The sequence below is a fragment of the Nitrospinaceae bacterium genome, assembly GCA_018669005.1.
Classification (GTDB): Bacteria; UBA8248; UBA8248; order UBA8248; family UBA8248; genus UBA8248.
In genome coordinates this window covers 1-103003 of record JABJAL010000022.1, presented here as the reverse complement: position 1 = coordinate 103003, position 103003 = coordinate 1, and the positions used below count along the sequence as shown (strand labels likewise).

Annotated in this window: 92 protein-coding genes, 4 tRNA genes and 1 other RNA gene; 15 read left to right on the top strand and 82 right to left on the bottom strand. The window is 55.3% G+C overall.

The genetic code is table 11. From position 1 onward, the window contains the following. The 4 genes from HOJ95_03525 to HOJ95_03510 form a co-directional block, all read left to right on the top strand. Positions 1 to 189: GDP-mannose 4,6 dehydratase (locus tag HOJ95_03525; protein MBT6393752.1), on the top strand; the 189-nt coding region annotated here is incomplete at its 5' end. A gap of 380 nt (positions 190 to 569) precedes the next feature. Continuing rightward, complete coding sequence (locus HOJ95_03520; protein ID MBT6393751.1) at positions 570 to 4214, top strand: vitamin B12-dependent ribonucleotide reductase; 3645 nt, start codon at positions 570 to 572, stop codon at positions 4212 to 4214. Positions 4215 to 4593: 379 nt separating this feature from the next. Then, positions 4594 to 4669 (top strand) — tRNA-Ala (locus tag HOJ95_03515). A gap of 79 nt (positions 4670 to 4748) precedes the next feature. Beyond that, positions 4749 to 5624, top strand: a complete 876-nt coding sequence (locus HOJ95_03510) for a 2-dehydropantoate 2-reductase (protein ID MBT6393750.1) — start codon at positions 4749 to 4751, stop codon at positions 5622 to 5624. Positions 5625 to 6011: 387 nt separating this feature from the next. Here HOJ95_03510 and HOJ95_03505 read toward each other — a convergent pair whose 3' ends face one another. The 9 genes from HOJ95_03505 to HOJ95_03465 form a co-directional block, all read right to left on the bottom strand. Next, a complete protein-coding gene (locus tag HOJ95_03505) occupies positions 6012 to 6206 on the bottom strand; it encodes a hypothetical protein (GenBank protein ID MBT6393749.1) in 195 nt (64 codons plus the stop codon). 242 nt (positions 6207 to 6448) lie between these two features. After that, complete coding sequence (locus HOJ95_03500) at positions 6449 to 6805, bottom strand: cupin domain-containing protein (GenBank protein MBT6393748.1); 357 nt, start codon at positions 6803 to 6805, stop codon at positions 6449 to 6451. A gap of 67 nt (positions 6806 to 6872) precedes the next feature. Continuing rightward, positions 6873 to 7055: a hypothetical protein gene (locus HOJ95_03495; GenBank protein MBT6393747.1), complete on the bottom strand. Its 183-nt coding sequence runs from the start codon at positions 7053 to 7055 to the stop codon at positions 6873 to 6875. 144 nt (positions 7056 to 7199) lie between these two features. Next, positions 7200 to 7535, bottom strand: a complete 336-nt coding sequence (locus HOJ95_03490) for a hypothetical protein (protein MBT6393746.1) — start codon at positions 7533 to 7535, stop codon at positions 7200 to 7202. Positions 7536 to 7582: 47 nt separating this feature from the next. Then, on the bottom strand, positions 7583 to 9850 hold the full coding sequence (locus HOJ95_03485; protein MBT6393745.1) for a xanthine dehydrogenase family protein: 2268 nt from the start codon (positions 9848 to 9850) through the stop codon (positions 7583 to 7585). A gap of 40 nt (positions 9851 to 9890) precedes the next feature. After that, a complete protein-coding gene (queF, locus tag HOJ95_03480) occupies positions 9891 to 10298 on the bottom strand; it encodes an NADPH-dependent 7-cyano-7-deazaguanine reductase QueF (GenBank protein ID MBT6393744.1) in 408 nt (135 codons plus the stop codon). A gap of 21 nt (positions 10299 to 10319) precedes the next feature. Then, on the bottom strand, positions 10320 to 11420 hold the full coding sequence (locus HOJ95_03475; GenBank protein ID MBT6393743.1) for an alcohol dehydrogenase catalytic domain-containing protein: 1101 nt from the start codon (positions 11418 to 11420) through the stop codon (positions 10320 to 10322). Between the two features lie 181 nt (positions 11421 to 11601). Then, on the bottom strand, positions 11602 to 14784 hold the full coding sequence (locus HOJ95_03470; protein ID MBT6393742.1) for an efflux RND transporter permease subunit: 3183 nt from the start codon (positions 14782 to 14784) through the stop codon (positions 11602 to 11604). Then, complete coding sequence (locus HOJ95_03465; GenBank protein ID MBT6393741.1) at positions 14781 to 16124, bottom strand: HlyD family efflux transporter periplasmic adaptor subunit; 1344 nt, start codon at positions 16122 to 16124, stop codon at positions 14781 to 14783. The genes HOJ95_03470 and HOJ95_03465 overlap by 4 nt, the downstream gene beginning before the upstream one ends. A 226-nt stretch (positions 16125 to 16350) precedes the next feature. On the opposite strand from HOJ95_03465, the gene HOJ95_03460 reads away from it, so the two are divergent. Next, a complete protein-coding gene (locus tag HOJ95_03460) occupies positions 16351 to 17058 on the top strand; it encodes a metal-dependent hydrolase (protein ID MBT6393740.1) in 708 nt (235 codons plus the stop codon). Positions 17059 to 17133: 75 nt separating this feature from the next. Here HOJ95_03460 and HOJ95_03455 read toward each other — a convergent pair whose 3' ends face one another. From HOJ95_03455 to HOJ95_03445, 3 genes are all read right to left on the bottom strand, one after another. Continuing rightward, on the bottom strand, positions 17134 to 17577 hold the full coding sequence (locus HOJ95_03455; protein MBT6393739.1) for a hypothetical protein: 444 nt from the start codon (positions 17575 to 17577) through the stop codon (positions 17134 to 17136). Positions 17578 to 17656: 79 nt separating this feature from the next. Continuing rightward, a complete protein-coding gene (locus tag HOJ95_03450; GenBank protein MBT6393738.1) occupies positions 17657 to 18637 on the bottom strand; it encodes an alpha-ketoacid dehydrogenase subunit beta in 981 nt (326 codons plus the stop codon). Between the two features lie 20 nt (positions 18638 to 18657). Next, positions 18658 to 19581, bottom strand: a complete 924-nt coding sequence (locus tag HOJ95_03445) for a thiamine pyrophosphate-dependent dehydrogenase E1 component subunit alpha (GenBank protein ID MBT6393737.1) — start codon at positions 19579 to 19581, stop codon at positions 18658 to 18660. A gap of 346 nt (positions 19582 to 19927) precedes the next feature. Between HOJ95_03445 and HOJ95_03440 the strand changes: the two genes are divergently transcribed. Further along, positions 19928 to 21112 carry an acyl-CoA/acyl-ACP dehydrogenase gene (locus tag HOJ95_03440; GenBank protein ID MBT6393736.1) on the top strand — a complete coding sequence of 395 codons (1185 nt, stop codon included), beginning with the start codon at positions 19928 to 19930 and terminating at the stop codon, positions 21110 to 21112. Between the two features lie 66 nt (positions 21113 to 21178). Here HOJ95_03440 and HOJ95_03435 read toward each other — a convergent pair whose 3' ends face one another. Then, complete coding sequence (locus HOJ95_03435; protein ID MBT6393735.1) at positions 21179 to 21859, bottom strand: RibD family protein; 681 nt, start codon at positions 21857 to 21859, stop codon at positions 21179 to 21181. A gap of 145 nt (positions 21860 to 22004) precedes the next feature. Here HOJ95_03435 and HOJ95_03430 point away from each other — a divergent pair, with 145 nt between their 5' ends. Genes HOJ95_03430 through HOJ95_03405 form a run of 6 tightly spaced genes read left to right on the top strand, consistent with a single transcriptional unit; the run spans position 22005 to position 26524 of the window. Beyond that, positions 22005 to 22652: an MBL fold metallo-hydrolase gene (locus HOJ95_03430; GenBank protein ID MBT6393734.1), complete on the top strand. Its 648-nt coding sequence runs from the start codon at positions 22005 to 22007 to the stop codon at positions 22650 to 22652. A 23-nt stretch (positions 22653 to 22675) separates the two neighbouring features. Further along, positions 22676 to 23068, top strand: a complete 393-nt coding sequence (locus HOJ95_03425; protein ID MBT6393733.1) for a VOC family protein — start codon at positions 22676 to 22678, stop codon at positions 23066 to 23068. Positions 23069 to 23099: 31 nt separating this feature from the next. Next, positions 23100 to 24161 (top strand): cytochrome-c peroxidase, encoded by a 1062-nt coding sequence (locus HOJ95_03420; GenBank protein ID MBT6393732.1) that lies wholly within the window; start codon positions 23100 to 23102, stop codon positions 24159 to 24161. 7 nt (positions 24162 to 24168) lie between these two features. Beyond that, positions 24169 to 24993: a cytochrome c gene (locus HOJ95_03415; protein MBT6393731.1), complete on the top strand. Its 825-nt coding sequence runs from the start codon at positions 24169 to 24171 to the stop codon at positions 24991 to 24993. Then, a complete protein-coding gene (locus tag HOJ95_03410) occupies positions 24990 to 25493 on the top strand; it encodes a c-type cytochrome (GenBank protein ID MBT6393730.1) in 504 nt (167 codons plus the stop codon). Before HOJ95_03415 ends, HOJ95_03410 begins: the two co-directional genes overlap by 4 nt. Continuing rightward, complete coding sequence (locus HOJ95_03405) at positions 25490 to 26524, top strand: beta-propeller fold lactonase family protein (protein MBT6393729.1); 1035 nt, start codon at positions 25490 to 25492, stop codon at positions 26522 to 26524. The genes HOJ95_03410 and HOJ95_03405 overlap by 4 nt, the downstream gene beginning before the upstream one ends. A 29-nt stretch (positions 26525 to 26553) precedes the next feature. Here HOJ95_03405 and HOJ95_03400 read toward each other — a convergent pair whose 3' ends face one another. Both HOJ95_03400 and HOJ95_03395 read right to left on the bottom strand, forming a co-directional pair. Then, positions 26554 to 27450 carry an SUMF1/EgtB/PvdO family nonheme iron enzyme gene (locus HOJ95_03400; GenBank protein MBT6393728.1) on the bottom strand — a complete coding sequence of 299 codons (897 nt, stop codon included), beginning with the start codon at positions 27448 to 27450 and terminating at the stop codon, positions 26554 to 26556. A 45-nt stretch (positions 27451 to 27495) separates the two neighbouring features. Continuing rightward, positions 27496 to 27924 (bottom strand): cupin domain-containing protein, encoded by a 429-nt coding sequence (locus tag HOJ95_03395; protein ID MBT6393727.1) that lies wholly within the window; start codon positions 27922 to 27924, stop codon positions 27496 to 27498. A gap of 173 nt (positions 27925 to 28097) precedes the next feature. Here HOJ95_03395 and HOJ95_03390 point away from each other — a divergent pair, with 173 nt between their 5' ends. Then, complete coding sequence (locus HOJ95_03390; GenBank protein ID MBT6393726.1) at positions 28098 to 30488, top strand: adenylate/guanylate cyclase domain-containing protein; 2391 nt, start codon at positions 28098 to 28100, stop codon at positions 30486 to 30488. Between the two features lie 45 nt (positions 30489 to 30533). Here HOJ95_03390 and HOJ95_03385 read toward each other — a convergent pair whose 3' ends face one another. Next, entirely contained in the window at positions 30534 to 31757 is a 1224-nt protein-coding gene (locus HOJ95_03385; GenBank protein ID MBT6393725.1) for a CoA transferase, read from the bottom strand. A gap of 273 nt (positions 31758 to 32030) precedes the next feature. Here HOJ95_03385 and HOJ95_03380 point away from each other — a divergent pair, with 273 nt between their 5' ends. After that, positions 32031 to 32777: an ABC transporter ATP-binding protein gene (locus HOJ95_03380; protein MBT6393724.1), complete on the top strand. Its 747-nt coding sequence runs from the start codon at positions 32031 to 32033 to the stop codon at positions 32775 to 32777. A gap of 51 nt (positions 32778 to 32828) precedes the next feature. Continuing rightward, on the top strand, positions 32829 to 33800 hold the full coding sequence (locus HOJ95_03375; protein MBT6393723.1) for an ABC transporter permease: 972 nt from the start codon (positions 32829 to 32831) through the stop codon (positions 33798 to 33800). A 688-nt stretch (positions 33801 to 34488) separates the two neighbouring features. Here HOJ95_03375 and HOJ95_03370 read toward each other — a convergent pair. The 66 genes from HOJ95_03370 to HOJ95_03045 all read right to left on the bottom strand — a co-directional run. Continuing rightward, the gene (locus tag HOJ95_03370; GenBank protein MBT6393722.1) at positions 34489 to 35481 is read right to left on the bottom strand and encodes an ABC transporter substrate-binding protein; all 993 of its coding nucleotides are present in this window, start codon (positions 35479 to 35481) and stop codon (positions 34489 to 34491) included. Between the two features lie 292 nt (positions 35482 to 35773). Further along, positions 35774 to 36763 carry an ABC transporter substrate-binding protein gene (locus HOJ95_03365; GenBank protein MBT6393721.1) on the bottom strand — a complete coding sequence of 330 codons (990 nt, stop codon included), beginning with the start codon at positions 36761 to 36763 and terminating at the stop codon, positions 35774 to 35776. A 292-nt stretch (positions 36764 to 37055) separates the two neighbouring features. After that, positions 37056 to 37769, bottom strand: a complete 714-nt coding sequence (locus HOJ95_03360; protein MBT6393720.1) for a cyclase family protein — start codon at positions 37767 to 37769, stop codon at positions 37056 to 37058. 165 nt (positions 37770 to 37934) lie between these two features. Then, entirely contained in the window at positions 37935 to 39179 is a 1245-nt protein-coding gene (locus tag HOJ95_03355) for an LLM class flavin-dependent oxidoreductase (GenBank protein MBT6393719.1), read from the bottom strand. 23 nt (positions 39180 to 39202) lie between these two features. Then, positions 39203 to 39739, bottom strand: coding sequence for a MarR family transcriptional regulator (locus HOJ95_03350; protein ID MBT6393718.1), 537 nt, complete (start codon positions 39737 to 39739; stop codon positions 39203 to 39205). A 132-nt stretch (positions 39740 to 39871) separates the two neighbouring features. Continuing rightward, positions 39872 to 40861, bottom strand: a complete 990-nt coding sequence (locus HOJ95_03345; GenBank protein ID MBT6393717.1) for a phosphoglycerate dehydrogenase — start codon at positions 40859 to 40861, stop codon at positions 39872 to 39874. A 21-nt stretch (positions 40862 to 40882) separates the two neighbouring features. Continuing rightward, a complete protein-coding gene (locus HOJ95_03340; GenBank protein MBT6393716.1) occupies positions 40883 to 42562 on the bottom strand; it encodes a thiamine pyrophosphate-binding protein in 1680 nt (559 codons plus the stop codon). A 69-nt stretch (positions 42563 to 42631) separates the two neighbouring features. Next, positions 42632 to 42708 (bottom strand) — tRNA-Asp (locus HOJ95_03335). A 132-nt stretch (positions 42709 to 42840) separates the two neighbouring features. Further along, positions 42841 to 43893 (bottom strand): S-methyl-5-thioribose-1-phosphate isomerase, encoded by a 1053-nt coding sequence (mtnA, locus tag HOJ95_03330; protein ID MBT6393715.1) that lies wholly within the window; start codon positions 43891 to 43893, stop codon positions 42841 to 42843. A 39-nt stretch (positions 43894 to 43932) separates the two neighbouring features. Beyond that, a complete protein-coding gene (locus tag HOJ95_03325; GenBank protein ID MBT6393714.1) occupies positions 43933 to 44241 on the bottom strand; it encodes a YggU family protein in 309 nt (102 codons plus the stop codon). Continuing rightward, entirely contained in the window at positions 44235 to 44789 is a 555-nt protein-coding gene (locus HOJ95_03320) for a DivIVA domain-containing protein (GenBank protein MBT6393713.1), read from the bottom strand. Before HOJ95_03320 ends, HOJ95_03325 begins: the two co-directional genes overlap by 7 nt. A gap of 25 nt (positions 44790 to 44814) precedes the next feature. Beyond that, positions 44815 to 45111: a YggT family protein gene (locus HOJ95_03315; protein ID MBT6393712.1), complete on the bottom strand. Its 297-nt coding sequence runs from the start codon at positions 45109 to 45111 to the stop codon at positions 44815 to 44817. 29 nt (positions 45112 to 45140) lie between these two features. Then, entirely contained in the window at positions 45141 to 45950 is an 810-nt protein-coding gene (gene proC / locus HOJ95_03310) for a pyrroline-5-carboxylate reductase (GenBank protein MBT6393711.1), read from the bottom strand. Between the two features lie 101 nt (positions 45951 to 46051). Continuing rightward, positions 46052 to 46750 carry a YggS family pyridoxal phosphate-dependent enzyme gene (locus HOJ95_03305; GenBank protein ID MBT6393710.1) on the bottom strand — a complete coding sequence of 233 codons (699 nt, stop codon included), beginning with the start codon at positions 46748 to 46750 and terminating at the stop codon, positions 46052 to 46054. A 27-nt stretch (positions 46751 to 46777) separates the two neighbouring features. After that, positions 46778 to 47572, bottom strand: coding sequence for a peptidoglycan editing factor PgeF (gene pgeF, locus HOJ95_03300; GenBank protein MBT6393709.1), 795 nt, complete (start codon positions 47570 to 47572; stop codon positions 46778 to 46780). Between the two features lie 221 nt (positions 47573 to 47793). Further along, on the bottom strand, positions 47794 to 48930 hold the full coding sequence (gene ftsZ / locus HOJ95_03295) for a cell division protein FtsZ (GenBank protein MBT6393708.1): 1137 nt from the start codon (positions 48928 to 48930) through the stop codon (positions 47794 to 47796). Positions 48931 to 48993: 63 nt separating this feature from the next. After that, entirely contained in the window at positions 48994 to 50238 is a 1245-nt protein-coding gene (gene ftsA / locus HOJ95_03290; GenBank protein MBT6393707.1) for a cell division protein FtsA, read from the bottom strand. Continuing rightward, complete coding sequence (locus HOJ95_03285; GenBank protein ID MBT6393706.1) at positions 50235 to 51137, bottom strand: FtsQ-type POTRA domain-containing protein; 903 nt, start codon at positions 51135 to 51137, stop codon at positions 50235 to 50237. The genes ftsA and HOJ95_03285 overlap by 4 nt, the downstream gene beginning before the upstream one ends. After that, complete coding sequence (murB, locus tag HOJ95_03280) at positions 51134 to 52087, bottom strand: UDP-N-acetylmuramate dehydrogenase (GenBank protein ID MBT6393705.1); 954 nt, start codon at positions 52085 to 52087, stop codon at positions 51134 to 51136. Before murB ends, HOJ95_03285 begins: the two co-directional genes overlap by 4 nt. Beyond that, on the bottom strand, positions 52084 to 53484 hold the full coding sequence (locus tag HOJ95_03275) for a UDP-N-acetylmuramate--L-alanine ligase (GenBank protein MBT6393704.1): 1401 nt from the start codon (positions 53482 to 53484) through the stop codon (positions 52084 to 52086). The genes murB and HOJ95_03275 overlap by 4 nt, the downstream gene beginning before the upstream one ends. 43 nt (positions 53485 to 53527) lie before the next feature. Next, complete coding sequence (gene murG / locus HOJ95_03270) at positions 53528 to 54613, bottom strand: undecaprenyldiphospho-muramoylpentapeptide beta-N-acetylglucosaminyltransferase (protein MBT6393703.1); 1086 nt, start codon at positions 54611 to 54613, stop codon at positions 53528 to 53530. Between the two features lie 5 nt (positions 54614 to 54618). Beyond that, the gene (ftsW, locus tag HOJ95_03265) at positions 54619 to 55788 is read right to left on the bottom strand and encodes a putative lipid II flippase FtsW (GenBank protein MBT6393702.1); all 1170 of its coding nucleotides are present in this window, start codon (positions 55786 to 55788) and stop codon (positions 54619 to 54621) included. Then, positions 55785 to 57236: a UDP-N-acetylmuramoyl-L-alanine--D-glutamate ligase gene (gene murD, locus HOJ95_03260; protein MBT6393701.1), complete on the bottom strand. Its 1452-nt coding sequence runs from the start codon at positions 57234 to 57236 to the stop codon at positions 55785 to 55787. The genes ftsW and murD overlap by 4 nt, the downstream gene beginning before the upstream one ends. Further along, the gene (locus HOJ95_03255) at positions 57179 to 58264 is read right to left on the bottom strand and encodes a phospho-N-acetylmuramoyl-pentapeptide-transferase (GenBank protein ID MBT6393700.1); all 1086 of its coding nucleotides are present in this window, start codon (positions 58262 to 58264) and stop codon (positions 57179 to 57181) included. Before HOJ95_03255 ends, murD begins: the two co-directional genes overlap by 58 nt. Continuing rightward, positions 58264 to 59658 (bottom strand): UDP-N-acetylmuramoyl-tripeptide--D-alanyl-D-alanine ligase, encoded by a 1395-nt coding sequence (locus tag HOJ95_03250; GenBank protein ID MBT6393699.1) that lies wholly within the window; start codon positions 59656 to 59658, stop codon positions 58264 to 58266. The genes HOJ95_03255 and HOJ95_03250 overlap by 1 nt, the downstream gene beginning before the upstream one ends. 2 nt (positions 59659 to 59660) lie before the next feature. Continuing rightward, positions 59661 to 61160 (bottom strand): UDP-N-acetylmuramoyl-L-alanyl-D-glutamate--2,6-diaminopimelate ligase, encoded by a 1500-nt coding sequence (locus tag HOJ95_03245; GenBank protein MBT6393698.1) that lies wholly within the window; start codon positions 61158 to 61160, stop codon positions 59661 to 59663. 11 nt (positions 61161 to 61171) lie between these two features. Then, the gene (locus HOJ95_03240; GenBank protein ID MBT6393697.1) at positions 61172 to 63010 is read right to left on the bottom strand and encodes a penicillin-binding protein 2; all 1839 of its coding nucleotides are present in this window, start codon (positions 63008 to 63010) and stop codon (positions 61172 to 61174) included. 52 nt (positions 63011 to 63062) lie between these two features. Further along, positions 63063 to 63413, bottom strand: a complete 351-nt coding sequence (locus HOJ95_03235; GenBank protein MBT6393696.1) for a septum formation initiator family protein — start codon at positions 63411 to 63413, stop codon at positions 63063 to 63065. Between the two features lie 3 nt (positions 63414 to 63416). Further along, complete coding sequence (rsmH, locus tag HOJ95_03230; protein ID MBT6393695.1) at positions 63417 to 64361, bottom strand: 16S rRNA (cytosine(1402)-N(4))-methyltransferase RsmH; 945 nt, start codon at positions 64359 to 64361, stop codon at positions 63417 to 63419. A gap of 106 nt (positions 64362 to 64467) precedes the next feature. Further along, a complete protein-coding gene (gene mraZ / locus HOJ95_03225; GenBank protein ID MBT6393694.1) occupies positions 64468 to 64923 on the bottom strand; it encodes a division/cell wall cluster transcriptional repressor MraZ in 456 nt (151 codons plus the stop codon). A gap of 492 nt (positions 64924 to 65415) precedes the next feature. After that, positions 65416 to 66228, bottom strand: a complete 813-nt coding sequence (gene panB / locus HOJ95_03220; GenBank protein MBT6393693.1) for a 3-methyl-2-oxobutanoate hydroxymethyltransferase — start codon at positions 66226 to 66228, stop codon at positions 65416 to 65418. A gap of 185 nt (positions 66229 to 66413) precedes the next feature. Then, positions 66414 to 67673 carry a tetratricopeptide repeat protein gene (locus HOJ95_03215; GenBank protein ID MBT6393692.1) on the bottom strand — a complete coding sequence of 420 codons (1260 nt, stop codon included), beginning with the start codon at positions 67671 to 67673 and terminating at the stop codon, positions 66414 to 66416. A gap of 379 nt (positions 67674 to 68052) precedes the next feature. Further along, positions 68053 to 68442: a PAS domain-containing protein gene (locus tag HOJ95_03210; protein ID MBT6393691.1), complete on the bottom strand. Its 390-nt coding sequence runs from the start codon at positions 68440 to 68442 to the stop codon at positions 68053 to 68055. Positions 68443 to 69205: 763 nt separating this feature from the next. Continuing rightward, on the bottom strand, positions 69206 to 70066 hold the full coding sequence (locus tag HOJ95_03205) for a sulfite exporter TauE/SafE family protein (protein MBT6393690.1): 861 nt from the start codon (positions 70064 to 70066) through the stop codon (positions 69206 to 69208). Between the two features lie 43 nt (positions 70067 to 70109). Beyond that, positions 70110 to 70994 carry a dihydropteroate synthase gene (gene folP, locus HOJ95_03200; protein MBT6393689.1) on the bottom strand — a complete coding sequence of 295 codons (885 nt, stop codon included), beginning with the start codon at positions 70992 to 70994 and terminating at the stop codon, positions 70110 to 70112. Continuing rightward, positions 70991 to 72343 (bottom strand): hypothetical protein, encoded by a 1353-nt coding sequence (locus HOJ95_03195; GenBank protein MBT6393688.1) that lies wholly within the window; start codon positions 72341 to 72343, stop codon positions 70991 to 70993. The genes folP and HOJ95_03195 overlap by 4 nt, the downstream gene beginning before the upstream one ends. A gap of 85 nt (positions 72344 to 72428) precedes the next feature. Further along, a complete protein-coding gene (gene purH, locus HOJ95_03190) occupies positions 72429 to 73994 on the bottom strand; it encodes a bifunctional phosphoribosylaminoimidazolecarboxamide formyltransferase/IMP cyclohydrolase (protein ID MBT6393687.1) in 1566 nt (521 codons plus the stop codon). Continuing rightward, positions 73991 to 75253, bottom strand: coding sequence for a threonine ammonia-lyase (locus HOJ95_03185; GenBank protein ID MBT6393686.1), 1263 nt, complete (start codon positions 75251 to 75253; stop codon positions 73991 to 73993). Before HOJ95_03185 ends, purH begins: the two co-directional genes overlap by 4 nt. 27 nt (positions 75254 to 75280) lie before the next feature. Further along, positions 75281 to 76069: an enoyl-CoA hydratase gene (locus HOJ95_03180; GenBank protein MBT6393685.1), complete on the bottom strand. Its 789-nt coding sequence runs from the start codon at positions 76067 to 76069 to the stop codon at positions 75281 to 75283. A 123-nt stretch (positions 76070 to 76192) separates the two neighbouring features. After that, positions 76193 to 76562: RNase P RNA component class A (gene rnpB / locus HOJ95_03175), an RNA gene on the bottom strand. 30 nt (positions 76563 to 76592) lie between these two features. After that, the gene (locus tag HOJ95_03170) at positions 76593 to 77015 is read right to left on the bottom strand and encodes a ribonuclease HI family protein (GenBank protein MBT6393684.1); all 423 of its coding nucleotides are present in this window, start codon (positions 77013 to 77015) and stop codon (positions 76593 to 76595) included. Continuing rightward, the gene (locus HOJ95_03165) at positions 77012 to 77761 is read right to left on the bottom strand and encodes a hypothetical protein (GenBank protein MBT6393683.1); all 750 of its coding nucleotides are present in this window, start codon (positions 77759 to 77761) and stop codon (positions 77012 to 77014) included. The genes HOJ95_03170 and HOJ95_03165 overlap by 4 nt, the downstream gene beginning before the upstream one ends. Positions 77762 to 77805: 44 nt before the next feature. Further along, positions 77806 to 77881, bottom strand: a tRNA-Ile gene (locus HOJ95_03160). A 174-nt stretch (positions 77882 to 78055) separates the two neighbouring features. Further along, positions 78056 to 79891 (bottom strand): RNA polymerase sigma factor RpoD, encoded by a 1836-nt coding sequence (gene rpoD / locus HOJ95_03155; GenBank protein ID MBT6393682.1) that lies wholly within the window; start codon positions 79889 to 79891, stop codon positions 78056 to 78058. 153 nt (positions 79892 to 80044) lie between these two features. After that, positions 80045 to 81940 (bottom strand): DNA primase, encoded by a 1896-nt coding sequence (dnaG, locus tag HOJ95_03150; GenBank protein ID MBT6393681.1) that lies wholly within the window; start codon positions 81938 to 81940, stop codon positions 80045 to 80047. Further along, positions 81940 to 84315, bottom strand: a complete 2376-nt coding sequence (locus HOJ95_03145) for an endonuclease MutS2 (GenBank protein ID MBT6393680.1) — start codon at positions 84313 to 84315, stop codon at positions 81940 to 81942. Before HOJ95_03145 ends, dnaG begins: the two co-directional genes overlap by 1 nt. Positions 84316 to 84726: 411 nt before the next feature. Further along, positions 84727 to 85416 carry a bifunctional phosphoribosyl-AMP cyclohydrolase/phosphoribosyl-ATP diphosphatase HisIE gene (locus HOJ95_03140; protein MBT6393679.1) on the bottom strand — a complete coding sequence of 230 codons (690 nt, stop codon included), beginning with the start codon at positions 85414 to 85416 and terminating at the stop codon, positions 84727 to 84729. After that, complete coding sequence (gene hisF / locus HOJ95_03135; protein MBT6393678.1) at positions 85413 to 86183, bottom strand: imidazole glycerol phosphate synthase subunit HisF; 771 nt, start codon at positions 86181 to 86183, stop codon at positions 85413 to 85415. Before hisF ends, HOJ95_03140 begins: the two co-directional genes overlap by 4 nt. Further along, positions 86183 to 86902 carry a 1-(5-phosphoribosyl)-5-[(5-phosphoribosylamino)methylideneamino]imidazole-4-carboxamide isomerase gene (hisA, locus tag HOJ95_03130; GenBank protein ID MBT6393677.1) on the bottom strand — a complete coding sequence of 240 codons (720 nt, stop codon included), beginning with the start codon at positions 86900 to 86902 and terminating at the stop codon, positions 86183 to 86185. The genes hisF and hisA overlap by 1 nt, the downstream gene beginning before the upstream one ends. A gap of 94 nt (positions 86903 to 86996) precedes the next feature. Continuing rightward, positions 86997 to 87644 carry an imidazole glycerol phosphate synthase subunit HisH gene (gene hisH, locus HOJ95_03125; GenBank protein ID MBT6393676.1) on the bottom strand — a complete coding sequence of 216 codons (648 nt, stop codon included), beginning with the start codon at positions 87642 to 87644 and terminating at the stop codon, positions 86997 to 86999. A 68-nt stretch (positions 87645 to 87712) separates the two neighbouring features. After that, positions 87713 to 88315 (bottom strand): imidazoleglycerol-phosphate dehydratase HisB, encoded by a 603-nt coding sequence (gene hisB / locus HOJ95_03120; GenBank protein MBT6393675.1) that lies wholly within the window; start codon positions 88313 to 88315, stop codon positions 87713 to 87715. A 150-nt stretch (positions 88316 to 88465) separates the two neighbouring features. After that, positions 88466 to 89818: a histidinol dehydrogenase gene (hisD, locus tag HOJ95_03115; protein MBT6393674.1), complete on the bottom strand. Its 1353-nt coding sequence runs from the start codon at positions 89816 to 89818 to the stop codon at positions 88466 to 88468. Further along, positions 89815 to 90492 (bottom strand): ATP phosphoribosyltransferase, encoded by a 678-nt coding sequence (locus HOJ95_03110; GenBank protein ID MBT6393673.1) that lies wholly within the window; start codon positions 90490 to 90492, stop codon positions 89815 to 89817. Before HOJ95_03110 ends, hisD begins: the two co-directional genes overlap by 4 nt. Next, on the bottom strand, positions 90489 to 91745 hold the full coding sequence (gene murA, locus HOJ95_03105) for a UDP-N-acetylglucosamine 1-carboxyvinyltransferase (GenBank protein ID MBT6393672.1): 1257 nt from the start codon (positions 91743 to 91745) through the stop codon (positions 90489 to 90491). Before murA ends, HOJ95_03110 begins: the two co-directional genes overlap by 4 nt. A 3-nt stretch (positions 91746 to 91748) precedes the next feature. After that, positions 91749 to 92639, bottom strand: coding sequence for a peptide chain release factor N(5)-glutamine methyltransferase (gene prmC, locus HOJ95_03100; GenBank protein ID MBT6393671.1), 891 nt, complete (start codon positions 92637 to 92639; stop codon positions 91749 to 91751). Further along, a complete protein-coding gene (gene prfA, locus HOJ95_03095) occupies positions 92636 to 93727 on the bottom strand; it encodes a peptide chain release factor 1 (GenBank protein MBT6393670.1) in 1092 nt (363 codons plus the stop codon). Before prfA ends, prmC begins: the two co-directional genes overlap by 4 nt. A gap of 95 nt (positions 93728 to 93822) precedes the next feature. Continuing rightward, on the bottom strand, positions 93823 to 94302 hold the full coding sequence (gene rpmE / locus HOJ95_03090) for a 50S ribosomal protein L31 (protein ID MBT6393669.1): 480 nt from the start codon (positions 94300 to 94302) through the stop codon (positions 93823 to 93825). A 297-nt stretch (positions 94303 to 94599) separates the two neighbouring features. Continuing rightward, the gene (gene rho / locus HOJ95_03085) at positions 94600 to 95901 is read right to left on the bottom strand and encodes a transcription termination factor Rho (GenBank protein MBT6393668.1); all 1302 of its coding nucleotides are present in this window, start codon (positions 95899 to 95901) and stop codon (positions 94600 to 94602) included. A 500-nt stretch (positions 95902 to 96401) separates the two neighbouring features. After that, complete coding sequence (locus tag HOJ95_03080; GenBank protein MBT6393667.1) at positions 96402 to 97010, bottom strand: dephospho-CoA kinase; 609 nt, start codon at positions 97008 to 97010, stop codon at positions 96402 to 96404. A gap of 45 nt (positions 97011 to 97055) precedes the next feature. Further along, entirely contained in the window at positions 97056 to 97331 is a 276-nt protein-coding gene (locus HOJ95_03075) for a DUF507 family protein (GenBank protein MBT6393666.1), read from the bottom strand. A gap of 37 nt (positions 97332 to 97368) precedes the next feature. After that, entirely contained in the window at positions 97369 to 97650 is a 282-nt protein-coding gene (locus HOJ95_03070; GenBank protein MBT6393665.1) for a DUF507 family protein, read from the bottom strand. Between the two features lie 184 nt (positions 97651 to 97834). Then, the gene (locus tag HOJ95_03065) at positions 97835 to 98701 is read right to left on the bottom strand and encodes a PHP domain-containing protein (GenBank protein MBT6393664.1); all 867 of its coding nucleotides are present in this window, start codon (positions 98699 to 98701) and stop codon (positions 97835 to 97837) included. A gap of 70 nt (positions 98702 to 98771) precedes the next feature. Further along, a tRNA-Gly gene (locus tag HOJ95_03060) sits at positions 98772 to 98846 on the bottom strand. 37 nt (positions 98847 to 98883) lie between these two features. Beyond that, positions 98884 to 99726 carry a lipoate--protein ligase family protein gene (locus tag HOJ95_03055; GenBank protein ID MBT6393663.1) on the bottom strand — a complete coding sequence of 281 codons (843 nt, stop codon included), beginning with the start codon at positions 99724 to 99726 and terminating at the stop codon, positions 98884 to 98886. A gap of 15 nt (positions 99727 to 99741) precedes the next feature. After that, positions 99742 to 102624, bottom strand: a complete 2883-nt coding sequence (gene gcvP, locus HOJ95_03050; GenBank protein ID MBT6393662.1) for an aminomethyl-transferring glycine dehydrogenase — start codon at positions 102622 to 102624, stop codon at positions 99742 to 99744. A gap of 175 nt (positions 102625 to 102799) precedes the next feature. After that, positions 102800 to 103003 (bottom strand): glycine cleavage system protein H (locus HOJ95_03045; GenBank protein MBT6393661.1); only part of this gene is annotated, 204 nt, incomplete at its 5' end.

Below are 103003 nucleotides of genomic sequence, written 5' to 3'. Positions count from 1 at the left end.
GACATGCTGATTGCCAGGGCGAACATCGAGATCGCCGTCAAAGAGGATCCGGCCCGGATGCGCCCCTCGGATGTGCAAATACTTCTCGGCGATGTGTCGAAATTCCAAAATGCCACGGGCTGGAAACCCGAAATACCCTTTGAGCAAACCCTGCAAGATATTCTGGATTACTGGCGAGAGCGTTTATGAAAGCCCTGACTATGGGTAGCGCCGGTTTTTCTATTGTATTATTTTTATAATATCCATTTCCCCCCTAATTTATCCGTGATTTTCCTCAAAAAACACATTTGTTGCCACAATATCTGGTGGATAAACTGTGTGCAAGAACACACTAAGTTGTGGATATACAAATATTTCCCTTGACAACCACTAAATGTAGTAGTAAATATATTAGTCATTAATAAGGAATGTATGTCATCGAAACCTGAACGGATACGATTCAGTTTTCGATGACATAGTTAGCAGTTAGCACTACATGATGTGTTCGGTGGTTGCGCTCACGCCAAAAGCGAATAAAATACGGAAATGAGCCACTTTAATGTTCTTCGATCGCCCGAAGGACTTATTTGATGAAATTTGATCGTCTTTTCACCAGTGCCGAGGCAGGAGCTAGCGAAGGCGTTAGCTACGTTCCTCGCACTTCCCGCATCATCAACCCTGACGGCACCATTGTTTTCGAAGCCAAAGACATCATGGTTCCCGAAAACTGGACCCAAGTCGCCGTCGATATCATTGCGCAAAAATACTTCCGAAAAGCGGGCGTTCCCGCCAAGCTAAAAAAAGTGCCGGAAGATGGTGTTCCCGTATGGCTCCAGCGCTCCGAGGCAGACACTGAGGCCCTCGCCTCCCTTGCCGAGGAAGATCGGTACGGCATGGAGTGCAATGCCCAGGACGTGTTTCATCGCATGGCCGGTTGCTGGGCTTACTGGGGCTGGAAACACAACTATTTCTCCGACGAGCAAAGCGCAAAAGTATTCTACGAAGAGCTAATCCATATGCTGGCCAGCCAGATGGCGGCGCCCAATTCGCCCCAATGGTTTAACACCGGTCTCAACTGGGCATATGGAATAGAGGGGCCCGCGCAGGGCCACCACTACTGCGACCCCGCCACGGGAGAAGTCTTGCGCTCCCAAAATGCCTACGAGCGGCCGCAACCACATGCCTGCTTCATCCAGTCCGTCAGCGACGACCTCGTAAACGAGGGCGGCATCATGGACCTGTGGATCAACGAGGCGCGCATCTTCAAGTTCGGCTCCGGCACAGGCTCAAACTTCTCGAACCTGCGGGGCGCAAACGAGCCGCTTTCGGGCGGCGGTAAAAGCTCGGGCCTGATGAGTTTTCTCAAAATCGGAGACCGGGCGGCGGGCGCCATCAAATCAGGCGGCACCACCCGCAGGGCAGCAAAGATGGTCATTCTCGATGCCGACCATCCCGACATCGAGGAATTCATCAACTGGAAGGTCCGAGAGGAGCAAAAGGTAGCCGCTCTCGTGGCGGGCAGCCGGATGTGCAACCGGCATATGAACGCCGTTATCTCGGCCTGCAACCCGGAGAATCATGCCGAATTAAACGGCGGCCTCTACCAACCCAAAAATAATGCAGAACTTCGCTCGGCGGTCCACATGGCCCGCATGTCAGGCGTCCCCGACAACTATATCCACCGGGCGCTCCAGCTCGCCAAGCAGGGCTACAAAGAAATTATTTTCGAGGAGCTCGACACCGACTGGGAAGGCGAGGGCTACGCCACCGTAGCGGGACAGAACTCAAACAATACCGTTCGCCTCAACGACAAATACATGAGAGCCCTTGAAGAGAACGGAACCTGGAACCTCACCCGCCGCACGGACGGCGTATCCGTGAAAGAGATGGCGGCAAAAGACCTCTGGGACCAAATCGGACACGCCGCCTGGTGCAGTGCAGACCCGGGCCTTCAGTTCGACACCACCATCAACGACTGGCACACCTGCCCGACCGATGGCCGAATCAACGCATCAAACCCATGCTCGGAATACATGTTCCTCGACAACACGGCTTGCAACCTCGCGTCGATGAATCTCATGCGCTTTCTCGATACCGAGACTGGTGCCTTCCAGGTTGATGAATACCGCCATGCCATTCGGCTCTGGACCGTGGTTCTTGAAATCTCCGTACTCATGGCCCAGTTCCCAAGCAAGGACATCGCCAAAAGATCCTACCTCTACCGCACCCTCGGGCTGGGCTATGCAAACCTGGGCACACTCCTCATGGTCCTGGGCATCCCCTATGACTCACCTCAGGCTGAGGCCTGGTGCGGGTCGCTCACCTCGATCATGACGGGCTGCTCCTACACGACAAGCGCAGAAATTGCCTCCGAGGTCGGGCCCTTCCCTCGCTACGAGGCGAACAGCGAGGATATGCTCCGAGTCGTGAGGAACCATCGCCGCGCCTCCTACGCTGCGCCCCCTGCGGAATACGAAAACATCTCTAAAGCGCCCGCAGGTATCGACCCGAGCCATTGCCCCCCCTACCTTCTTTCGGCGGCACGGCAGGCATGGGACAACGCCCTGGAGATGGGCAAACTACACGGCTTTCGTAATGCCCAGGCCACCGTCATCGCCCCGACCGGCACCATCGGCCTCGTGATGGACTGCGACACCACCGGCATCGAGCCAGATTTTGCCCTCGTCAAATTCAAAAAACTTGCCGGCGGCGGCTTTTTCAAAATCATCAATCAATCCGTTCCAGTGGCGCTCAGACGCCTTGGCTACGATGAAGAGGAAGTCAAGGAGATCATCGCCTACTGCCGGGGCCGCGGGAGCCTTACAAACGCTCCTCACATCAACCCGGAGTCGCTCGCGGAAAAAGGTTTTACCGAAAAAGCCCTCGAAACTGTCGAGGCCGCGATCGAAAGCGCATTCGAGCTTCAATTCGCCTTCAGCAAATACACGCTCGGCGAGGATTTTTGCCGCGAGAAGCTAGGGCTCAGCGATGAGCAGCTTTCCGACTGGAGCCTGAATATCCTTGAGGCCATCGGATTTACGCATGAAGAGATACGCGAGGCGAATGATTACGTTTGCGGCTTGATGATGCTTGAGGGTGCCCCGCATTTAAAAGAAGAGCATTTTGATATCTTTGATTGCGCGAACAAATGTGGGCGCGAGGGCAAGCGCTACATCAGCCCCATGGCCCATGTGAGAATGATGGCCAGCGCACAGCCCTTTATTTCGGGCTCGATAAGCAAGACCATCAACCTTCCGAACGAGGCGACCATCGAAGACATACAGGAACTCTACCTCGAATCCTGGAGGCGGATGACCAAAGCCATTGCCCTCTACCGCGATGGCTCAAAACTCAGCCAGCCGCTGTCATCACAGATTGAGGGAGGTCTGTTCGACGACCTCGATGACAAAGGCACCACCGAGAGCGCTCCCGTCCGCGTGGCCCAGCAGATTGTCCGGCGCTACATGTATCAGACCAAGCGCCGAAAGCTACCCACCCGGCGGGCTGGGTATACGCAAAAAGCCGTTGTCGGCGGCCACAAAGTCTACCTTCGAACGGGCGAGTACGAAGACGGAAACATTGGCGAGATATTCATCGACATGCACAAGGAAGGTGCTGCTTTCCGAAGCCTGATGAACTGCTTCGCGATTTCAATATCGCTTGGGCTGCAGCATGGCGTGCCCCTTGATGAATTTGTGGATGCCTTCGTGTTCACCCGGTTCGAGCCGGGCGGAATCGTCGAGGGCAACCAGCACATCAAGATGAGCACATCAATCATCGACTATATCTTCCGTGAGCTAGCTCTGAGCTACCTTGGACGGGACGATCTGGTTCAAGTCAAGCCCGAGGATTTGCGGGGCGACACGATAGGTCGACCGTCGGACGAAATTCCTGAGTTCGATGCCGAATCAGAGGAAGTGATCGACACGATTTCCGAGGGCACGGGCGCTGATGTACCCAGGAGCGAGCACCTGCACCTGGGAAATCTCGGAGGAAACGGCTCTACATCAGCCGAGGTGGAGGAAACTGCGGCCCCTGCAGTCGCAGATGACAACATTCGGACTGATACAAGCGTAAGGGCTGGAACAATGAATACTGCGGCCCAGGCGCAGGACGAGGCCAAGGCCAAGGGCTACGAGGGCGAGGCTTGCACCGATTGTGGGCACTTCACCCTCGTACGAAACGGCACTTGCCTTAAATGTATGACTTGCGGCTCCACGAGCGGATGCTCTTAAAAGCCGTATGACCTGATAATTTTTTCCCGTCACAGGGGAGAACGGGCGGACTCTGTGACGGGATGAGGACCGGTAAGCAGGCCTCGGAGGTTTTCTTACCGGTCCTCCCTGAATATGAATTTCCTGACGTGGGGCACACGGGCGGACTCTGCGTCAGGATGAGGGCCGGAAGGCGGCCTCGGAGGTTTGTCTTCCGGCCCTCGCTTAAATTGGTTGTAACCCTGTCGCAGGGGGAACGGGCGGACTCTGCGACGGGACGAGGGCTGGTGAGTGGCCTAGGTGGCTTACTCATCAGCCCTCACTTTTTTTGCGGCCTAGCCAAGGAATGCTATCGCTTGACACTGGCCAGAGGTTGCCCTAATTTCGTGGGTCATTTCGTGGGGGTGTAGCTCAGCTGGGAGAGCGCGTGGTTCGCAATCACGAGGTCAGGGGTTCGAGCCCCCTCACCTCCACCATTGAAAATCAACGGGTTACGTCCCATAGGCCGTAACCCGTTTTTTCCTTAATTCCGTTCAATCAAAGGAAATTGGAAAAATGAGCCGAATTGCGGTGCTAGGTGTCGGGGCGATAGGGAGCATTTACGGTGCGAGACTCTGTGCACAACAAAGGCACGAGGTCGATCTGTGCGTCAGGCAGACGTTCGAGAAGTTTCGAATCGAGACACCCTCGGGGGTTATCGAGGCGCCTGCCCATTGCCTGACGACGCCAGAGGAGGCGAAACCCGTCGAATGGGTTTTGCTCGCCGTGAAGTGCCATCAAATAAAAGATGTCGAGCCTTGGCTCCGGGCACTCGTGGGCCCGGGCACCATCATCGCCGTGCTAGAAAATGGGGTGGAGCATGTCGTTAATGTAGCGCCCTATGCCCATGGCGCAGAGATCCTGCCTGCTGTGGTCCAATGCCCCGCCGATAGGTTGGCACCAGGCCATGTTGTTCAAAATGCCATGTCCGGCCTCGCCGTTCCTGACAACGAGGCGGGCCGTGGCCTGGCCGAGATTTTCGAGGGAAGCGACATCGAGATGACACTCACCTCCGACATTACAACTGCGCTGTGGCGCAAGCTATGCGGCAACATTGCCAGAGGCCCTGCCACCGCTCTGACCAACCGGGGCCGGGGGGTCGTGATAGACCCAGGGGTGGCAGAGGTTTGCGAGACTTTGGTGCGCGAGTGTGTCGCGGTAGGCCGGGCGGAAGGGGCCGACCTGCCGGAAAGTTTCGTTGAAAAAGTCGTTTCCACCCAATCCGGTATCGAGATGGACGCAACCACCTCAATGCTCGTCGATGTTCGCGCGGGATTACCCCTTGAGGCAGACGGAATGACAGGGGCTATCATAAGAGCCGGCGAGCGCCACGGCATTGAAACCCCTCTGACAAGAAGCATCCATGCCCTGCTTTCAGCTATCAACCAATAGGAAATTTGGGCGAGGGATTAGAATACAAGACAAATCCCAACAAAACGAACGAAAACAAATAGATACCACTCCCATCAAGCGGATAATTTCTTGCCGCCCTCCAATCGAGATTTTTTTCGTTTGAATTTAGAAAATGTGAAATTGGTCACTTTTTGAAAATTCACGGAAACCGATAATAAATATAGGAGGGATCGCCGCTATTGGAAGGGAGCTGAACAATGGAATTCAAGCTTATGGTAGTAGCCGGACTTACGATTTTCTGTATCATGGCTTGGGTGAAGACCCAGTCTTCTAAAAAATCTGGCTAATGTGAATCACAAAGCAGAGCGCCCAATAAAAAAAGGCCCCCGCCGAAAAGCGAGGGCCTTTTTTTTAGATATTAGTAAATCAGGCGCACCTTGTCCCTTTGGAGGGCGCCGAGCCACCCTCGCCGTCACACATTGCAAATTCCTGCTCCGTCAACAGATCCTTGGAGGAGGATGCCTCCGAGGCGGATGCCTGCAGCGATTCGGGCAGCAAATCTCCTTGCTCCAAATGAGATTCATCCACAGAAATAACATTGCGTCGGCGCTCTTCGCTCATGATTCTTTTCCTTTTTCGGGCGTAATGCCACAATTAGAATATCCCCCGAGCCCACCCGAGCAGGTGCACCCGGAAAGAAACAACTTCCGGGAAGATGCACTCTCCACGAATATAATGCAACTTTTTTTTAAATGTTTTTGTTAAATAGTTGTTACGGAAGGGATAATGCGTATTGAATATTGAATGCTAAATTCGGGCGCTCCTACCGCCCGCCCGGCAGATCGAGATATTCGCCCCTGCTATTAACGATCGAGAACGAGTGTCGCCCGGACAGGTATCATGCAGACGAACTCCATCGTCTCATCGGAGTCGTTATGGAAGGTGTGCTCCTCGTTCGGACCGATGAAAATCGCTGCGCCAGGCGAAAATTCTCGGGTACCATCCTCCTCGGTGACAACCCGACCGCTTCCCTTGAGGACAAAAACCTGATGTTCCCACGGGTGCGAATGATGCGGCGTCTGCCCCCCCGACTCAATTTCGATGACGCGCATAGCCATGTCCGTCATGCCGTCGCGGTCGCTGAGGAGCCACCGAATACCCGCTCCCTTGGCAGCTTCCTCTGTTTTGAGCTCAACATCTTTGTAGTTTTTCACCTTCATCGGATTGCTCTCCTCGTTTACCCGTTTTTCGGGGCGCCCCCATTATCCCAGCAAAATCGAAAAAACCCTACAAATCCTCATCCTGAAATGCGATTCTACCTCCAGGGGGCTCGACAACCAGATGCAACGCCTCGGCCAGGCGGCCCGAGAGATGCCACATGCCACAGATAAATGTCAGTTCAACAATCTGGCGCCGCGAGAAATATTTCTCCATTTCCTCGAACGCCGTTTTGTTTTGTTTCGCTGTCATGATGGAGACTTCATCCGACCAGCGGATAGCAGCTTTTTCCTTATCGCTGAATAAATCGCTTTCCTTCCACCCATCGCCATCGAGTAGTTCAATCTGCTCTATCGTGAGGCCCAGAGCTCGACCGAGCTCTGAATTGTGGCCGTATCAGTTATTACACTGCGTCAAAAGCGACGCCTTGACGATGACCAACTGCATGTGGCGAATATACTCCGGATCGCTCTTGAGACGGTCGATACGTAGCTTTTGATCCAACATCATCCATGCCTCGGCTGTCGGTGGGGAATTCGATAGAAGTTGAATAAAGCGCGGAACAGTCCCCCACATTTTGGTTGCCCAGTCGTGTACCTCCTGAACCTCTTGGCGGTCCTCCTCAGGAACATTTTCCGGTGTGGCAAATGGCACTCTGGGCTCGGGATGCGCCATCATCTCATCAGTGACACCCATTCCCTCTGTCAGCCCCGACGTCTTATCGACCGGCATAGTTATCCTCTCCTCATCCGAAAATCTCGCATTTTAAAAGAAATGTATCATGCGCTAACTGTAGCGAGACCATTTTTCGCCATCGCCTCCCGGACATGGTGCGGCCCGACGGGGATAGAGAACAAAGGCGTTCCCACCGCATCGTTGATTGCATTAACAATAGCCGCTGCCGTCGCACAAATAGGCGGCTCGCCCACCCCTCGCATACCGTAAGGTGTTCCATCGGCAGGGTTATCAACCAAAATTGCCTTCAATTCGGGCATATCTAGGCTCGTAGGCAACAGATACTCATGAAAAGTGTCACCCAGAATTTTCCCGTTATCGGCATTGGGCAACTCTTCCATTAGAGCAAGACCGAGGCCTTGAATCATAGCACCTTCGATCTGGCCAGCCACCGAGGTTGGGTTGATGGCGAATCCTACATCTTGTGCACAATAAAGCTTTAGAACGCGTACCTCCCCAAGCTCAGGATGAACCGCAACTTCGGCCACCTGAGCGGTGTGGATCGGACACGGAGGCGGCTTGGCCGTCTCTCCCGAGCCGATGACGTAGCCCTGAACTCCCGGCGCGGCGGCGGCCACCTCGGCGAGGGTAAGAGAGCGCTCAGGAGCAGATGCAACTGAAACCTTCCCGTCCACGAGCACCAGGTCAGCAGGATCGGCCTCAAGTTTTGAGCTCGCCACCGAAAAAATCTTCTCCCTGATATCCTCGGCAGCGCTCAAGATGGCCTGCCCCACCGAGCGTGTAGCTTTACTTCCCGAGGCGGCAGTGGACTGCGGCGCCGAATCGGTGTCACCCGTGCTGTAGCGCACCTCGTCAAGGCTAATGCCGAACTCCTCGGCAGTCAGCTGGCAGAGCGCCGTGCTCATGCCGGTGAGGTTCACCGTTCCTGCCACAATTTGAATCGAACCGTCGTCATTTAACCGCAGAGAACAACTCGCCGACTCACCTGGACCAGCCCAATAGCCGCAAGCAATTCCACGCCCAACCTGCCACCCCTCGGCCTCCAGGCTCTCGGCACCAGATATTTCGGTATTCCACCCACTCTCCTCGACAACCCGGTCAATGACAGCCCGCATCGAGGGCTTCCTCTCCGTCCCGGCAAATGTGGTGTCGCCAGGGCGCAGTTCGTTCAGGTGCCTGAGCTTAAGCGGATCAATCCCCATCTCGCGGGCGATAATATCCATCTGCACTTCGGTGGCGAAGTGATACTGAGGGCCGCTCGGCGCCCGCACAGGGCCCGACAAGGGGGCATTCGTGTAGACAGTACAGGCCCGCACCCGAACGTTGGGTATGCGATAGCTGCAGGATGCCATTACCATTTTACTTTGGCACTGAAAAGGCGCACCCCGTCCATAGGCGCCGTGGTCCATCGTCACATCCACCTCTCGGGCGACGATGGTGCCGTCGTTTTTCACACCCGTTCGAATGTTGAAAAAATGGGGGTGACGTGGCGGAATCGAGTGGTGATCTTCCTCGCGCGTCATTTCCATGCGAACCGACTCACCTGTCCTCAGAGCAAGCAACGCGGCAATATGCTCAATTGTGGACTGGAGCTTGGCCCCAAAGCCACCACCGATCTCGGTGGGAATCACCCTAATTTTGTTTCCGGGCATGCCAAGGGCATCAGCTATGCCAGAGCGTATCGACCAAGCGTCCTGGGTAGTTGCCCATACCGTCACCTTCCCATCGGCTCCAGCTTCTGCCATGCACGCGTGGGGCTCGATATAGGCCGCATGTGTGCGCGGGGTGGAGAATGTGTGTTCAAAAATCCGGTCAGCCTCGGCAAATCCACCATCCGGATCGCCCATTTCCTTTTCAAAACGGGCAATTACGTTTTTATCGGCCCCGGGGCCGAGAGTGAGCTCTTTCCAATCTTCATGCACGGCAAGCGTTTTACCGTCGCGGCTATCGAGAATGTTCACAACGGGCTCAAGAACCTCGTATTTCACCTTAATCGCATCGCGGGCAGCTTCTGCGGCCTCAAGGGTTTCGGCAGCAACCACAGCGACCGCCTCGCCTACATGCCGGACGAATCCGTCTGAGGCGAACCAGCATTGATCCTTCACATTTCCCCCAAAGCGGTTCTTGGGGCCGTTCTCTCGGGTAATGACCACACGTACGCCAGGTACTTTCTCCGCCGCTTTGCTATCGACCGAGACAACTTTGGCGTAGGGATGCGGGCTCCTCAAAACGAGTCCGCAAAGACCTCGCAGAGGAGACGGCACATCGGCCGCAAACTGCGCCGAACCCGCCGCCTTGTCGGGTGCATCGATACGGGGCAAATCCTTACCGGCAACTTTATATTCTGACATTCGCTCCTCCGTTGGCATCTTTAAATAAAAAAATTCCGAATTATTCCGGCACCTCATCTGGGCGCTCGCCATGAGTGGCCCGAATCTTGGTCTTGATATTCCCTCGCACGTTGAAATCCCCTTCGATCCAGGCCCATTTCGGGGCACAGCAAGCTACGAGATCGTCCAGTATCTGGTTAACAACCCGCTCATGGAAAACCTCCTGATCACGATAGCGATTGATGTAAAGTTTAAGGGATTTGAGCTCTACAATACACTCGCCGGGCACATATCGAATTTGAATGGTCGCGAAATCGGGAAAATTGCTAATCGGGCAAAGACACGTGAATTCGGGGATCGTAAAATCGACCACATAGTCCCGCCCTGTTGAAGGGTTGGGAACCGCCTCCAATTTTGCCTCGGCAATTATTTTAGCACCGTATTTTTTTTTACCCGATTCGTCAGCCATGAATTTACTTGCCTATCCGTCTCACGCACCCGGCGTAAGGTTTACCAAGAGAGCACCATCCTGACGCGCCACAAAGATGTCGTGCGCCTCCTGATACTGCTTAAGAGGGAAGCGGTGCGTAATATAGGGGTCTATTCGTATCTGGCCACCCCGAATGAGGCCAATGACCTCATCACCACAATTCGGATTCGCCCGGACCCCGAAAATGTCCATTTCCTCAAGCACCACGCGCTTCCAAGCAATATCGGGGATTTCCTCGGGAATTCCCGTCAGCGCGACCCGCGAGCCCTTGCCCGCACAATCGATGGCCCACTGAAAACTCTCCTTCTGGCCCGCTGTCTCAAGAACCACGTTCCCCATCATCCCGTTTGTCATCTCTTTGATTTGCTCGACCACTTTACCCTCGCGGTAGCTAACCGTCTCGGCACCCTGCTCACCAATAATCTCAAGCCGCTTGCCACCGCCAACCACTATGATGCGGCCCGCACCCAGTGCCCGGGCAGATTCGTAGGCAAAAACCCCAATGGGCCCAGAGCCCAAAACAATTACGGTATCGCCCGCGTTAATCCCGGCCCGCTTAGCCGTCCAAAGACCGCAGGCTGCGGGATCGACCGCCGAGCCATACTCGAACGACATGTCCTTTGGCATCTTATGTAGCGCCCGGAGATTGTTGGTTACATACTCTGAGTAGGAGCCCTGGGAAACGTGCCCGTACTGACGATGCCCTGTAATCGTTTTCCCATAGTTGTAGCAAAGATTATAACGGCCAATATGGCACATTCTGCAGGTGCCACATCCCGCATGGCTTGTGCCGGCCACATGGTCTCCCATCTCGAAACCGAACCCCTCGGTGTGAGCGCCCATCGCCACGATTCGGCCCGCCCATTCATGCCCAAGAATGGCGGGAAGCTGCGGAGGCCAGCGGGGAATGTGTGTTCCCTTAATTATTTCTATGTCCGTGCCACATATGGTGGTGCACTCAACCTTGACGAGCACCTCGCCCACCAGTGGCTCGGGAACTGAAACCTGCTTAATCTCCAAGGTCTCAGGAGCGGTCATCACAACCGCCTCCATATTATCTTTTACCGCCTCACCATAACGAACCTCACCATTTTCCGGCATGAAACAAACTTCCTCCTGTCTTCATAAAAAGACTAAAAAAGCTGAAACGATCAGTATTTTGCCCATTACAAAGTCCAAACGCCCACCGGTCAAGCCGGGTCCGGATAAATCAGGTCAATTTGGCAGACGACCCTGACAGAAAAGCGATGTAATGGGAATCCATGGCCTGACCAAAATGCGGTTATATGTGGACTGAGCCTGACTCCGGGTGGTGTACGTCCGCCTCCTCACGGCTGGGCCAGGTCCCGGACCAGAGCCGGTGCCAGAGTCGCGCAACATCATTCCCAACAAGCGAGAAAACAGGAACAAGAATCAGCGTAATGGCCGTGGCAAACAGAAGCCCAAAACAGAGACTTACCGCCATCGGAATCAGGAACTGCGCCTGAAAACTCCTTTCTAATAGCATGGGGCCGAGTCCCGCCACAGTCGTCAGCGACGTCAGAACAATAGGTCGGATACGCGAGGAGCCCGCGCGCATCAAGGCATCTTCAATTTTAATCCCTTGCCCTACAAATCGGTTCACGAAATCGAGGAAAACCAGTGAGTCGTTAACCACCACCCCCGAGAGAGCGACAATTCCCATAAGGCTCATGATGGAAATATCAAAACCCATGATAACGTGGCCCCAGACAGCACCGACAAACCCGAAAGGTATCGCGCTCATCACAACAATGGGTTGAAAATAGCTCCTGAACAGCGTCGCAAGTATCAGGAAAATCACCGCTCCCGCGAACATGAACCCCCGCATCAGACTCCCGACCGATTTTCGTCTCTCCTCGGCCTGTCCCTCGAACCTCATACGAATTCCAGGCAGACGCTTAAGCAAATCCGGAAGAAAAGCTTTATTCAGGCTCGCAAGAATTTCAGCCGAGTTCGCCCGGGCATCATCAACCTCGGCGGTGACGGTTATTACGCGTCTCCTGTCGATGCGCTTTATCTCGGCAAGCCCCCGAGAGAAGCGAACATCGGCCACCTCATAAAATGGAATTTCCGCGCCCGAGGGCGTTCTGATTCGAGCACTCTCTACATTACCAAGCGTACGTCGCTCCTCGGGCGGATAGCGCACCTTCACCTTCACATCATCGCGCCCCCGCTGGATGCGCAGCGCCTCAAGCCCAAAAAAACGGGACCTTAACTGAAAGGCCAGGTCTCTAAGCGACACGCCCAGCACGCGCCCCCGGGAGGTAAGTTCCGCCCGCAGTTCAAGCTTGCCGGGCCTGAAGTCGTCCTCTATTTCGCGAACACCCGGATATTTCCTCAACTCATTTTTCAACTCCTCCGAGGCTCGGCGAAGATCTGGCGTGCTCGCCCCGGCGAAGCGGACTTCAATCGCCTTCCCGCCGGGGTGCACCTGCGTTCCGCCAAATGAGAGACTCAAAGCATCTGGAATCGCGCCCACTCGCTCGCGCCACTTCGATACGATGTCATCACTCGGTATCCCCCTGCGCTCGGAGGGAAGCAGTTCCACGAACACCTGGGCGACGTTTGTCCCCTCAGCCTCACTTACATTCGGTCGGGCAATCTGCTCTCCCATAATAGTGAATTCGTTCTTGACGATCGGCTCACCCGTTTTCGAGCGAAAATCAGCCTCGACCGCACGGATGGCTTTCTCAATTCTCTCGGCAGCACGAGTGGTTTGACCGATGGGGGTTCCCGCCGGAAAAACCAGTTTCGCCTGGATAAAATCCGAATCCATACTCGGAAAAAAGAGAAAGCGGATGTGGCCGCCTGCAGTTAGGCCAAGGGTCACGAAAAAGAGCAAGAGCGCCGACGCTATCACCAGGTAGCGGGCCTCAAGGCAAAATTTAAGGGCGGGCAAGTAGACCTTCTCGACCCACCACTCTACAAAACCGTCGATCCGGGCACGCATTCGCCCGGCGAGCGTTCCCTCCTTGGGCGGTCTCAGCCAGTGAGCCAGGTGGGTCGGTAATATGAACAGGGATTCGATCAGCGAGGCGATGAGCGCGGCGATAATGGCCACCGGCATGATGGCCATGAATTTACCCATCATTCCCTCCACCCAGAACAGCGGCATGAAGGCGACAATGGTGGTTGTCACCGTAGCCACGACTGGCCAAGCCACCTCGGCGGCGCCTTCAATCGCGGCCTTAAAAGATTCCTCGCCCCGCTGCATCCGAGAGTAGATATTCTCCGCGACGACAATCGCGTCATCCACAAGAATACCGAGCACCATAATGAAAGCGAACATTGTAATCATGTTCATCGAGCCGCCCGAAAAAGTCACAAAACCGAGCGCTGCCATCAAGGAAACTGGAATGCCTACTGCCACCCAGAACGATAGTCGTACACTCAAAAATAACCACAGTGACAAAAAGACCAGAACAAGGCCGATTCGTCCGTTCCGAAGTAGCAAATCAAGGCGATCTTCAATCAGGCGCGAGCCGTCCGCCCAGGGGGTGAGAAAAATTCCTTTGGGAAGGTTTTTTTGTTTTTCAGCTACGTAGGCCCTCACCTTTGAGGCAATTTTAAGCGAGTCCTCATCCTCTGTCTTGTTAATGACGATGAGAGAGGCTTTTTTGCCGTTGAAACGACCTGATTTGTCGGTATCCTCAAATCCATCCACCACATTGGCAATATCGCGCAACCGTAGAATACTGCCGTCCTTCCGGGCAAGGATTTCGAGGTTTTCAAATTCAACGCCCGTATATCTTTTCCCCAACGTACGAATACGAATTCGCTGATCGGTAGAGCGAATATCACCACCGGTCAAATCAAGCACATTTTCCCGAATAATGCCGGCCAGTTTTTCGAAAGTCAGCCCATGGCGGCGGAGCATGGCCTCGGACACCTCTATAGCGATCTCCCAGTTCTTGAGACCGTTGATCGCCACTTGCGAAATACCATCGATGGCTATGAGTTCGTCCTTGACCTCCTCGGCAATCCGCTTCAGAGCAATGTCCGACACATCACCGTAAAGCGCCACGTTGAGAACCTGATCGATTCGCTTAATCTCGGATATTACCGGCCTCTCAACGTCGTCCGGGAAGGTGTCGATGCGATCAACCGCGTTTTTAATCTCATCAAGTACAATTCGTGGATCATCAACCCATGATTCGAGTTCCGCGATAACCGCACAACTATGCTCGATGGCCGTTGAGGTAATCTTCTGTATGCCCTCGATACCGGTTATAGCCTCCTCGATCTTGATGCATGCGCCCTCCTCGACCTCCTCAGGACTGGCGCCCTCCCAGGCGACGCGCACCTGCACCCGGTCGAGAGAGAACGATGGAATCAATTCACTTTTTATTTGGAACAGGGAAATCACACCGAACAGAATGAGCACGGCCATCAACAGGTTGGCAAATACCCGGTGATTCGCCGTTGCGGCGATAACTCTTTTCACGGCGAATCTTTTCCGGCTCGGCTCGCCTGCCGCGGTCCCTCCTCAAGGGCTCTGAGCTTCATCCCTTGAACCGCCGCCGGAATAACCGATAGGATCAGGCTATCGCCCTCTTCCACACCGTTCTCGAACACAACCTCGCCATGACCTTTTCGAATAACCTTGACTGAGAGCATATCGAGCACACCGCCACGATAGAGATATATCTGGTCGCCCGGCCTGAGAGCCGAGCGCGGAATAACATAGACATCCTGTAAGGTAATGCCCACGATCCCCACCTTGACGAACATTCCCACTGTCAGGGGAGGATGCTTTCCCGGCTTCCAGCTTTTAAAGGGCTCTGGCACCTCGATAACCATAGTGACGGCCCGCGTAGCCTCATCGAGCCCCGCACCAACGAGCGTAACCCGCCCTTGCCACTCAAAAGTTTCGCCAAAGCGGCTCCAGGTTATCTTTGCGCTTGAGAAATACTGCTGCAACTCGTCCTGGGTCCGGGGAAACTGTTGACCCTCTATCCGCCGGAAAGCCCACCTCGCATCCTCGACGGGAAGCGAAACCGGCACCTCGAGCACAGAGGCGTCGTAAATCGTGCCAACCGTGTTTCCTTCCCTGATGTAGTCGCCGACCGCCAGATTCGAGTTACGAACACGAGCGTCGAAGGGAGCGATAATGCGGGTTCGAATTAAATTCAGCCGCGCCTCCTCGAGCCTTGCGCGTGTAACGTCGAGCGCCGCTTTTTTCTGAGCGAGATTCGGGGCCACCAACGAGATAAGATTATTGATGCGCTGGACCTCGCCCTCCTGCCGAAGGACGGCTTGAAGAGATATGTCCAGCTTGCCGGGCGATACGACCTTTTGTTTTCTGAGCCGTTGATTGCGTTTGAGTTCATTTTGAACGACATCGAGATAGCGCTGGGCAATGGCAAGGTCGGCCCTATAGTTATTCTCCTCCTGGAGAAGCTTTGAAATGTCGGCCGTTAGTTGTGCAATTTCTGCCTCGCGCTGCGCGACGGCAAGCTTGTAATCCACCGGATCAATTTTAAAAAGTGTGTCGCCCTTCTTGATAAAACCACCATCCCGGAAGCCATCCGAGCGCCGGATCACCCTTCCCGAAACCTCGGCCACGACTTTAATCTCATTACGAGGTCGAACCGAACCAAAGGCATTGATCAGAAATGTTTTCTTCTGTTTTTTGAGGCGAAGCGTTCGAACGAGGCGCCCTCTTTTAACAGGTTCCACCGTTACCGCCTCGCGCGGGTTGCGCACGAGAAAAACGGTCAAAGCAATCCCCAGGATGAGGACAACCGCAGCACTCACTAGAATTTTATTCTGACGTGACTTCATGACTCGGGAAAGTCTCCCAGATGGTTCATTTGGCGACCAATCCAACTTCCCAGATATCATAAGGCATTTTTCGCTACCCTGCCCGTCACCACCGCCAAAAGTGAATTGACACCCTCTAGTTAGACTGCGTAGGTTCCACTAAATTGCTTTTATTGATATCGAAAATATTCAATGAGCCAATAACCTTCTTATTGAGAATCTCATTTCTTACTCTTGGAGATCAAAAATGGGCGCTACCCTAACTTATCATGGACAATCTACTTTTTACGTAGAAACTGGCGGAGGTCTGCGAATCTATATCGACCCCTGGCTAGAGAAAAACCCCGTTTGCCCCGCCGAACTGAAAACACCTCGCAAGGTCGACCTCATTTGTCTCACCCATGGCCATTGGGACCACACAAGTGACGTCTTCCCGGTATTCGACACTAATCCTTGCCCTATTGCCGGGCATATGGACCTGATCCGCACCCTGGGGCGCCATCACGACATCGGCGACTTCGCCCGCCCGATGGGAAAGGGACGCACATCGAAATTTGAAGGCGTCAAACTCTCCCTCACCAACGCTTTTCACGGCTCAAGCTATGGCCCAAACGGCGAATATGCGGGCGAGCCCTGCGGCCTCATACTCACTTTTGAGGACGGCAAGCGAATCTACCACGCGGGCGACACATGCCTGTTCGGCGATATGAAGCTCATCGGCGAACTCTATGAACCCGATTTATGCTTTCTTCCCATCGGCGACCGCGCCACCATGGGGCCAGAGCACGCCGCCATCGCCGTCGAATTTCTCGGTGCCAAACGAGTTGTTCCCATCCATCACTCGAGCCTGCCGGCTCTTCCCGGCAAACCCGAGGATTTCGTCTCCGAGGTCGCTAGAAGATGCCCCGAGACTGAAGTAATCGTCATGAAGCCCGGCGAGGAGATCTCGGTCTAGCCCGAAATTATCAACACAAAAAAAACCTCCTGAATCTCTGGAAGGGCTTTTTTTGATATATCACAGGCGTGTTCTCTATCCCTTTGGCCTCTCGATAAATTCGAACGTGTTACCGTCCGGGTCCTCAAGATAGATGACAAAGCCTCCCTTGTTTGCACCTTGCGTTATAGGAATCGGCTCGGAGAGCACCTTGACTCCCTTTCGAATCAGGTCCTTGTGCATTTCATGGAGATTTTCAACGTTATAAGCGACGTGGGCACTGCCAATGTTATTGGTCGCGGTATCGATCTTCACACCCTTGGCGGCCGTGTATTCAATCAATTCGATGGGGTAGCCTCCGCCCTTCACATAGATGATATGAAGCGCCGCCCCCGGAATCCCCGTTACAGCCTCACAATAATCTGCCGGACGGTGCATGTCGCTCATCACCTCAAAACCCAACACATCGCAATACCACTTGGCGGCGGCGTCCACATCGGCCACCGTGAAACTCGTATGATTTATCTCGACCAGTCCCATACCTTCCTACCTCCCAATAAAAAACCTTAAAAAAAAAGGGCGAAGCCGAAGCCCCGCCCTCGATAATACCTGATGCAACTTAGGCGATGACGCCGAGGGCTTTCTTTGCAGCCTCAACAACATTGCCCGCATTGGGCAGAACATAATCCTCCAGTGCAGGCTCGAACGGAATCGGAGCATTCAGCGCAGCGACCCGGCCAACCGGGGCATCGAGATAATCGAAAGCCTCTTCCTGGAGGACGGCAGAAATTTCTGCGCCAACACCACTCCTCAAATGCCCCTCCTCGACGACCACACAGCGATTCGTCTTGCGGACAGATTCGGCAAGCGTCGCTGTGTCGAGAGGCGCCACCGTCCGGGGGTCCACTACCTCGGCACTGATACCCTCGGCAGCTAGCAACTCGGCCGCCTCAAGGCAAATTTGCACCTGGTAGCCAACACCGATGAGAGTAATGTCAGTCCCCTCGCGCTTCACGGCCGCCACGCCAAAGGGAACGATATGCTCACCGTCCGGCACAGGACCCTTTCTTTTGTAAAGCATCTTGTGCTCGCAGAAGAAAACCGGATTCTCATCCCGTATGGCCGCCTTGAGCAGGCCCTTGGCGTCAGCCGGATCACTGGGGCAGGCCACTTTCAGACCGGGCACCTGCATGAACCAGGCCTCAAGCACCTGACTGTGCGTCGGGCCGTACTGCACCCCGCCTCCGCCCGGCGTTCTCACGACAAGGGGGATGCTCAACTGACCACCCAGCATGTAGCGTAGCTTGGCCGCCTGATTCACCAGTGGATCCATGGCCAGCATGATAAAATCCATAAACATGATCTCGACCACGGGCCGATAACCCACCATCGCCGCACCTACGGCAGCGCCAACAAAGCCGAGCTCACTAATTGGAGTGTCGCGAACACGGTCGCCCCCAAACTTATCTTTAAGCCCCTTGGTAGCACCAAAAACATAAGCGAGTTCGACATCCTCGCCAAGAACAATCACTTTCTTATCGTGCTGCATCTCCTCGTGAAGCGCCTCGTTCAGCGCGTCCACATATGTTATTTCTCGCATAGCTTTTTCTCCCCCCGCGCTCAAGCGTAGACGTCTTCGAGGGCCGACTCGAGGGTGGCCATCGGTGAATTTTCGGCGAACCGGGTTGCCTCTTCCATCTCGGCATCCACATTCCCTCTATGAGCGTCCTTCTCAGCTTTCGTCATTTTCAGAAGCTTTTCCGCCAAAATTAGCGGATCGCGCTTTCTCCATTTTTTCACCTCAGCTTCTGACCGGTAGGGGCCAAAATGGGGGTCGCCTCTGGAGTGTCCAAAAAATCGGTAGGTTTTAGCCTCGATAAGAGAGGGGCCGCCCCCCTCACGTGCACGCTCAACGGCTTCCCTCGTCGCCTCTTGAATCGCGACGACATCCATGCCGTCCACCGTGACGCCAGGAGCATTGTAGCCCTGGGCGCGAGTAGAAATATCCTCGACCGCTGTTGAGCGACCGGCGCCGAAGCTTACAGCGTATCCGTTGTTCTCACAGAAAAATACAACGGGCAGCTTCCAAATTGCACAAAGGTTCATCGATTCATGGAAACTTCCCTGATTGGAGGCCCCGTCACCGAAGAACACAACGGCAACCTGCTTTTTTTTCTCCAGCTGATAGGCAAGCCCAATTCCGGCGGCCATGGGCATGTTCGCCCCCACAATGGAGTGCGCCCCGTAATGGCCCATCGAGACATCGGCGATGTGCATCGAGCCACCCTTGGCACGACAAAGGCCCGTCGAGCGGCCAAGAAGCTCAGCCATCATCTCATTGAGCCTGGTTCCCTTGGCGATCGAATGCCCGTGGCCACGATGGGTGGTCAGTATCGCGTCGTCCTTGTTCAAGACACTGCATGCGCCCACAGAGCAGGCCTCCTGGCCGATACTCACATGGACAGCCCCCTTCACCAGACCCGCCATGAACAACTCATCCGCCTTCTCCTCGAAGCGGCGAATGCGAAGCATGTCGCGGTACATCTCATGAAGGCGCTTTTTCGAAAGCGGCTTCGGCTTTTTAGCCACAATACTTCCTCCCGGGAACAATCCCCTATGGATACAGATAATCAAAAATTAGTAGGAACATAGCTATCACACGGCCCCTGCCCGTTCAATGCCCCAGGAGGCGGGGGCGGATACCCGCTATCAAGACCGGGCGATGTGAAAGCCTCGGCTGCTGAAAACCTCCCCATATGTCATCTGTCCTAACTGCAGCAATAGTGGCTTGGAATTTAGATGATTTTTGGACAGAATGGAAAACCTCATCCCCTAAATGGTATGTACTTAGGCAAAAGGAGCTAAATAGCGCTCCTAATTGGAGGTGGCTATGGACTTCAAGCTCACAGAGACACAGCTGGCGCTTCAAAAGCTTGCGCACGAGTTTGCCGTAAAGGAGATCCGCCCCGTCGTGCGCGAGCGTGATCGGATTGCCGACCCCCACGAGCGCTTCCCCTGGGACATCTTGGAGAAGGGCAGCCGCCTGGGGCTTCGCACCCTGTCGCTCCCAGAGGAAAAAGGCGGCGGCGGGGCGAGCATCCTGGACCTTTGCATCGTGGGAGAGGAGATCGCCTGGGGCGATCTTGGGGTGTCGGTCACCTTTGATCAGACCTGGAAGCTGAGTCATTTCATGAACGAACTTGCTAATGAGGAGCAGCTGGCGCAATTCCTCCCGGCCTTTCTGGAGGACCACCGCTACCACCTTGCGGTGGGAATGACCGAACCCGACACCGGTGGCACCGAGAACATCGGGCTGCCACACGAGGGCCCGGGGCTGGGCTCGAAGTTGCCCGCGGTGCGGGACGGGGACGATTGGGTGGTCAACGGGATGAAGCACTTTATCAGTAACGGCGGAATCGCCAAGCTCTACTTCGTATTACTTCGGACCGACCCGGCGGTGGGCATCTCGGAGGGGACCACTTACTTTATGGTAACCCCCGACTTGGAGGGCTTCTCGATCGGGCGGATCCACGACAAGATGGGCCAGCGCCTTTCCCAGAACGCCGAGCTGATCTTCCAGGATTGCCGCGTTCCGGACGCCAACCGGCTGACCCCGGTGGGGGGCGCCATGAAGGCGCGCAGCGGGTCATTCACGAAGGGAATGCTCATCGAGTCTGCCGCGACAGTGCTGGGCCCGGCGCGGGCGGCCTATGAGGACGCCGTTGAGTATGCGAAGAACCGCGTCCAGGGCGGCAAACCCATCATCGAGCACCAAGGGGTGGGCTTCGAGCTGGCGGACTGCTTCATCGAACTCCAGGCCGCACGCCAGATTCTCCACTACGCCGCCTGGGCCTCGGCGCACGATGAGATCTACGACCCCAAGCTGGGCTACATGTCGAAATGCTTCGCCTCGGAGGCCTGCTTCAATGTCGCCAAGCGGGCCATGGAAGTCTGGGGCGGGATGGGCTACATGACCGAGGCCCCCATGGAGAAGTACCTCAGAGACGTGACGAGTTTCCTGCACTCGGCCGGGACGAATCAGACCGTGCGCCTAGCCGCTATGCGGCGGCTGTAAGCTGGCGGTGGATTCGGGCTTCGAGGTGCATTGCGGAGGGTGTGCGCCTCACCATCTCGGGGGACATCAACTTTGCCGCTTCATCACGCGGTAGGTTAAAAATATCTCATCGCCCTCGCGCCGCAGGTTCTCTAGTTTAAGACGCTTGAACCCCGTGGCCGGAAATCCCGCGCCATCGAGCAATGTGGGCGCTCCGACCCCGCCCGCCAGAAAAGGCGTCACCGTTACATGAAGAACATCTACGAGCCCTGCCTCGGCAAACATCCAATGCACCTCTCCACCACCTTCAAGAAGTATTTGCTCAAAACCCTGGTCCGCCAAAAAGCGAATAACCGATTCGGCCGTTAAATTTCTCTCACCAAGAACAGCAACCTCCGCTCGGCCCCGGGCTGCGTCTTGAGCCGCTTGGGCTCCTCCGCTGTGGGTCAAGATGAATTTCGAAAAATCCCCTGAATCGAACCAGGGCAATGAGCTGGGGATATCCCCGCTCGCAGTGATGACGGCATTCGCCGGTTGGGCGGGCAGTCCCTTCACCTCTCGCTCTGCGATGAGATCGGGATAACGGACATGGGCAGGACAACGCGCTTGACGGAGCGTCTCACCACCCCAGATGACAACATCGGCTTTCGCCCTCAGCCGATCCATCTCCTTTCGATCAACCTCCGTGCCGAGCGATGCCGTCTCGCCAAAAGCACCGGCAATCTTGCCATCAATGGTGATCGCCATATTGACCGAAACATGAGCCACGGCTCTACTCTCCCTTGATTCCCCTTGTCCTCGGAGCGCCACACGATTAGAATCAAGACTACTTTGCCGGATATTGAAGCGCACGGGAAGTGCTGGAAGAATGAGGCAATTCCGGTTTCAGAACATGCCACGGAGGCTATTTTAGATGGGTGAATTTGACGAAAGAGTTGAGCTGCCCAGATTGACGCTTCAAAAACTCAACATCGGCCCCTACAGCAACAATGTATATATCCTCACCTGCAAGGCGACAAAAGAATGCGTAATCATCGACACCTCACATTCCGCCGAGCCCATTCTTGCCGCCTGCGAGGGGGCGAGCCCTAAATATATTCTCCAGACTCACTGCCATGGTGACCACATCGATGCCCTTGATGAAGTGCGTCGTCGCACAGGCGTCCCAATGGGACAACACCCTGAGGACACCAAGGAGTTCGGGACAACACCCGATTTCGAAATTAACGACGGCGACACGATCAATTTCGGCGAGATTGAACTTCGGGCCATTCATACCCCTGGCCACTGCCGGGGCATGCTGATGTTTTACTACCCGGGCCATTGTGTTTGCGGCGACACAATTTTCCCCGGAGGCCCGGGCAAGACATGGAACCACGATCAACTACTCGAATCCATCGCTACAATTAAGGATAAGGTCCTCACCCTGCCAGATGACACGGTGCTCTATCCGGGCCACGGCGCAAACTCCACCGTCGCGAACAGCAAGAAAGAAGTCGCCGCCTTTGAGGCGGCCGGGCGGCCCAAGGCCGGGGAGTTCGGGGACGTCACCTGGAGCTGACCTCAACAAAGGAGAGATTTTAAATGAGCAACGCAAATATTCTTTTCGACCATGTTCACCTCGTCTGCCGCGACCCCAAGGTCGAGGCCCAGTGGTTCATCGACAAGCTCGGCGGAGAGATGGGAAACAACTACGAAATTCACGGCGCCCCCCAGATTCATGTCCACTTCGAGGGAGCAACAGTCATTATCCGAGGCCAGCGCACCGGCGAGAGCGCCGGTGACCAGCCCGGCCTCCAGTGGGGCACCGACCATTTCGCTTTTCGGGTGAAAAACAATTTCGACGCCTTTTGCGAGGGTCTCATGAACAACGGGGTGAAGTTCACGATGGAACCCACCCAATTCAACCCAAGCACGAAGATCGCATTTATCGAAACGCCCGAGGGAATCAGCATTGAGCTCGTCTACAAGGCGTAGCGCATCGAATTCCCCGGAGGGTCGAGTGCCCATGAAAAACTTTTCTTCAACAAGCCGAGCAAGGGGCTTCCTGCTGCTGCTCGTCTACGCGGCTTTTTTCTCGTTAACGCCTGTCGCCTCCGATGCCGCCCCCAAGGAGAGCAAGGCGGAATTTCCTCCCCCGCCCCCGCTCGGGCTCGACGAGGTGCCCATTCCCGAGAACAACCCAATGACTCCGGCCAAGGTTGAACTGGGCAGGCATCTGTTTTTCGAAAAGCGTATTTCGGGCGATGGCACCCTATCCTGCGCCACCTGCCACAACCCTAAGCGCGGATATAGCAACGCCCGCAAATACGGCATCGGCATCGGTGGGCGTATCGGCCTTCGCAACGTGCCCACAGCCCTGAACGCCGCCTATAGCGACACACAGTTTTGGGACGGGCGCGCAAAGAGCTTAGAGGAGCAAGCCAGGGGGCCAATACTTCACCCCGCCGAAATGGGCGCGACCGAGACACATGTCACCAGGACGCTTCGTGCCGACCCTGCCTATCGCGCCGCGTTCAAAAAAGCCTTCGGCGCAAAGAAAATCACTTTCGACCTCGTCGTCAAAGCAATCGCCACCTTCGAGCGCACCCTTCTCTCGGGCAACTCCCCGTTCGACCGCTGGTTCTTCGGCGAGGAGAAAACCGCTATCTCCCTGGCCGCCCAGCGCGGCTTCGGGATTTTCAAAGCCAAGGGTAATTGTGTGAAATGCCATTTGGTCGATTCCTTCAGCGCCCCTCTTACAGACAACAAATTCCACAATGTAGGCGTGGGCAGCGATGCCAAGCCGCCCCACAGCGGAAGGCAAAAGGTATCAGGCAGCACCCGCGATTGGGGGAAATTCAAAACCCCCACGCTCCGGGACATCTCAAAGACGGGCCCTTACATGCACGACGGAAGCATGAACACTCTTGAGGAAGTCATCGACTACTACGACCGAGGCGGCCTCGCTAACCGAAATATCGATCCCGACATGAAGCTACTAAAACTCACGAAACGCGAGAAAGGCGACCTTCTTGCATTCCTCAAGTCACTGGACGGCGACCTGCCCCTCATTAAAGCGCCGAGGTAGCACTTCCTTGAAACTCAAGCCACGAACATTCTTAATCGGATTTCTCCTTTCAGCGGCGTTGGGCATTACCTTATTCGGCGCACCCGCCACTTCCCTCGCGGCAGAGCCACTGGCCAAGGAAGCGGCGGAAAAATCCGCTGACCAGACCAGCGCACCCCTTCAAAAAATCGAAGAGAAAATCACGCAAACGCCCGAGGCGGGAAAAAATATTTTTGGCGAAAGAAACTGCAGCGCCTGCCATTTAGCCTCGGGGCCCGAAAACAAAATACCCGTTACCGAGCGCACAGCCATCAAGGGCCCCTCTTTGTGGTTTGCAGGGAGTAAATTCCGCTCCGGCTATCTGGCCGCTTGGCTCGCAGCCCCCAAATCGTTTCGAGGCGTAAAGTGGGGAACTATGAACAAGGGCACGACTCCCCATCCTGCACTGCCCAAAGGCGAGGCGGGCGCCGTCGCGGCATATCTCGAAAGTCTGAGGGACAGTGAAATGCCCAGGGACGTTATTAACGTCGAGAAGAAAATATCGAGACGAGATCTTCGGACCGCCCGCATATTGTTTCAGAAAAAACAGCCCTGCTATGCGTGCCACCGAGTAAAAATCAGAAAAACCGTCTACCGCCGGCCCATCAAACTCGGCGGCTTCAGCGGGCCACATCTCATTGACGCAGGCCTTAGGCTCCAGCCCGATTTCATCGTCGCTTTTTTAAAAAATCCGGCACGATACAATCCCAACGGACGTATGCCCGTCTACAGCGACAAGGCGTTTACACGGCTAAGCGACAAGGACATCATTGCTCTGGCCGCCTACATCTCATCATTTAAAGAAAAGCCATGAAATACATACTAGCCCTGGCGACCCACGCCGCAGCCCTCGCAGTCATTATCCTTCTCGGCGCGCAGTTCTCAGATGCCGCCGAAAAATCCTCTACGCCTCAAGCTATCGACAATTTCAAGTGGCACTGCGTCCAGTGCCACGGCCAAAGGGGAGACGGCAAGGGCGTGAACAACCACCCGGCCGCCAAATTACCCGTTAATCCCCGCAATCTGACCGACGGAAAAGACATGGCCCAGTTCTCGGATGACGATATGTTCCGAACGATCACCCATGGCGGCGGGGCGAACGACCTTTCCGCCATCATGCCGCCCTGGGGCAACGTTTTTTCTGAAGAGGAAATTCGCGCCCTGGTGGGACACGTCCGCAAGCTGTGTAAATGCAAGTTCGACCCCAAGGCAAAAGAGCGGGCCTTGCGCGAGGCTGGAAAGCTTCCCGAAGAAAATGAAGAGAAAAAACCAGCCGCACCGGCAACAAAACAGAGCAAGGATACATCTTCATGAAATCAAAATTTCTAGCTGTCATCATACTGATCTACACGCTGATTTTTTATTCCGGAGCCTCCTGGGCTGGCGGCGATCTGATTCTCGTCACCAATACGAGAGAAGGAACGCTTTCAATCATCTCCCGCGACACCCACGAAGTGATAAAAACCCTCCCCGCAGGACAAAGACCCAACCGCATTGGCCTCGCGCCGGACGGGCGCACCGTGTTCATCATCAACGACGGGAGCAAATACGTACGTATTTTTGACGCCCGGGAGCTACGTTTCAAAAAACGTGTCCGTGCCGGCCGCGACCCCTACAACATGGCATTTTCCCCTGACGGAAAATACGCCTACTTCGTGAACACTTATGCGGATAACGTATCGATATTTGATTTGTCGGCGGGAAAAATCATCGGTCTGATCAAGCATGGCGGGAACAATCCCGTGAACATCAAGGTATCGCCTGACGGAAAGCTCGGCTATGTCGCCAATGAATTGAGCGAGGATGTAACCATCGTCGATCTTGCCACACGAAAACCCCTAAAATCCATTGAAGCGGGCCACTACATCGAAGGGCTCGACATTAGCCGAGATGGAAAAAAAGTTTTCATTATGAATGGCGAGGGGCGCTCATACAGCGAATTGGACACGGAAACAAACGAAATTGTCAGAACAATCATGCTAAGAGACGAGGCACATGACACCAAGCTTACACCGGGAGGGAAATTTCTCTACGTAACCCTTCCACACAAAAACGCGGTCTCGGTTTTCTCCATACCGGACCATCAAGAAGTGGCGTTCGTTAAGCAGGGAATCAGGCCGGATCTAGTCGCATTTACCCCGGACGGCGAGCTCGCCTATATTTCGAATCGCGATTCGCGCGAGGTTCTCGTCATGAACGCGCGTCTTCACAAGGTGATCAAACGAATCAAGGTGGGCAACGGGCCGCACGGCATTCTCGTCGTACCCGGGCCACCAGCCACCGCCCCGGTGAGCACCGCACCGGTGAGCACCGCACCGGTGAGCACCGCCCCGGCAAAGAAATAACCCTTCCGGCTTAATCGAGCAGGCGAACGCTAGGCACCCTCTCCTGTCGCGCAGCGAATTCCAATTTTATTGTTCCGATACGTAGGCTTCCGGTGGTAGCGGTTATGGGTGGTCGCCCATGCCAGCGGACTTCCCCATGACGCGCCGCGAACGACACGGGTTCCGCCCTTCGAGGGCCCGGACGGGCTCTGCTTCGCCATTTTCTTGTAGGCCCGAGCGCCGTAACGATCCGCCACCCATTCCCAGACATTGCCGGACATACCCAGCGCCCCGAATGGGCTTGCGCCATTTCCGAACTCACCAACGGGCGAAACACCAGGGAAACCGTCTTTGCCACCCTTGAGGTTGGCGCGGCTTGGATCTCGCTTGTTACCCCAGGGCCAATTTCTCCCGTCAGACCCGCGGGCGGCGTATTCCCACTCTGCCTCGGTCGGAAGACGGCGGCCCGCCCAAGTGCAATATGCCTCGGCATCAAGCCAGCTTACGTGGGATACGGCCTGCTCGGGCATCTTTCGCCAGTCTGTACCTTTTCCCTCCGGCTCTTGCCAGTTGGCGCCCTTCACCTTCTTCCATCCGCCCTTGCCTTTTCTTAGCCGGGTGTCCCATACCCAGGACCAGCCTTTTTTTTCTGCAGTCGTCTTATAGCCTGCCCGCTTCACGAACACCGCGAACCGGCTCGCCGGAACCTCGGTTCGATCAAACCAGAACGAAGTCATGGCAATGCGCCGAGGCGGCCTCTCATCGGCATCGCCTTTTTTACTGCCCATGAGAAATTCTCCTGCAGGCACATGCACCAGGGTGGCGTTATCGAACCCTGAAACTTTAGTCTTTGGGGCACCGCTCGCAGCAGACACCGCTACTAAAACACAGATTGCCAGCGCAACTAAAAGCATAGAACCAAACGAGCGAGGCAGAAAAGATGTCATCGATATCCTCTGGTGTAAGTGGAATGGTTCGGGCATATGTTTTCACTAATCCTTGAGCGGATCACGGGAATCGTCCACAAACGTTGTTCCGGCGGCCTCTTTGTTAGGCATGGCGCCGTAGGTGAAGATCAGTTCGGCCACCTCTGTTTGGCTTGGGTTCTCTTGCCCGTGAATACAAGTCTGGGGGAAATAGACAAAATGCCCTTGCGGTATTTCTTTGCGAACAATTTCCTCGCCTTCTTTGTAATAAATATTAATGGGGCCTTTCACGACATAAATTGTGGTGTCGCAATTCTTGTGATAATGGAGACCGTTTCGACCGCGGGGAGGGATTATCGTCCTTCCCATCGTGATGGTGTCGGTGCCGGTTGTCTCGTTGTTGACGCCCCAGCGAATCTGATAGGGCGGCTCGTAGGCCTTGTCCTCGTCCACATCTAGAGAATTAACAACCTTGGGTATGGGCAAATCAGCCATCACTAAAACTCCTATAGGAAATGAAAAAAACGGCAAACCAAATCCTAGGCCATCGCGAAAAGTGTGACAAGACGGCACCGGAGCAACCCATTAGAAAGGATTATAGAAAATATGCGATAATCACCGGGTATTTCATATCAGACGGCACCGGGCTCTACTGGGAGACTAAGCGGTTGAACTGGCTCAAGATTCCGAAGATAAATCTCACAAGCCAGACTGTAGGCGTGCTGATCACGCTCGCCATCTTGGCTATATTTTATTTTAAGCCCCCTTTGATAGCGAGCGTGATAGAGCGCGTCGAACTCGTCGCCTCGGATATCAGGTTCCTCGTACGTGGACCTGAAAAACCCGGCAAAGATGTCGTCATCGCCGCAATAGACGAGAAGAGCATCGATCAACTCGGACGCTGGCCCTGGCCCTATACTGTTCAGGCCGAACTGGTTAACCGGCTCAAATCCTACGGCGCAAGGGTAATCACGTACGTCGTCGTATTTTCATCCTCGGACACAAGCGGCGGCATCAACAATCTCAAACAAATCAAAACAAAGCTTGAGGCCGAAGGGGTCACCCAGGAGTCGGGAAGTCTTGCCTTTCTTAATCGCGCCATCAAGGACGCCGACCATGACGCGATATTTGCCCGGGCGCTGAAGCGCTCGCGCCGCACGATTCTCGGCTACTTCTTTCAGTTCGACGCCTCAAACATCGCGCATCTCAACGAAAACCAAATGCGCCAGTACCTCGCCAACATTCGCAACTCGAAATACAGCGCAATCAAGAAATCTCCGGGAATGCGTCTCAAGAACATCGATCTACCTCGCGCCCTAGCCGTCGAATCGAACATCGACTTGCTCGCCAAGTCTGCCAGGGGCGGCGCTTTTTTCAGCATGAGCCCGGATGTGGACGGCGCTATTCGCAGGTATCCTCTGATTGTGCAATACCGGGATCTTGTCGAAATACCGGGTGAGCAGGATTATCTTTTCGCTCCAATCGCCATCCGAACACTTGAGCGATACCTTCGCGGAACAACGATATTCTGGATAGACCCGGTTGGTGTTGAGAAGGTGGCCATATCGGGACGAAAAAAAATCATCATCCCGACCAACGCCAAAGGCGAGATGTATATCAACTACCTCGGACCCTCGGGCACGTTTCCCGAATACTCCATCGTGGATATTGTAAACGGTCGTAAAGATCTCGCCCCTCCCTCGGCCTTCAAGCGAAAGATGGTTCTCATCGGCCCCACCGCAATCGCGCTGGCCGACCTTCGCGTAACGCCGTTCGACAAGGCGATACCAGGAGTAAACATCCATGCCACCGTTATTGACAACATGCTCAACAACAAATTCCTTGAGCAACCCTGGTGGTCGGACATTATTTTTGACTTTTGGCAGACCGAGTTTGATGTCCCCTTGATAGGAGCCATCACGATTCCCTTGCCTTTTGTGGGCTACACGATGGGAAGCATTCTTTTACTTGGTCTTCTTTCGACGCTCATCCTTCATCGTGTCGGTGCCCTCGGCGGCGGACTATGGGCCATCATCGGACTCACCTCTTCGCTCACCCTGAACCAGAATCTCTTCATCAACTACGGATGGTGGCTCAACGTTTCCTATCCCATCCTGACGATAATAACCGTCTATGCTGGAATGACCGTGTTCCACTACGTTATCGAGCAACGCGACAAGCGCTTCATACAATCCGCATTCGGCACCTATCTTTCCCCTAAGGTCGTGGCAGAACTCGTCGAGAACCCCGACGCCCTCAAGCTGGGCGGCGAGCGCAAGGAGATTACCGCGTTTTTCTCGGATGTCGCGGGATTCACCACTGTTTCAGAATCCTTAAGCCCCGAGGAATTGGTTGGGCTACTTAACGAGTATCTCTCTGAGATGACCGCGATTATCCTTGACTACGACGGCACGGTGGACAAATACGAGGGTGATGCCATCATCGCCTTCTTTGGCGCCCCCCATCCGATGCCGGACCACGCCACGCGCTGCAGCCTGGTCGCCCTCGACATGCAGAAAAAACTCATCGAGCTTCGGGCGGGCTGGAAAGAGAGAAACATGAAAGAGCTTCACGTCCGAATTGGCCTGAACACCGGCCCCGCCGTCGTCGGCAATATGGGCTCGAACATCCGCATGGACTACACCATGATGGGCGACACCGTGAACACAGCGGCTCGCTTCGAGGGAGCAAATAAGGAGTACAACAGTTCGATCATGATTGGGCAGACCACCTACGAGAGCGCCAAGGATTCCATCGAGGCAAGGGAGCTAGACCTTATCAACGTGGTGGGAAAAACCGAGCCGGTGCCAATCTACGAGCTTCTCGCTAGAAAAGGCGAGATTTCACCGGAGAGGGCTAAAGTAATGGAGCATTACCACGCTGGCCTTGAACTATACCGGACGCGCCAGTTCGCGGACGCCATGGGTGTTTTCGCCCAAGGCCTTGTCGCCGATCAAAATGACGGGGCCTCTAAAACCATGGTTAAACGATGTGAATACTTTATGCTTGACCCGCCGCCTAAAGGCTGGCAAGGCGAGTTCATAATGACCTCGAAATAGCGCTAGGTTACTTCGCTCCTCGATAAACCCTCCTCCCGGCCATAATTATTTTTCGGGGGGCGTGGTCCAATCGATAATGCCTTTTTCGCGCAACTCGGCTAGTTCGGCCTCGTCAATATCCGCCAGTTCCGAGAGAATTTCCTCCGTATGCTCGCCCATGTAGGGCGCGCGCTCAGAGCGCACCTCCATGCCCGGAAACTTGATCGGACAACCCATCTCCCGGATTGACCCGGCCACCGGATGCGCCACTTCGACGATCATATCCCTGGCCTCAAGCTGAGGATCGGCTAGCGCCTCTGAAACCGTGTTCACAGGCGCAAAGGGAACATGTCCCTGCAAGACCTCGGCCCATTCGACCGTAGTCCGCCGCCTGAATTCGGTGGCGAGTATCGATAGTATTTCACCGCGGTTGTCGAACCTCGCCTGTGGGGTGGCAAAACGCTTATCCTCGGCAAGCTCTGGCCGCCCCATCCGCTCAACGAGAATCTCGTAGAAGCGCTGCTTTCCGCAAAAGATGGTGATCCAGCCGTCCTTGCTCTCGAAATTTTGCGCCGGAATCACCGAAGCATGAGCACTGTGGGGAAATTTCTGCGTCTCATAGCCGCAATTCATGGTCCAGGCTGCCTGATAAGCCAATTGAAGCGCCGCCCCGTCCATCAGGGCGACATCCACATCGCGACCCTTTCCCGTCCTTTGGACATTCCAAAGCGCCGTCATCATGCCCAGCATCGCCAGAAAACCACCCGAATAATCCACAAAGCTGACCCCCGCCTTGGCAGGGGGCCCATCCGGCTCACCTGCCATACTCATGATCCCTGCATAGGCCTGGAGAAGAAAATCATAGGCGGGCTCGGCGGCCCTTGGGCCCGTCATCCCGAATCCGGTCAGAAAACAGCAAACTATTTTCTCGTTAATCGGGCCCAATTGTTCATAGGTGAGCCCAAGCTTTTCGGGATCTGTACCTCTACAGCTAGCAAACACCACATCGGCCCGGGCTACGAGCTTGTGAAAAACTGCCCTCCCTTGAGGATCGCGAATATTGAGAGCAATACTTTTCTTGTTCCGGTTCAAGGACTGGAAATAAAAGCTGTCGTTCTCGGGAAGGGGATAGGGTGGAACAGGGCGGGCCGAATCGCCGCCAACATTATGGTTCTCTATCTTAATGACCTCGGCGCCCATGTCTGCCAGTAGCATCGTTCCTACCGGTCCTGCACCGAATTGCTCCACTGCCAGAATTCTTAGGCCCTCTAGCGGCCTGGAGCTAGTCATATTAATCGCCCCCCTATACGGCTCTTTTTTTCACCAACGCCATTCATCAGACTATTCCCTCCCATATCCAGGAAATTCATTACTATATTTGGCCCAAATTTCATGTTTTCTTGCGAAATAAACAGCAATTAATCATTGTTTTAACAACAATGTGGTTTTCTTTATCCCCGCTTCTTGTTAGATTACGGGGAATTCAAAATCGCGGTCAAGAACCTGGGTTTTTTAGTTCACATTTGTGGTGCTTTTTATAAACCAATTGGGAAAAAACTGCTTATGCCTACTAAGATCGAAATCAAGAATCTGAGGAAAGTCTATGACACCCCAGAGCGTAAGGTACACGCCCTGGAGGATGTCAACATCAACATTGAGGATGGGGAGTTTTTATGCCTCGTTGGGCTATCGGGTTGTGGTAAAACCACCCTGCTCAACATCCTTGCCGGATTCGTCGAAATCACGGCGGGCACCGTCAACATGGACGGCGTCCCCATCACGGATGAATATGACAAAGGGGTCGTATTCCAGGAATATGCGCTCTTCCCCTGGCTCACGGCGGTGCAAAACGTCGAATACGGAATGAAAATCAGAGATGTGCCCGCCGATGAGCGCCACAAGACTGCGATGGATTTTCTCAAACTCGTTCGGCTTGAAGAATTCGCCGACCTGTTTCCGCACAGCCTTTCGGGCGGAATGCGCCAGCGCGTAGCCGTCGCCCGGGCGCTTGCCTTCGACCCGCAGGTGCTCTTGATGGATGAGCCCTTCGGTGCGCTCGACGCCCAAACGCGCGAGGAGCTTCAGGAGCTAACTGTCGATGTCTGGCAGAAAACGAAGAAAACCGTTGTTTATGTAACCCACAACCTGGCGGAGGCGGTTTTCATGGGCACGAGAGTTGTAGTGTTCATTCCCCAGCCGGGAAGAATTCGGGAGATTCTCACGATTGATATGCCGCGCCCGCGGGACGCGCTGTCAGCCGAGTTCATTCAGACACAACGAAACATCAACGAGCTAATTCGCGACTGGTAATAGTCGTTTTTACGAATTTTCTACTAAACGAAAAAGGGAAGGATAAAACTGATGGCAGAGGCACAATCCGGGCTTCCCCCCTTAAATTTGGACGAGCCGTATAAACAAGTAAAAACACCCTTCTTGGTGTGGGTCCGCCCCGTCTACCCGTTTATCCTCGTGATAGCAATTTGGCAGGTCACCGCCTATTTTCTGCACGATTTGATGGGCGACCTGTTCCCCTATTTCGGCGCCATTATTTTCCGGGCCTGGGAGTTGGTCACGGGTCCCCTGATCAGGGAAATGGGGGTGGATGTCGATACCGGCTTCTTCACCCAGCTTCATGCAATATTCTTTGCCAACAAGCTGAGCTTTACCGATTCTCTTAAGTTTCTCTCGGACAGCCCGATTCTGTGGCACACGCTTTCAACAGCTTGGCGGCTACCGTTTGCGTTCGCCATTGCCTCGGTTATCGGCGTTTTCGTCGGCATCTTGATGGGCCGCTTCGCCTTCTGGGAAGGGTTCTTCGTTCCCCTTCTCTCGGTGTTGCTCCCGATTCCGGCCCTGGCCTGGACGCCTATCGCTGTTATCTGGTTCGGAAACGGCGATCAGACCGTCATCCTGGTTACGGCCTTCGCCTCCTTCCTGCCTATTTCCATGGCGGTGTGGACGGGTGTTAAAACGATTAACCCGGTCTGGATTAGAGCGGCACAGTCGATGAATGCGGATAAGATGACTATTTTCCGCACCGTGGTGCTTCCCGGCTCGCTGCCAATGATTTTAAGCGGCATGCGAATCGGCCTGGCCCGTGCATGGCGTGCAGGCGTTGGCGCCGAGGCATTCGCCGGCATTAAATGGGGTCTTTCAGCGGGTATTTTTGATGCCCAGGAATACCTCGACACAGCCTTCATGATGGTGGCCATCGCAGTTCTGGGCATCTTCGGCTACCTGCTTGAGAAAGTGCTCTTCCAGCCCATCGAAACCCGTACCATCATCAAATGGGGCATGATGGAAGAGATGGGTGGCCAGGACAAAAAAGTCTAGCTCCCCTGTCGAAATCAGCAATCAAAAGCCCCGGAGGCTCTTGCTTCCGGGGCTTTTTTTCTTATCGCTAACACGCGAGAAAACCCAATGCGCCTTATCTCCCCCAAGGCACCTGGCATGCCAGAGACCACTGGCACTCCTTTGACTCATTAATCCCCGAGCACCCGGTACAGCGCTTTATCATGGCAATCGTTGTTGCTTCACATCTCGTTCGGGCAAATCAAGAAAACCCACATAAAATTTAAACATAAGGCGATACCCCTTAGTGTGGAGATATTTTAATTATCCACAGACTTACCCTGCACCCCGAAGTGTCAAAAAAGCCCCTCCTCAAAATGAAGGAAGACAAAGACCCTGCATCCCCATAATCCATCCCGATTACCCGCTATTTTCTGTTCAGCATACCTGCAAACACCATTGCCCTTTTTTGATGCTACAACCCAAATCCGAGGCACATCCACACTACAACCATCTCCGATCCAGTATTCACCCGCCTCTCTTCTACCTGCCGCACCGACTCAAAACCGTACACCCTTATTTATATTCAGGCCCTCAGGTGTAATACATCTCCCACCCACCTTCCATCCACGGGGAAATCGGCGTCTAGTACTTCTAGATTTATCTCGGCACAAAAAAAAATCCCCCGGCAGCCGAAGCCACCGGGGGATAATTTAGTGATTCTTGGTGCTTAGTTCGTGTAGTTCATCTCTTTGGCGACCTTGCGAAGGATCGAGTCGTCAATGAACTTGGTCTTCGTGAAGTCGGCCGTTTTCTTAATCCAGCCCATTTTCTTCTGTCTTCTGGCCATGTCGTTCAGATATGTTTTCACCTCACCCGTGATGAAAACTTCCGAGCGGAGACGCCGGACGATGACTTTGATAATGTCGAGTTTCACCTTTGTGCCGATATCGACAAGGTCCTTGTGGTAGATCTTGGCATACTCATCAGGGTTGTCCTTGAGAAGCTTGTGTGCCATGAGCCAGCCGCGGAAATACTTTTCATAAAGCTCGGGGTGCTTTTTCAAAGTGGCCGGGTTGCCTACGTGCATCATACGGGTTTTGTCGTACTTGCACAGGTTCTCAAGAGAGCGAACCTGGCCCGCCTGAATGGAGATCTCCAACATCGGGTCGCCGAGCATGGCCGCCTTGGCGTTGCCCGAAACGATGGCCGCAACGCGCTCGGTGGTCCGAACGCTGAGGAGCGGGAAATCCGAGCTCTTGAGTCCGTGCGCCGGAACGACGTACTGCTGGAAGGAGAAGTCCGTGCTCGTGCCCTTTTTGTTTGCGAAAGTCACGCCCTTGAGATCTTTCAGGCTCTTGGCCTTCGAATTCACGGGAACCACGATGTGCTGGGTGTCACAGATGTTGGCAGTGACGCCGATGGCGGTGACGCGGGCGCCCTTGGAGATCGCCGTGGCGAAGGGGGAAAAACCCGTTGTGCCGGTGTCCAGGTTGCCCTGGATAATGGCGTTGCGCATCAATTTTCCCTGCTTGTAGTTGCTGATGGTGTACTCAAGGCCCTGCTTTTTCCAGAAGCCTGCTTTGTGGGCGACGATCTCGAACGAGCCCATGAGCGCGCGGTGAGCGCCGATGCGAAGCTTGGCGGCCTCGGCCGCGGTACCCGCGCCCAGAAGACCAGCGAGCATCGCTGCTGCGATTACATAACTGGTGATTCGTTTCATACTGTAACTCCTCCAAAGTAAAAACAAAGCCGGCGGCAAATGGAAACTCTCTCAAAAGCGGGAGCGATTCCCTTTAAATCCGGCAGGTAACGGGGAACCAATTCTATATTAAGCGTCAAATAGAGCCCCTAAAAATCAGTTTTATGTTTATCCCGCGATTTGAGCCATTATCATACATAAATAAAACTAAAATCAAAGCAAAATCAAAGCAAAATCAAAGCAAAATCAAAGCAAAATCAAAGCAAAAAAAACCGGGGCGCCGAAGCGCCCCGGTAAGCCTTGCAAAATCAACTTAGTTCATGAAATTCATCTCTTTGGCGACTTTGCGAAGAATCGAGTCGTCAACAAACTTACTCGTCGTGAAGTCAGCCGCTCTTTTGATCCAGCCGAGTTTCTTCTGTTTGCCAGCCATGTCGTTGAGATACTTTTTCGTCTCCATATCGATGAAAACATCGGTCTTAAGCTTTTTCACGACATCTTTCATGTAGGAAAGCTTGGCCTTGTCACCCACCTCTTGCAGGGCTCTGGTGTAAACCTGCGCGTACTTGAGAGGGTCGTTTTTCAGCAGTTTATGGGATTTGAGCCAGCCCCGGAAATACTTGACGTAGAGATCGGGGTTCTTTTTGATGGTCGCTGGGTTGCCGATATGCATCATGCGGGTTTTGTCGTACTTGCAGAGATCCTCGAGCCTGCGAACAAGACCCTTCTGTACGGCGATTGTGGTCTGGGGCTCACCAACAATGGCGGCGCCAGCGTTGCCGGAAATGAGGGCGGCAATACGCTCGGTCGCCCGGACGCTCAGGAGCGGGAAATCAGAGCTCTTGAGGCCGTAGGCCGGAATAACATAGGACTGGAACGCAAAGTCCGTGCTCGTGCCCTTTTTGTTGGCGAAGACCATGCCTTTTACATCTGCCAGGGTTTTCGCCTTCGATTTAACTGGCACCACGATAGCAGTTGCCGCGCAAATGTTAGCCGTCACGCCAATGGCCTGAACCTTGGCGCCTTTGGAGATAGCCGTCGTGAAGGGGGAAAAACCAGTCGTGCCGGTGTCCAGGTTGCCCTGAATAATGGCGTTGCGCATCAGTTTGCCCTGCTTGTAGTGGCCCACTTCGTAGTCGAGGCCCTCTGCCTTCCAGTAGCCCATCTTGTCGGCGATGATCTCGAACGAGCCCCAGAGGGAGCGGTGAGCGCCGATACGAAGCTTGGCGGCATCAGCCACAGTCACGCCCGAGAAGCCTACCAGCAATACCGCAGCCAGCAAGAAACCAAATATTTTTTTCATCTGGTACTTCCTCCATGTAAGTGAACTGCAAATAAGAAGCGGCAACTTCCGTAAATCAGATGAAACCAAGAGTTACATCACACCCCAGAGGGTTTTTGAGGAAAACTCTCCCTGATGAAGCGGAAAATATGCCCTCCAAAAATGAAACTAAACTTTGTCAATAAGTAAGAATATATTACACGAAATTCTGGAAATCCGCAAAAAATAATTTAATCAGACTAATTTGACCGAAAATCTTGTTCATACACCGATAGAACGAAAGATTCGCTCCAAGGGATTAAAATTATCCCCCTTAGAGGTTCAGAATCGCCGTGGCACGCACTGGCGATCCGGTTCCGCTCCTGATTTTGAGGGGCAGCCCAACGTAGAGAAACTCCTTGCCAGCCACTTCCTCAATGTTGGCAAGGTTTTCGGTGTTGTGGCGCTGGAGTTCCCGGCAGATGACATGGCAGGGAAACGTCAGCTCATTAGCGTTAATGGCCGCATCGATGCTAGGCGCATCCTGGCCAATATTGACCACCCCGCATTCGCGATAGAGAAAATCAGCCGCCTCTCGACCCAGGCCCGGATATTCGGAGATATATGCGTCACCCGGAAACGTTCGCTTGTAGTGGCCCCCGGTAAAGAGGACGGTTCCATCCTTGGGGGGTGTCAGCCCGAGGCTCGTGAGTTCATCCTGCATAAGAGCGAGCGATATCTCCTCTTTGGGCTCGACCTTTCCCGTAAAATCAAGCGCAATCCCACGCGTGAAGAAATTCGTCAGGGGAGATTGGTCAATATTGGGCGCCGTCTGGCGCTCGTCGATATGGCTCACCGAGTCGGTATGGGTCGGCCCGTGGTCGCACATGTGGAGCATCATCGCCGCATAGGTGATGTCCTTGGGCTTGATGGGAGCGTTCTCCATGTCTTCGTGGCGCGCGATGTACTCGATTTTCGTAGCCGGATGCCCGGGAAACCTCGGGGCATCGGTATAGATTTCCTGGCTGAGATCCACGATCTGGTACATCTTCCCCTCCCTTTTTAAAATAGAGGACTGGAATTCGACAATTATTAATTCAAGAGTTGTTAACTCAAGTTCAGTAATCTTTCGTTCAGCGGCGCGAGGACCTATGATTCAACAATTCAAAAACCGCTGCTAAGGCAACTGCCCAATTGTTGTCTAGGCAACCGCCTAGGCAACGCCACCCACCGTCACGTTATTTCCGGCTGGCGCCTCAAGCTCGGGAATGACCTTTTCCATGAATGTTTTGAGCTCATAAATCACCTCGTCCTTGGGCTGCTGGGCATAGTGCCATATCAGCGTGATGAACTCGGCGGGCACTATCTCGTAGGCCTTCACGAACTGCTCGGTCAGCTGATCGAGCGTGCCACCATGAAAAATTCCGCTTTGCTTGATGTTCTCGATCCAATCAATATTCGAGGTGTCGTCCGGGAATTGTGGGAAGAAGGGGACATAGAAATTCTGGTAAATGTCCTGATCGTATTTGCGAAGTTTCTCGTCATATCCTTTTTCGGAATCCGCAACATGGATCCAGCGGCACATGTTCTGGCGCTCGCCCAACACGAAATTGTGGCCAGCTTTCTTGCTCTCCTCCACATAGAGATGGCTAAACTCCTCCATTTTTTCGATCTTCGTGAAATATGTGGGGCGGAAGCCATGCCGCGCCGCGAACTTGATGGAGTCGGCACTAGCGCTAACTGCCTGAAAAACCGGGGGATGAGGGTCCTGGTAGGGAGGCGGGCAAACACTGATCCGCCGCACCCGCCCATTTTCGTCGATTTCCCCCTCGGCACCTGCGTCTCTAGCACTCTTCCAGGCCGGATACTCAATTCCCTCATCTATTGGATATGGCGCCTGATAAAATTCTCCATTCAGTTCGACAGAATCCTCTGTCCAGCATTTGAGAAGCATTTCCACCCGCTCCTCGAACATCTTGCGGTTTCGGATATCGTCTTTGCCGCCCAGGTAGCGGGCGACGGTCGCCACCGATTCGGAGCCCTGCCCCAGAATATTTGTCCAACGCGATTGATAACCGCGCGCCACACCACAGAAGAATTTTCCGTTGGAAATGTGGTCGAGAATGGCGCACTCCTCGGCAACACGAATGGGATCTCGCGCCGACATAACGTAGCCCAGGGCGCCGATGCGGGTGTTCTTAACATTGGAGGCCCACCAGGCGTTTAAAATTCCCGGGTTCGGGCCCACTTCATAGCCCTCGGAGTGAAGATGGTGTTCAATCGTACTAACGCCCCAAACGCCAATATCATCGGCCACTTTCACGATATCCATCCAGTCGTGAATGACCTTGTTGTAAAGCTCTTTATTTCTTCCAAGAGGACGCTTTTTTTCTCGATCCGCTCGATCCTCGCTGGGCAGCATCGGATAAAGTTGAACAATAACTTTCGGCTTGGGCATCTAATCCATCTCCCTTAAAAAAATTATGTTTGTCCGTTAGAAATTCGCAACGAGGGCACCCCGTCTTTTACTTTGTTCAAGAGTTTTATCAGCGTGAGTCTTTCCTCCTCGTTAAGACCCGACATCAATCCCGCGATGCGGTTGTAGTATTCGGGAAATATATTATCGAGCGTTTTCTTGCCCTTTTCGGTCATGAGTATAGAAAATCTCCGGCGGTCACCACTATAGAGTTTACGCTCGATTAAACCGTCACGCTCAAGGCCGGAGAGAAGCCCTGTCATGGTTCCTCGGCTTACGCCCGCCAGCTCGGCGAGTTTCGAGGGGCTTATGTCGCCATCAGGGACCTCGCGTAGCTCAAGGCGCTTGAGAAGCAAGAGCACGATAAATCGAGACTGAGAGATATTATAGCGGGAGAGGTTTTCATCGAACGCCGTGAGAACATCTGTTCCCGTACGCAGAAGAAAATAACACGCCTCGACAGCCGTGGGATCGAGTTCCGGAAACACTTGGCCCACGGCGTCGAGCAGATCCCTGGTGGGAAGCTCACGCATATAAAACATCGGCTACCTCAAGAATAACGTTGATGATATGGCCACATACTATATGGGGGCTTAACAAAAAGTCAACGAAACGAAAAATACGGGTGTTGAGCAAAATACGTTAAGGAGCCATACGTGATTTTTTTAAGCGGTCTATTCGAATACTTCCGGATTGGCGACATCCGGGGGCATGCGCCCTGCGAGGTATTCCGTGATGCAGTTCATCGCATGGCGCACGGTGTTGTAAATCGCATCCTCGCCCCGCCCGGCCGCATGTGGTGTGAGCACCACGTTCTCCATCGAGAAAATCGGATGGCTGTAATCAGGCGGCTCCGAGGTAAATACGTCGAGCGCGGCGCCTCGGATAGCACCTCGATCAAGCGCATCGGCAATCGCATCGAGATTCACGAGCCCGCCCCGTGATGTGTTGATAACAAACGCACCCGGTTTCATGAGCGCGAGCAAATCCTTGTCGATAAGATCTTGTGTTTCAGGCGAGAGCGGAACGTGGCAGCAAAGAAAATCGGCTTGTCTCGCCACCTCTTCAATTGGAAGAAACTCTGCTCCGACCTCAGCGGCGGCCTCTTTATTCTCGAGGGGATCGTAGGCAACGATTTTCATATCAAAAGCGGCGGCCCGCCTCGCCACCCGTCTTCCGATGTTGCCGAACCCAAGAATACCGATGGTCTTGCCCATCAGCGGGGCCATGGGGACCTGAACATCCCGCCAGGCGCCCTTGCGGAACCTCTCCTCCATCCAGGGCACCCGCCTCGCCGCCGCCAGTAGAATCGCCATCGTGTGCTCGGCCACCGAAACGGCGTTTTGCCCGACCGCATTGGTGACGACCACACCGCTCGCCGTGGCGGCGGACAAATCGATGGCATTCAGGCCGACACCTGAGCGCGAAACAATTTTTAAGTCAGGGGCGCTTTCAAAAACCCGGCGGGTATAGGGCTCTGCGCCGGCAATGGTCGCAACCACGCCGGGCAACTCCTTGAGCATATCCTCTTCAGTGAATTGCGGGCGAGCACCGTCTATGCGGATCTCAAGGCCGGTCGCCTCGGCCAGGGGGCGAAAAAGCTCGTCCGGATCATCGTAGTTCAAAACAAACGGTGTGGTGACCCAAGCAATGCCCTTTGACATTTCGCGACCTCGATTAAGCCCTTAATAAGGGGGCGTTGGCTGAAACGTGGTGACGACATCGACGATGGCAGCAAGCCCCGAGGCTCTTGCCGCCTCCAGTGCAGGCTTGAGCGCGCCTGGCTCATCAACGCGAATACCGAAACCGCCGCAGGCCGTCGCTATTTCAGCAAAATTGGGACTCTCAAAATTGCTCCCGTAGGATTCGCCGTAGAGGTTCGTCTGCTGGCCAACCATCTGCGAGAAAGCGCCGTCGTTGAAGACAACGAAAACCACGTTCGCCCCGTACTCACAAGCAGTGACAAAATCGCCAATCGTCATCAAAAAGGCCCCGTCGCCCGAGATGCCCACCACGTTTCGGTCCGGGTATTCAAGCTTGGCCACAATCGCAGACGGCAGGCAGAACGACATCGCGTTCCACACGCCCGACTGCATGAGCGATTCATGATGATGGATGGGAATATAGTAGCGGCTCCACATCTGGCTGTTGCCCACATCGCTGACAACCACATCGTCAGGCCCCACCCAGTCGGCAATGGACTCGATGATAAATCCAGGATGCACCGGAACGTTATCCCGCGAGCCGTCCAGATGGGCGCGGACGGCAGTTCGATACTCGGTGCGGATTCGGGCAATCTCGCTTTTGAGTTCCTCGTTGGGCGGCCGGGACTCTTTGCTCATTCGCTCCAAAAGTAGCGTCATGAACAATTTTGGGTCGGCCACGAACTCATCTTTTTTCGAATAATGCTCATCCTCAGCATTGTCGAAGCCAACGAGAATCCTATCGGAGGGCCCAAACGCCTCAAGATGATCCACCTCGGCGGTATCCGCCCTGAGGCCTATCGACACAATCAGGTCGGCGTCTTCCATAACATATTTAAATCGCGGGTCCTGCCGCGCCGGGGCATAATGTCCAGCCGCAAAGGGATGATCATCCCGTATTACGCCCATCGCATCCTGGGGATAGACCACCGGGATGGAAAACATTTCCGAGAGTTTGGCCAACTCCTCCATCGCCCCTTTGCGGATCACGCCCTTTCCCGCACAAAAAACGGGGAGCTTCGCGTCCAGGATTCGCTGGGCCACCTGCTCGACATCCTCTCGCGTCGGCTCGACCACCTCAGCCGGCTGAGAGCTGCTGACGGGATACGACACCCGCTCTGGCTGTAGAATAAAAGGCGCGTAGTCGGTAGCACGCGGAAACTCGACATGCACAGGGCCCGGTCGGCCGCTCCGGGCAATGTGGAAAGCCTTGGCCATGACGGCGGGAATATCCTCAAGACGCTCAAGGCGAACGCTCCACTTCGTTGCGTGTCGAAACATATCGACCGTGAACTCAGGGTTGTCCACGCCATGAAACGCCTCGCGCGAGGCGTTGAGGGGAACAGAGCCCGTGAGGTGGACCATCGGGGAGGCGGCGCCGTAGGCCTGAGCAACGCCAGCAAGCGAGTTGATGGCCCCTGGTCCGGCAGTCGTCAGTCCGACGCCAGGCTCTCCTGATATGCGGCCATAGGCGTCCGCCATCAGAGAGATATTCGGCTCCATCTTACAGGTGACTAGCTGGATCGATGGCGCCTGCCGCAATCCATCGTAGATTTGAAGAACGTGCGAGCCGGGAAGACAAAATACTTTTTTAACATTCTCCCTGACGAGGGCATCGGCGATCGCTTTGCCTGCGTGAATCAGTTCCTCATTTCCACTCATCTGTCTCCCCTCCTCAAAAAAGCCTGGAAAAAAAACCGCCAGGATGCACCCTAGCGGCTTTTAAAAAAATGGCGGGGCTGACGGGGATCGAACCCGCGATCTCCGGCTTGACAGGCCGGCGCGATAACCAGCTTCGCTACAGCCCCCACGTTATTCTAATTTGTCGCCAATTGGTAAGGCGAATCAGTTTATATGCCGCCGCCTTTTTCAAGTCAACATGCCCCACGCACCTTGGGCACCAACGAAACACACTTTCCATCTATTTGATTACAGTACAATTAGGAGTCATATAGCTTTGTGACGCTCTCGCCCTTCGACAACCGAACTATCCCCCGCTCGGTGATGAGGCCGTCCACCATCGAGGCGGGTGTTACATCGAAGGCCGGATTGAACACTTCCACCCCCTCGGGAGTGATCATTTTCCCTCCGATTTGCCGAACTTCCTCTTCCGGACGCTCCTCGATCGGAATCCCTTCCCCGCTTGGCGTGTCCAGATCAATGGTGCTGATAGGAGCGGCCACATAAAATGGAATCTTATGCTCACGGGCAAGAATAGCCACCCCATAGGTGCCAATCTTGTTCGCGACATCGCCATTCGCCGCCACGCGATCAGCCCCAACAACAACGGCACCGATCTTGCCCTGCTGCATACAATAAGCCGCCATGTTGTCAGTGATCACCACAACCGGGATATCATCGCGAGATAGCTCCCAGGCGGTAAGTCTTGCTCCCTGTAAAAAGGGGCGAGTCTCATCTACGAATACTCGGCTCACCTTTCCGTCTTGAAATCCGCTCCGTATCACCCCGGTGGCTGTGCCGTAGCCCGCCGTAGCCAGCGCACCGGCATTACAGTGGGTAAGAAGGCTCGTGTCCGGCCCAAGAAGCGCCGCGCCCCGGTCTCCAATCTCACGGCAGATGGCAATATCCTCGCGGTGCATTTCATGGGCGAGATCAAGAAGCTCTGCCGCCAAGTCTTCTCCAGTCGATTCGCTCTCGGCGATGGCCGCAAGCATTTTCTTTATCGCCCAAAACAGATTGACCGCCGTCGGGCGGGTGTCCGCCAGCAGCGCGGCGGCAGCATCGAGGGCAGCTACCTCCTCGGCCTGTGACAAATTTGCGCTACCGGCGGCGGCGAGCGCCATTCCATAGGCCGCCGCAACACCAATCGCCGGGGCGCCCCGCACCACCATATCCCGAATGGCGTCAGCCACCTCGGCCTCGGTGCGGCAATCGACGTAGCTTTCCTCCTCGGGAAGGCGGCGCTGGTCAATAAGACGGAGCGCGCCATCCTTGAATTCGAGCGTGTTGAAATTACCTTCGATTTCCAAAATTTTATCTCCAACCAGGAGCAGGGACTATCCGGTCAAAATTTAGGAGGCTTTTGTTATCAGAGCCGCCAGTTCGTCTTCAATGGCGGACAAATCCTCGTGAAGGATTCGAACCCTCTTTCGCTTCGAGCTTGCGCCCGAGACAATTACAACCTTGCTCTTGGGCACCCCAAACGCTTTGGCAAGTAGCTCGACACACTGCTTGTTTGCGGCACCATCCACAGGCGGCGCCGTCAGGCGAACCTTAAGGGCCTCACCGAGCACCCCCTCGATGGCCGCCCGCGAGGCCCGAGGCTGGACCGCGACCACGAAACTCACCCCCCCGCCGCCGCGGCGAGTGGGAATCACGATCCCTCGCTCTCGGCCTTTTTATTGATCGGAACGATGTTTGAACCACTTGACGCGGAAATTTCTGAAATATCGATATCGAGGCGCTGCGCCTCGCTCTCAAGAAGAGTTGTCTGAGTGCGAAGCAGCCCGGCAAGATCTTTGAGTGTTTTGTCCCGCAGTTTCTCAAGCGTGGCGACTTCATCCTTCAGGCGACGAGAATTCCATTCCGCCTCCTCAAGGATACGCGAGGCCGCCTCCTCAGCCTGGGCTACTATTCTCTCGGATTCGGCACGGGAATGATCTAGAGCAGTCTTCGAGTTGGTTTTCACTTCCTCGCGCAGTTCATTGACAGCCTGAAGACTCTTCTCAAGGAGACTTTCCTTGTCCTGCAATTCTTTGAGCCTTACCGATAATTTCTCATTCTCCTCGCTCAACTCTCCGTATTTGGTGTTCTGAATATCCACCTCGTCAGCCACGAACTGGAGAAAAGCGATCACGTCGAGCGTGTCATAGCCACGAAGTTTTTTCGGAAATTCTTGTGTCCTAATATCCGTTCCTGTCATTTTCATTGGGCGGGTCCTCCAATGCAGCAGTTCAACGCATTAAATTAGCGATGTCATAAAGGCTTCTGACCAGAAAACTTTGAAGAAACATAATTGCGATCAAAATAATGATTGGGCTCAGATCCAATCCGCCAATGTCGGGCATCCGACGGCGGACCGCGTAGAGCGCCGGCTCGGTCAGGCGATAAAGTATCTGGACTATCGGATTATCGGGATCGGGATTCACCCACGATAGAAGCGCGCGGATGATGATGAGCCACATGTAGAGCGTCAAAACGTACCCGATGAGCGTCGCACTCGCGCTGATGAAATTGGAAACAATAAACACGCATTACTCCCTTTTTGAAAACAGCGGGCCTAACCCTTCCCAAGCTCCGCGCTTCTATTGGTGGCAGCCATGATGGCATCGATGACTGCGGCGCGAAGGCCTCCCTTTTCCATCGCATGGAGCCCCGCAATGGTGGTGCCGCCTGGTGAGGCCACCATATCCTTGAGCCGTCCAGGATGCTCGTTCAATTCGAGCACCATCCTCGCGGCCCCCTGCACCGTCTGGGCGGCAAGCATCAACGCCTTGTCCCGGGGAAGACCGGCGCAAACCCCGCCGTCCGCCATCGCCTCGATGAATTGAAATACATAGGCGGGACCGCTGCCCGAAAGCCCTGTCACGGCATCCATCTGTGACTCGGGAACCTCGACCGCGAGGCCCACTGATTCGAGCATTACCCGGGCGGTGGCGAGATCCTCCTCGCTCGCTGCCCCTCCGGCACACACCGCAGCCGCACCGGCCCCGACAAGGGCAGGCGTATTAGGCATCACACGGACGATCCGGGCATCATTTCCGAAAATGTCTGTAAAACGAGTGGTCGTGGCTCCCGCGACGATAGAAACAAGCAGTTTTTCCGCCGTCACATCTTCTTTGAGGGATTCTAGAACCTCGCCCAGAATCTGGGGTTTGACGGCGAAAAGCACTACTTCAGCCTCTCGAACGGCCTCGGGGCCGCTGGCAACCGTTCGGTATCCCTTCGAGACGAGATACTCACGACGGGCCTCAAAGGGCTCAGCAACAATAATGCTCTCCTGAGAGGCGTAGCCTGCGGACACCATCCCGCCAGCAAGTGCCTCACCCATGTTTCCACCGCCGATAACGGCGATACGCTCCGAGCCCATCGAGATACTCCTGAAAAGATGAATAAACAAAAAATCGAACGAATAAGAGATTACTGGAATCTGTAACTCAAAACAAATCGAAGGCTTGAACGGGATAAAAGCTAGTCGCGGGCCCCGAAAATAGCCCTCCCCACCCGAACGCTGGTGGCCCCCTCCTCTATGGCCACCTCATAATCAGAGGACATTCCCATCGAAAGCCGGGCCAGCGAGGTGAAACCTGATTCGGCGGCCCGATCTCGAAACTCCCGCAACATCTGAAAATGGGGGCGACTCTCCTCGGGCTCACGGCCCAGGGGGGGGATGCACATCAACCCCACCACCCGAATTGAGGCGAGGCCGGAAATCTCCTCAAGAAGAGGCGATAGCTCGGCGGGCAGAACCCCCCCCTTCTGCGGCTCATCACCAGTGTTCACCTGAATAAACACTTCAAGCGGCTCTTGGCCCGACCCTGCCACTCGCTCAGAAAGCGCTGATGCCAGCGCGGCAGAATCAACCGATTCGACCACATCGAAAAGACCGGGCACCTGACGGGCCTTGTTGCGCTGGAGCGAGCCGATGAGGTGCCACCGCGCACGGGCCGCCAGTTCAGGATCAAGGGCCGCGCGTTTGTCCCGCGCCTCCTGCACCCGATTTTCCCCTAAAATCCGGACACCGCCCTCGATGGCCTCGGCAACGACCTCGGGCGGTTGTGTCTTGCTTACCGACACGAGTTCGACGTCCCCAGGCTGTCTTCCAGATTTTTTCGCGGCCGCTGCAACTCGCGCGAGCACTTCCTCGTAGCGCGCCTGGCTAAACCCCATCATCAATCCTCCGCCATAAGCGGCGTATTATACGATACCAATAATCGACAAGAGGCGCCCGGTCGGCGCACCATCCCGGCGATAGGAAAAAAAGCGGGCGGCCTCAGAAAAAGTGCAGTGGGGGGCCGTGCCAATCTGCCCCTCGGGCACCCCCGCCGAGCCAAGCTGAAGACTCACCGCCTTGGGCAAATCGAGCAGCCATTTTTCCGCGGTGACCTGCAAGCAGAACTCTCTCCAATCAGGATATCTTTGCCGAAAGGGCGGGATGCACTCGGCCCCGACTTCATAACATTGGCCCGAAATTCCCGGCCCAAGGGCCGCTATTAAATTTTTCGCCTCAGAACCATAGCGCTCCTTCATCCTGAGGACGGCGTTTTCAAGGATGCCCTCCTCCGTCCCGCGCCGCCCGGCATGCACTGCCGCCACCACGCGATTCACCGGATCCGCCAATAATACCGGCACACAGTCCGCCGTCTGGACAGCCACAAAAACGCCGGGCTTATCGCTCATTATTCCGTCCGCCCCAATATCCTCGCCCTCAATTATTTCATCGGCCTCAACCACGTCTGCGCCATGGACCTGCCGCACCTCGGCAACACGCGCAGGCCGCAGCCCGGCCACCTCGAAGAAACGGCGTCGATTCTCCTCGACACACTCGGGTGCCTCACCTTGGGCCTCCCCCAGATTGAGCGACCCGAAAGGCAGCTCGCTCACCCCGCCCTGCCGGGTGCTAAACGCATGGCGCAAAAAATCGCACTGCTCAAGCAAGGGAGAGAGGAGAAATTCGACACCCCTGTCTTCATGAATTTCAAGATGGCTCATCTGCAACACCCATCCACAGCAGACCAAAATTCATCTGTCGGAACCGAAGGGTCCCCAATGAATCTGATTATAAATGTACAGCCGCTATGTCTCAAGGAAATACACCCGGCCGCTTATTTTGAGGGGGGGGCCAGGGGGGCCGAAGCCCCCCTGGCATCTATGATGGGATATCCACCGCCCTACAAGGAGAGGATCTCCCCCAAGCGGCAGAGGGGGGGGTCTCAGTCAGCCTGCTTTCTTAAAAATGTCGGAACATCGAGTTCATCATCATCCAGCTGATAACTCATCGACGAATCTTTCCTGTTTCCTTTTGCCCGGACATAGGCGGGCACCGAAAGTTTTCTGCCGTCGGTTCCCGTCGACTCATTCGCCAGGGGTGGAACCTCCCTGATGGCGGTGCCCTGCCCAAATCCGGTTGCGATGACAGTCACCCGAATCTTGTCGCCCATTTCCGGATCAACCACCGAGCCGAAAATAATATTCGCGTCCTCGTGGGCCACCTCGTGAATCATCGAGCATGCCTCGTTCACCTCGAACAGCGACAAATCATCGCCGCCCGAAATATTGATCAACACCCCGCGAGCGCCCTGAATGGAGCCCTCCTCAAGAAGCGGGCTGCACATCGCGTTTTGCGCCGCGATAACTGCCCGATTCTCCCCGGAGCCGGTACCGCTGCCCATCAAAGCCATGCCACCCATGTCGCGCATGATGGTGCGCACATCCGCGAAGTCGAGATTTATCAAACCCGGCGTCGTAATGAGATCGGAGATGCCCCGACACGCCTGGAGAAGAACATCGTTGGCCTTCTTGAATGCCTCTTTCATGGGTGTGGTTCGCTCCACCATCCCCAGTAGGCGTTGATTCGGAATCGTAATGAGTGTGTTGACCGATTCCTTGAGCTCGGTGATTCCCTCCTCGGCCTGAGCCATACGCCGGGGGCCCTCGAATTCAAATGGCCGTGTCACCACGCCCACGGTGAGAATCCCGGCTTCTTTGGCAATACGCGCCAGCACAGGCGCCGCCCCCGTGCCGGTGCCGCCGCCCATCCCGGCGGTGACGAACAACATATCGAGCCCTTCGATGAAATGCGTGAGTTTCTCTGTGTCCTCCAGCGCCGCCTTGCGGCCCATCTCGGGGTTGCCGCCCGCGCCAAGGCCGTGCGTCAAATCCAGGCCAAGTTGGAGTTTTTCCGTGGCAAGCGATTTTTCAAGCGCTTGTGCATCCGTGTTGGCCACGACGAAGCTGACATCCTCCATGCCCGAGGCAATCATCGTGTTCACCGCGTTTCCGCCACCGCCCCCCACTCCGATGACACAAAGCCTGGCACGGCATTCCCTGGCCTGCTCCAATTCAAACATCATGTCGCTCATTGCTTTCTCCCATGCGTTTTGACCGCTTATCCCGCCAGTCGAAAAATCGAATCACTTAAAAATACTCGAAAGAATTGTCCTCAATTTGCCCCTCGCGAACCGAAACGACTCGTTCGTTCCATTCGATACAAGCCAGTTATTGCGGTTTCTTCCCGGGGTCTGCATGCTGTACATGACCAGCCCGACTCCGGTTGAGAACATCGGGCCATTCACCATATCGACCAAGCCGCTGATTCCGCTCGGCGCACCAAGGCGAACGGGAAGCTGAAGGATGCGCTCGGCCAGCACCTCAGTACCCGTCAGGATGCTCGCGCCACCCGTCAGGACAACACCAGCCGGGAGCAGGTCCTCATATCCACTTTTTTGAATTTCCCGCCGGATGAGGGTAAGGACCTCTTCCATTCTCGGCTCGATAATTTCGGCCAACATCTGACGGCTGAGCACACGCGGCGGCCTTCCACCCACGCTGGGCACCTCTATCTCCTCATCGTGATCAAGAACCGAGGCCAGTGCGCAGCCGAACTCTTGCTTGATGCGCTCGGCTTGATGGTCCGGGGTGCGAAGACCAATGGCGATGTCCCGGGTAACGTGATTTCCGCCAACGGGAATTACCGCCGAATATTTCAATGCGCCATTGCTGATGACCGCGATGTCGGACGTTCCGCTGCCGATATCCACTACGGCAACGCCCAGATCGCGCTCATCCTCGGAAAGCGCAGCCAATGAGGAGGCCAACGGCTGAAGAACAAGTTTCTCAACAGTGAGCCCGGCTCGCTCCACGCTTCGAATAATGTTTTGAATTGCGGGAATCGCACCGGTCACGACGTGGACCTTGCACTCGAGCCGCACACCGGCCATGCCTATCGGCTCGGTGATGCCCTCTTGATCATCAACAATGTATTCTTGGGGAAGTACATGGAGAATTTCATGGTCCGCTGCCAGCGTAACCGCACGGCCTTGTTCAATGACACGTTCGACGTCGGACTCATCGACCACCTTATTCTTGATTGCGACAATGCCGTTACTGTTGAAACTTCGAATATGCCCGCCAGCGACACCGACATGGGCCGAGCGAATGGGAATGCCGCTGATGAACTCGGCCTCCTCGACGGCCGCACGCACGGACTCGACCGTCTGATCGATATTGACCACGGCGCCACGGTTGAGGCCTTTTGAAGCATGCTTGCCCAAACCGACAATTTCGAGGGAGCCGTCCTCAGTCACCTCCGCCACGATGACGCAAATCTTCGACGTGCCAATGTCGAGGCCCACGAGCACGTCAGAGCGTTTCATCATCCTCTCAGCCCTCCATCTTGATTAACCGACCGAATGACAATCCGGCCCGGAAACGTAAGGTCCATGTGTAAAGGGGCGGCGGATTGTTTCTTCTCCTTCAGGATTTTTGCGGCCACCGCATGAAAACGGGCGGCTTGAGACGCCATCTGCTCTTCGCTTACCAATAGATTCACCTTTCCCCCTAGCGCCCGTATCTTAAAGTGGCCGCCACCGGCCGCCCTGACGGACAAACACTCCCGCCTTCCAAGCGGGCCCCCTGAAAATAAAGACGCTGCCGCGACGGCCACGCCGAATCCCGCTTTCTTAAGTTGATCTCCGGGCTTGACGCCCTTGCTTGAAAACCCTTCGAGAAGGGGTAGACAATTCCCCTTTGTTTCGGGGAGCGACCCGAGGATCACACCCTCTATATCCACAGCCAACCCGGCCTTGCGATCAATGAGAGCAACAGGCTCGCGCTCCTCTATTTCAATGCGGAGGGTGTTGGGCGGCGTTTTCCGAATACTCGTTCGGCGCACCCAGGGATTGGACTCGATACGGATACGGATTCGCTCTATATCCATCCCGAAAAGGTTTGCTCCAGATACGAGACCCGCACTTTTTACGAGCAACTCGGGCGCAAGAATTTTGTGTCCAACGATTTTTACCTCGCCCAGCACAAAGCGCGGGCTCGTCATCGCCCAACGTACAGCGTGGCCGCCAAGGAGAATGATCTCGACAAACACGAGAATGCCTATCGCAGGCCAAAGCCAGGCGCCTTTGGGCGCAGTGCGAAGCGCCTTGGTACGGGCCGCCGCCCTTCGTCCTTGTGCCGCCTGAGGGGCGAGCGCGCTCTTTTTATGCAAGCGGGCTCCTTTGCCTCGCATTTTAAATTTTCGCAACTTCAACGCTGGGCGGTTCATGATTCATCCTCCCCGATGACCTGAAGCTCCAGCACGAGCTCGATGCCATGCCGCCTCTTTATCTCCCCGCGCACGAAGTCGATTAGCGCGAGTACATCGGCCGCCCGCGCACCACCCCGGTTGACGATAAAGTTGCCGTGCACCTCACTCACTTCGGCGCCACCTATGCGCTTGCCTTTGAGGCCAGCTTCCTCAACGAGAAGGCCCGCGCGCGCGCCCGGAGGATTCCTGAAGATCGAACCCGCGCAAGGCAGCCCCCAGGGCTGACGCTCGCGCCGAGAGCGGGCGTCGCGCTGCAGCAACTCTCGTAATTTTTCAGGCTCTCCCTGTACCACCCGGAAGCGAACACTTGTGACGATTCCCGGCTCGGGCAAATGCGCGTTTCGGTAAGAAAAATTAATCTGCTGGGCGGGAAGCTCCGCGACACAGCCTTGCGCCAGGCGTACCCAGCGGACACTCTCGACCGCCTCGCCAATGAATTTCTCGGCCCCGCCTGCGTTCATCGCCAGCGCACCGCCAACCGTCCCTGGAACACCGGAAAGACACTCCACACCCTGCCACCCGCCCTCGGCGGCAAATCGCACCAGCGCGGGAATCTTTACGCCCGCCCCCGCCTCTATTGCGGGGCCGCCCGGCGCATTTTGATCAAGCGCAATCCCTCGAAATCCTTTATCGAGGCGAATCACGACTCCGCGCACACCACCGTCGCGCACAAGCGTATTCGCCCCGCCACCGAGCACCGTCATGGGTAGCGCCTCGGCGCGGCAACCCTCAAGCAGCGCCACGAGCTCCTTCTCATCGCCAGGCAGCGCGAGCGCATCTGCTGGCCCTCCCACCTGAAAGGTGGTGTAGCCTGATAGCGACTCATCGAGGCGAAACTCACAGCCCAGCCCGCTCAGTTTGTCCTTTAGGCCCATCGCCACATTCACCTCCAACATATTCGCGCTCACCCGGCCTTCTCCGTCCGGCCAGATTTTTTTTGCTCCATATCCAGCAAACTCTTGCCCACCTTCCAGACATCTCCCGCACCCAGGGTGAGGACCAGATCGCCGCTCTTAATCTCCAAGGAAATCCGGCGTGCGCCATCAATAAGGTCGCTCACTTCCTCACAAAACTTGTGCCCATGCGCTCGAACACCTTCCCCAATCGTTTCCGAGGAAACGCCCTCGATCGGCTCCTCGCCTGCGGCATAAATCGGCGCGAGAAACAAAACGTCCGAGTCGTAAAAAGCGGTGTGAAATGCCTCCCCAAGCTGCACCGTCCGGGAATATCTGTGGGGTTGAAATAGAACAACCAGCCGCCTGTCGGGCCAGGCTTCCTTGAGCGCGAGAAGGGTCACCCTAATTTCCTCGGGGTGGTGTCCGTAGTCATCCATAAATACGATGTTGTTGACTTCCCCAATCTGCTCCAAGCGGCGTCCGATGCCCGCGAAATCCCATAAACCCGCCTGGATGGCGTCGAAAGGAACATCAAGTTCATTCGCCACCGCCACCGCAGCCAGAGCGTTCATGGCATTGTGGCGCCCGGGGATACTCAGATGGATATCGCCCATCCTCTTGTCATGATGGCGGACAGAAAAAATGGCCTCCCCGTTGTCATAGCTATAGTTCTCGCCCACGTAGTCGGCCTGGCTCCCGAATCCGTAGGTATAAAAACGCCGCTCGATTTGGGGAATCAGCTCCTGAATGGTCTGATGATCCAGGCACAGAACGGAGAATCCGTAGAACGGCACTTTGTTGATAAATTCAAGGAAAGCCCCTTTAAGCGTCTCGAAGTCTCCGTAGAACTCCAGATGCTCGGGATCAATATTCGTGACAATCGATATCGCGGGCATAAGGCTCAAAAATGTTCCGTCGCTCTCATCTGCCTCGGCGACGAGATATTCGCCCTCCCCGAGTCGTGCGTTGGCCCCAATTGCGTTGAGGCGACCTCCGACCACCACCGTTGGATCGAGATCCGCCTCGGCCAGAACGGACGCCACCAGCGAGGTGGTGGTCGTCTTGCCGTGCGTGCCGGCAACGGCGATGCTGTATTTCATCCGCATGAGCTCGGCGAGCATTGCGGCTCGCCGCACCAGGGGGATTCTTTTTTTGCGCGCCTCGGCCACCTCCACATTTTCATGTGTCACCGCCGAGCTGTAGACGACGATATCGACGTCCTCAACATTATTGGCATAGTGGCCCACCACCACTTTGGCGCCGAGCCCCTGGAGCCGGATAACGGCCTCGCTCTGCGCGATATCCGAGCCGCTCACCTCATAGCCGAGATTGATAAGAACCTCCGCGATGCCGCACATGCCCGTCCCGCCGATGCCAACGAAATGCACACGCCGCGAATGGCGAAGCATCGGATGAGATTGCGACCCCAGTTTGATCACGTTTCCATTCTCCTCAAGCCGCCTGGGCCGTTTTTCGGCACAATTCGTTCACTTTTCCCGCCCCGTTGCTGGTAATAGTGTGCTGCGCCCGGCGCGACATCTCGGCCAGTTGCGAGCGATCAGCGTTCATTTCCAGCAAAGATTTCGCCAACGAGGCCCCGCTTAAATCAGATTGAAGAATCATTCGGGCTGCGCCCGCCTCGGCAAGCTGCCGCGCATTCATCTCTTGGTGACCGTGGGTGGCGGTGGGAAGTGGAATCAAAAGAGCAGGCAGGCCCATCGCCGCCACCTCGCCCACCGTCATCGCCCCAGACCGGGCCACAGCCATGTGCGCCCACCGATAACGCTCGGCCATGTCGTAGAGGAACGGGAGGACCTCACCCTCAACACCCGCCCTCTCATACGCGCCGCGCATCCGCTCCAAATCGTCTTCCCCCGTCTGATGCACAAACTCGAAATTGCTCGCCTGCTCGCCGAGAAGATCAAGCGCCTCGGCCACCGCCGTATTAATCGCCTGAGCCCCCTGGCTTCCGCCAAAAACGAGAACCCGAAGCGGACCTTCCCACGACGCCTCCACCCGCTCGGCGCCCTGCTCGATTTCATCTCTCAAGGGAAGCCCCGTCTCAACAACTTTTTCCGGCGAAAAATAATTCGCCGCCCCAGGCAGGCAAACGGCGACTCGGTCCGCCAACCTCGACAGAAGACGATTCGCGGCTCCCGGCATGGCGTTTTGCTCCATCAACACAATGGGCCGCCTCCTCAGCCATGAGGCAACTACCGCCGGCGCGCTGGCATATCCACCCACGCCAAGTACAACATTGGGGTTAAAGCGCCCGACAATACCCATCGATTGAAAAATCCCCCGAATCAACAAAACCGCGCCCTTGATCTTTTGAAGAAACGATTTGCCAAATAACCCGGCGGCCGAGATGGTCTCAAGCGGCAAACCCTCCTTCGGAAGCACACGCGCCTCAATCCCTCGCTCCGTGCCCACAAACAGAACACTGTGCTCGGGACCGGATTGCAGCCAGGCCTTCGCCACGGCAATGCCCGGATAAAGATGGCCGCCCGTTCCGCCCCCCGCTATCAATAAACGCATATCGCTCACGCCTCCCCACCAGGGTTCTCGCGGAGACTTGACGAGGACGAAGCTGACGAGCTCTGCCTTCCCGAAAAAGACACAACACCGCCGCCCGCCGCAATCGAAAGGAGAAAACCCATCGCCGCCAACGTCGTGACAAGAGAGCTTCCCCCCAAACTAACCAGCGGAAGCGGAACGCCCGTGGTGGGAACCAGTCCCGCAGCGACAGACATGTTGAACAACCCTTGAAGCGCTACGATCAGGGTGAGCCCCGCAGCAAGCAAGGCACTAAATGAATCCGTGCATTGCACGGCCACACAAATTCCCCGATAGAGAATGATTGCGAATACAATCGCAATAAAAATTCCGCCGATGAGTCCGAGTTCCTCGCCAACCACCGCGTAAATAAAATCCGTATGCGCCTCGGGAAGGTAAAAAAGCTTTTGCTTGCCCTCACCGAGCCCCATACCCACTATTCCACCGCGAGCCATCGCCAACAGAGACTGGACGAGTTGATAACCCGCGTTCTGTGCCACCGCGAACGGATCGAGAAACGCTAATACTCGTTGCCTTCGCCACGGGACCGCGAAAATCATCCAGTAGAGAACAGGCGAGACCAAAAGGGCGCACCCCGTCAAATGCCACCATCTCGCGCCCGCTATAAAGAGCATCATTCCTACAACGGCCGCGATTAAAATCGCCGTTCCCAGATCCGGTTGCGCGAGCACCAGGACAAGAACAATCCCCGTGAATACCACTGTCGGGAGAAACCCGTACTTGATATCCCGCAAACGCTCGCCTTTGATGGAAAGAAAATGCGCGAGAAAAAACACCAACCCGAGCTTGGCAAATTCAGCGGGCTGAACACTCAAGGGGCCGAGGGAGAGCCAGCGCCGCGCGCCGCCAGCCTCTTTTCCGATGCCCGGAACAAAAACGAGCAACAATCCCACGACAGAGGCCACAAGGGCGGGAAACGCCAGCCGCCTCAGATACCTGACATCGATTCGCGATATAAAAAGCATTAAAGCCACGCCAAGCGCCGCCCACATGATGTGCCGCTTTACGAAATGATATGGATCGCCATATCGATCCAGCGCAAGGATATGGCTCGTGCTGTAGATCATCACGATTCCGAACGCCATGAGCCCCAGGGTGCAGGTGAAAATCACGGGGTCGAGGCCGTTTCTGTTCATGAACGATCTCCTGCGGCAAGTGCTTTAACCATCTCGCGAAAAACATCGCCGCGATTTTCAAAATCTTTAAACTGATCGAAGCTTGAGCAAGCAGGAGAGAGCAGTACCGTCTCACCCGCCCGGCCTTCGCCAGCGGCCCGACGTACCGCCTCATTAAGCGTTTGAGCGTTTTCCACAGGGACGGCACCTTTAAAAAATTCAGAGAAGCGCTCTCCTGCCTCACCAATCACGTACATCTTCCTCACCCGATCCCTAGCGGGCTCCAGGAGCGGCGTCAGATCCGAGCCCTTGTCCTTCCCGCCAACGATGAGCAAAACACCACTCTCAACACTCAACAGACTCATTGCAGTCGCACCCACGTTCGTTCCCTTTGAATCGTTCACCCAGGTAACGCCGCCGATGTTCGCAACTATTTCCATGCGATGCGGCATACCCTCGAACCCTCGGGCCAGGCTCGCCATACTCTCGGCCCCCACGCCAAGGAAACGCGCGGCAGCGCAGGCCGCCAGAAAATTCTCAAGGTTATGAACGCCGGGAACGGCTAGCTCTTCAACAGCACATACCCGCTCTAGCTCACCGTCCTCGACAAGGTAGACGACACCATCATCGGCATATGCACCCCGCCGAGGAGCGTGTCGTCGACTGAAGGCAAGAGATTGCTGCTCGCCACCTGGGATATAGCGTGCGGTGAGCGGGTCGTCCGCATTGATCACCTTGGCGTCCCCGGGACCCTGGTTGGCAAAAAGCCGGGCCTTGAGTTCCGCGTATTCGCCCAGAACCGGATGCCGATCAAGATGATCGGGTGAAACATTCGTCATGATTCCCACCTTTGGCTGCAGCGACGGCGCCCATTCGAGCTGAAAGCTGCTCACCTCGCACACAAAAAAATCTGCCTCGTCCTCTTTATCCTCGACCACTTCAATCATGGGCCTGCCGATATTCCCGCCAACGGGAGCGCACAGACCGCTCTCCTCCAAAATTCCGCTCAACATGGCGGTCGTCGTCGTTTTCCCGTTCGTTCCCGTTACGGCGACGATGGGAGTCGAGGTGAGCCGAAAAGCGAGTTCAATCTCTGTAATCACTTCAGCTCCACCATCAAGGGCAGCGGCGATGAATGGATTTGTCGCCGGAATGCCGGGGCTCACGACAAGAAGATCACACTCTCGAAACGTGGCCTCGTTATGAGCGCCAAGCTCAAGCGTGACTTCGGCGGGGAGTTTTTCCGCCAGACCAATCGGCTCGTTCATGTCTGTTGCCACCACTTTCGCACCCCTTTTCACCAGTGCGGCGGCTACCGCCTGGCCTGTGCGGGCCATGCCCATCACAACGGCCTTGCGTGAGGGAAGGCTCTCCTTCCACGCCGCCGATATCTGCTCCAACACGTTGCGGCTCACCTCAACTTCAGCGTGCTCAAGCTCAAGAGCGCGAGCACAACCGCTACGATCCAAAAACGCACCGTCACCTTGGGCTCCGACCAGCCTTTTTCCTCGAAATGGTGGTGGAGCGGGGCCATGCGGAATATTCGCTGGCCCGTGGCCTTGAACGATGTAACTTGGACAATGACCGAAAGCGCCTCGAGGACGAACAATCCCCCCACGAGGAAAAGCAGGATTTCTTGTTTGATCGAAAGGGCGATGGTGGCGAGCGCTGCACCAAGCGGCAGCGCGCCAACATCGCCCATGAAAATTTGCGCCGGATAGGCGTTGAACCATAAAAACCCAAGTCCGGCGCCAAAGAGCGCACCACAAACGATGGCGAGCTCGCTTGCCCCCCGAACCGGGAGCACGAGCAGGTAGCGGGAGATCACGGCATGCCCGGAGATATAGCTCAAAACGAGATAGGCGCCCGCCGCCACCACGTAGGGGCCTATGGCAAGGCCGTCGAGGCCGTCGGTGAGGTTCACAGCGTTACTCGTCGCCACGATGACGACGGCGGCATAGGGAATAAACCAGATACCGATGTCGGGGTGAAAATTTTTGAAAAAAGGAAACATCACAACCGGCTTGAACGATGACTCGACCATTCCGCTCCAGAGGGCCCAGCCAACGACCAGCCCCAGGATGCCCTGGAGCGCGAACTTGCGAAGCGGGGTGACGCCTTTTTTGTCCTTAAAGACGACCTTCATGTAATCGTCCAGAAAACCCAGGGCCCCGAATGTGGCCAGCGTGAATAGAAACAACCAGACGTAGCGATTGCTTAGGTCGGTCCACAGAAGAACAGAGACCATCACACTAAAGAGAATCAGCATGCCGCCCATGGTGGGCGTTCCTGCCTTTGAGAAATGACTTTGGGGCCCATCGATCCGGATCTCCTCGCCGATTTGGCGCTTTTGGAGCATGCGGATCAGAATCGGCCCGAGAACGAGACACAACCCCATTCCGAAAACGACGGCCACCGCCGTGCGGAACGTAACGAAGCGGAATACGCTCAGGGCGGAGAACCATTCACTTAAAGATACGATTAGTGCATAGAGCATCAGTCCCTCAGCGCCTCTGCAGCGCGTTCCATTTCCATCGAGCGCGAGCCCTTCACCAGCACCCAGTCGCCCGGGAGGACCCATTCATTCGCCCAGGCGGCGGCCTCCTCGGGGGTTGTAAATACCTCGGCCTGCTCTAAGGGCATGCCTGCCTTATGCGCCTCGCCCACCGCGAGCCGCATCATCGGTCCCACGCCTGCGAGAAAATCGAGGCCCCCGCTCACCGCCTTGCGGCCAATTTCCATGTGCGCAAACTCCTCGTAGGCGCCCAGCTCCTTCATATCGCCAAGTATCGCGAAGGCCCGGCCCGCACCCTTTAGCTCGCACACCGTTTCGATTGCCAGACGGACCGAGGTCGGATTCGCGTTGTAGGCATCGTTGAGAAGATGCGCGCCGCCATGGAAAGACTCGACACCCAACCGCATAGAGGGGCGGGATGAGTTCTCCAGCCCTCGGACTATCTCCTCAAGCGAGCTGCCCAACTCTGCACAGGCGGCGGCCGCCGCCAGCGCATTCAGCACGTTGTGGCGCCCCACGCCCGGCAGGGAGACCTCGGCCTCTGCACCCCCCAAGTGAATGAAGAACGATGTTTCCCCTGCGGGCGACATCTGCACCCGCGTGGCATAGACATCCCGCCTCGCCTCAAGGCCAAATGAAACCACGCGGCCACCCGCATTGAGATGACGCTCGGCCAGAGCCTGGCACTGCAAATCCTCGCCCGGCAAAACGGCGACACCGCTCGCGCCCATGACCTCGAGAAGCTCTCCTTTGGCCTCGCGCACCGCCTCGATCGAGCCCAGCCCCTCAAGATGCGCAGGCGCCACCCCCGTGATCACGCCGATGCTGGGCGCTGTAATCTGAGCGAGCCTCGAAATTTCACCCGACCGGTTCATTCCCATCTCGAACACCGCGCGCTCGTGCCTGGGCTCAAGCGCAAGCACCTGAAGCGGCAGGCCAATGAAATTGTTGAAATTCCCCTCGCCCTTGAGGACACTGGCCCCCTCGGCCAGGATCGCGCCAATCATCTCCTTGCATGTCGTCTTGCCATTGCTGCCCGTCACCGCCACCACGGGCAGATCGAAGCGGCGCCGGTGATAGGCGGCCAGATCGCCCAGCGCCCCGAGCGTGTCCTCGACCTCGACCACGAACTTGCCGCCTGCCGCCTCGGGGGCGCGCCCCGGCCCGGCAAGACATCCCGCCGCCCCGGCCACCAGGGCATCTGCAAGAAAATCATTGCCGTCGAAATGAGGCCCGGCGATGGGCACAAAGAGCTCGCCCGCGCCAAGCGAGCGCGTGTCCGTGCCCACGCCCGAGGACGTCATCTCGGCCTCGCCCCGGACCAATTGCCCCGAAACCACCTTTTCAATTTCCCCTGCCGTAAATTGCGCTGCCATAGTTAGTTCCCATACCCCAGCGATTGAAGAGATTTTTTTGCCTCTTGGCGATCATCAAACGGATAGCGCCTGGTTCCGATTTCCTGATATGTCTCGTGGCCCTTGCCGGCGATCACCACCGTATCGCCAGACCGCGCCTCGGCTAGAATGCTCTGGATGGCCTCGCGCCGATCAACGATGGTGCACGAGCGCGCTCTGCCGCCCTCGACCTGATCGGCGCCTGCTTCCACCTCTTTTAAAATCGCCTCGGGCGCCTCTGTCCGGGGATTGTCCGAGGTCATGTAGACGCGGTCGCTGCCCTCAAGGGCCGCAATCGCCATTCGAGGCCGTTTACTCTTGTCCCTGTCCCCGCCACAGCCCATCAGCGTCAACACCCGCCCCCTCGTCACCGGCCTGGCGAATTCGAGTATCCGTGCCAGAGCGTCCTCGGTATGGGCATAATCAACCACAACAAGAAACGGCTGGCCGAGATCCACCTTTTCAAAGCGCCCGGGCACGCTTTTTAATTCACGAATACCCTGGGCCACTTCCGCCGGGGTAAGCCCCAGGGCAAGACAAGCCGCCGCCGCCGCAAGAATGTTGCTTACGTTGTGCTGGCCCGTCAGCGCCGACTCAACGGGGACATTTCCCTCAGGCGCGACCAAATCAAAGCGCATCCCCTCGGCGCTAATAGAAAGGCCCTCGGCCCGAACATCAGCCTTCTCGTTCATGCCGTAGCCGATGACCGCGCCTCTGATCGCAGCTTCATCAGCGATTTTCCACCCCCAGGGGTCATCTAGATTCAAGATCGAATTCTCGGGCGCCATCTCCGTGAAAAGGCGAAGCTTGGCCTGAAAATAACGCTCCATGTCACCGTGAAAATCGAGATGGTCCTGCGTCAAGTTGGTGAACACGGCAGCCTTGAATTCGCATCCCAAAACGCGACCTAAATCAAGGGCATGGCTCGAAACCTCCATCACGGCATGGCTCGCTCCCGCCTCAAGCATCTGAGATAGATAGAATTGAAGATCAGGCGCCTCGGATGTCGTTCTCGGATTTTCAATTACCTGACTCCCCACCCGGTATTGAATCGTTCCCATTTGGCCGGTCACACGTCCCGCCGCCCCGAGAATGGCGTCAATGAGAAACGTCGTCGTCGTCTTACCGTTCGTGCCGGTCACCCCAACCAAGGCAAGCTCCCCTGATGGGTGCTCATAAAAAGCATCTGCGATGAGCGCCATTGCCTCGCGGCTCGACGGAACAATGATTCGCGGAAAATCCGCCGGAATTCCATCGACCTCACGCTCAAGGACAAGCGCCGCCGCACCGGCATCAACGGCCGCCCTTGCATACTCGTGCCCGTCCACCTCAAAGCCTGGCACCGCGACAAAAAGATTCCCCGCCATGGCGCGCCGGGAATCGAATTCCATTCCACACACCTGGACATTTTCGGCACCCTCCACCCGTGCGCCGGAAACGGCCCGGGCCAATTCAATCAAATCCGCTGTCCGCTCTTCTGCCATCAGACTCAACCTCAACGCACCGACTCCGGGGAGGGCAACCGGTCATGCAGGACCCCCCGCACTTTTTTCACCACACGAAACACTTTTTCTCCGAATGAAACTTTTTCCATTCCCGGGATACGCTCCGGGATGAACACGTCGTCTCTCAGGGCCACCACCTGCGCACCCTTCGGCGGCACCCTTAAATAACGCATCGTTTGCCATGCGATTCGCTTCCAGACCGGCGCTGCTATCGTCCCGCCCCACGAAGCCCCTCCAAGTTGTCCGCCATCGAACATGACGATCAGGGCAATTCGCGGATTTTCGTAGGGCACGAAACCGGCAAACGATGTGATGAATTGATCTTTGCTGTAGCCTTTGACTCCCGGCATTGCCATCTGCGCGGTTCCCGTCTTGCCAGCGGCGCCATAGCCAGGCACCTCAGCCGATGCGCCGGTGCCGCTGCTGACGACTTTCCGCAGGACCGCAGCAAGGCGATTCGCGCTTCGCTCCGATATCACCCTTCGGGGCACGGATGGCTCGGTGCGGGGGAGAATGCGCCCCCGCCTTTCGAGTGCCTCTACAATCCGGGGCACCTGCAGCACGCCGCCATTTGCAATGGCGGCCACCGCCATCACCATCTGCAGGGGAGTTACACCGACCTCTTGGCCAATCGATATCGACGCAAGGGAAGTGCCCGACCAGCGCTTGAGCGGCCTAAAAATACCGCCCGCCTCCCCCGGAAAATCGATCCCGGTTTTTTTGCCGAATCCAAAACGCTGGGCCATCGCATGAATACGCACGGCGCCAACATCTTTGGCCATCTTATAAATTGCGATATTTGAGGACTTCAGCACAGCTTCCTCGGCGGTAAGCCACCCATATTTCTTGTGGTCATGCAGCGTGAACCGACCCACGCCGATCGGATATTTACCGTTTTCCGCAAAATAGCGTTTGCCCAGATCTCCGCCCGATTCGATATAGGCTGCCGCCGTCACAATTTTGAAGGTCGAGCCCGGCTCGTAGATGTCCTGGACTGCCGCCTGCCGCCAAAGAGCGGGGGCATAGCGTCCATAGACGTTCGGATTGAACCCCGGTACCGTAGCCATCGAGAGAACCCGACCGGTGCGCGGCTCGACCATTACCCCAATTGCCCGCCTTGCCCCTGTTCTTTTGAGTTGAATCTGCAACTCTTTTTCAACGATGTACTGGATGACCTCATCAACAGTTAAACGCACATCGGCACCCGGCTCGGCACGGGTCACGACAGTCGCTTCGGGATGAACCGAGCGCCCCCGGGCATCTCGCTGAATACGTATTCGACCGAGGTGCCCCTCCATTTCCTTCTCGAAAGCTGACTCGATGCCCGAAAGTCCGTTGTCGTCCACCCCGACGAAGCCGAGCAGCGAGGAGGCCATCTCGCGTTTGGGATAAAATCGACGGCTCTCGGTGACGAACCCCAGGCCAGAGACACCCAGATCGGTCACAAGCCGTTTTTGCTCCGGTGAGAGCTTGCGCCGCAGCCAAACGTAGCGGCCCCTGCTTTTCAATTTTCTTTTAAGATTCCGGCGGGAAACACCCAGAATTTCGGCAAGTTTGCGGGACAGCGCATCGGGATTTTTCACCGCCCTCGGATTCGCATACAAAGAAGGCGCATCCATGCTCACGGCCAGCGGGCGCCCCCGTCCGTCGAGAATATCCCCGCGTTTGGCGCGGACACTCAGGGTGCGGCGAAGCTGGCGATCAGCGTAGGCGACCAGTCGATCGCGATCACGTATCTGCACAATAAACAGCTTCACGGCGAGCGCACCGAAGCCGAGGCCAACGAGAGCGCCACACACGATCAGACGGATGAAGAAATTATTCTTCATGGTCCGCTTCCCGGTCCGGGCGGATAGGACGATATAAAAATTTAAAAAATATTTATGGGTGCCGAGCCGGAACCATTACATAAACAATCTGATTCGGCCTCGGGAAAACCATCCCCAGCTTATTTCGGGCTATTGTCTCGACCCGATCCAGCTGGCGAAGTGCTGCAATTTCAACCCGGAGGACCCTACGCTCCTGGGCCATAACATCACGCTCATTTTTTAAGCGAGCAACTTCGTATCCAATTTCCACCATCTCAAGATGCGGCCACGCCAGGGCGAGAGCACTCACCGCCAGGGAGCCAACAATCATGGCAACCCTTGAGACGGGTATCTGAAATTCCCATCCGGCCCAGGCCTTCTTACTGCCTTTCGGGCCGCGCCCGCTCCTGCGGAGGCGCCACATCGCTTATTCGGCTTCCCTTTTCTCCGCCGCCCGGAGTTTTGCGCTACGGGAACGGGGATTCGCCGCGACCTCAGCATCACTGGGCCTTACGACTCTGCGATTTAACAATTTAAGCGTCGCCGGAGCGTCATCGCCCGCAGCATCGCGGCCAGAGGACAACTCGCGGAATACGTTCTTGACGATTCGATCCTCAAGCGAATGAAAACTGATGACAGCGATGCGCCCCCCGGGCCGCAATAAGTCCACGGCATCCCGCAGGGCTCCTTCAAGAGTTTCCATCTCTCGATTCAGAGCGATGCGAAGCGCCTGAAAGGTTCGCGTGGCCGGATGAATGCGCCATCTCGCGCGTCCTCCGCCGCCGCTACGAGCGACGGCAGAGACAACCACTGCAGCAAGTTCTTCGCAACGCTCCAGTGGCTTGCGCGCGCGGGCCCGCCCGATCGCCCGCGCGATAGCACGAGATTTTCGCTCCTCGCCGTATTGATAAATAAGGTCCGCAAGTTCTTTTTCAGGAAGCTCGTTCACCAGATCGGCCGCCGTTGGGCCGCCGCCCTGATCCATCCGCATATCGAGGGCATCGGGCGAGTCCATCCGGAAGCCGCGGCCCGGGGTGTCGAGTTGTATCGAGGAGAGACCGAGGTCGAAGAGCACGCAATCGACCGCCTCAAAACCCTCGCTAGCAACGACGCGCTTGATTTCGGAATGGTGGGAATGGTGGATCCGAGCACTGGGCCCAAAGGAGGCCAAGCGCCTGCGCGCTGCAACTACCGCGTCTCCGTCCCGGTCACAGCCGATCAACACACCCGATGGTTGAATCGCCTCCAGAACCGCAAAACTGTGCCCTCCTCCGCCCAAGGTAGTATCCAAGGACACAGCTCCCGGAGCTGGCGACAGGAAGTCCAGGACTTCCCGAACCATGACCGGAACGTGAGACGTGTTCATATTCATCTCAAGGAGCGGCTGCCGCTTTGAGGAGCGGTAGCCGTCCGTTTGAATTTGGGCTAATGCGATATTCACCTACAAAGCCCCCCCATTTGAAGCTTTGTGCTGGAATCTAAAACTCCAGCTCTATCTGGCCCTCGCCGGAACCCTCGCCGGGTGTTTCGAGTTCCGGGAGCTCTTCTTGCATCATTTGCTCCCAGCGCTCCCGGCCCCAGATCTCGAATTTGTTTTCGAGTCCGACGATGATGGCCTCTTTCTCGATGCCTGCCGCCTCCCTAAGGCGAGCGGGCAACAAGATTCTCCCCTGCTTGTCTACTTCTACGGGCGCTGCCTTGCCGTACATCTGCCTCACGTAGCGCCTTACCGCCTCCCGGTGGGTGGGAAGCTCGCGAAAGCGGTCGCTGAACCTTCGCTGCCACTCCTCTTGGGGATACGCGAAGATGCACCCGTCCATATCAAGCAAAATGAGGCGATCCCCGAAGGTTGCATTCAAATATTCCCTGAACCGGGCGGGGATGCCGACGCGCCCTTTCGCGTCTATTGAAACTGCATGGGAGCTAATAAACATGTCTTTGTTCCCCACTGCCCCCCACATTTCACCACTGAACAATCCACATATAACCTCTTAGATAGGGGGTGTCAACATGAAAATGAAGAAAATCAAATGAAATCAATTATTTTTGAAGATAAAGGCGAGCGGCATCACACTTTTCTCGGATGTTCAAATAAAGTAAATGGAGGGTCGAGAAAAACGAACATAAAACGATACATACAAATTATATTGTTATTTTACAACATTTAAACGGGGAAGGCACAATATATTGTGGTGGTGGTGTAAAGTGGGGGAAAAAAATTAAGGCGAAAGAAATGCAGCCTTATGTGCGAGATGTGGCTGTGATCGAGATATCCTCCCAGATACCGATGCCTCCTTCAACAACATATGAATTTGATGCCCAGGAGCCCTCGCCCAGCGCCATATACATGGCCACCCCGCCGCCGCCCGGGGAGACCAACCAGAGAAGTGTTGACCCTTGTGGACGGAAGTCGACCTGGGGACGGATTAAAAAGAATGTTCCTCGGCGGGGAAGATGCCGTCCCGAACCTCTTGACAGAAACGCTCCATCGCCTCAAGCGAATCTCCACCCAGGTCGGCGTAAACCTTGACAAATTTTGGGGTGAAATCCTGAAAAAGATTTAGCATATCATGTGTCACAAGCACCTGGCCGTCACATTCGACCCCAGCGCCAATGCCGATAGTGGGAATATCAATTTCACGCGTAATCCGCGCGCCCAGCGGGGCGGGAATTCCCTCCAATACAACGCTAAACCCCCCCCCTTCCTGAACAGCCACGGCATCTCGAACCACTTGATCCGCATCATCATCTTTTTTCCCTTGCACCCGAAAACCACCAAAATGGTGCACACTCTGCGGGGTAAGCCCCACATGCCCCATCACCGGAATCTGACACTCAACCAGCGCCCGGATATCGTCCTTCACACGCACCCCGCCCTCAAGTTTGACCGCCTCGGCCCCGCCTTCGCGAATAAGCCGACCCGCATTCAAAATTGTTTCGCTACGGGTGACGCCAAAGGAAAGAAACGGCATATCCGCCACCAGCAGACCGTTTGGCCGTGCCCGGCTCACCGCTTTAGTGTGATGAACCATGTCATCTACCGTGACGTGCGTCGTGTCCGGGTAGCCAAGCACCACCATCCCCAGACTGTCGCCAACTAGGATAACGTCCACTCTGGCAGCATCCACCAGCTTGGCCGTCGGATAGTCGTAAGCTGTCAGCGAAGTGATTTTCGTCTTGCCCTTCCGGGCCCGAATTGTCTTTGTAGTGATTTTCCTACGCGTGGAAACAGTGCTCATGGTCGCTCCCTTTCCTAAAGGTGAACGCCTACCTAACGTTAATTTGCGGGCCGATTTCCTCTAAAACCTCCGTCCAGGTCCCCACAGGATCCCGGCGGGACCCCAAATCGTAGATATGCAGAGAATTTGTGTCAACAAGGCACCAAAGGAAGCTAGAGCTACCCGCTACTATCAAACGGTCGGAGCTATCCGGTTTTGCGCATACGGGGTTTTTCTTTTGGCCTATCAGTGTTTATGGGCTCGCGACCCTTCCTACTCGGCACCATTACTTCAATTATAGCGCTGCGCACATTTCGAGCTTCGGTGAAGCCCGGATCGATATCGAGAGCCTTGTCGAGGTTGGCAATGGCAGATTTGTAGAGCCTCATTCCTACTAGCGCTACAGCTTTGTTGTAAATTAAAACCGGATCGTCAGGATCGAATGCTAGTGAGCGGTCATAGGCGTCAATGGCTTTTTTATAGTCTTTCTCCTGGCGCGCCGAAATACCGATGCGGTTATATACATGAAAATCTTGGGGCCGCTGATCGATGGACATGGCGGTTTTATGGTGCTGCTCAGCCCGCGTCTCATCCCCGAGGCCTCGGTAACTCTCGCTCAAGCCAAAATAACCAGATACGCTTTTCCCATTCGCAGCGATGGCGCCATTGAACTCATTTTTTGCGCTGCTGTGTTTCTCTCGTCGTAGTTTTTTGTTTCCACGATAAACGAAGGATCGCTCGCGGTGCATGAAACTCTTTCTCGACTCCGGGTCGATCTGCTCGGCCTTGAGTAGCATTTCCTCAGCGGCATCACTCTCACCTCGGGCAAAGCAAACCTCGGCTAGGTCGAAGTAAAGCTCGACGGAATCGCCGTGCTCTTTCATGAGATCGAGAAATACTTTTTCTGCGCCCTCACACTGGTCGTCCTCGAGCATTTCAAATCCACGCTCTTTTGAACTCTCGGAGGCACAGGAGATGGGAAGTTCTCCAGCCACCTCGTCGTCACAGTAATCATCAATGAGTTCAAGGTCAGCACCAAGTTTCTCCTCAATCTTGTCTGCGATGGTGACGATCCTCATACCTAGGCTCTCCTCAAGAACTTCCTGGAGAATTTCAGTCGATATCGGCCGCTCGATGATGCCGTTCGCACCCATCATGGAAACACGCTTGGCGAGCGCCTCTTCGCCCTGTGTGTAGAGAAGGACAATGGGCGTCTCCTTATTTTTGCCCTCCTGACGGATCAAAAAAAACAGATCGTAGGCATTAGTTGCGTAAAGCGAGGTTGAAATGAGAATGAGCGAAAATTTCTTGTGACGACCCGTGCGGAGAATTTCTGTTGAATCCTCAAGGTATGTCACGTCCTCTAGCTGGAACTCTCTGAAAGCACGGCGCAGATGCGCCTTGCTCGCGGCACCGCTTGCGGCAACAAGCACCCGACTTTCTGGAGGGAATCTCTCAATATCCATTTGTGCCTCCTCCGGCGTTGGTCATTCGATAGCGTTTGGGAAAAGACCCTGTCAGCCACCCCTATAAAGCAACCATCTAAGTAGAATTTATTCACCTGAGGCCGAAATCACTGTAACCTGGACTACAAATTCGAGGGACATTCAGGATATTGGCGGGAAAATGAGGCTAACAGTGATTTGAATTACATAAAAATCGAGCCGAGGCGGATCATGTAGCATCCGTACCCTGAGATTATTTCGCATCGCAGGCGACTTGCGGAAATCTTCATGATGGAAATATCTCAGTGCGTACTAGCCCAAATGTCAGGCTATCATTAGATCAATTCTGTGAAGGGTTCAACATTCGGGTAAACAGTGACTCTCTCACCTTTTTTTCCGACTACCGAAGATTGGAAATATTTCGTGAAGAACTAATTGATCTAATTGGTTTTCCTGTTTCATCGGACATAACTTGGCATTTTGAATTTATTACTCGTTCACCACCCCCTGGGAGGATCACACGAAACTCATTTTCGTAAGACAAGCCGGAATTAACAGCCACCCAATAGGCTTTTCTTACCAAATCCAGATCATCCGGATGAATTCTCTGCCAAACCACTTCATTTACCGGACGAATTTCTTCGGGTACGAAACCAAAAAATCGATACAACTCATTAGACCAAAATATATCAGCAGTTTGAATATTTCTTTCCCATACGCCTATTTGGGCGACTTTTTGTGTCTCATCATTAATTTCAATTTCACGATAAGTCCTTATATTATGTAACATCCCACCTAAATACCCAGCAATTGAGGAAAGAAGTTGAAGATGCTCTTTAGTGAAGGCTCAAATTTTGGCACTTGAAAGTGATACATGCGCTATACAAATACCATTTTGCTTAATAGGCATATAAACAATATTCCTGACCATAATTAGCTATTCCAAGAGCACGCAAAGGGGAATCCACATCGAGGACATTATCAAATACTATAGGTTTATTTTTTTGATAAATTTTTCCATAGAGCCATTATTAAATAATCCCCATCAAGTCTGAATAAATTAGTAGGTGGGAATAATCTGAATCTACATACAGTTCTTTAGTTCTATTGAAATATTTCCCTAAAGTTCTCTTGAAAGAATTGCAACTTTTTTTCATTAGGTGCCCGAGGAGAAATGAATATGTGCGTAAACCAATCTGCAACCTCAAGGCGGTTGACAGTATTGTTATTGACCGGGACGATGAAAAATTCCTCCAAATGCTGCCTATGCCCTCAACACCGCCCTAAAGAGGAAATCACCCAACGAAGCAAGCATCAATGCTATTCGGCACCTTAGTATGAGCGACTCGAGGCTATGGCTCCTTAATGATAAGCTTGGCGGGAATTTCGATTTCATGGATTTTAAGGCAAGCGATAGTATTGAAAACATTATAATTGGAAAGATTATTTGGGTCTTGCAAAAATTATTGTAGCCACCAAATCCTTGAGTTGCTCCAGTAAAATTGAGAACTGAATATCATTACTAGTCTTCTGCCAATAACTTCTAAGCCAAGTCAGCTTCCTAGCCCACGCCAGAAAAGCAGGCTGCCAACGACAATAAAAACCAACGACAAAAATGCTTTCATTTTCTCGCCGTCCACCCGGCTATTGATGAAAGGAGAGACCTGCCCACCACAGGCAACAGCGGGAATCGTCATAAACAAGATGTTCCAATGCACCTTGAGCTCGCCTGAAGAAAACACATAAGCGTGTACCAAAGTGGCCATGAAGGCTGTAAAGAAGACGATCATGATACCAGTACCTACTGCCACCCGGACGGGAAGACGGTTCCGAATAATCAGCGTAGTGGTCGTCAACTCGCCGATGCCAATGCCAGTCAGGCCGACCAAAATACCACCCATGACCGACCAAGCGTAGCCAATGCGCCCGTGCTCGTAGTGGTACCAGTAGCGACGACCGAGAGAGTCCACTCGGGTCGGAGAACCTTGACCTTCCTCGCTCTCCTCGCCATGTATTCCTCCCGCGAGAAACGAGTAGAGCATCAGCCCTGAGAGGACGGTCATCAACCCCCCCAGCGCCCCAAGAATGATGTGCGAGGGCACCGAGTGGGCTAGAAAACCGAAGCCCATCCCCACCGGCACCGAAACAGGGAGCACCTTTTTCACGATGTCGAGGTCAATGAGATTGCGCCGAAGATAGCCAATCATGGCGCTACCAAAACCAAACAGCTCAATCGAGAGAGCAAGAAATATCGCCTCGATAGGCACGATCATCACCCCTGCGACGAGGGGAAACACCAGAATAAATATCGGTGTAAAAAATACAGCGCCTTCAACACTTGAACTAGTCGCTATCAGACAAATGCAAAACGCAATCGGGAGCATCCACCAAAACTCGAATATGTATTCAATCACTGCCTTTTCTATCCCCCTGGTTCAAATTCGATTGCATCATTTTCTATTCAGGCTTAATCGTACCGCGCGCTAAGACCTCGGCCATCCGGATGACCTCTGTCGCCTCGGGAACATCGTGAGTTCGGATGACATCCGCGCCGCCCAGCACAGCAAAACCTTCAGTCAATTTAGAGCCCATCATGCGCGCCTCGGCCTCCTGGACCCCTGTTGCCTGTCCGATGAAGGTTTTTCTCGACACACCGATAACCAGCGGGCGCACCATTTCGTTAAACAATGTGAAGGACCTTAAAATTTCCAAATTATGATCCCAACTCTTGCCGAACCCGATGCCGGGGTCCACCCAAACGCTCCCCACCCCGCCCCGCTCTGCCGCAGAGGCCCGCTCCTCCAAGAATTCGGCCACCTCACGAACAACATTTTCATATACCGGAGCCTCCTGCATCATGCGCGGCTCGCCCTTCATATGCATCACGATCGCCGCCGCGCCCACCTCTGCTACCACCCGTATCATTTCCAGATTCCCAAAACCACTTACGTCGTTCACGATATGCACGCCTGCCTCAAGGGCAGCACGGGCTACGATAGGCTTCCTCGTATCGATAGATACGAGCGGACCTTGGGTCATATCGATTTGCTCAAGGATGGGCATCACTCGAAGGAGCTCCTCGGTATCGTCCACCTCGCCCGAGCCAGGTCGAGTACTCTCCCCGCCAATATCGATAATGTCGGCCCCCGCTTCACTCATTCGGGTGTACATTTCAAGCGCCGCCGAGAGTTCGTGAAACCGGCCACCGTCAGAGAAACTATCCGGAGTGACATTAATGACGCCCATCACCCGTGTTCGGGTGAAATCAAGCCGCCGACCCCGGCAGTCAGCCTCCTTTGGAACGACCTTCTCACCCGGAACAAAAGAAAGAATTTTCTTCAAACCCACACCTCTGGCGGAAAAGGAGTGCCCGTCTCGATTATTAGCTCCTCACCCACCCACTTTTTTCGAAACTCGCCAGCAAGATAAAGCGACCCGGCCACAATGACGAGATCATCCTCGCCAGCCACTCTAAGGGCCACCTCAAAGGCCTGCCAAGGGTCGAGAAATTCCGAAACTCTCGCCGCCCCGGCATCTCGCAAGGCCCGGGCGAATTTCCCCGGCGCCAGACCCGGCCTCGGCGCGCCGCCCGGCGGGGCGGTCACGAAGAACCGCTCCCCCTGTCCAGCAAGCTCCTCGGCCAACCCTAGGTAGTCTTTATCGCCAATCGCCCCCAGGACGAAGAGGCGGCGCGAGAGGGGCCAGGCGGTGAGTGAATCGACAAGTGCCCGCGCCTTGTCTCGGTTGTGGGCCCCGTCGAGTATGACGGCGGGCTCGCCAGGCATGCGCTCGATCCGGCAGGGTAGACGGGCCACATAAAGCCCGGTGCGAATGTCCGCCTCCCCCACGCCCAAAAGGTGGCACGCCCCTGCCGCGAGCGTAGCGTTCATCGCCTGATGCGCACCGATCATTTGGGTGCGAACTCCCTCCCAAATCTCATTGCCGCCAAAATCAAGATCAAAAAGACATCCCGCCTCATCCATCTCAAAACCCGCCACCTCGGGCGAGCGGTGCCGCTCGGCATTTCGCTCGCGGGCCGCCACAACGACCTCATTTTCCGCCTCGGGGGCCAGAGGCGCTGTGATTACCCTTCCGCCCGGCGTGATGATCCCGGCCTTGTCCCGTGCGATTCGCCCAATAGTATCCCCTAGCAAATCCGTGTGATCGAGGCCAATCGGCGTGATCACCTCCAACACACCGGGCCCCACCGCGTTGGTCGCATCATAGGTGCCGCCCAGTCCGGCCTCGAGAACGATGTATTCGCACCCCTCCTCCCCGGCAGCAACCAACAGCAGCGCAAGAGAGCTTTCAAAAAAAGAGGGGGGGCCAACCTCATCTTCTTTAGCCATTGCAGCGGCCACATCGGCCACCCGCGCAGCGGCGCGGCCCGCCGCCCCGGCATCGGCCAGAGCGCCCCGAATCCAGAAACGCTCTGCCAGAGAAGTCACATTCGGGGAAAAAAAAGCCGCCGTGGGGCGCCCCGCCGCCTGAAGCGACTCGGCAATCATCAGCGAGGTTGAGCCCTTACCGCTTGTCCCCACCACGCGGATAATTTTGGTGCCTTGAAAGGACAGCGCCAGGCGCTCTAAAAGGCGCTCCATCCGGGCGAGGCCGGGGCCCTCGACGCGGATTCCCTGCGAATTGAAATGTGGTCGCCAGCGTTTTTTGGGAATCGCAGCAAGCGCGTTCAAAAAAACCTCGACCCTGCGATAAATCTCAGGCGGAGCCGCGGTTTCTTGATCACGGAAGATCGTCGAAAGATCGGATAGCTGCATTTTAGTGGCGGAAGTGGCGCCTGCCGGTGAACACCATTGCGATACCGTGCTCAGCGGCGGCTTCAATCACCTCATCGTCCCGCTTCGAGCCGCCCGGCTGCGCGATGGCTTTGACCCCCCGCTTGGCGGCCTCATCCACCCCGTCCCGGAATGGGAAAAATGCGTCCGAGCCAAGCGCACACCCTTCTAGGGGGAGCACCGCTCGGTCAGCGGCGATTCGAGACGAGTCCACACGGCTCATCTGGCCAGCGCCGATTCCCACCGTGCCGGCCTGATCGGCGAGGACGATGGCGTTGCTCTTCACATGGCGCGAAACCGTCCAGGCGATATGAAGCGCCTTTTCCTCATCCGCCGTCGGCCCGCGTGGGGTGACGACTTTCCACTCGAACTCCTCTGCCGACATGCTGTCGGGCGTCTGGACAAGGACCCCGCCGGGAACGGCGCGGTAATCGAGTCCCTCACGCTTCTGCGAGGTAAGGCCGGGAAGCCGGAGGATGCGAAGGTTTTTCTTTTTTCTAAAAATCGCGAGCGCCTCCTCGTCGAACTCGGGCGCAATGACCGCCTCGACGAAAAGCTCGCGCATGGCCTCGGCCGCTGTCGCGTCCACCCGGCAGTTATAGCCGATGATGCTGCCGAAGGCCGACACCGGATCGCAGGCCAGCCCGCGCACATAGGCCTCGGCCGGAGTGTCCGCGATGCCAACGCCGCAAGGGTTCGTATGCTTCAAGATGGCGCAGGCAGTTCCGCCGAGATCGGCGATGAGTTCAGCCGCCCCGGCAAGGTCAAGCAGGTTGTTGTAGGAAAGCTCTTTTCCGCCCAGCACCTCGGCATCGGCGATGGAGAGCCCCTCCGCCGCAGAGCGGTAAAAAGCCGCTCTCTGGTGCGGGTTCTCACCGTAGCGCAGAACCTGCATCCGCTCGAGCCCGAGAGAGAGGTTTTTGGGAAACAAATCGTCATCCGCTTCCTCATCCGCACCAGGTTGCGCATCGAGGCCGGAAAGATAGGCGCTGATGGCCGCGTCATAATCCGAGACATACCCGAAGGCTTTGCGCGCCAAGTTGCGCCGCAGATCATCAGAAACCGTCTCGTCTTTTGAGAGCTGCTCGATGACCTTAGGGTAATCCTCCGGATCGACGAGAACGGTGACACGCCCGTGGTTTTTCGCCGAGGCGCGAACCATCGTGGGGCCCCCGATGTCGATTTGCTCCACAGCCTCGGCCGGGGTGACACCCGGGCGCGCGATGGTCTCTCTGAAGGGATAAAAATTAACGGCAACCAGATCAACTGGCTCGATGCCGTTGCCCTTCATCTCCTCGGCCTGATCGGGCAGGCGGGCCAGGATGCCGCCCAGCAGTTTGGGATGAAGTGTCTTAACGCGCCCGCCCAAGATTTCGGGCTGGCCGGTGTAGGCCGACACATCCGTGACCGGAACACCCCCCTCGCGTAGGGCCTTGGCGGTGCCTCCGGTGGAGAGTATTTCCCAGCCCGTCTCGCTGAGCATCTTACCCAACTCGGTGGCACCTTTTTTATCACTGACACTGATGACTGCTCTTCTCTTCTCACTCATGGCTGATTGTCCTCCCGCCACACTTCGTACCCTTCGGCGAGTAGCTTATGAACCAGCGATTCGAGATGCTCGCGGCCGCGAAGCTCCAGGTAAAGCGTGGAAACCGTATGGTTGATGGGCACGGCCGTTGACATCCGGTCATGCTCGATATGAATGATGTTCACTCTTTCATCCGCAACAATGCGTGAGAGATTCATGAGCGAGCCCGGCACGTCATGGAGAACAACCTGGATTCGCGCATAACGGTTTTGGAGAGCGAGGCCCTTGCCGATGATCCGCGAGAGGAGGTTCACGTCGAGGTTGCCGCCGCTGATGAGGGCGACGACCTTGCCGGTGACGCGGACCCTGCGCTCGACCAGCGCGGCAAGGGGCGCAGCGCCAGCCGCCTCGGCAAGCATCCGCTCGCGCTCCAGGAGGCTCAGAATTGCCCGCGCCATATGGTCGTCATCCACGGCCACGACCTGATCCACTAGTTTTTGGATCAGCGGAAAGCACAGCTCGCCCACGCGCTTGACGGCAATGCCGTCGGCGATTGTTTTGATGGTATCCGTGGCGACGATCTTTCCCGCATCCTTCGAGCGGGCGAGCGAATCTGCCCCCGAGGCCACGACGCCGATTATTCGCACGTCGGGCCGCCGGACTTTCACTGCCGCCGCGAGGCCCGCGATAAGCCCGCCGCCGCCCACCGAAACGATAATGGTCCCCACCTCGGGCACTTCGTCGAGAATTTCGAGGCCCACGGTGCCCTGGCCCGCAATCACGTCCGGGTGGTTAAAGGGAGGAATCATCGCCAGCCCGCGCTCGGATTCAATCTTTCGGGCGCGATCATAGGCATCATCGAAGGTAGGGCCGAACAGTTCCACCTCGGCACCCAGCGCACGTACGGCGTCGAGCTTGGTGTTAGGGGTGGACTCGGGCATGACGATCAGCGCCTTGATATTCATCCTCAGGGCGGCGGCGGCAACTCCTTGGGCATGATTTCCGGCCGATGCCGCGACAACACCCCACCTGCGCTGCTGATCGTCGAGCTTGCTCAGGGCGTAGCCCGCACCTCGCACCTTAAACGAACCTGTTCGCTGAAAATTTTCGGGTTTCAGATACACCTCGACACCCAGTTGCTCGGAGAAATAATCGCTCAGCCGTGCCGGCGTTTGCCGTAGATGCGGCGCGAGCACCTCGGCGGCCCGCTCCGTTTCTGCCGCCACCTCCTCCGGGTTCAGGGGAGTGATATTTTCAGCCTCTGAGTTCGCTACTTCCATCCGTCATGCCTCTAATTAATATACAAACTATGCACCCTTGAACTCGGGAGATCGCTTTTCGATGAACGCATGCACGCCTTCTTGAAAATCCTGGCTATTGAAGCCCGCTTGCCGAAGCGCATGGGCCCGAGCCATATCGTCGTCCTCAAGCGAGCCCGACTCAATGAGATTGATCATCTCTTTGGAATTCTTCACCGATATCGGCGCATTGACGACAATCTTCTCGGCCAACTCCTGAACATAGGCGTCGATCTCGCCCTTGGGCAAAACACGGTTAATGAAGCCCATATCGTAGGCCTCACGAGCTGTATAGCGCCGTGCCGTCAACAGTATTTCCTTAGTGTTTGCTGGGCCGATAAGGCGGATAATCCGGCGGGTGAGAATTTCAGGATACACCACCCCGAGTCGAGCCGCCGGGATGGCAAATACACCATCCTCGGCCGAATAGCGCAGATCGCACATCGCTAGAAGCCCGAAAGCACCACCCATCGCGAACCCATGCACCTGCGCGATAACCGGTAATTCAACCTTATATATCCGTCGCCAGGCATTCTCTACGATATCGCTGTGATGTGCCCACTCCTCGGGAGTTTCCATCTCGCGAAATTCGCGAATGTCCTGTCCCGAGGCGAATGCTTTATCCCCCGACCCGCGAAGAATTATGACGCGCACTTCGCCGCTATCCCGAAAACCCTCAAAAAGCTCTGGCAAACGCGCCCACATCACCCGAGTAAGGGCGTTGCGCTGCCCAGGACGATTGATCGTGACCGTCGCAATACCATTTTCGATTTTCACTAAGAGCGTATCGTCGCCCATAATTAAACTCCCCAACGGTAGATTTAGCCTGGTTCAGGGCCCAGGATAAGGAATCATACCCTACTCCGGCCCAGGGCACCCTAGCCAAAACACACATTTAATTTAGACAACAATATAGAAAAGAACCGAAGCGGGCCTGTAAGCCGGGTTCTGTTACCCGCCCAAGGGCAGGCTCGCGGCCATCTATCTGGGACGAAGGTTGCCATTCGCCTCAAGCAGCCGACCCGGAGACTTCGGGCGGGCCGCCCTCAATCGTCTCCTTATTTGGCCTTGCTCCGGGTGGGGTTTACCAAGCCAACCCGGTCACCCGAGCCGCTGGTGCGCTCTTACCGCACCTTTTCACCCTTACCCCGAACCGAGGTCCGGGGCGGTCTGTTTTCTGTGGCACTTTCCCTAGGGTTACCCCCGGTGGACGTTATCCACCACCCTGCCCTATGGAGCCCGGACTTTCCTCCCGCAGCACAAGGCCACGCGCGGCCGCGCAGCCCGCTTCGATTCTCTATAAAATGTACTCAAAATTCAGCTAAACGCCCACTCGCTCGTCGATGGCTCGATTGGCTGCGGCATCGGCAGCGGCGTTCCCACCCCGCCTCACATGCCGCACATCGACACTCTCAAAATGGCGGGCAATCCCCTTGGCTTCCTCGTAAAGGGGCTTGAGAGCCTTGTTTTTCACCCGATACTCGCCGCTCCATTGCTTGGCCATCAACTCTGAGTCGGTCACCACCTCGATACTCCGTGCACCAATCTCTTTTGCCCGGCTCAGTCCCAGAACAAGCCCCTTGTATTCAGCGAAATTGTTTGTGGCCGTACCCAGATATTGGATAATTTCCGAGACGCATGCCCCTGTATCGTCATAAAGCAAGGCAGCGGCTCCGGCCGGGCCAGGATTACCCCTCGCGGCGCCATCGGTGTGTATCAGAAGATGTTCAGGCTGGGAGTTCAATCAGGTTCATCGGTCGGCACTACCGTGCCCACCGCCTCGGACTCTTTGTAATAGACGATCCGGGCGCAACTTGAACACGAAAAAATTTCATCCTTCGAATCGCGGATCTCAAAAAACCGTTGTATCGTCTCGTTCATCCGACAACCCTGACAATTTCTGTCGATGATTGGGACAACCGCCAGGCCGCCTCGCCCTTTGCGAATTGACTCATAGCGGCTCTGCCAATCAGAACCGATTTCGGACCAAGCAGATTCGCGGCCACGCCGGCACTTTTCAAGTTCGTCTTTTAGGCGTGCCAAGTTGTCTTCGTGCTTATTCACTGCCATTTGGACCGTATTATTCGCGGCGTTCAGACCCTTCTTCGATTCTGCAACCTTGTCCTGGAGTGGCTCAAGCGCTTCCATACTTTCAAGAACCTGGTCCTCAAGTTCAAAAATTTTTTTCTGAAAAGATTCGACCTCGTGGGTCAATGCCGCATACTCCGCGTTGGTCTTAACTTGAGTCTGTTTACCTTTCGATTCACGAAGCTTCTCATCGGTCAGCTGAATTTCGCCCTCGGTATCACGCTGGCGCTTCTGCATAGACTCAAGCTCGGCCTCAGCCCCCTTGACCTCTTCCTCGAAGTCATGGAGATATTTTTTTTCAGTAGCAATGAATTCGGGAATTTTATCGAGATCTCTTTCCAGACGAACAGCCTCTTGGTCGATCATTTGGAGGCGAATCATAGCCCGCAACTCAGGTCGCACTGAAAAGACTCCTTATCGCCGAGGTAAAAATTTCGTTAATTAAATGGTGGGCCCACCAGGATTCGAACCTGGGACCAGCCGGTTATGAGCCGGCGGCTCTGACCGCTGAGCTATGGGCCCCAGAGAACATCAACGGCGAAATACGGCATAAAAGCAACCGTATAATACTCGCAAACGCCAGCCCAGTTCTCTCTAAATCTTGAACTCCGTTTATATCGCCTCCTAGGCCCTCAATGTCAAATGCCAAGCGAGGTAGGCCACAACTCCATGGGATAAACCACCATAGTTGTGGGCTTAATCTTCCATGAAACTGCGCAGTTTCTTGCTCCGGTTCGGGTGGCGCAGCTTGCGGAGGGCCTTGGCCTCAATCTGCCGGATACGCTCTCTGGTTACATCGAAATCCTGGCCCACCTCCTCAAGGGTATGCTCGTTCTCCGAACCTATGCCAAAGCGCTTGCGAAGCACCCGCTCCTCGCGGGGACTCAGCGTTTGCAAAATGCGCTGAGTCTGCTCCTTGAGGTTGAGCTTGATGATCGACTCCTGGGGCACCTCGGCCTTTTTGTCCTCAATAAAATCACCAAGATGGCTGTCTTCCTCCTCGCCAATAGGCGTCTCAAGGCTGATAGGTTCCTTGGCGATCTTGAGAACTTTCCGGACCTTATCGACCGGCAACTCCATCTTCTTGGCGATCTCCTCGGGGAAAGGCTCGCGACCAAGTTCTTGCACAAGTTGCCTCGAAGTGCGAATCAGCTTGTTGATCGTCTCGATCATATGAACCGGAATTCGAATTGTCCGTGCTTGGTCAGCGATAGCGCGCGTGATCGCCTGGCGAATCCACCAAGTCGCGTAGGTGCTGAATTTATAGCCTCGCTTATATTCGAACTTGTCCACTGCTTTCATAAGTCCAATATTCCCCTCCTGAATCAAATCCAGGAAAGCAAGGCCACGGTTGGTGTATTTTTTGGCAATACTGACAACAAGCCTCAAGTTGGCCTCGGCCAATTCTTTCTTGGCCCGCCGATCTTTACGACGGCCCCGACGGATCATCTTAATAGACTCAGACATCTCGTCAAAAGTGGCACCAGCATCTTTTTCCGTCTGCCGAGAGCGCCGACGAACGTTTTTAATTCGCCGTTCATACTCTGCAAGGATGCTGATCGGTATCCGCTTCTCGCCTACGGGTGTCGCGCTCGAAACGCCGCCCTTTCCAACCTCCTTCACTGTCGCTTTTAGTTCAGCGTCATTCATTCCTGCCTGACCAAGATACCCTTCAATCTCTTCCTTATCCTTTTGAATCGACGTCACGAATGACTGGATTTTGTCCGCAATTTGATCCACCCGATCGGGCCGAAGATTCATCTCTCGAATAAGGGCTGCAATTTTTTCCTGAACCTTTTCGATCGCTGCAGGCTTAGCGCCTTCAGCGCGTTTCTTATCAAGCTGCCGAAGCTGGGTTTTCACCTTAACCACTAGTGACAGGACCCGCGCCTTGTCTTCTTCATAGGTAGGCTTTTCCTTCTCCTCATCACTTTCATCGTCACGACTGGTATCTGCGTTGACGACAACCATCGCCGTCACGGAAATTTCATCCTTGCGAAGTTGATCAGCCATTTCGAGCACGGCATCAATCGCCACCGGTGTGCTTACCGTCGCAAAACTCACCTCAAGTTGTCCCGCCTCAATGCGCTTTGCAATCGTGATCTCACCCTCACGACTTAGCAGCGGTATCTGGCCCATTTCTCTAAGGTACATGCGCATGGGGTCATCAGTTTTACCAAAAGCCGAATCGTCAAACGATGCAATGCCACGAGAGGTAGACTTCTTCTTCTTTACATCAGGAGAATCAGAGTCATCGTCAACATCGACATCAACATCAACGACTTCGTCTTTCTCCTTCGCTTGGCGTTTCTCTGCTGCTTCCGTATCGAGGATCTGAATGTCCATTTCCTTGAACATCACCATAATATCGTCGATAGCCTCAGGCGAGGTAACGGTGTCGGGAAGAACATCGTTGACCTCATCGTAGGTGAGAAACCCTTGCTCCTTTCCCTGCTCGATCAGCTTCTTAACATCTACCGGTTTCGACGAACCGTTTTTTCCAGCTTTTGCGTCTCCGTTTTTCGTTGTCACAGCTTTGGCAGAACCATTCTTCGCTACAGCCTTTTTTGCTACTGTTTTCTTCGCCTTTCCGGTACTTGCTGTCTTTGTTGCCAATTTTTGCTCCTTCACATTTATAGCCAAGGGGAAAATCTCCTAATCTAATATCTATTTTCCGGGCACACTTTAACGCGCAGCCGCGGCCTTTTTTCGCTCGTGCATAATCGCTATTTTCTCCTCTAGTAGGCGCTGCAATTCGGGTGATTCTTCTCCGGAACTACGTCGCTCGTTTTCTATTTCCTTAAGCAGGCTCTCCTCCCGCCTCCGCCTTAAACGCTCCTGGATTCGGGCCACGCCATCTGAAAATTCACCTTCAACGACATCTTCATCAGGAATCTCGCCCGCCGCCAGTTCGAAAACAAGCGCCTGAGCCGCTGGGTCCAGCAACCGGCCCGCCAACTCGGCGGCATGAAGCGTCTCACCAGCCTCTTGAGCCTCTAGAGCCGCCCCCACGATTTGCTGGACGGCGGGATCAATAAACATCGAAGAGGACAGCTCGCCCCCGGCCGCCAATTCGGGTCTTGCCAGCAACATGCGTACAATGTCCAACTCGACGCGCGGTCGCTCAACGCTTCCTCCGAGAAGGTTTGGCGCCGGGGCGGTTCGTTGCACCGTCTCTCTAGCATCTTCGGCCAACATTCGTTTCACGCTAGATGCCAAAGTGGGGTAGGGGATGCCCAGACGATCCTCGAGAAGCGAGAAATACTGATCGCGAACACTTTGGTGTGATGCACCCAGGACGGGAAGAAGGCTCCGCACGGCGGAAAGTTTTTCCGTCTGCCCCGCCCCAGCAGGTACACCCCCTATTGCGGCTCGAACTGTATGCTCGAGCAAACCCTCTGCCTCTCCAAGCAAGCGGCGAACCATATCGACACCACCGTTTCTTAATACATCATCTACATCCTGCCCCGCCGGTAGGTCCATCACCTTGAGCCGGATTGACCCGAGACCCCGGCGGTCGATGAAATCATTGCGCAAGACCTCGCCCGCAACAAGATAATCTGGCGTCCCCGCTAGGCCCATGAGGCGCCCCGCCATACCACCGGCACGCTCAGAGGCCGCCTGACCCGCCTGATCGGAGTCGAAAACAAAAACCAACTCATCAGCATGGGCGCGGAGCGTCCTGAGATGCTCAGCCGTAAGAGCTGTTCCTAGGGGGGCGACGGCATTCTCTATGCCGCTCTGCCACAGGGCGATAACGTCGAAATAGCCTTCCGTGATAACCGCCCGCTTCTCGGAGCGAATGGCTTCGCGGCCTTGATTAAATCCGTAGAGGACTCGACCCTTCCTGAAAGCTGGAGAGTCCGGCGAATTTATGTATTTGGCTGTTGCATGGCGAGCATCGCTGTCCGGCAGTGAACGACCACCAAAACCTACGACTGCACCCTCGGCACCCAGAATCGGAAACATCACACGATCTCTGAATCGATCATAGTAGCCTGAGCCATCCTCGCGCTGGACGATAAGTCCAGCATCCACTAAATCATCTGGGGAATAACCCTTTTGGCGAGCCGCCTGGCAAAGCGCGTCCCAACTTGCGGGAGCAGCCCCTATGCGAAAGGCCTTCTTAGCCTCCTCGGATATTCCGCGGCTATCGAGATAAGAGCGTGCGCGGCCCCCTTCCTCTCCTCTGAGAACCGACCAGAAATAGCGGGCAGCGAAAAGATTCATCTCGTGAATTTTCTCTCGGACACTGGCCGTGGGCACTTCGCCATCCTCGGTTTCATATCGCGAAAGATCGACACCCTGGCGGTTCGCCAAATTCTGCAAGGCCTCGCGGAAATTCAGCCCCTCGTGCTGCATCAAGAACTTGATGGCATCGCCTCCGACACCGCACCCGAAACACTTGAATATACCCATCCTGGGATTCACATTGAACGAGGGGGTCTTCTCCTCGTGAAAGGGACAGAGGGCCTTGAAAGTGCTCCCGGCCTTTCGGAGTGGAAGGTACTCGCCGACCACATCCTCGATCGGGCTCCCCTCTCGAAGCTGGTTCACAATATCATCGGGAATAAGACCCATCAGGACACCCCTTCGCTCGTGCGTTTTCGTCGCACCATTTCAACAGTTGTCACTCCCCAGCCACCATCCTCGGGACGAGCCCAGCCGTAGCTGGCAACCAGGAGGCTCTCCTCGAGCATTTTTGTGATGGCACTTGAGAGAACTCCCTCACCCTTGCCGTGGACAATCCGAAGATTCTCAACACCTAGAACGGCAGCATCATCGAGATATTTATCAACCTTCTCAAGTGCATCCTCAAGCCGCATTCCGATGACCTTGAGCTCAGAGGAAAAATCTCTCGTCGGAGCACTTGAGTCGTGCGTGATCACTACCGAGGACACCGAAACACGGGGCTCTGCCTTAACCGGCTCAATAAAGGCCAGCCCCACTCGCAGGGATTTCCCATCTACCTCCACCGTAACCATGTCCCCACCGTGGAGAGAACGAACGGTCCCACGGCTTCCCGTCGCTTTGAGGCGAACAGTATCACCGGTGTGAACGAGAGGAAGGGATGCGTACTGTTTTGACTCGACAGGCGCCGGGAGAGCCTTTTCAGTCCTCTCCTTCATATTGCGGATTTTGTCCCGCGCTATTCTCTTGGCTCCCTCGATATCGCCCTTTGCGCGAATTTCATCAAGCAGGCTATCCGCCTCAAGTCGAAGCTGCTTGATAAACGCCTCAGCCTCGCTTCTTTGACGGGCCTCCACCTTACGCCGCGCCCGCGCGAAGCCCGAACGCTCGGACTTAAAGCGCTGCCAGCGTGAAGTGAGCTTTCTTTCTTTTTGAATTAGCGCAACCTCCTGATTCGAAAGTCTAGCCATGAGACGATCAACCTGAACAAGCCCGCCACCCAAAAGCTCCTTGGCCCGTTCAAGTATCATCGAGGGAAGTCCCAAACGCTCAGCTACGGCCATCGCGTTGCTAGGTCCGGCTGCTCCCATCCGCAACCGGTAGGTCGGCGAAAGATCCTTCGGATCGAACTCGACCGAAGCGTTTTCCGCCTCCGTCGATTCGTAGGCATAATGCTTGAGAGCATCGTGATGGGTAGTCACTACCGCGAGCGCCCCGCTTCGAGCCAGATGCTCGAGAACCGCAACACCGATAGCCGAACCTTCGGCTGGGTCTGTACCCGAGCCAAGCTCGTCCAGGAGCAATAAGCTGCCTTCTCCCGCCTCTGCGACAGCAGCAGCCACTCGCTTCATATGACCCGAGAACGTACTCAAATTCTGCTCAAGATTCTGCTCATCACCGATATCGGCAAATAGTGAGCGCACCAGCGGAAGCTCACTCGCCGGCGATGCTGGAATATGGACCCCCATCTGGTTGAGCGCGACACAAAGACCCAATGTCTTGAGAGCAACTGTCTTTCCTCCAGTATTGGGCCCAGTTATGATGATTTGGCGAACCGGGCCGCCGAGGGAAATGTCAATCGGCACGACATCTCCAGGCGAAACCGCCCCCGCGCCTGCGGCAAGAAGCGGATGCCTCGCCCCGCGAAGCGCCACCTTCCCCTTTTCGTTGAGCGACGCACGCTCTCCTCGCCAGGCTCGCCCAAGTTCGGCACGAGCCAGAACCAAATCGAGACGAACTAGTCGCCGCGTCAAATCGGCTAGAACCTCGCGGCCCTCCATCGCCTCAGCTGAGAGTTCGCGGAGAATGCGGTTCACTTCCTCACGTTCATCAGCCTGCGCCTGGGCCAGTGAATTGTTGAGCGGCATGATCGAAACTGGCTCGACAAAAAAAGTTTCCCCGCTCTGAGAACGATCCAGTATAACTCCCTCGAAAGAGCGCCTAAAGTTTGTTTTCAGTGGGATGACATACCGGTCGCGCCGTTGGACAATGAGCCGCTCCTGCACCACGGTCGAATGATCCGACATAATTCTCTCAAGCGCCCGACGAATTTCCTCCTTAAGCGAGCGGATGCGTGAGCGAGTGGCCTGGAGGACGGGTGTGGCGCCATCACGAACCTCGCCTCGCTCATCGAAAGTCTTTTTAATATGAGAAGCAAGAGGCCGGAGCAGATCAGCCCCAACCATCCATCCCGAAAGACGGGGCAAGTCCTCGCGACGCCCTTCAAGGAACTTCGTGACATCGGCAGCAGCACTGAGCAAGGAAAGAATTTCAAGCAGCCACTCGGGCTCAAGCGATCCACCCCTTGTGCGCACTTCCTCAAGCCAGGGCTCTGGGTCCTCAAACGAGGAGAGCGGAATCTGTTCGCCGGCCGATGCGAGGCCCGTAGCCTCATCAGTTTCATCAAGCACCAAACGAACCTCCCAAGCCTCCTCCTGCGGGAGTAATTTACGCGCTGCTTTTCGACCCGGTGGGGAGATACACCTATCCGACACAAGATCAATCACTTGCGGGTATTCAATCGCTTGTAGGGTGCGCTCATCCATTTAAAACACGTCTCAGAAAAAAAATAAATTAATGCACAAAACTGTGCACTTCGACGGAAGCTATTAAATAACGAGATTCACTCGGCTGGGATGAAACAAACCTCCCGGTACGAGACAATCCACCGAGCGGATAGAACCAAGGAGTGCCAATCCCTGGAAAATCAGGTACAAAAACTAAGGGACAGCTTCCGCCATCCCTTCTCATTAAATTCCAGATACTTAAAGTATTTTACCGCCCCTATGTCTGGCGCTTTGATAACGTCGGTGAATATAGGAGCCGAATGTAGATTTGTCAAGAAAAGACGAATATTTAGCGAACAATATTAATCGGACTATTCTATCTTATTACAAAGACTTCTGGCGAATTCAAACTCTCGAATTAGAAATCTGGATCATAACGGGAGGGGCCCCCTAGCTACTTTCGGGCCTCCCGCCCCTGCCAAACCGGCGGGCAAGTTCGGCTAGGACCGCCCCCGGAGGCACATCCTTAAGCGCAAGTGCCACGAGAGTGTGGAACCACAAGTCAGCCACCTCCTCCACAGAACGCTCTGAGGTTTCCTCGCGAATCGCGCGAGCAACCTCCTCGGCCTCCTCCTCAACCTTCTCAAGTATACGGACTTCACCTTTCGCAAAAAGCCGAGCGACATAGCTGCCGCCAGTTTCCCCTGCCACACGACGCCCCTGAATGAGCTTGTAGATCGACTCAAGCAGATTAGGATCAAAGGACAGTTCCCCGGCTGGCGCACCGCCTTTGGAAGCCTCGGCTCCGTTAGCAACATCGACCTCATTAAAAAAGCACGAAATCCGCCCTGTGTGGCAAGCCGGGCCCTCGGGGCGCACCATAAAAAGCAGCGCGTCGTCATCGCAGTCAAGCGCCGCCGAAACCAGCCTTAAATAATTTCCCGAGGTCGCCCCCTTTTCCCAAAGCTCTTCGCGCGATCGTGACCAGAAGTGGACAGTCTTTTTCTCAAGCGTTAGGCGCAGCGATTCCTCATTCACCCAGGCAAGCATCAACACTTGGCCTGTTCCCACATCCTGACACACTGCTGCTGCAAGCCCCTGCTCGTTCCACTTTATTCCAGGTAAACTCAGATCACTCACAACCTAACCTCCACCCCGTGCTCCCTTAAATACCGTTTTGCCTCCTCGACCGAATATTCGCCGAAGTGAAAAATCGATGCCGCCAACGCCGCCTCGGCCCCACCTTCGGCAAGCCCGCCCCGAAGATGCTCCAAGGTTCCAACACCCCCCGATGCAATAACCGGAACCGGCACCCCGTCCGCCACCACGCGGGTCAACTCAATATCGTAGCCATCCCGCGTGCCGTCCTTATCCATGCTGGTGAGCAAAATCTCGCCCGCCCCTAGCTCCGCCGCCTCACGTGCCCACTCGACCGCATCTTTTCCAGTGGGCTTTGATCCCCCGTGGGTGAACGCCTCCCAGCGAAGGGGCTCACCTTCGACAGAGACGCGCTTGGCGTCCACCGCGCACACAATTGTTGAGCTTCCGTATTTCTCTGCGGCTCTTTTAATTAGGCTGGGATCTTTCAAGGCTGCGCTGTTCATGCTCACCTTGTCGGCCCCGGCTCTTAAAAGGTCACGAACATCCTCCTCATGTCCAACGCCGCCCCCAACCGTCAACGGGACAAAAACCCGCTCCGCCGTCCGCGAGACCACATCGAGCAAGGTTTTGCGCGCTTCTTTGGTCGCCGTGATGTCGAGAAAACATATCTCATCCGCCCCTGCCTCATCATAGGCCGCCGCGCACTCCACCGGATCCCCTGCGTCGCGCAGGCCCTCGAAGTTGATTCCCTTCACCACCCGCCCCTCTTTAACATCGAGGCAGGGAATAATTCGCTTCGCTAGCATTACACCCTCTCCAGCGCGGCTTTTAAATCAAACGTGCCCTCGTAGAGCGCCCGGCCAACTACAGCGCCGATAACGCCCGAATCCGCCAGGGGCAAGAGCTTTTCGACATCATTCATCCGGCTAAAACCTCCCGCCGCGATTACCGGAATCCCGGCCGCCCGAGCCAGAGCCCCGGTCGCCTCGGGATTGAAGCCCTCAAGCATGCCGTCTTTAGAGATATCCGTGAAAACGATACCGGCAAGGGGCAGATCCGTGAAGCGCGCGGCCAGCTCCTCTGGCTTCACGCCGTCCCCCTCGATCCAGCCCGAGACGCGCACCTCGCCGTCCTTCGCATCAATGCCAAGCAGGACCTTTCCGGGATACTCCTCCGCCGCCTGGCTTAGAAATGTGGGGTTTTTCATGGCGCTCGTGCCCAGAATCACATACGAGGCCCCGGCGTCCAGAACAGCATGTAGCGAATCCATCGCCCGCACACCGCCCCCAAACTCAATTGGCACACCCGCCTTAGCCGACAATTTTTCAAGCACTTCAAGGTGCTGAGGCGAGCCCTCAAACGCGCCATCAAGGTCAATCAGATGGAGCCGCTTGGCCCCTTCCTCCACCCACTTCAGCGCCATCCCCACCGGGTCGGCCCCGTAGACGATCTCGCGGTCCTTTTGGCCCTGAATGAGCCTCACACACTTTCCGCCCTTTAAATCCACCGCCGGTATTATCAGCATTTTCTTCTCATAAAATAAAGATCAAGACACTTTAAAACGTGGAGCCTGAATAAACCCTAACGGGAGAGAATGCAAGGGAAGGGTGAATCCCCCCTCACCCACAAATCCCGGCAAACCTTTTCAAAATCCCTAACCCCCGCGAACCACTTTTTTCGGGGTGAAACTGGGTGGCGAAAAGATTATCGCGGCGAACAGCGGCGATGAAGGGAAGGCCGTAGGCGCAGGTGGCCGCGACGAACGGGCGATTCGAGTTCGAGAGCTCGGCGTAATAAGAGTGAACGAAATAAAAATGCTGGCCGTTTTTAACACCATCTAAAATCGGCGAGGGGCACTCGATATCGACCTGGTTCCAGCCCATATGGGGGATGCGAATATCTCGATCTGCACCGAGTTCCCTCGCACCTTCTGGAAACTTCATGATGCGCCCTGGAAGCACGCCCAGGCCCGGTGTTGCGCCAAATTCCTCGCTGGCCTCGAACAAGACCTGTAGCCCGAGGCAGATGCCAAGGTAGGGCACCCCACGCGCAATCGCTTCCTTTATCGGCTCGGCAAGCTCAGCAGCATTGAGCGCGTTCATGCACTCGGGAAAACCACCCACACCGGGGAGGATGATTCCCGAGGCTCCCTCGATATCCGCCGGGTCACCCGAGAGCATCGATTCGGCGCCGATACTCTTTAGCCCGTTGGCGACGCTTTGCACGTTGCCCATTCCGTAGTCGATGACGATGATGGAGTGGTCCATTGGCTTCTCCACAAATTTATTACTGTAAAAATTTTACGGATATCGCTCGGCTACTTAACTTTGCTTGGCTAGAGCACGCCCTTCGTCGAGGGGACACCCGTTTCCCTCGGGTCGATAGCTACGGCAGCGCGCAGCGCTCGGGCAAAGCCCTTGAAGGCAGCCTCGACCATGTGGTGGCTGTTCTCGCCGTAGCAGACCTCGATGTGGAGATCGATCCCCGCCTGGGTGGCGAGCGACCAGAAGAACTCTCGAACAAGCGCGGTGTCGAACTCGCCGATTTGCGCCTCGGGAAAGCTCCCCCTGAAGACGAGGTTGCCCCGCCCGCCGGCGTCCATCGCAACAGCAACAAGTGCGTCCATCATCGGGAGGCGAATGCTCGAATAACGGGTGATGCCCGCACGGTCTCCCATCGCTTTGGCAAGAGTCTGGCCCAGGAGGATACCCACATCCTCGACGGTATGGTGGCCGTCCACATCAAGATCGCCCTTGCCACGCACGGTGATGTCGATGAGGCCGTGACGCGCAATCTGGCCAAGCATGTGATCGAAAAATCCGAGGCCGGTCTTGATCGATGCTTTCCCTGCACCATCGAGATCGACCGAGATGGAAAAATCGGTTTCCTTGGTCTTACGGCTCGCCTGGGCCTTGCGGCCCGCCTTTTTCGCTGCCACGGCGGGGCCTCCTTAAAAGGGTGAAAATCAACTAGTTGCGGGAATCTAAACAAGTCTCCCGCCAATTTCGCGCGCCATTATGTGCGATTCGAATGAGATGCGCCACCTTGAAATAGGGTAGCGGAGGAAAATGAGACACTTGTTGAATTTCTAGGCACTGCCCTTGAGCCTGAGCCTGAGCGAGCGGGCGTGGGCAGGGAGCCCCTCGAGGTCGGCAAGACGGGCAGCAGGCTCTATGAGCGGGCTCGCGCCCTGCTCGGTGAAGCTGACAATGCTCGTCCACTTGATAAAATCGAGCACCCCGAGCGGGGAGGCATATCGCGCCGCGCCGCCAGTGGGAAGAACGTGGTTCGTGCCTACTATGTAATCACCTAGTGGAACCGTGCCCCAGCATCCGCAGAATATTGCGCCTGAATTGCGTACTTTTTCAGCGAATGCCTCCGCGTCCTCGATCATAAGTTCTAAGTGCTCAGGCGCGAGAGTCTCGACGGCCTCTAAAGCCTCATCTAAATTTTCCACCTCGAAGATAGCGCCCCGGTGATCAAGCGCCCGATCGATTATCCCGCTCCGTCCATCGTAAGCCTCATCAGCGAGTTGGCGCTCGACGGCATCGGCCAGCGCACCCGCCGCCGCGCTCCCCACCGCGAGGCCGACGGCCATGGCGTCCTCGTCGTGCTCGGCCTGCGCGATCATGTCGGCGGCGGCCCAATCGGCGTTTGCTGCATCGTCGATCACGACGACGACCTCGCTCGGACCCGCATCTTTATCTATGTCCACCTTATCGCGCACGAGGCGCTTGGCGGCGGTGACATATTCGTTGCCGGGGCCAACAATCTTGTCCACACTCGGAATCGATGTCGTTCCATAAGCCATGGCGGCGATGGCCTGCGCTCCGCCAGCGCGGAACATCTTGTCCACACCCGCTATCGCCGCCGCCGCGAGCACCGATGCGGGAACCCCCCCGTCTTTTCCGGGAGGAGTGCAGACAACCACCTCTTCCACCCCAGCCGCTTTGGCAGCGATTGCGCCCATCAACAATGTTGAGGGATAGGCAGCGGTGCCGCCCGGGACATACAATCCCACCCGCCGGAGTGGGGTCGGGCGCAGGGAAAGCTTCTCTCCCAGGCGGTCGATTTCAACGGGCCGGGGAAGGCCAGCTTCGTGAAACACTCGAATGCGCCCGGCGGCGATTTCAAGAGCGTCCTGTACATCGCTCTCAATTTCTTCGAGCGCTTCTTCCATTTCATCTTTGGTGATAGCAATTTTATAGGAACCGGGTTCTGGACCGTCAAATTTTTCGGTGAATTGAAGAAGGGCCTCTTCCTTCTTTTCATTTACCTCGGCCATTCCGCCCTGTTCGGCGAGAGGCCCAGAATCCCTGAATTGATCGACAATGGTGCGGACGGCCTCTTCGGCGTCGCCGGAGGTGAGTCTCGCCGAGAGAAGCGAGGACAAGACTTCGATGTTCGCCTCATCGCTTCCCCAGCGGAGCGGGCGCTTCATTTTGCAGCCTTTTTCTTCGTGGGCTTACACACTTTTTTCATCGCAGCTGTAAAAGCACTCACGCGGTCGTGTCTGGTTTTGAGGCTAGCTCGATTGACAATAAGACGCGCTGTGGCGCTGAAAATCTCAAGTACGGGCACAAGGCCGTTGGCTACTAGGGTGCCACCCGTGTCGACGAGGTCCACGACGGCGTCAGCCACCCCGGTTGCAGGTGCAATCTCAACGTTCCCGTAGAGGTGAATTGTCTGCGCCTGGATACCCTGCGATTCTAAATAGCGGGCTGTGATACCAGGAAATTTAGTCGCGATACGAAGATTCATTTTTCGAGATAGCCCTTCCCAACTCTGCCCCTCAGGAACGGCAATCATTAAACGACAAGGGGCAAAATGAAGATCCAAAGGCTCGTAGACCTCTCGGTTCTGCTCCAAGAGCACATCTTTGCCGATGACGCCCAGGTCCGCCGCGCCGCGCTCGACATAGGTGGGAACATCGTAGTTCCTTAGGATCAGAACGCGCACACCCGTTTTTTTATCCTCGTGAATGAGAAGTCGCGATTTATCCGAGATGGTCTTTGAGAGAAGACCCGCCTCTAAAAGACGCTCAACCGCCGTCGTAAATATCCGCCCCTTGGGCAGGGCCAGCGTCAAAAGACCACCATTATTGTTTTCACTCATTCGCTCACCCGCTCAATTTCCGCGCCCAGCGTCCGCAAGCGCTCTTCAATTCGCTCATAACCCCTGTCTATATGATAGACGCGCCGAACAATCGTATCACCTTTCGCAGCCAGACCGGCGAGCACTAGCGAAGCGCTCGCCCGGAGGTCAGTCGCCATAACATGCGCGCCCGCCAGCTCCTCGACTCCGTCTAAATGGGCCGTGCGACCGTCAATAACGACTTTCGCACCCATGCGTATAATTTCGGCGGCATGCATGAAGCGATTCTCGAATATCGTCTCGGTAATCGCGCACGACCCCTTCGCCAGCGTCATCAACACCATAAACTGCGCCTGAAGATCGGTCGGAAACCCCGGATAGGCAGCAGTCTTGATGTTCACCGGCTTAATTGGCCCGTTCGCCAGCACCCTCACCCAGTCGTTGCCCTCAGTGACTTCAAGCCCAGCATCGCGAAGCTTAAGCGTCAGGGAGCGCACGTGCTCGGGCACACAGCGATGTATCGTCACATCGCCGCGCGTAATAGCACCCGCAATCATAAAGGTGCCCACTTCGATTCGGTCGGGCGGCACTTCCACATCATAGCCACCCAGGCGATCAACCCCCTCTATCTCGATGATCGAGGTTCCCGCTCCACTCACACGACCGCCCATCTGGTTAATAAGATCCGCGAGATAGGAGACCTCAGGCTCCAGAGCAGCATTTTCAAGCACCGTCACCCCCTTTGCGAGCGCGGCCGCCATCATCAAATTCTTTGTTCCCGTCACCGTGACCATATCGAATGAGATCCGCGCCCCCTTGAGGCGCTTAGCCTTCACATCGATATAGCCTTCCTCAAGCGAAATTTCAGCGCCCATTGCCTCAAGGCCCTTCAAGTGTTGATCAATAGGACGCGCACCAATTGCGCATCCCCCAGGCAAGGAGACCTGCGCCTCGCCAAACCGGGTAACCAATGGGCCGAGCACCATGACCGAGGCACGCATCGTCCGCACTAAATCATAAGGGGCAACACCCGTCCTTGCGCCAGAGGTGTCAATGATGACCTCACGCGGAACAGGTCTCTCTACACTAAGCCCAAATTCACCAAGTAGGGTCAGAAACGTTTCTGTGTCCCTTAGGTTAGGTACCCGCGTCAACCGGCAAGGAGAATCGGCCAACAGCGAGGCCGCCAATATCGGCAGCGTCGCATTCTTAGAACCCGCCGCCTCGACGCCGCCCCGAAGGGCCTTGCCCCCATGAATTCGAAACTGATCCATCACCTACACCTTCCGTGCTTCAAGGACGCGATTTTTACCGGATAGATCGCTACTTGCCACGGGCTCGTCCCAGACGCCACTGTGCCGAATCATCTGACTGCATTCGGCAATCTGCCCAGGATCCATTTCAAGGAGGAGCGCCCCACCTTTTTTCAATCTTGCCGGAGCCTCGTGTACTATCTGGTTTAGAAAAACCGTACCATCCGGCCCACCGTCGAGCGCCCCCCTAGGCTCGAAACGGGAGACTTCCGGCATCAGACCATCGATCTCGCCCGAGGGGACATAGGGTGGGTTAGAAACAATGACATCAAACGTACCATCTCGGGATATCTTCTCGAAAAGATCCGAATGAATAGTCTCGACTCGATCACCCATCCCGTTTCGCCATGCATTCCTGGCCACCAGCGCCAACGCAGGCTCGCTCAGGTCCGTGGCAACGATATGCGCACCAGGAATTTCCTTGGCGAGTGCTACGCCGACCGCGCCGCTACCGGCACATAAATCGAGGATGCGAGGGGCTACCTCCTCGGACAAAAATGACAATGCTCGCTCGACCAGAAGCTCGGTTTCTGGCCTCGGAATTAATACAGTCGGCCCAACCTCAAAGGTAAGCGACCAAAATTCGCGCTCTCCCACAATGTAGGCCAGGGGCTCTCTTGCCTCGCGCCGTTGAGCAGCACCAGAGAGTTTATCCAGCGCCTCCTGACTCAAAAGCTCCTCGGGATATGCCGCCAGCCGTGAGCGGTCGCAGCCAGCTACCCAGCAGAGCAGCGCGGCGGCATCTGTGGCTGCATTCTCGATTCCAGCTTTGGAGAAACGGCTTTTGAAACGCTCGAACTCACCGCCCAGGGAGCCCTCAGGCCACCTCGATAATGTCGGTAAAACGTTTCTCATTCCGATACATCCTGGGGGGATTCTTCCTCGAATTCCGCTAAACGTTCTGCTTCTCTGGTTTCAATGACGCGGCGAACCATTTCTTCGATCTCACCTTCGAGGAAATTTGGGAGACTGTGTTGGGTATAGTTAATGCGGTGATCCGTCACACGGTCCTGCGGGAAATTATAGGTCCGGATTCGGTCGCTTCTATCGCCCGAGCCAATCTGGCTTTTTCTCTCGGCAGATCGCGCATCGTTCAGCTTGCGCGTCTCAAGGTCGAGAATATGCGACATTAGAATCTTCAACCCCTTGGCTTTATTCTTATGCTGGCTTTTCTCATCCTGGCAAGTGACAACAATGCCAGTAGGCAGATGGGTTATCCGCACGGCCGAGTCAGTCGTGTTCACGCTCTGCCCGCCGGGCCCCGAGGAGCGGTAAACGTCGAACCGCAGGTCTATTTCCGGAACATTGAGCTCAACTTCATCGGCCTCAGGGAGAATGGCCACCGTCGCGGCCGATGTGTGAATACGACCTTGGCTCTCAGTAGAGGGGACGCGCTGAACTCGATGGGTGCCACTCTCAAACTTAAGCTGACTATAAGCTCCGGCACCCTTTATCAACGCAGTAACTTCCTTAAGGCCCCCAAGGTTATTCCCATTTCGGTTCAACTCCTCGACGCCCCAGCCTTTTATTTCGGCGTATCGCGAATACATACGGTAGAGATCGGCGGCGAACAGGGCCGCTTCATCCCCGCCGGTTCCGGCGCGAACCTCGATAATGACGTTTTTGTCATCGTTGGCATCCTTGGGAAGCATCATACGCCTCAGACGCAGTTCGATTTCCTCAAGTTTAGGTTCGAATTCCTCGACTTCCTCTTTTGCCAAATTGCGCATCTCGACATCGGAGTCATCGAGAAGCAGTCGTGCATCCTCGAGCGATTCATTGCAGGTGCGCCACTCCTCGAAGACCACTACGATTCGCGAGATTTCTTTGTGCTCACGGGCCGTCTGCTCAAACTTTTTCCGATCCTTGATGAGATTAGGATCGGAAAGACGCAACTCAAGCGCTTTGTGCTTTTCGCGTATTTGGTCGAATTTTTCTATCATGGCGTTGAGGCTCCATCTCCCGCGGAAAGCGGGTGTGATACCGGCGCAGGAGGCTGAGATCGCTCCGGAATCGGCCTCAAATCAAGAGGGAAAACTCAGGATTGTTCGGTTGACTCAGAGGAAGCCTCTGGCTCGGGTGATTCCGACTCGGGCACCGGGGGCGCTTCCGCCACAGGGGCAGCTGCTTGCTGTTTCGCCTCCTCGGCGTCCCGGGTGGCCTTGATCGCGGCCTGCTCCTCGCGGCGGCTCTGCCTAGCCTCCTCGCGGGCCGCCTTCTCCTCAGACTCTTTATTCTTCTCTCGTTCGGCTAGAGCAGCAACATCTGCATCGCGCGACGCCATCTTGCGCTTGCGCTTTGAGACACGAGTTTCCAAGCCTTGGAATTTCTTAACGAATTTCTCAACACGACCTTCGGTGTCGATAATCCGAGATTGTTTGCCCGTATAAAAAGGATGACAGTTCGAGCAGATCTCGATGCGAATATTTTCTACCGTCGAGTGGGTTTTAAATTCGGCCTGACAACCACTACAAACAACTGTTGTTTCATGAACCTCGGGGTGGATTTCCGTTCTCATCGCAGACTGCTCCTCACTACAGAGGGGGGCACATTCACGCCGGGCCAGTAAGGCCGTCCCCCGAGATATTCGTCCAATATTTACGCTTAAATACGGCTTTCTTCACATCAGCTTGTGAAGAAGGCGTTTTTATACCGAAACTGCCTATTTTTGTCCAGTATCTGCGATATCCCTTGAATTAAAAGGTATTCCCAGATATTCACACTACGACAAAACTTGGCTAGGCGTAAAACCGCTCTTTGGGAGTTAATGACTCTTTCGCCGAAAAAGTAAGGTTTTATCGAATGCGCCCGAAGTCTAGCTGTTCATCGATAGCAAGAATTCAGAGTTGGTCTCGGTCTCGCCAACCTTCTCAAGGAGAAGCTCCATAGAATCGACGCTGCCCAGGGGCTGGAGAACCTTGCGGAGCACCCAGACCCGATTGAGTTCGGCTTCGTCCATGAGAAGCTCTTCTTTGCGGGTACCCGACTTGTTGATGTCAATCGACGGGAAGACACGCTTATCGGAGAGTTTGCGATCAAGATGGACTTCCATGTTGCCTGTGCCCTTGAATTCCTCAAAAATCACATCGTCCATGCGGCTACCGGTTTCAACCAGCGCCGTCGCCAGAATGGTGAGGCTGCCACCTTCCTCAAGATTACGCGCGGCACCAAAAAAGCGCTTGGGGCGTTGGAGAGCATTCGAGTCCACACCACCCGAGAGAACCTTGCCGCTCGGCGAAATAATAGTGTTGTGTGCCCTCGCCAAGCGAGTAATCGAATCAAGAAGGATTACGACATCCTTTTTATGCTCTACGAGTCGCTTTGCTTTCTCAATCACCATGTCGGCAACCTGCACGTGGCGAGTGGCTGGCTCATCAAAGGTCGAGCTAACGACCTCGCCCCGAACGGAGCGCTCCATGTCGGTTACCTCCTCGGGACGCTCGTCGATGAGCAAAACGATGAGGTGAGCGTCCGGGTGGTTGGTGGCTATGCTCTTGGCAATGGCCTGGAGGAGCATTGTCTTACCCGTACGCGGGGCAGCGACGATAAGACCACGCTGCCCGAACCCGATAGGAGTCATTAAGTCGAGAACGCGGATGCTGGCGTCTTTGGCGACCCGCCCATTTTTCGAGGATTTGCCGTTGTTTGCTTTCCCCTCGGATGCCAGTTCAAGCGTGATACGCTTTTCAGGATAAAGCGGCGTGAGATTATCAAAGAGAATCTTGTCTTTGCTCGCCTCTGGAGGCTCAAAATTGATCTGCTCCACCTTGAGCAAAGCAAAGTAGCGCTCGCCTTCCTTTGGCTGGCGAATCTGACCGCTGATCGTATCGCCCGTCCGGAGATCGAATCTGCGAATCTGGCTAGGAGACACATAGATATCATCAGGACCCGGAAGATAATTGTAGTCTGATGATCGTAGGAAGCCGAATCCATCAGGAAGGATTTCAAGCACTCCTTCCCCGTAAATGACACCCTCACGGTCCTTACCGGACTGGGTCTCAATAATTTTATAGATAAGATCCTGTTTGCGAAGGCCACTGGCACCCTCGATTTTCAATTCCTTGAGAATCGAGTGCAACTCGGTAATGGTTTTTTTCTTCAATTCCGCAAGATTCAGATCTCGACTCTTAGTTTCCACTGCCATTACAACTATCTCCTTACTTGGTGGGCTTATCTTCGCGGCCCGGGGTGTGGAACGGCACCCTGATGAGCGCCGTCACCGCCACACCCGCTGCAGGGAGGCAACAACAAGTAGCCTCTTGCGGCGAAGAAACATAAAAAAAACAAAACTAACCAGGTTTACTACGACTCTCAGGCGGCTATTGTTCTAAATAACTTTCTCATTTCAACTTCAAAACCCGTATCTGAGTGGGTAAATAAATTCTGGGATGTGTACTTCTTTGGCCATTTCTTCAAGCAGCAACTTCAAAAAAACGTCTTCGTCATGAGACGCTTACTAGTTCACGACTCCACGACTCTTTAACGCCCGTTCCCAAACCAAACAACATTTTTAATAGATACACCGGAATTGGGGGCGAAATACCAATCGAGGACTCATAGAACCAAAACTACGATAAATGTAGAGGCAAGGGAAAAATTTGTCAATCATTCATTTTCTTATTCCCGGGCCTTTTCTAGAAGCCATGCAACCAACGCTTCCACCTCTTTGGTAAGCTCATCGAGAGTTCCACTGTTGTCCACAACACGATCAGCATATTTCACTTTGTCTGCGAGAGGAATCTGAGAAGCGATTCGAGCACGTACGGCCTCCTCACTGAGGCCCCCTCTACTCAGGGTACGGGCGAGTTGTTCCTCCTCACAACATGCGACAACGACTAGCAAGTCAAACCGCCGCCAGCCACCGGACTCGATCATGAGCGCCGCGTCTACTACAGCAACGGAAGATTCACCTTCAGACTCCCTGGCATCAAGCCAGCGATCCTGCTCAACCTTAATTCGCGGGTGAAGAATGTTTTCCAGTGCAAGGCGGCTCGACTCATCGCCAAAAACCACTTCCCCAACACGCCCCCTGTCAAGGCTACCGTCAAGGGCAAGCACATCAGCACCCAACGCGACAACAATCTCAGAAAGTGCCTCGGTTCCAGGTTTCACTAAATCGCGAGCAATAATATCGGAATCAATTACAGGAATACCGTTTTTGATGAGCAATTTACTAACAGTGGTTTTGCCGCTAGCGATTCCACCCGTGAGACCAACGCGAAGCAAAATCAGATCCCACCACAATAAGAACAGACTGCTCTCGCCAGCACCCTAAACGCCTCGGCGGTTCGCTTCCTGCTCGTAGTGCTTGGCATAGAGAATTTCCCACTCCCGCGTACCCTCGACAAGACGACTGGAATAGCTACTGAGTATCCGGCGAACTTCTTCGTCAATTTCGTCATCGATGGTCAACTCATTCGTAATCGCACGGACAATGTTGATTCGAATATCGGTCATCTCACCGAAGAATTCGACATCATCGTATTCCTCTAGATCCTTGACAATCAAATTCGAGAGGTGGTTGATCTTCTCTCGGCTGATACGCATTAGCGCATCCTCCCTTCCAAGCGTGACTAGCGCCGGATTAAAGTACCAGGTTTCGCTCGCGGGCAAGCTTGGTTTTCACCATGGTAAACATTCGGCTGTAGTCAACATTGTCTTTATCCATGTCGTCCTGATGATCGAGAAGGATGCCTTTCACTTCATCGTTTAACCGATCCTCCACCAGGAGATCTTCTTCAATAATGTTAGCCATGCGAGCGCATAGGGCCTCCTCACTCCCGCTGGTCTCAATAATCTCCCGCTTAAGCAGACGTTCGACAACTTTGCTAGAAATCCGCTCGATCATCTCTTTCCGCAAACGCATTTGCGTTTCTCCTCGCGCTAAACAACCCGGAGCCCAGGCAATTACAACGGTCAATATGGTCCTGAAACTCGCCGAAGACAAATTCAAGACCCAATCCTTGGGACAATACCTCATCTAGGCGGCCCAGCGCACCCCCCTACGGAATGAACGGGCAAAATCATGCAATTCTCTAATCTGGACTGGCCTAATCAGACGAAACTAATCTACTCTGAAGTGCACGAAAACTTCCCATGCTCTGCCGACATTGTCCCAGCCGCTCGGGCCCGGGTTTCGCACCGTGGCAATCCGAGCCACCAGTCAAAACAAGACCATATTGTTCGGCGAGATCTCGGTAGCGCCTCCGGTCGTCATCCCCTTGGGAGAGATGCTCGGCCTCTATCCCGACCAGCCCAGCCTCGATAAGATCAGGGATAATTTCATCAGCGCCAGAGAGGTTCGGGTGCGCGAAGCTCGCGACCCCACCTGCCAACGCAATTAGGCGAACCGCCTCGGCCGGCTCTATCATATCGAGCTCGACATAAGCTGCCCCGCCCTCGCCGATATATTTCTCAAAAACTTCTTCGCGCCGATTAACAATTCTCTTTTGCACCATATAGGCTGACAAATGACCTCGTCCTATACTCGCCGCATTACCAAATTCGAGCATGAATTCGTCCGGATCGATCATGACACCCATCGCCAGCAGACGCCCGATCATCTCGGCCATCCGGTTTTTTCGCTTTTCCATATAGCGACTCATTTGCGCCATCAACTCCGGAGCATCCGGGCGAATGAAGTGACCCAAGATATGAACAAGACGTCCTTCATGAGAAGAGGAGAGCTCAACGCCATTCACGAACTCAATCCCCAAGCGACCGGCCTCCCTGCGCGCCTCCTCAAGACCATCCACAGTGTCGTGGTCAGTCAGCGAAACAACTTTGAGCCCCGCCGCACTTGCACGCTCCATAACGCGGCTAGGCGAGTCAGCGCCATCCGAAGCATTCGAATGAAGATGCAGATCAACGACAAACGATGATTCGAGAAGATCGGACCCTGAGGAAACCAAAGACATTTCTATCGACGCCCCCATCCATCCAAGTGAAAGGAAGATAAAATGCGGCGTTCCTAGGCGGATAAAATTATGGAGCGGGTGAAGGGATTCGAACCCTCGACGTCCAGCTTGGGAAGCTGGCACTCTACCGCTGAGTTACACCCGCCTATGAGCTTGACGATATGACTTGTAGATAGAGGGTGTCAAGATGAAGCGCCCGATGAGCGGCCAAGCGTCCACTCGAAGTTGCCATATCGATTGACATGAACTTCCTCGGCTCGAGCCCGTTCGGCCTCACTAAGCGGCTCCTCCGCAAAAGGGCCAAACACCTCTTCCATCCCCGCCCTGAGGGCTATGGAAGCCTCGCCATAGCTCACCTCACGGCCCAGAACATCGCAAAGACCGACTGCATGATCAGCCGGTGAGCCGACACCACGTCCCCTTACCTTCAAAAGAGAAGCCAGGCGCTCCTCTGGTGAATACAATAGAACACTCCCGTGTTGGAGAATAGCGCCTCCCTCGCGGCACTGCGCACTACCAGCCACCTTTCGCCCGCCTATTGATAGCTCCCAAACCGAGGTCGTCGCAAAACAAGATGCTTGAGAGACATATGCCCTTCCGCTTGGTGGAGCAAATTCCACCGGCGCGCCCAGGCGCCTAAGCCCCGCAGCCAGCCCGCCACTGATTCTTCTGTAACTCTCCTCGATGGTGCCACCGAGAATCGCCTCGGCCCCTGTGATCGAATATGTGATTTCCCGATCATGTAGCACCGCCCGCCCTCCGGTGAGCCTCCGACAAAGATCCACCCCTTCCCCGGAAAGTCGCTCGATGAAAATATCCCGCCCGGCAGATTGGTTTCTACCCACCGTGAGGGCCGCTGGAGACCAAGCATATAGACGAAAGACAAAAGGGGCCTCATGGTCAGGAGCGCCGGAGGCTAGGTAGACTCGACAGTTTTCGAGAAGCACTTCATCGACCGCCATATTCCAGGCGGCGCTCTTCGTGCCCGTATCGAGATAGCGGGGATTTGTAGGATTTTGATCCATTAGAACAAATGCCGATTAAGCGTAGCTCTCTATCGGCTGACATGAACAAACAAGGTTCTTGTCCCCGTAGGGATTATCTATACGCTTAACGGGCGGCCAATACTTATTAGCTCGAACCCAAGGAAGCGGGAACACCGCTTTTTCCCTCGAATAGGGGTGGGCCCATTCGTCCGAGGCGATATCGCCCATGGTATGAGGTGCATTCTTCAACACATTGTCATTTTTGCTGGCGCGGCCCTGCTCGATCTCGCGTATCTCCTCGCGAATTGTGATCATCGCATCGCAAAAGCGATCCAATTCTTCTTTGGATTCACTCTCGGTGGGCTCGATCATCAGCGTCCCCACGACCGGGAACGACATGGTCGGGGCATGGAAACCAAAATCCATCAACCGCTTGGCCACATCCTCGGCGGATACCCCGGAGTCATCCTTGAGGGGTCTCAAATCGATAATGCATTCGTGGGCCACCATTCCATTTCGTCCCGTGTAGAGAACATCGTAGTACGGCTGCAGACGCCGTGCTGTGTAGTTCGCATTCAGGATAGCAACCTGCGTCGCCTCGATGAGCCCCTTAGAGCCCATCATCGAAATATAGCTCCATGAAATTGGCAACACGCCGGCGTTTCCCCACGGGCCAGCCGATACGGCACCCACCCCAGTCTCAGGCCCCGCGTCTGCCACGACCGAATGTTTGGGTAAAAATGGTGCTAGCTGGCCTGCCACACATATCGGCCCCGCCCCCGGTCCTCCACCGCCATGGGGAATCGAAAACGTTTTGTGCAGGTTGATATGTATGACATCGGGGCCAAATTCGCCCGGACGGCATATGCCAACCAAGGCATTAAGGTTCGCACCATCCATATATACTTGACCACCATTATCGTGGATGACACCGCATATCTCCGACACCGCTTCCTCAAAAACACCGTGGGTCGAGGGGTAGGTAATCATCAAGGAGGCAAGATCGTCCTTGTGCTCGGCGGCCTTGGCACGCAGATCGACAAGATCAACATTCCCCTGTTTATCACAGGCAATGACAACAACCCTCCAGCCGAGCATTGAAGCACTGGCCGGGTTCGTACCGTGTGCCGAACTGGGAATCAGACAGATGTTCCGATGAAGCTCGCCCCGGCTTTCATGATACTTACGAATTGTTAGAAGACCCGTGTACTCGCCCTGGGCACCCGAATTGGGCTGAAGTGAAACACCCTCGAAGCCCGCAATGTCGGCGAGCATCGCCTTGAGCTCCTCCATCATCAAGCGGTAACCCTCGGTTTGCTCGGCGGGGGCAAAGGGATGAATTTTTGCGAACTCTGGCCACGAAACGGGGATCATCTCAGTCGTAGCATTGAGCTTCATCGTGCACGAGCCAAGAGGTATCATCGATCGCGTCAGCGCGATGTCCTTTTCCTGGAGCCGGAAAATATAGCGGAGCATCTCATGCTCGGGATGATAGCTGTTGAAAACCGGATGGGTGAGGTAATCGGTGGTTCGGGCAAGAGCTGAAGGATAATTATCCTCCACCGAACGATCAATTTCATCCAACGAAAAACCAATCTTACCGCCCGAGAAAATTATCCACAGATCCTCGATATCCTGCCGACGAGTGGTTTCGTCAAATGAGATACCTACACGCTTGGTATCTACAATACGAAGATTAATCTCCTTTGCTGCAGCCCGTTTGCCTATCTCAGCCGAGCCGCCGGTTGTCTTCACCGTGATAGTGTCGAAGAAATTTTCAGTCTCAATTTCGCAGCCAAGTTTCTCAAGTCCCGCCGCCAAGATCGATGTCAGGCGGTGCACACGCCGCCCAATTCTCAGGAGGCCTTCGGGACCATGGTAAACGGCATACATGCCCGCCATGACAGCAAGCAAAACCTGGGAGGTGCAAATATTGCTCGTCGCCTTCTCGCGGCGAATGTGCTGCTCTCGCGTCTGGAGAGCGAGCCGGAGCGCCGGGGCGCCGCTTGCATCCACCGAAACACCTACCAACCTGCCCGGCATCGAGCGTTTGTATTTTTCTCTCGTGGCTAGGTAGGCGGCGTGCGGCCCCCCCAAACCAAGAGGAACGCCAAAGCGCTGGGTATTGCCGACCACGACATCCGCCCCAAACTCACCTGGTGGCTTGAGCAATGTGAGGCTCAGTAGATCAGCGGCAACAATAACCAACGTGCCCCGTTCGTGGGCCTCGGCCACCAGCGAGGCGTAGTCGTACACCTCGCCCGATGAAGCCGGATATTGAAGCATCAGGGCATACGGATCACCCTCGAAGGAGCCTTCGTGATGATCGCCGACGACGATTTCAATCCCCATCGGCTCGGCCCGCGTTTTCATTACCTCAATGGTCTGGGGATGACAATCTTCGGAAATAAATATTTTTTTGCTCTCAGATTTGCTTATCGAGTAGCACATCACCATGGCCTCGGCGGCCGAGGTCGCCTCATCGAGGAGCGAGGCGTTGGTCATCTCCATGCCGGTCAAGTCCATGACCATGGTTTGAAAGTTGAGCAGCGCCTCAAGGCGACCTTGGGAGATTTCAGGCTGATAGGGCGTATAGGCTGTGTACCAACCGGGATTTTCTAAAATATTTCTGAGGATGACGGTTGGAGTATGACAATCTGAATACCCCATGCCAATCATCGAGCGGAAAACACGATTTTTCGAGGCCAGAGATTTAAGGCGGGCCATTACCTCCTGCTCGGTACGACTCTCGCCGATGCCAAGGGGATGGCTAGAAATAATAGGGGCAGGAACAGTTTTCTCTATAAGCTCTTCAAGCGAGGAGAAATCCAGCGCTCCAAGCATGGCAGCAATATCGGCCTCATCGGGTCCATTATGCCTGCGGATGAACTCGCCCTTGTTTTCAAGCTCCTCAAGTGACGCACGAGCATCAGACATGGTGAATCATCCTCAATCGGGCATTCCAGACCCTACACTGCGCCTCCCCTAAGCGCATGTGCAGCAACCGGAAAATTCGAAAGCAATCGGGCACTTTATGCAGGAAAAAACAATTTATACGCCAATCAACAGCCCATGGCAGTCGAAACTCGTAATAGCGGAATGAGCAGCCGAATCAGGCGCTCTCTTCCTCAACAAACGATTTGTATTCATCAGCATCGAGCAAACCGTCTACTTCTGTGGCATCGCTCATTTCGATTCTCAGCATCCAGGCTTCTTCATACGGCTCGCTATTGACAAGTTCAGGCTCATCGTTGAGCCGATCATTCACCTCGGTCACTGTTCCCGTAACCGGAGAATAAAGGTCCGAGACGGCTTT

What these genes read in the sequence shown, in the direction of transcription:
- prmC (MBT6393671.1), bottom strand. Translation starts at nt 92,639, where the DNA reads ATGAGAAACGTTTTACCGACATTATCGAGGTGGCCTGAGGGCTCCCTG.
- gcvP (MBT6393662.1), bottom strand. Translation starts at nt 102,624, where the DNA reads ATGTCTGATGCTCGTGCGTCACTTGAGGAGCTTGAAAACAAGGGCGAG.
- HOJ95_03350 (MBT6393718.1), bottom strand. Translation starts at nt 39,739, where the DNA reads ATGTTTTATATGCGTGAGCTTCCCACCAGGGATCTGCTCGACGCCGTG.
- HOJ95_03495 (MBT6393747.1), bottom strand. Translation starts at nt 7,055, where the DNA reads ATGACAGCGAAACAAAACAAAACGGCGTTCGAGGAAATGGAGAAATAT.
- rsmH (MBT6393695.1), bottom strand. Translation starts at nt 64,361, where the DNA reads ATGAATATGAACACGTCTCACGTTCCGGTCATGGTTCGGGAAGTCCTG.
- HOJ95_03285 (MBT6393706.1), bottom strand. Translation starts at nt 51,137, where the DNA reads ATGAACCGCCCAGCGTTGAAGTTGCGAAAATTTAAAATGCGAGGCAAA.
- HOJ95_03075 (MBT6393666.1), bottom strand. Translation starts at nt 97,331, where the DNA reads ATGCGTATCAGCCGAGAGAAGATCAACCACCTCTCGAATTTGATTGTC.
- HOJ95_03485 (MBT6393745.1), bottom strand. Translation starts at nt 9,850, where the DNA reads ATGTCAGAATATAAAGTTGCCGGTAAGGATTTGCCCCGTATCGATGCA.
- ftsW (MBT6393702.1), bottom strand. Translation starts at nt 55,788, where the DNA reads ATGAACAGAAACGGCCTCGACCCCGTGATTTTCACCTGCACCCTGGGG.
- HOJ95_03505 (MBT6393749.1), bottom strand. Translation starts at nt 6,206, where the DNA reads ATGAGCGAAGAGCGCCGACGCAATGTTATTTCTGTGGATGAATCTCAT.
- murG (MBT6393703.1), bottom strand. Translation starts at nt 54,613, where the DNA reads ATGCGTTTATTGATAGCGGGGGGCGGAACGGGCGGCCATCTTTATCCG.
- HOJ95_03500 (MBT6393748.1), bottom strand. Translation starts at nt 6,805, where the DNA reads ATGAAGGTGAAAAACTACAAAGATGTTGAGCTCAAAACAGAGGAAGCT.
- HOJ95_03425 (MBT6393733.1), top strand. Translation starts at nt 22,676, where the DNA reads ATGAGCAACGCAAATATTCTTTTCGACCATGTTCACCTCGTCTGCCGC.
- HOJ95_03250 (MBT6393699.1), bottom strand. Translation starts at nt 59,658, where the DNA reads ATGGCAGCGCAATTTACGGCAGGGGAAATTGAAAAGGTGGTTTCGGGG.
- HOJ95_03400 (MBT6393728.1), bottom strand. Translation starts at nt 27,450, where the DNA reads ATGACATCTTTTCTGCCTCGCTCGTTTGGTTCTATGCTTTTAGTTGCG.
- HOJ95_03345 (MBT6393717.1), bottom strand. Translation starts at nt 40,861, where the DNA reads ATGTCAAAGGGCATTGCTTGGGTCACCACACCGTTTGTTTTGAACTAC.
- mraZ (MBT6393694.1), bottom strand. Translation starts at nt 64,923, where the DNA reads ATGTTTATTAGCTCCCATGCAGTTTCAATAGACGCGAAAGGGCGCGTC.
- ftsA (MBT6393707.1), bottom strand. Translation starts at nt 50,238, where the DNA reads ATGATGAAACGCTCTGACGTGCTCGTGGGCCTCGACATTGGCACGTCG.
- HOJ95_03510 (MBT6393750.1), top strand. Translation starts at nt 4,749, where the DNA reads ATGAGCCGAATTGCGGTGCTAGGTGTCGGGGCGATAGGGAGCATTTAC.
- HOJ95_03340 (MBT6393716.1), bottom strand. Translation starts at nt 42,562, where the DNA reads ATGAGTGGAAATGAGGAACTGATTCACGCAGGCAAAGCGATCGCCGAT.
- HOJ95_03420 (MBT6393732.1), top strand. Translation starts at nt 23,100, where the DNA reads ATGAAAAACTTTTCTTCAACAAGCCGAGCAAGGGGCTTCCTGCTGCTG.
- HOJ95_03255 (MBT6393700.1), bottom strand. Translation starts at nt 58,264, where the DNA reads ATGCTCTATGCACTAATCGTATCTTTAAGTGAATGGTTCTCCGCCCTG.
- HOJ95_03305 (MBT6393710.1), bottom strand. Translation starts at nt 46,750, where the DNA reads ATGGGGTTTAGCCAGGCGCGCTACGAGGAAGTGCTCGCGCGAGTTGCA.
- proC (MBT6393711.1), bottom strand. Translation starts at nt 45,950, where the DNA reads ATGGGCTCGGAGCGTATCGCCGTTATCGGCGGTGGAAACATGGGTGAG.
- HOJ95_03450 (MBT6393738.1), bottom strand. Translation starts at nt 18,637, where the DNA reads ATGCGAGAAATAACATATGTGGACGCGCTGAACGAGGCGCTTCACGAG.
- HOJ95_03405 (MBT6393729.1), top strand. Translation starts at nt 25,490, where the DNA reads ATGAAATCAAAATTTCTAGCTGTCATCATACTGATCTACACGCTGATT.
- panB (MBT6393693.1), bottom strand. Translation starts at nt 66,228, where the DNA reads ATGAGCACTGTTTCCACGCGTAGGAAAATCACTACAAAGACAATTCGG.
- prfA (MBT6393670.1), bottom strand. Translation starts at nt 93,727, where the DNA reads ATGATAGAAAAATTCGACCAAATACGCGAAAAGCACAAAGCGCTTGAG.
- HOJ95_03070 (MBT6393665.1), bottom strand. Translation starts at nt 97,650, where the DNA reads ATGCGTTTGCGGAAAGAGATGATCGAGCGGATTTCTAGCAAAGTTGTC.
- queF (MBT6393744.1), bottom strand. Translation starts at nt 10,298, where the DNA reads ATGGCTGACGAATCGGGTAAAAAAAAATACGGTGCTAAAATAATTGCC.
- rpmE (MBT6393669.1), bottom strand. Translation starts at nt 94,302, where the DNA reads ATGAGAACGGAAATCCACCCCGAGGTTCATGAAACAACAGTTGTTTGT.
- HOJ95_03475 (MBT6393743.1), bottom strand. Translation starts at nt 11,420, where the DNA reads ATGCCGGAAAATGGTGAGGTTCGTTATGGTGAGGCGGTAAAAGATAAT.
- HOJ95_03395 (MBT6393727.1), bottom strand. Translation starts at nt 27,924, where the DNA reads ATGGCTGATTTGCCCATACCCAAGGTTGTTAATTCTCTAGATGTGGAC.
- HOJ95_03455 (MBT6393739.1), bottom strand. Translation starts at nt 17,577, where the DNA reads ATGGGACTGGTCGAGATAAATCATACGAGTTTCACGGTGGCCGATGTG.
- HOJ95_03370 (MBT6393722.1), bottom strand. Translation starts at nt 35,481, where the DNA reads ATGAAACGAATCACCAGTTATGTAATCGCAGCAGCGATGCTCGCTGGT.
- HOJ95_03110 (MBT6393673.1), bottom strand. Translation starts at nt 90,492, where the DNA reads ATGAGTGAAAACAATAATGGTGGTCTTTTGACGCTGGCCCTGCCCAAG.
- dnaG (MBT6393681.1), bottom strand. Translation starts at nt 81,940, where the DNA reads ATGGGTCTTATTCCCGATGATATTGTGAACCAGCTTCGAGAGGGGAGC.
- ftsZ (MBT6393708.1), bottom strand. Translation starts at nt 48,930, where the DNA reads ATGTTTGAATTGGAGCAGGCCAGGGAATGCCGTGCCAGGCTTTGTGTC.
- HOJ95_03240 (MBT6393697.1), bottom strand. Translation starts at nt 63,010, where the DNA reads ATGAAGAATAATTTCTTCATCCGTCTGATCGTGTGTGGCGCTCTCGTT.
- pgeF (MBT6393709.1), bottom strand. Translation starts at nt 47,572, where the DNA reads ATGAGCCATCTTGAAATTCATGAAGACAGGGGTGTCGAATTTCTCCTC.
- HOJ95_03460 (MBT6393740.1), top strand. Translation starts at nt 16,351, where the DNA reads ATGGGCGCTACCCTAACTTATCATGGACAATCTACTTTTTACGTAGAA.
- HOJ95_03145 (MBT6393680.1), bottom strand. Translation starts at nt 84,315, where the DNA reads ATGGATGAGCGCACCCTACAAGCGATTGAATACCCGCAAGTGATTGAT.
- HOJ95_03235 (MBT6393696.1), bottom strand. Translation starts at nt 63,413, where the DNA reads ATGTGGCGCCTCCGCAGGAGCGGGCGCGGCCCGAAAGGCAGTAAGAAG.
- hisH (MBT6393676.1), bottom strand. Translation starts at nt 87,644, where the DNA reads ATGGACCACTCCATCATCGTCATCGACTACGGAATGGGCAACGTGCAA.
- murA (MBT6393672.1), bottom strand. Translation starts at nt 91,745, where the DNA reads ATGGATCAGTTTCGAATTCATGGGGGCAAGGCCCTTCGGGGCGGCGTC.
- HOJ95_03375 (MBT6393723.1), top strand. Translation starts at nt 32,829, where the DNA reads ATGGCAGAGGCACAATCCGGGCTTCCCCCCTTAAATTTGGACGAGCCG.
- hisD (MBT6393674.1), bottom strand. Translation starts at nt 89,818, where the DNA reads ATGAAGCGCCCGCTCCGCTGGGGAAGCGATGAGGCGAACATCGAAGTC.
- HOJ95_03440 (MBT6393736.1), top strand. Translation starts at nt 19,928, where the DNA reads ATGGACTTCAAGCTCACAGAGACACAGCTGGCGCTTCAAAAGCTTGCG.
- purH (MBT6393687.1), bottom strand. Translation starts at nt 73,994, where the DNA reads ATGAGTGAGAAGAGAAGAGCAGTCATCAGTGTCAGTGATAAAAAAGGT.
- hisA (MBT6393677.1), bottom strand. Translation starts at nt 86,902, where the DNA reads ATGCTGATAATACCGGCGGTGGATTTAAAGGGCGGAAAGTGTGTGAGG.
- HOJ95_03245 (MBT6393698.1), bottom strand. Translation starts at nt 61,160, where the DNA reads ATGGCAGAAGAGCGGACAGCGGATTTGATTGAATTGGCCCGGGCCGTT.
- HOJ95_03430 (MBT6393734.1), top strand. Translation starts at nt 22,005, where the DNA reads ATGGGTGAATTTGACGAAAGAGTTGAGCTGCCCAGATTGACGCTTCAA.
- HOJ95_03210 (MBT6393691.1), bottom strand. Translation starts at nt 68,442, where the DNA reads ATGTTACATAATATAAGGACTTATCGTGAAATTGAAATTAATGATGAG.
- HOJ95_03490 (MBT6393746.1), bottom strand. Translation starts at nt 7,535, where the DNA reads ATGCCGGTCGATAAGACGTCGGGGCTGACAGAGGGAATGGGTGTCACT.
- HOJ95_03365 (MBT6393721.1), bottom strand. Translation starts at nt 36,763, where the DNA reads ATGAAAAAAATATTTGGTTTCTTGCTGGCTGCGGTATTGCTGGTAGGC.
- HOJ95_03410 (MBT6393730.1), top strand. Translation starts at nt 24,990, where the DNA reads ATGAAATACATACTAGCCCTGGCGACCCACGCCGCAGCCCTCGCAGTC.
- HOJ95_03360 (MBT6393720.1), bottom strand. Translation starts at nt 37,769, where the DNA reads ATGTACCAGATCGTGGATCTCAGCCAGGAAATCTATACCGATGCCCCG.
- HOJ95_03065 (MBT6393664.1), bottom strand. Translation starts at nt 98,701, where the DNA reads ATGTCTTTGGTTTCCTCAGGGTCCGATCTTCTCGAATCATCGTTTGTC.
- HOJ95_03275 (MBT6393704.1), bottom strand. Translation starts at nt 53,484, where the DNA reads ATGCTTCGCCATTCGCGGCGTGTGCATTTCGTTGGCATCGGCGGGACG.
- HOJ95_03320 (MBT6393713.1), bottom strand. Translation starts at nt 44,789, where the DNA reads ATGAAAATGACAGGAACGGATATTAGGACACAAGAATTTCCGAAAAAA.
- HOJ95_03380 (MBT6393724.1), top strand. Translation starts at nt 32,031, where the DNA reads ATGCCTACTAAGATCGAAATCAAGAATCTGAGGAAAGTCTATGACACC.
- hisF (MBT6393678.1), bottom strand. Translation starts at nt 86,183, where the DNA reads ATGCTAGCGAAGCGAATTATTCCCTGCCTCGATGTTAAAGAGGGGCGG.
- HOJ95_03520 (MBT6393751.1), top strand. Translation starts at nt 570, where the DNA reads ATGAAATTTGATCGTCTTTTCACCAGTGCCGAGGCAGGAGCTAGCGAA.
- HOJ95_03055 (MBT6393663.1), bottom strand. Translation starts at nt 99,726, where the DNA reads ATGGATCAAAATCCTACAAATCCCCGCTATCTCGATACGGGCACGAAG.
- HOJ95_03180 (MBT6393685.1), bottom strand. Translation starts at nt 76,069, where the DNA reads ATGGGCGACGATACGCTCTTAGTGAAAATCGAAAATGGTATTGCGACG.
- HOJ95_03445 (MBT6393737.1), bottom strand. Translation starts at nt 19,581, where the DNA reads ATGTACCGCGACATGCTTCGCATTCGCCGCTTCGAGGAGAAGGCGGAT.
- HOJ95_03185 (MBT6393686.1), bottom strand. Translation starts at nt 75,253, where the DNA reads ATGGAAGTAGCGAACTCAGAGGCTGAAAATATCACTCCCCTGAACCCG.
- HOJ95_03355 (MBT6393719.1), bottom strand. Translation starts at nt 39,179, where the DNA reads ATGCCCAAGCCGAAAGTTATTGTTCAACTTTATCCGATGCTGCCCAGC.
- HOJ95_03465 (MBT6393741.1), bottom strand. Translation starts at nt 16,124, where the DNA reads ATGAAGTCACGTCAGAATAAAATTCTAGTGAGTGCTGCGGTTGTCCTC.
- HOJ95_03385 (MBT6393725.1), bottom strand. Translation starts at nt 31,757, where the DNA reads ATGACTAGCTCCAGGCCGCTAGAGGGCCTAAGAATTCTGGCAGTGGAG.
- HOJ95_03215 (MBT6393692.1), bottom strand. Translation starts at nt 67,673, where the DNA reads ATGGATATTGAGAGATTCCCTCCAGAAAGTCGGGTGCTTGTTGCCGCA.